We start from the raw sequence: 112,857 nt of genomic DNA, 5'->3' as shown, positions 1-112,857 counted from the left end.
ATAGCATTCTCAAGAGCCTTCTCAACCCGGGAATAGCGTCCAAATACCTGTGTTTCGAAGGGAAATTCTCGGAACTGCGGTTTCTGGAGGATCGTTTCTCCATATCGGGTTTTCAGAGATCGCTTCTTGTAGCCGTTTCGGTGAGCCTTCCGCGCATCGGTTCGTTCATACTGCTCGGCTCCCGCCTGGTGGAGGGCTTCGAGCAGCATCACCTGGTTGAGGAACCAGGTGATGAGGGTCTTCATGCCATTCTCATTATCGGAAAGATAATCTTCGATTAACGCTAAGGGATCCATGGCCCTGTTTCTCCTTTCTGCAAATCTAGGTTGGATTCAGGGCCAAATTATTTTTACAGAAGATTCGTTACACTGTCGGCACCGCAGCATGGGAGACAAAAACATCCTTTTTTTCATCAGGGTAAATTTATTTGTTTTAAGATTTCATCTTGAAGAAGGATTTATGCAAAGAAAGAACTGGACGATGCTGATTTTCCTCTTCTGTTTCCTTCTCTTGAGCATCGTCCTCTCCACCGCCATCGGGGCGAGCGGTCTTTCCCTCCTGGACCTCGACCCGGACACGGTCCAGATGCTCATCTTCGACGTCCGCCTTCCGCGGGTGCTCGCCGCCCTGCTGGTGGGGGCCGGCCTTGCCGTCGCCGGCGCGGCGATGCAGGGGCTCTTCAAGAACGCCATGGCCGACCCCTACATCATCGGCACCTCCTCGGGCGGGGCGCTCGGCGCCTCCCTCTCGATCGTCTTCTTCATGGGTTTCGGCCTCCCGGTCTTCGCCTTCGTCGGCGCCACCGCCTCCACCGTGCTTGTCTACCTCATCTCACGGCGCAAGGGGCGGGTGACGGTCGAGACCCTCCTTCTCTCGGGCATCGCCGTCTCGATGTTTCTCTCGGCCGTCCTCTCCTTCATCATGTACATGTCCGGAAAAAGCCTCCACCAGATCATGTTCTGGCTGATGGGCGGGTTCTGGAACATCTCGTGGAGCGACGTCTGGATCGGCCTCCTCCTCCTGCCCGCCTGTCTGGTCCTCTTTCTCTGTGCGCGCGACCTCAACGTGATCTCCATCGGCGAGGAGGACGCCGTCCACCTGGGTGTTGACGTGGAGAAACTGAAGTTTGCCCTTCTCCTGCTCTCCTCCTTCATCACCGGCATCGCCGTCTCGGTGGCCGGTTCGATCGGCTTTATCGGGCTGATCGTCCCCCACCTGATGCGCATCCTCGTCGGACCCGATCACCGCATCCTCATCCCCTCGGCGATGATGGCGGGCGCCGCCCTCCTGGTGTGGGCCGACACCCTGGTCCGCATCCTCCCGACCGAGATCCCGGTGGGCATCGTCACGTCGTTCTTCGGCGCACCGTTTTTCATCTACCTTCTCAGGAGCAGGACGCGCACATGACAGGCATAATGGTCAGAACAGAGGATCTGGACGTCTCCTATGGCGACACCCGCGTGCTCCAGGCGGTCTCGCTTGCGGTGGCCGGGGGCTCGTTCATCGGCATTCTCGGCCCGAACGGATGCGGAAAGACCACCCTGCTGCGTGCGCTCTCCCGGATCATCGACCCTGCGGCCGGGACGGTGATGGTCGACGGCAGAGATATTGGCACGTATTCGATCAGGGGCCTTGCCACCATCATGGGCGCCGTCCCGCAGGAGACCGCCGTCACCTTCGACTTCACCGTCGAGGAGATCGTGCAGATGGGCCGCCACCCCTACCTCGGCCGCCTCTCCTCGATGGGCGAGGAGGACTACGCCATCTGCCGGCACGCGATGGAGATCACCAACACCGCATACCTTGCCGGCCGCCTGATCACCGAGATCAGCGGCGGCGAGCGACAGCGGGTGCTGATCGCCCGCGCCCTTGCCCAGAGGCCGCGGGTGCTCCTCCTCGACGAACCGACCTCGCACCTGGACATCAGCCACCAGATCGAGATCCTCTCGATCATCAGGGGGCTCGTCCCGGAAGTAACGGTGATCGGCGTCTTCCACGACATCAACCTCGCCGCCTACTTCTGCGACACGATCATCCTGATGGAGCGGGCGCGTATCGCCGCCGTCGGGACGCCTGCGGCGGTGATCACCGACAAAAACATCAGGGAGATCTTCGGTGTGGAGATGATCGTCCGCACCCACCCCATCACCGGGCGCCCCTATGCGGTGCCGCGCTATGAGCCGGGCCCGGTTGCCGGCCACCCCCTCAGGGTGCACGTGGTCTGCGGCGGTGGCACCGGGGCGGAGACCCTCTACGCCCTGCGCTCTGCCGGTCACGAGGTGACGGCCGGTGTGCTCTCGGCGAACGATTCCGACTGCACCGCCGCGGAGGGCCTCGGGATCAGGGTGATCCGGGAACCCCCCTTCGCCCCGATCTCCTCCCGCTCCCTGGAGGAGTATGCGGCCGTCCTTCAAGCGTCTGATGCGGTCGTCGTGACCGGGATGCCGGTCGGCCCCGGCAATATCGACAACCTGCGGACGCTCGGGGACCATGCCGGCCTCCTGGTATTCCTGCTCTCTCCCGGTGGAACCGATCCGGCTGACCACGACTACACCGGCGGCGAGGCGACGGCCATTCTTGATGCGCTGCTGAAAAACGGTGCGGTGCGGGTCGGAAGCGTTTCTGAACTTCTGGACCGTCTGGCTGCGCGCAGGGCCGATCGTCCATGAGAGAGATTGGCGTCTCCACCTATTGCCTGATGCACCGCCCACTCTGCGATGCGCTGGAAACACTCTCGCAGGAGACCGGGCTTATCGAGGTCCTCTCCGACTCCCTGCACTCAATCTTTCTGTATGCAGAGGTCTGTGCCTCCTTTGATCTCCGCTACACCGTCCATGCCCCGACCACTGACCTCAACATCGCTCTCGAACACGAGCGGATGCGGAGGGCGTCGATCCAGGTGATCGAAGACCTTGTTGGCGTGTGCGACCTTATCGGGGCCTCGGTGCTCGTGGTCCACCCTGGCGTCTGCATGGACTCCCACCTGATGGCGGCGTCGGATCTGGCGCTCCGCCGGTCTCTGGAAGACCTTTCCCGCCTCCAGGAGGCGTGCGCCGTCACCATCGCCGTCGAAAATATGGGCTCGTGGCCCTGCTGCCATTTCAGGGACACCTCGCTCCTGCCGGTGCTCAAGGACCTCGGCCTCGGCTTTGTCCTGGACGTCGGCCATGCCCATCTCAACGGAAATCTCGAGGCATTTCTCCGTGCAGGAACGCCCGTCCACCTCCATCTCCACGACAACCGCGGCGTGCAGGACGAGCACGCTGCCTGCGGCACCGGCACCATCGATTTTTCAGCGGTTCTGGATTCTTTATCGCCCCGCACCACGGCGGTGATCGAGGTGCAGGATCTCGGTGCGGTCCGTCCGAGTCTGGCATACCTGAACGGCGTGTGAGCGAAGGGGACCCGGTGTGCCCCCGCGTGGTAAGCCCCTGCCAGGGTGCCGATAGCGTAGATCGGGTGCACCGGTGCCTGGGGGCCTGCTGCTCCAACAGAACTGCGATTGGTGCGGGGATGGGAGATGTGAGAGAAACCTCTGGTGGGCAGGACGCTCCCTCTGAAGATCTATTCTGAACGGAAATGGCTCTTCGCTACTGTGTGTGGGTAGCCATGGCATCTTCATTTGACTGCTCTCAGGCGACCCGGGATAATGGGCTGACCTCACAAGGCAGGTCGCGATTGAGAAAGCGAGGAGTGTTTCCAGATGAAAAGTAGTTGATCCCTGTGCCGGTGCCTGGGGGCTGGCTTGCCCCGATGATCTGCGATAGGGGGGGATGGGTATAATCCCTCAGGATCGTGTGTGTGCCTTCCCGGTCCAATCGTGCGTGGGGGTCCGGGGGTGCAACCCCCGGTGGACAGCCTAGGGAAAGCGGTTGATCGATAGGCAGGTGTGAAAGCGTTACCCACATGAAACAGCGAAGAGCCACGGAAACTCAGGTGCGCCGGGTAGTCCACCAGGAAGAACGGCACAACTGAATCACGCCCGGTTATGATGGGGCGAAATCCGGTCTGGATCTGCACCGTTGCCGGGAAACGTTGTTTCCCGACTCTCCGGCGCAGAAAAAAAGGTGTTGGATTTTAGACGAGTGACAGGAGGGGGTGCTTGGTGACACCTTCTCCAAGGTCTCCACCGAGTTCGCGGCGCGCCTCGGCGAGGACGATGTCGGAGAACGCGGCCGCCGTGGCGATGCCCTCGCAGTTCTCGATCGGACCGAACATGATCAGGTCGGCGCCCAGGGTCATGGCCATGATGTTGCAGCCGATATCAGGGGCCGCCCATGCTGTCTGCCTGATACCCTCCATGCCGCCGAAGTGGTGGTGAGCCATCTGTTCGAGGAGGACATCCTTGCCCTCGTACTGGGAGGCGAGGACGTTCTTCCTCCAGCGCTTCAGCCAGGTCCAGGAGACGGTCATGTTGTGGTATGCGCCGCCGGTCGGCAGGCCGTGGATCGCCTTGCAGGCGAGGATCTCACGGAACGAGCCGCCTGAGCCGAGGCCGAGCGGGGTCGCCGCAGTGTCCAGGATCGGACGGGTGATGCCGCACTCTTCGGCAATGCCGATCATGGACTTTGCCTGGCCTGCGACACCGCCCTCGGTGAGCACCTTTTCACGGCCCGCGACCGAGGGGTCGCCGGGGTTGAAGGCGAGGACGATCGCCGAGTTGACGTCGGACTTTTTCAGGGCCTCGATGCTCTCCGGCGTGATGGAGCCGTTGATCGAGTTGTAGATCGCACGGTCGGCGATGCCGACCTCGGTGACGTACTCGCAGGCGTGGGCGAGTGCCGGTGCCGCCGAGGAGTCCATCAGGAAGGGCGTCTTGTCGTCGATCGAACAGAACCAGTCGAAGTAGCTCTCAAAGGCCTCGCCGTACTCCGAAATGATCTGGATGAAGTACGGGTTGCCTGTCTGGTCGTAGAGTTCCTGACAGCGGTTCCAGAGCGCTTCTGCCTTTGCCTTGTCGATCTTGCCCGTGTGGTCGTCGAGCACGGTCTCGTGCTTGTTGTAGAAGATGGATGCGCCGAGAACCCGGGGGTACTCTCCAGGCTGGCCACCGAGTTTAATGCCGTTGAAGTCGAATACGGCCTGTTCTTTCTCAAACTTGAACATACTGATCTTGCCTCCTTACATCAATTTCGGGAGCAGGAATATGAGCATCATAAAGACGAACAGTCCTGCTACCAATCCGTAGAGTATGCCGATGTCCCTGCCGATCTTCCGACCGATGCGCTGGGTCACCTCGGCGTTCACGAACTCAATCCTTGTCTCAACCTCGTCGAGCCTCTTCTCGATCTCAAGGAACTGCGGGTTTGCGCCGGCAACTGCCGTTCCGGCAGCGCCGCCCTCGGCTTCCTTGACCTCGACGACCATGGGGCCTTCTCCGAACGCTCCGGGGTCTTTCCCGGTGAGTTCGGCGATCTTCGCCTTGATTGCACCGAGGTCCTCGGTCTCCATGATGTCGACGAGTTCGGTCTGGGCCTGGAAGCGCTTGATCGCTGCATCATCGAGGTTCTCGATGAAGGGGATCGCACCCTTTGAGCCGACGACCTTGCCGCCCTCGACGCCGTTGGCGTGGAGCGCCTGGAACGTCTGTCCGGAAAGGTGCCCCTTGACCTCGGTACCGCAGGTCAGGACGAACCTGATGTTCGGGTTCGAGATGATGTTTGCGATGACCTTCTCGAGGCCGAGGTTCTCTGTCTTGCACGAGCCGCAGAGTGCGGCGCCTGCATCGCAGATCGCCTGCTCATCGAGGTGGGACCCCATGGTGACGACGGCGACACACGAGTTGGCGTCGCCTGAGTGGAAGTCGCCCTTTGCAATGGGCCATCCACTTGCCGGTGATGTCTTGTCTGCCATGCTTCTCACCTCAGATCAGGAATACCGGCACCACGACAAGGACCATGACGATGAGCATGCCTGCCGCAAAGCCTGGAATACCTGAGTCCATAATGCCTGAATCGAGTTTGTTCGTCCTGGCAATGATCTGGGACTTAAACTTGATGTCTGACATGATCGTGTCGATCGCAGCCATCCTGATTGCGCCAGATGTCTTCTTCTCTTCTTCTGCCATGTTCTTTTCACCCCAGCAAGAGGAAACCGAGTATGGCAAATGACACGATCAGGCCGATCATCAGGCCCTCGATCTTTCCACTGTAGACGCCCGCGGCCAGTCTGTCGCGGTATCCGATGTCAGTCACCATCTTCTCAATGATCTTGAACCGGGCGTGGATAAGCGCCAGGTCGCCGTTCATCTCGACGATTTCGCCGCCTACTTCTTCGGCGCCGCCCTCAGCCTCCTTGACCTCGACGATCATGGGCGCTTCTCCGAACGCTCCGGGGTCTTTCCCGGTGAGTTCGGCGATCTTCGCCTTGATTGCACCGAGGTCCTCGGTCTCCATGATGTCGACGAGTTCGGTCTGGGCCTGGAAGCGCTTGATCGCTGCATCATCGAGGTTCTCGATGAAGGGGATCGCACCCTTTGAGCCGACGACCTTGCCGCCCTCGACGCCGTTGGCGTGGAGCGCCTGGAACGTCTGTCCGGAAAGGTGCCCCTTGACCTCGGTACCGCAGGTCAGGACGAACCTGATGTTCGGGTTCGAGATGATGTTTGCGATGACCTTCTCGAGGCCGAGGTTCTCTGTCTTGCACGAGCCGCAGAGTGCGGCGCCTGCATCGCAGATCGCCTGCTCATCGAGGTGGGACCCCATGGTGACGACGGCGACACATGATTTGGCGTCGCCTGAGTGGAAGTCGCCCTTTGCAATGGGCCATCCACTTGCCGGTGATGTCTTGTCTGCCATTTTTTCCACCTCAGATCAGTGCGAAGACGATGATCCCCGCAATGAGCAGTCCTACAGCCATACCATACCAGAGGGCGGTGACGCCACCGGCGATGACCAGTGACTTCTCTCTGCCAGGGAATGAGGCAGCGAAGGCACCTTCACCGGAGAGCATGCCGACGAGGTCGTCGGTGTACTTCTCAAGTTCGGTGACCTTGTCGATCACCGGCTGGTACGAAACACCTGCCGTGGTGACGACGCCGACCATCGGGTCTACTACAAGCCCGAATTCGGGCAGTACGAGTACGTATCCCATCAGTCCTCACCCTTGGGTTCGAGAATCGGCTTAGCGTCGAGCCATGCGTACGCATCGCGCTTGCTGTATTCGATGTACTTGACAAAGGTGTAGTACCAGCCTGCAATGGCGACAACAAGCGAGATGATCGCTGCGAATGCGCTGACGAAGGCGAATGAGATGACAGCGACAACGATCATCGAGAGGAAGCCGCACTCTGCAGCGAGCGTGAGCGTCCGGTCCTGCTTCTCGCCGGGGCCGAGGCAGGCGTTGAACGGGTGCTGGAGAGCAATACCGCCAAGCATGAAAGAGACCGCGATCAGGCAGCCGCCGAGCAGCGAAGCCCCGAAGGACGTGGTCGAAAGGATGCCCAGGATCGAGACGGTCTTCACGGAGAGGGCGTCGAAACCGAAGCCGCCTGCCATGACGGCCGTAAGGCCGAGGATGACGATCGCACCGATGATGGCCATCTCGGTGAGCGAGCGGACCATGACCGGGATGTTCATGCGCATGACACCGTTTGCCAGGAAACCGCAGACACCGCCGACGATGGCGCCGAAGACGACGGCCATGATCGGAGTGAGGTACATGGCGTCAAAGCGGGTTGCAAGCAGCATGGCAATCACACCGGAACCGAAGGCGATCATGCCTGCGGACGGCACGCCGGTACCGATACCGTAGCTGCAGAGGTGCTTGATGGTGCTCGTGCCCCATACCAGAGCGAAAACAGCAGCAAGTCCGCCGAAGAACGAGAAGACCTCGGTTCCGGTGGCGCTGTTGAGATAGGTCAGGTACAGGCAGATGACCGAGCCAACAAGGCCGACTGCCATCAGCTTGTCGTGGGGTATGCCGCCGGTTGAAGCGGTAATTTGTACTGTCATTTTACACCACCACAATCAGAACTGCAAACAGGCCGCAGACTGCCGAAGCGACGGCACACCCGATGATTGCACGCGGGAAGCGCTTGAACTTCGGGTCGTGGGGCCCTTCAATCGTGCCCGTAATGTTGTACGCGGCAAGCACGGCGTTCACCAGGAACATGCCGACAGCGAAGATGCCTGCGAGTGAGACTGCGATCGGCAGGACCTCTTCTGCGCTTGCGTTGAACATTGCGGGAAGCATGGCCGAGTAGACCTGCAGGAGCTCATAGTAGATGAGCGTACCGCCGGCGCCGCCGAGCAGACCGCCGATCACACCGCCGACATAAGAGATGAACGGCAGGCCGTGACCTTCAGTGCCCTGTGACTTGTACTCCGCCTGGGAGTCGCCGGTGATCGGGTCCTTCGCGACCTTTCCTGATGCGGCCGGAATACCCATGCCAAAGATGTAGACGATGTTGACCATCAGACAGGTGATCGCCATCATGAGGCCGCCGCCGATAGCGCCTGCGGCGATGACGACAGCAATCCCGAATGCGGGGTTTGCTGCAGCCCATGCGCCGCCGAAGAGGCCGGCAAGGCCTGCACCGGCCGCGAGCATGGCCACACCGGTAGCGATACCGGGGGACTGGCCCATAGCGGCAGGTGCGCCGCCGACCGGGACGAAGTGGACACCGAAGCCGACGAGAGCGCCGCCGATGATCACGCCGATGACTGCCACAAGGGCAGGCGCCGCCATGACTGCGGTGATCGCGAGGGCTGCGATGATGATGACAATGCCGATGATGGACGCGGTCGGGTTGATGCCTTCGCCGCCGCCTTTTGCTGCACCAAGTGCGCTCATGCCGATGCCTCCTCAGCATTCGTGTACGGACCGTAGTTCTTGCGGGCCCAGGTCTCGATGTAGCGGTCGATGATCATGAAGATCAGGATGATGATGACACCGACGATAATGGCGCCCCAACCGCCGACGGCCTCCTCGAAGAGGACGGTCCTCCAGAGCTCGAGGAATACGATCAGCCCGAAGCAGACACCCGATGCCGGGCCGCCGAGCTTTGCGGTGAACCAGCCGTTGTCAAGGGAGCTGCGCTGACCGGCCTCGGCATACCGGACGATGTTGCCGGATGCGGAGATCGGAACGCCTGCGCCGAACATCTGGGACTGGTACTGCCGTTCCTTTCCATAGAAGGGGTTGCCGGTTGCAGAGCCTGCGGCACCGAGAGCGATGCCCCAGACGATACCGAGAAGAGGCAGCGGGAACGGGTGACCGAGAGCCGCGTTCATGAGGTAACACATCGACACGGTCGTGAATACCGCAACAAAGGCATGCGCCATCGTGACGGAGGTCACCGACTTGAGTAGGTCGATGTATACCGGTTGTTCAAACTTTGCCAGACTCGACGTCCTGCCAAGGTAGGCAGTCGCCGCATACACGCCCTGCACGAAGATTGCAAGTGAGGACGCAATAACAATAGCAAGCACCGGGTTCATGCCGGTTGCCATAAATGCCCAGGCCACGCCTGCGCCGATAGTGACCCACAGACCATATGCGGGCGGTTCACCGGATACAGCCTTGTTGTAAATCCGGTGAATATAGCCCATCTGCGGAGCCAACTGGACCTGAGAGTTCGGGTCACCCTGTGATCCGATGTTGGACTCAGTGTCCTCGGCAGCGCCGGCAACGGTAGCAAGAGCACCTGCCAATGCTGTTACTCCTACGCCTAATAATATGCTTTCCATTCATCTCCCTCCCAGCGCACAATTGATGCACGAGAGTTTTCACATTCGCGTTACCACACAGATGGAGTACAAACTCTTTGTGGTTCATTTAACAGTCGTTTATGATTTAATTAAATGTTTCGGAAAGTATTGGGAATACTCCCATTATTTGGTTTAAAACATCCAAATGGGGAAAATACTGCGACTTTCCGAATGCATAATTGCAGTAGGTAAAAAAAAATTGTGTAATGGGTTTTACTTTGCCGGGATGATCAGGGAGCGCTCGCCGGCCGGCATGTACTCTCTGATCGCACCCTTTGCGAACTCGCGCCTGGGTTCGGCGAAGTCGAACTTCAGCGCCGGGTCCGCGAAGGTGATCTTGATCAGCGGGTTCATCGACCATGCGTCGGCGCGCGTGTAGTGCGCACTGCCGACGATAGCGGCGTACTCGCCCTGGTGACCGACGTTCATCGCGTAGTTCGGGTAGTTCGGACCGCGGAACTCGCCGATCGCACCCTCGTCCGGGCGGACGGAGAGCGAGTTGGTCGAACCGCACTGGTCCTGCAGGTCGTAGCCGAAGAAGCCGAGGCGGCTCCAGCCTTCCTTGTGCATGAGCATCGAGAGGTACCAGCCGTTGAGACCGGCGTTCGAGTTGCCGGTGGCGATGGCGGTGGACAGGCCGGAAGCGGCGGCGATGACACCGGCACGCTGGGACCCGCCGAAGTGGTCCTCCATCATGGTCGGGAACTGCTCGTACTGCTCCATCGCGTTGAGGGTGACCTCGCCGGCGATGTCGTTGACGATCTCCTGGGTCGGCTTGACCTTGTCCGCTGCGGACGGGTGCTTCCAGTCGACTTTGTACTTGTCCTTGATGTAGTCCATGCCGTAGTAGGTGAACTCGTCGAGGATGTTGTCGGTGTACGCGGCGGTCGCATACTGGGTGAAGCCGACACCGCCGGACATGTACGATCCGAGCCAGATCTGGTCGAAGAGCATCGTGCCTGCACCGACGACCTCAAGGGACGCCCTTGCGGGGTCGTTGGGGTACTTGCGGTCGGCCTGGATCATGTCGGCGAAGTGGCCGAACTTGATGCCACCGGGCTCGTTCGGACCGCGTGCACGGCGGGCCGGCAGGATGTCGGCCATCTGAATGACGCCGGCGTGCTTTGCAGCGTAGGAGAGGTCGGCGACGGCCGCTTCACCGGCGCACATGCGGTACGCGGCGATGTAGGACATGCCGAGCTGCATCGCAGACCACCGGGAGGTGGTACCGCCGTCGCAGGTGCGGGAGACAATCGTCGGGATGTGAACGGCCTGGAACATCGACTTGCCGACAGCCGCCTTGAGGGCCTCCGCGGACTTCGCCGGGAAGAGCTTCTCGATGTTGAGGAGGAACTGGGGCTCGATGTCGTCGGCGAGTTCGTCGTCGCCGGTGAAGACCTTCACATAGCAGTCATCGGTGAGCGCCGGGTGGGTCTCGACCATGTGCTCCTGAACCACGGCTGCGCCGGGCATGGCGTGGTTGAGGATGTGCAGGTACTCGTTGATCGTCTCGGGGGTGACTTCCTTGCCCAGACGCTTCTGCAGGGTGGCGTGAGCGAGGTCCATGCCGACGATGATCGTCCGGCGGATGTCGTCCCAGAACTGCTGCATCGCAGCGTTGTTGACGAAGTGCAGGTCGTCGCCCTCCACGAAGACGCCGGTGCCGGAGACCTCGTAGGTCATCAGCTGGCGCTGGCCCATCGGGATGCCGCCAAGGTGGCAGCGCTCGGGGTCATACATGGAGATGCCACGCTGCATCTCGACGGCGCGGGACTCCTTGAGGAATTCCTGTTTTCTCGGGGACTGCTTGAGGCCGCCGAACTTGTAGAACTCTGCCTTCTCGGACTGGACGTCCTGTCCCTGGAACTTCTCCTTGAGCGCTTTCAGGAAGAGCTTCTGGGTTCTCTCAATCTTTGCCATGTGAATCAGTCCTCCTTCGGCATGAAGCCGTATTTCGTTCTCAGCGAGTGGATCCGCTGGATGTACTCGACGTACTCGGCGTCATCGCGGTACGCCGTTCCGGCGAGCGAGTGGAAGATGGTCGTGTGCGCCTTGAGCCAGTTGGTGTCCATCGGCTTGCCGACGTTGACCGCACGGTCGAGGGGCTCGCCGATCTGGTTCTTGACGTACTTGACCACGCCGTCAGCGCCGAGCACACAGCGCTGGAGCATGTCGAACATCATGCCGTCCTCTGCGAGACGGAGGGAGTGACCGTGCACGGTCGCACCACGGCAGGATACGAGAGCCGGGTCGAAGACCTCGGTGTTGATCAGTTCCTTGGAGTATCCTTCAAGGTCGCGCTCGCGGCACTCGACGATCTGACGGCCAGAGAGGGTGCCGGGGTCGATGCCGCGGAAGCGGTAGCACTCCATGTAGGTGCGCTGGTACGGCTGGGACGGGGCGTTGAACATCGAGTCAGCGAACTGGATGTAGCGGACGCGGTCGCCGGCCTTTGCACCCTCGGTCGGGGTGACGATCTTTCTGATCGGGCAGTTTGGCTCCTGCTGCTCGGCAAGGGGCGGGTGGGCGGTCGGGTAGGCCGCACCCGGGGCGCGGTGGCCAAGGATCAGGACGACGTCTTCATCGGTCACGTCGCGGATCTTCTCAAGCTTGTAGCCCGGGTTCATCTGCTTGCGCCTGTTTTCGGCGACAACAGAGGTTCCCGGTCCGAACTGTGGTTTATATGCCATAGATAATTTCACCTCAATACTTTTCTTCTTTCATTAGTCTGGTAACGGCTGCAATGACTTCGGCCATCTTCTCCCGTGTAGGTGTCTGACCTCTGGTGACCCCGGAGACGATTGCCTCCACGCGCCCTCTGGTCCTCACCTTATCAGGGGAAGGCATGACGAAGGCTGTTTTCACGCCTTCCTTTGCGAGATCCTCGTAGTCGATCGGTGCCTGGGAGACGACGACGGCCTTCACGTCGACGTGCTCCAGCATGAACCTGACCTTCTGCACCACATGCGACCTGACGTTGCCGTGGTGGAGGATTGCGACCTTATGCTCTTCGATCTGCTCAATCTCTTTCTCGGTAAGCCCGAAGTAGGCGCCAAGGACTGATCCGGCAATCTTTGGAGAGTCGGGTGGAACGCCGCTCCCCGCATTGAGCACGAGCGTGCTCACGGAGAACTCCACCCCCTCCCGTCTGAGAGCGGATGTGATGTCGCAGACCGGCTTTGTTACGTGCCGGCGTCCCGGCGACATGCCGACGACGATCACATCAGGGTGACGGCATTCGGAAATGGTGCCTCGCTGGGCGAGTCCTCCGCCCTTGCCCATTCCCATGCTCTCCCTGCAGTCCACTACCTGGGTTACCCTTCCGATTGGCATGGTTATTTTGTTCCCTGGATGATCAGGGGCCCTTTGCGGCTCTTCGGATCGGTGGTGCCGAGCATGACCTCGTCGGCATCGGGCCCGTACTTTGCATAATCTGATACGGTCGCCTGGGTCTTCATAAACTTCCCCTCAGATAATCCGTACGGGAAGTTCGTAAAGACCTCATCGCATGCTTTCCTGATGGGTTCGATAAAGGACCGGTCTTCAAGTTCGATCAGGATCGTCCCGACCTGCACCTGAAGCTCGACGTCCTGGTCCCCGGCACGGATCACCCTCCGCATCTGGTGCGGGTTGGGCAGACCGCGGGCCGGACCGTATGGGACGGTGGTGGGGAGGCGAGGTCCGTTCAGGATCAGTTTCCTGATCCCTCCGACCTCGAGTATCCGGCTGAGGAGTGCCTCAACTGTCTCCGGGTTGAGGAAACGCGCAGGCACTATCCTACACTGGGGATATACGGCTTCTGTCATCAGACTGCTACCTTATACTGCCTTTGCAATGTGCTGCAGGGGCTTTGCGAACTCTTCGATCTTGCCGTAGGTCTCGCCGTAGATCTTGGAAGTGCTCTCGGCAGAGAACATCTGGGTGCCGGCATCGAGGGCACAGGCGGCGACCACGCAGGGAATCGCGAAACCGGCGGAGTGCCTGGTCACGACGTGGTTGCCGTTGAAGATACCCGGACCGCCGCCACCGTAGATCGAGTGGCTGAAGAACGAGAACCCGACAGCAGTACCCATGACACGGCCGTAGTCACAGCCGGGCAGCCCGGTCTCGTGCTCGAGCAGGTCGTTGAAGTACAGCAGGGTCGAGGAGACGGCCTGGGCGAACCGGCCCGCACCACAGTTCACCATGGTGGCGGCGAGGGTGCCCGCGGCAGCGTAGGCGTTCCAGAGCATCGGGTCCTTGGTGTCGTAGAACTGGAAGTATCCGCCCTTCTTGCCGGGCATGATGACCTTGTCCTCGATCGCACGCTCGACCAGGGACTGGACGACAGTACCGACGGTGCCGGTTGCGCCGTTCGCCTTGACAAGGTCGTAGACCATGTTGTTGGCGTTCAGGCCCTGGTAGGCATAGCCGAGGAGCTGTGCACGCTCGAAGGGTCCGATGGAGTTGCCCATCTCCCACTGGCCGGCCTGCTCGAAGGTCGAAGCGAGCGCAGCGCCCTGCATGGCGTTCCTGCCCGTGATCATCACGGTGTGGTTCGCCGGGATGTTCCTCAGGGCAAAGCCGAGGCCTTCGTTGTTCTGCGGGATCGACAGAATGGACTGGACGTTCGCACCGGCCATGTCCATGGTCTGCGGGTAGGTACCCCATACCGCCGACTTGATGATGCCGGCGTCAAAGGGCCCGACATTGTACTGGTCGATGAGGGCGTAGGTGGTGGCCGCGGCGACCGAGGTGATCGCAGCGTCGTAGGTGGCTGCCGCCTCGATACGCGCCTTCGGGACCTCGACAAGGAGCAGCTTGCCGCCGAAGTTCTTGATGACAGTGTCGTCGCCCTCGGCGACCGAGACCATCTCCTTGATCCTGGCGATGATCGCGTCGCTGTCCTTGACGACGCTGAGGTCGAGGGTGCGCCCGGGGATGATGTTTGCCTTGCCGCCGACCGCACCGGTCTTCACACCGTTCTCAATGCCTGCGAGGTTGACCGCGACGGTCCTCTTGGTGAGGTCCATCATCTTCTTGATCGCAGGGTTCACAACCGGGCTGACCTTTTCGAGAGCGACACCGCTCTTGAGGAGCTTGCCCTCATCGTCGTAGAGGTCGATCGTGTCTGAATATTTTGCCATATAATTCCTCCAGATTTGGGTTTGTTACAATACAATACGGTTACTGTGCGCTGAACACTAAATGAATCGCTGACAATCGCTGATGGGTACTACTGCACGTCCCTCAGGGGACAATTGCATATTCCTCATCTCGCCATATAAGGGTTGTGATTCACGGGGCCTTGTGACATTTTATATGTATTCTGATATATGGTGAAATTGAAAGAATCTTCAGATAGAGTTTTTATAGGCCTGGCGCTCCCGCTCCAACGTGTGAGTTCTACCTGTGCGGGTGTTACGTAATAATATGCTTATGTGTAGAGTATATTACCTCTGCCTGCGCTTCGTTTTTTTGAAAAAAAGAGATTGAATTAGTATTTTTGATAAATTTTGCCGTAGATGACCTCGCCTTTCCGCTTGCCGTGGCGCTCCCCCATGTCGCCCTCATAGAGAGCGAAGGTGGCCCTGGTGCCGTCGACCTCGAGGTCGACGTCTTTGCGGTAGACAAAGCCCGGCATCATGACGTCGATGGTGCCGAAGACATAGATGTCTCCCTTGACCATCTGGCCGCCGATCTTGGACTTGCCGTTGCCCTTGATGATGATGGTGCCGCCCTCGGCGTGCGTGGCGACATGAACATCGGCGTCGCCTTCGACGATGATGGTCCCGCCGTTCATGAAGTAGCCGATATCAGAACCGGCGTTGCCCTTCACGCGGATGGTGCCGCCCTGCATCCCCCTCCAGTCGCCGCGGTATGCGGCGCCGAGGTAGTTGCCGGCGTTGCCGCCGATCTCGAAGATCCCGCCCTTCATGCCGGTGCCTGCGAAGGCGTCGACGTCGCCCTTGACGACGAGTTTGCCGCCTTCCATCCAGGCCCCGGCGTACATGTCGGCCGAGCCCTCGATCAGGACCTCGCCGGCGGTCATCTTCATTCCGATGTACTTCACGCGGGAGGCGTCGCCCTTGATGACGATCTTTGTCTCAGCAGCGGTCGCGCCGCCTTTGCCCGCAACATCGAAGTAGGTTCCGAGTTTGGCGGTCTCCCTGCCCTCAAAGACCGGGAGATCGGCGATCTCGGCAGCGCTCTTGCCTGCGAAGGCGTCAGGGGTGATCTTTTCAGCCTCAAGACGGAGATCGGGCTGTTTTTTAATGGTCAGTGTAACTGTCTCCATCATCATCACCTCACTGGGTCGCGTCCACCTCGATGCGGAACGGGTTTCTGAGGTAGCCTTCTTCATGCACCTCGTAGTTTGCCTCGCTGACTGTGTAGTACTTGAGGAACTTCTCGGTGATATCGCGCCTGACCTGCGGGTTGTCGTTGACCTTTACGTCCACCCACAGTGTCCGCTTCCTGCCGTTGCTGAGGATGTCGCCGTCTCTGACGACCATCTCGCCGGCCTTGAAGAGGTATGCGGCGTTCCCGAAGGCCTTCTCGATCAGCTCGGGGTCGTCGGCGGTCTCGGGGTTGTAGTCATAGACTGCAACATCTCCTTCCATGCCGACCTTGAGGCTGCCGTACATGTGACCGAGGCCGAGTGCCTTTGCCGTGCCGGCCCGGGTCATCTGGGCGATCTCGTAGAGATCCAGTTCGCGGTCGAGTCCGGCGATGAACGTGGCGTCCCTGACCTTGTCGCCGTACTTCATGGCGTCAATCTGGGCCTCACGCGCCTTCTGGCTCATCAGCCACTTCATGACCCGCGGGTACCTGGTGAAGGGCCCGGCGTTCGGGTGGTCGGTGGTGATGAAGACCCGCATCAGGTCCTTCGCCATCAGGGCGAGTTCAAGACCGATGGCCCACTGGATGCCGCAGACCTTGATGTCGGGCGAGTAGATGTACGGGACGATCCCTGCAGCAGTCTCGAGCTCCACATCGCGGTTTGCCCACTTCAGGTGGTTCAGCTCGGTGAGGTGGTGCTCGAACGGCCCGTCTGCGGTCATCGTCGTCGTCTCGTCCAGGGTGACCTGCCCGATATCGATGGTCAGGTTGTCGTGGGCGTTGACGTAGTCCATCATGACGTCGGCCTTCGACTCGAAGTTGCCCCAGTTGTCGCCTCCATAGGAGTGGAACTGGACGTGGGTGTGGTGCATCACCTGGCTGCGCCCGAACGAGTCCTTCGGCTTCTCGCCCTCAAAGAGCTTGAAGGTGTCGAGCGTGGTCTCGTAGTTGCCCGGGTTGCCCAGGTTGTTGGTGTGGATGTGGATCGAGTGCGGGAGCTTGAGGTACTCGTTCGCCTCCATCAGGCCCTTCATGATCTGGGCCGGGGTGATGTCGAAGTACGGGACCGGGTCGTGGATCGAGTTGCAGTTCAGGCCCCAGCCCCATGCTTCGGTCCCTCCGGGGTTGACGATCTTGACCGCATAGCCCCTGGTGGTCTGCAGCAGCCACGAGATGTACGCCGCCGTGTTCTCCAGTTCGTTGTTCTTCAGGTACTCGAGGACGAACCAGTTGTTCCCGAAGACCGGATATGCACCCTCGTCGATGATCGGGGTGTCGCGCATCTCTTCATGGACGTGGCGGGCGTACAGGGGCGGCATTGCCGCTTCCATGACGGTGCCGTAGCCCATGCGGGCGTACTCGTAGCCAGTCTTGAAGGTGGTCGGGATCGAGAAACCGCCCGCCATCCTCATTGCGCCCTTTCCGGCCTTGTAGGTGAAGAGCTTGTCTTCAGGACGGAAGTTCCGGCCGGCGTTGACCTTCGGGCCGGCGACGTGGGCGTGGATGTCCACACCGGCCGCCATGACCGTCTTGCCCGCGGCGTCGATGACCTGCGGGTTTGAAAGGGCGGTCGACTCGACGATCTTGCCGTCCTTGACGGCAATGTCGGTCCTGTCGCCTTTGATCCCGAGCACGGGGTCGAAGACGAATCCGTTCTTGATCAGGTATTCTGCCATCTTATGCTACCCCTTTGATCTCTTTGATGCGCTTGAGCACCATTTTCAGGAACTCTTCGTCGGTGAGCATGCCTTCGGGAGCATCGACGACCTTGCGGGCGTGGATCGGGACGGCGTCCATCCGATAGGTGCAGCCTCCCACCTCGACGCCCACGAATGCGACCGGCATGTGCAGTTTGCAGACTGCCGTGGTCGGGGTGTAGTGCGGGTCGACGCAGACTGACGGGAGGTTCGCGATCTTCTTCACCGACGAGATCGGGAAGTGCGCCCCCGGGTCAGAACCAAGGACAAAGACGGCGTCCACTTCGTCGCGGCGGAGAAGATCGTTCGAAGACGAGTCGCCCGGGTTGTAACGGGCAAAGCCGCGCGAGAGGTCGACCGAGAACGGGTAGCCGAACTGCCAGCCCAGCACCTCGCCGGAGCCAGTGACGTTGTAGTGGCCCCGCATCGGCATGATGGCCGCTTTCGTGTGCTCGTTGAGGTCCTTGGTGAGCATGATGGCGATGTCGATGTTGTGGTTCTTCGAGAGCGACTGCGTGACGCCCATACCGAAGAAGATCACGACAAACCGACCGCTCTTGAGCGTCTCGGCAGCATCGATGATCGTCTCTCTCGGGATGCCAGCGACCTTCTCCGGGAGCGGTGCGCCGCGGAGGGCGACACGCAGAGCGCTGAGGAGTTCGTAGTCGCGGCCCTGCTCGAGCTGCATGTGGATGTCGGCCATCTTTGCGGTGTCGGTGGTCCGCGGGTCGACGACGATCATCTTCCGTGCCTTGTGGCCCTTCCCGGTGAAGAAGCCGCGGGGGAAGATCGAGTACCTGCTCATGTGGCGCGGGTGCGCGTGGGCAGGGTTGCATCCCCAGAAGATGATCCGGTCGGCACGGTTCTTCACCTCACCAAGAGTGCAGCTCGGCACACCGACGTCCTGCACGGCGATCAGCGTGGTGCCGTGGCAGACGGTTGCGGTGTTGTCGACGACTGCGCCGCAGAGTTCGGCAATCTCGCCGCCGATGCTCTGCGCCTCGCAGTTTGTGGAACTCCAGCCGTACATCAGCGGTTTTTTGGCTTTGGCGAGCATCTGAGCGGTGTACTCGACAGCCTCGTTGATAGAGACCTCGCTCCAGTTGCCCTCTTCGTCCTGTTTCATGGGGACCTTCAGGCGGTCTTTTGCCTGTGAGTGCAGGAACTTCTCCGTTCCGATGACGCAGGCATTGTAGACCTCAAGGATCTGCTTGTCGTCGTCGGTGACCTTGACTTCAAGGTCGTCGCAGAGCGTTCCGCAGAACGGACACACCACATCAGTTACGATTTTTGCCATTAGATCTCACCCCTGCATGCTTTCCTGACAAGGTCGAGCCCTTCGAGAACGGTCTCGCCGTTTGCGACATCGACCTTCACCGGCACGCCCTTGAAGGTGGGCATCCCGGTGGAGTAGGTGTTCGGGCTGATGACCTGGTTTGCCCACGGGCCCATGGGGATGAAGGCGAGGCCCGGGTGGGGGCCCTGGGTTGCCTGCACGGCCTTGACAACGACGCTGCCGTATTCGCTGGTTACACGGACGTTGGTGTTTCGCCATGCACCCAGGCGCTTGAAGTCGGCATCATCCATCTCGATGATGCCGCAGGCCCTGGTGTAGGCGGGCTTTTCCTTCCCGCCTTCCATGGACACACCCTGCTGGATTGTCCGGCCTGATATCAGATTCAATTCAATTTCTGGCACCGTTTCAACCTCCGTGGTTTACTGTTGCAGCTGGTTTAAGGGGCTCGGGCCGAGGTCCTTGACGGTCTTGACGACGTCTTCGATAACCTTTGCCCACTTTGCGCCCTCGGATGCCGATACAAAGGTCATCCTGAGGCGGTTGTCTTCGATACCGAGGTCCTTGAGGACGCTCTTCATGAGGAACATCCGCTTGGCGCACTTGTAGTTGCCCGCAATGTAGTGGCAGTCGCCGAAGTGGCAGCCGGAGACGAGGACGCCGTCGGCGCCGTCGGCGAAGGCCTTCATGATGAAGAGCGGGTCGACACGCCCGGTGCACATCACACGGATCGCACGGACGTCAGGCGGGTACTGGATACGGGCCGAGCCCGCAAGGTCGGCGCCGGCGTAGGAACACCAGTTGCAGATGATCGCCAGAATCTTAGGTTGCCATTCTCCTTCTGCCATTTACTGTTCACCTCCAAGGAGGAATGCATCAATCTGCGCAACAATCTGCGGAGTGGTGAAGTGCTGCATGTAGATCGCACCGCCCGGACAGAATCCGCCGCAGGTGCCGCAGCCCTTGCACTTTGCCTCGGTGACGTGCATGACCGTTCTGCCGTCCTTCTCGATGAGGTCGAGAGCGGAGTACGGACAGAGGTTCACGCACATGCCACAGCCAGCGCACTTCTCTTCAATGCACTGGGCGAAGTAGGGCTCGAGCTCCACCTTGCCCATGTGGATCGGGATGGACGCTGCAGACGCAGCACCTTCGGCCTGGGCTACGGTGTCGGGGATATCCTTCGGACCCTGACAGACACCGGCGAGGAATACGCCGGCGGTCGTGGTGCCGCAGGGGTTCAGCTTCGGGTGGGCTTCGAGCATCCAGCCGTCCTGTGAGCAGGAGACGCCGAACATCTTTCTTACTGTGTCGACGCCCTGAGTCGGCTCGACTGCGGCGGCGAGGACGACCATGTCGACGACCATGTCGACAGGCTGACCGAGGAGGGTGTCCTCTGCATAGACGTGAAGGTTCTTGGTCTTCGCGTCTTCGAGGATGTTTGCCACACGGCCGCGGATGAACTTCGTGCCTTCATCCTGGATGCGGTAGTAGAACTCCTCGTACATCTTGCCAAAGGACCTGATGTCCATGTAGAAGATGTAGGCCTGACATCCGGGGATCTTCTCGGTGATCTGGTGGGCGTGCTTGAGCGAGTACATGCAGCAGAAGCGGCTGCAGTAGGGCTTGCCGACGCCGGTGTTGTCACGGGAACCCGCACAGAGGACGAATGCGACCTTCTTCGGGGTTGCACCGTCGCTCGGCCGGATCAGGTGGCCGCCGGTCGGACCGGACGCACAGATGAGCCGCTCGAATTCGAGCGAGGTGATGACGTTGTCGAACTGTTTGTAGCCCCACTCGCGCTTCTTCTCGATCGGGAAGGCGTCGTAGCCGGTGGCCAGGATGACGGTGCCGACCTTGACGGTCTCGAAGGAGTCTTCCATGTTCAGGTCGATCGCCTTCTTCTCGCCGCATGCCTCGACGCACAGGCCGCACTTGACGCAGGAGTCGAAGTCGATCGTGTAGATCAGGGGGACGACCTGCGGGTGGTAGATGTAGATCGCCTTTCTGGGCTTCATGCCGAACTCGAACGGGTTCGGCTTGATGACCGGGCAGACCGCATCACAGTCGCCGCAGCCGTTGCAGCCGCCGCCGACGATGCCCTTTGCCGTGGCCTCGGTCGGGGTCATGACGCCGCGTGCCTTCTTCCTGAGGGTGATGTCGAAATTGCCGATATAACCTTCGACAGCCTCGACCTCGGTGTAGGTGTGGAGCTCGATGTTCGGGTGACGTCCGACGTCCACCATCTTCGGGGTGAGGATGCACTGCGAACAGTCGAGGGTCGGGAAGGTCTTGTCGAGCTGGGACATGCGTCCGCCGATCGTCGGGGTCTTCTCGATGAGGTAGGTCTTGATCCCGGCGCTCGCAAGGTCGAGCGCTGCCTGGATGCCGCCGACACCTGCGCCGACGACCATGGCGGCGTGCTCGACCGGCACGCTCTTGGGGTAGAGGTCCTCAAGGAGCGCAGCCTTTGCGACGGCGATCCTGACGGCGTCCTTTGCCTTTGCGGTGGCGCCCTCGTAGTCGTGCATGTGCACCCACGAGTTCTGCTCACGGATGTTCGCCATCTCGAACCTGAACGGGTTCAGGCCGCCCTCTTTCGTGGCCGTCCTGAAGGTCGGCTCGTGGAGACGGGGGGAACAGGCGGCGACGACGATACCGGTGAGGTCGTGCTCCTTGATCGCATCATCGATCTTTTTCTGGCCCGGTGTCGAGCACATGTACTGGTACTCGTCGGCCACGATCACACCGGGGAGGGTCCTGGCGTAGTCCTGTACCGCCTTAACGTCGAGAGACCCTGCAATGTTGGTACCACAGTGGCACACAAACACACCAATTCTGGGTTGTTTCTTTTCTTCTGCCATTGATATTCCTCCCTTACAGGATCTTGTCCAGGAACGGTTTGCAGTCGATGCCGTGGAGGTCGAGTGCAAGCTCCTGGGGGCTCATGCCCTGGGCAAGGCCCAGCAGTTCGTTGTAGTGCAGAACCGGAATGTTCCATTCGATCCCGAACTTTTCCTTGATCTCGATCTGGCCGCGGTCGTACTGGAGCTGGCAGAACGGACAGACTTCGGTGATGGCGTCCGCGCCTGCTTCAGTGACATTGATCAGCTTCTCGTTGGTGATGTCCAGCGAGTGGGCGAGATCGAAACCGCGGACACCGCCGCCTGCACCGCAGCACTGCATTTTGTTGCGGTACTGGACGGACTCTGCGCCGAGGGCGTCGACGAGTTCTTCGATCCACATCGGGTTCTCGGCGTCGGTGAACCGGCGCTCTTTGATGGGCTTGAGAAGGTGGCAGCCGTAGTGGACGGCGATCTTCGTGCCGGTGAGCGGACGGACGACCGACTCGCGGATCTTCTCGACGCCGCAGATCTTCGGGTCGTAGTAGAGTTCGGCGAGGTGGTAGACATCGATAGAGCCCTTGAACTCCATGTCGATCTCGGCGAGCACTTCGTTGACGCCGTCGCGGAGGTCGTCATGCTCTTTCAGCCGCTCATTGACCTCGTAGATCGACTTGTAGCAGCCGTTGCAGATCAGGGTGATGTCTTTGCCCATCTCCTCGGCGAGGCAGATGTTCCTGGCGGCCATTGCGTACCAGACGTTGAGGTCGATGGAGCCGAATGCGCCCGGCGCCGGGCAGCAGCTTGCGCCCTTCAGCGGGAGGAGCTCGATGCCCAGCGCCCTGCTCGTCTTGATGGCGGCGGCCTCACAGCCGGGGTACCGGTTCGGTGCGATGCAGCCGAGGAAAAATGCATACTCGTGCATACCGTTGTGCATTAGTGCTCACCCTCTGAGAGGATTCTGTCTGCGTTCTCTTTCATCTTGTAGTGGTCCATGATCTTCTGGATGCCCGGAATGAACTCGGGGTACTTGTGGGTCGTCTCAGGTTCGGCCTCGAGACCGAGTTTCTGGCGCGCCGCACGGTTTACGTCGTTGTTCGGCACACCGTGGCCGGTGGTGTAGATGAGCTGGACCGTCTTGAGGAAGTTCCTCGGGATGATGTCCCACTTGAAGGCCAGGTTGCGCATCGCCATGATGATGTCGGTCGGGGCGATGTCGCGCGGGCAGCGGTCGGTGCAGCTGTAGCAGGTGGTGCAGAGCCAGAGGTCCGGGTCGGTCAGCGCTTCTCTCTCCAGTCCCATCACTGCACGGCGGACGAACTTCCTGATCCGGTAGCTCGAGCGGGGGGCCGAGGGGCAGGAACCGGTGCAGGTACCGCACTGGTAGCACATGTGTGCTATTGTGCGTCCAATCCGCTCGACTTCCTTGGTGAATTCGGGGTTGTCCGCAGCGTGATAATACCTGTCCTGGAATTTCTTTTCCATTGCAGGGTCATTATATCCTTTTGCCATGTTCACTACCTCACGCGTTATCGAGGGCCTTGAGTTCCACTTCGCCAGGGGCTACGCCTTCCTTGACCTTCGAGGTTCTCGGAGTCAGGAGTTTGTCCTTGATCCGCTTGAACAGGTCGGTCTCCTTGCCTTTGATCCTGATGCCGGTCCGCCTCAGGACGATGATGTCTTCACCAGGGCAGGCATTGACGCACGCGCCGCAGAGGATACAGAGATCCTTGTTGACGGCGATGTTTTCCTCCTTCTGGCCCTTCATCTGGGCTGCGGGCTCGGGGGACGGGAGGTAGATCGCGTTGGCCGGACAGATCTCCACGCAGGTGGAGCAGCCGCCCGGGCACTTCTCCGGGTGGAACTCGATCTCACCCTCGAAGATCTTCTCGACGGTGATCGCTTCGGTCGGGCAGTTGATCGCACACCAGCGGCAGGTGCAGCAGTCATCCTCGATGATCTCGACCTTGCCGGGGAGCTTCTTTGCTGAGACCTCGCGGTTGACCTTGATCGCCTCTTCGGGACAGGCTTCTACGCAGACCTTACAGGCATCGCAGAGGCTCTCCTCCCAGAGGACTTCGCCGTCGACCTTTCCGTTCTCAGCGGTGAACGCCTTGCGCTTGACCGTGATCGCCGGGCAGAGGTCGCCGCAGATACCGCAGATTGTGCACTTCTCGGTGTCGACCTCGAAGGTCGTCTTTGCCGTCAGTGCGCTCTGCCGGTCGCGGCCGTCCTCGCTGCCGCCTTCGAACGCGGGCACATCCCGGTCGATTGCGTCACGGGGGCAGACGTCCTCGCAGATGGTACACCTGACGCACTTCTCATCGTCGATCTTGGTGACCATGTCGTATTCGGGGAAACCTTCCTTTTCAACAATCGGAAGGCGCTCTTCACCGTCGATCTTAAGGGTCAGCGCGTTGAAGGGGCACATCACAACGCAGACACCACAGTACGAACACTTGACCTCGTCAATGTTCACCGGGGTTGCGTAGTCGATTGCACTCTTTCTCTTGGTCGCACCGACCATGCTGATCGCAATTGCATCCTCAGGGCAGGACTCCGCGCAGATACCGCAGCCTGTGCACCGCTGGGTATCCAGAACCAGGTGGTTGACCTGCTGGAGAAGTCTCTGCTCATTGATGATGTTTACACCATCTCTCTTCTTGGAGAATTTTGGAAATATCGCCATGAATTACCCTCACTCCTTTAACCTTGTGTCTGGGCACCTGGCCCGGACTGCATTGGTCCAACGACCAGTCGTATCACGTTGTATGGACACGCCTCGACACACACGCCACATCCGGCGCAGAGCTCGTGTTTGACGTCAAGGACGATTGCCTTGCCGTTCATCACCTTGTAGATCTTGTCTGTTGTGACAGGATCCACCGTGCTGAGCTCAAGTGCGCCTACCGGGCACGCGACCACACAATTGTTACAACCGGTACACCGCTCCATGTTTACATGCACTGCAAATGCCATGGTTTCACGCACCAGCTATCTCGATTAAAAATCGATTAAGAAAGAGTTGTCAAATAATATAGATAAACTTTCTGAATGAACCCGGCCGGAAAAAACCCATTTCCGGCGGTTGATCAATGATACTATGTTAATTGGGTGGTGGTATTAAATGCCCGTCAGGTCTGCCCCCCGGGAGCTCCTGCGTTGTGGGTTTGGGGTGAAACCGGGCTTTTTCCACCGGGCTGTCAGATCGCCGGGGCTGCCCGGGTGAGAATTAGAAATCTTCTTCTGCTCCCCTGATGCACACTCTATCAGTGTACATGGTGTACGGCAGCGTCCGGCACCTTTGCACATGAGGTGCACAAAATGGAATATAATGGTGTGACCATCGACGATGAGTATGCTGAAGCGTTCCCGACGTGGGTTTCCAGGATTATCATCACCGCTGTGACTGAAGACTGGGCGTACAGGGCTGCGAACGAGGCGACCGGGTTTGCGACCTCGGCGATCGGATGCCCCTGCGAGGCCGGCATCGAGGGATTCCTCTCGGGCGACGAGACCCCTGACGGCCGCCCGGGTGTTGCCATTCTGATCTGCGCGGGAAAGAAGAAGCTGAAAGAGCAGGTCGTCGAGCGTCTTGCTGAGTGCGTCCTCACCGCCCCGACCACGGCGGTCTTCGACGGTCTGCCCGAGGCCGAGGAGCGGATCGCGGTGAAGCTCCACTTCTTCGGCGACGGCTACGAGTACCAGAAAGAGGTCGGCGGCCGGAAGTGCTGGGCGATCCCGATCATGAACGGCGAGTATGTCGGCGAAGAGGACTTCGGCATCGTCAAGGGCGTTGCCGGCGGGAACTTCTTTGTGATGGGCGAGAACCAGATGGCGGCGCTCATGGGCGCCCAGGCGGCAGTCGATGCGATCGCCGGTGTCGGCGGCGTCATCACCTCGTTCCCGGGCGGCATCGTCGGTTCAGGATCGAAGGTCGGGAGCAAGAAGTACAAGTTCATGCCTGCCTCCACCAATGAGAAGTACTGCCCGACGCTGCGTGAGAAGGTCGAGGACACGAAGGTGCCCGAGGGCGTCAAGGCGATCTACGAGATCGTCATCGACGGCCTCGACGAGGACTGCGTGAAGGAGGCGATGGCCGAGGGCGTCAGGGCGGCATGCATGGTGCCCGGCGTCGTCTTCATCAGCGCCGGCAACTTCGGCGGCAATCTCGGCCCCTTCAAGTTCAACCTGAGGGACCTCTTCTAATTCTTTTTTCCATTATCTGGCTCTTCGCTTTTGTGTGGGGTATCCTCGACACCTTCGTTCTCTTCCGCTCAGGTCGATCGGGATCATGGGACTGTTTCACACGATGGGCTGCGAAGATCCGGAAAACGTTTCAGGCGTTCGAGTCTTCGCGCGAGTGGTTCGGCACGCCGGTGCCGGGGCGGTCGGAAAAACGGTATGCCCGGGACCGACCCGAGGGATCAGTACTTCGCTCTGACGTCCGACATCGAGCGATCCGGTCTCGCGCGACGACTTTGAACGGCGTTGGCAGCACCCGGACGTCGCGGCTTCGCCTCTTTTCGCGTGAGGCTCTCTCGCCCACCGTGCACAACGCTCACGCGAAGACGCGAAGATACGCGAAGGGAAGCCGATGATTTGATCTCCTGACGGCCGCCTCAACCATTTTAGCGAAGTACTGGGGATGCGATCAGCTGATTTTGTGACGATCCTTTTATACCGGATGACGCCGACCATTTCGTCAACGAAATTTTCGGTGTATGTCGATGATCACGCTCACGCCAGAGGATGTAAAGGCCCGGTTCGGGCCGCTGTTCGCGCAGAAGTTTATTGTCATGGTGGACGAGGGGGCCGGGATGGCCGAGATCCTGGAGACCTGCCGGCACCGCGGCACCATCGAGTGGGACATGATGAATCGGCGGCGTGCCGGGGGGGTGCTCGCCTCCGCCGGGGTGCAGGGGTCATCCATGACGATGCGTGCACGTCTCGGCCGCGAGGACGCCCATTTCGGTGCGGCGGGCAAGGAGATCGGCGGCCAGGCCCTTGAGGGTGTAGAGGTGCAGGGCGACGAGGTCGTAACCACCTGGGCCGGTATTGCGGGCGCCGGGGTCGGTGTCGCCGCCTGTCTCCCGCAGGCCCCGGGCGTGATCCGCGCCGAGTACCCGACCGAGGACGACCTCCGCATCGGCGGCGCTCGCGTCTGCCGTGTGCGGATCGTCTCGCCGGTCTATGAGAAGGTGACGATCGGGATCGACGACACCGATACGAAGGAGGATGGGGCGACCTGGGTGCTTGCCCTGAAGTGCGCCGAGGCGTGCAGGGTGGCCGGTGCCGAGTACCTTAATATGAGGCTTGTGCAGCTCAACCCGGCAGTGCCGAAGAAGACGACGAACTGCGTCGGATCGGTGCTGAACTTTGCTGTACGCCCGGGATCGGTCGATGAACTCCTGGCGTTCGTGAAGGACTACATCGAGACGAACGCAGTCTCGGGCGACACCGGGATTGCGTATTACCGGGGCATCGACGTCCCGCAGTCTGAATACGCCCGGAAGATCAAGACCGAGATCCTGGAGAGGGAGGAGGTCGAGGCCGAGGCCGAGCGGATCGGTGTCACCTTCATTGATTCGGCGCGGAGCAAGGGGCGGATCGGGGCCTTTGGTGCAGTTCTCTGGGGAAATTGCGGAGTGGAAGCGGCGGGGCTGTATGGAGAGCGACCTGAAGGCGGGATCTGAGGGGCTGCCTGACCCCTATGTGGTCTCTTATCCCCTGATCGTCGGGATCGCCGATCCCGGCGGCGACAGAATCGAGGTGGTGGAGTTCTACGAGTGCATCGGCGGGGCTCAGTGGGTGCGCCGCCACTATGCGCAGAGCCCGATCGTGCTCTCCGCCCGCAGCGTCGGGGGGACAACCCGCTATGTGCTCAGGGCCGGTGCGGCCCCACTCAACCTCGAAGGCTCCCGGTTCCCCGCGGGCATCGCTGGCGCCTCCGTGGACGGGGACGAGATCGCCGTCGCCTACCTGGGGATGGGCGGCGGCGGCGTGGGTGCGGCGGCGTGCCGGGCCCGCGCCGGCGGGGTGATCGGCGCCGACTGCGACGATTCAGGCGGGGGAAAAGTGGCGGGATCGACGATCCGCCTCCCCCGCAGGGAGCGGGTGATCATCGGGGTCGACGATACCGACACCCCTGAGGCCGGGGCCACCTGGACGCTCGTCCACAACATCGCAAAGGCCGTGGCCGACGATGCCTCGGTCTATCTCTCGCATACGATCGTCCAGCTCTTCCCGGTGCCGTTCAGGACGAAGAACTGCGTCGCCTGCGCGGTGGAGTTCGCTTCCACCGATCCCGACGGGCTTGTCGGGAGGTTTGCCGGTCTGCTCCGGCGGCACACCCTCTCTGAGGAGACCGGGATGGCCGTCCATATCGGCTTCGACCCGTCGCCCCTGCGGGCGTATGGTGAGGCGGTGAAACGCGGGCAGGTCTCCCGCGCCGACCTCGACGCCGTTTCAGGGCATGTGAGGGTCGTGATGGACGGCCGCGGCCTGATCGGGGCGGTGGCGGCGATTCCCTTCTATACCGAATTCGAGGAGGCGCTCGCCCTATGGACTGGCTGAACCTGAAGGCCGCACTGCTCGCAGAGGGGCGGGCGCGGATCGTGGGCGTCCCTGTGGGAGCGTATCTGGCGTCGTCCACCGCCGGGCCCGGTGCCGGCGGAAAAGGATCGATCTTTTTCTCGGTCGCGGGGCGGCGGGTCCGCCTCGCCGTCGATCCCGATGCCCCCCTTACGCTCATCCATGAGGGGAAGGGGAATGCCGTGATCCCGTTCAGGGGCGAGATGGTCAGGGGGGTGCTCGAGGCGCCGGGCCTCCACTGCCCGAGGCAGGCATACATCACCCTGTCTGAGCGGTGCATCTTCTCGTGCCGCTACTGTGCGGTGCCGGGAAGCGGCGGCCGGACGAAGACGACGGCCGAGGTCGTCGCCCTGGTGCGCTCGGTCCAGAACCGGATAGATGCCGTCTCGATCACCGCCGGGGTTGCGGAGAGTGTCGAGGAGGAGGAGCAGCGGGCGCTGGAGGTCGTCAGGGCGCTCGTTCCCTTCGGCCTTCCCATCGGGGTCTCGATATGCCCGACCAGGGATACCCCCCGCCTGCTCTGGGAAGCCGGCGTTGCCGAGGTGAAGTTCAATATCGAGGCGGCGACCCCTGGGATCTTCGCCGAGATGTGCCCCGGGCAGGACTGGAACCTGCTCTGGGAGGTGCTTGCGGCGTCGGTGCGGCTCTTCGGAAAGAACCACGTCCAGAGCAACATCATCGTCGGCCTCGGCGAGAGCGACGACGAGATGGAGGAGGCGGTAAGAAGGCTCTGCCGTCTGGGCGTGATCCCGGTCCTGCGCCCCCTCACACCCGCTGCAGGGCTGTCGCACTATCGCCGCCCTGACGCCTCCCGGCTGCTCAGACTGCACGCCGTCGCCGCGCGGGAGATGGCGGCGGCCGGGCTCGATGCTGCACAGGCCAGGACGATGTGCGCCGCCTGTGCAGGCTGCGACCTGATCCCCGGGAGGGACTGAGGGTGAACGGGGGGGAAGCGCTTGCGGCGGCCCTGCGCCTGGTTGCGGATCAGATCTACACGGTGCCAGGCTATCCGGTGACCGATGTCGCCAGAGCGGCCGACGCCGAGGTCTGCGTCAACGAGAAGGTCGCCCTCGAATACGCCCTCGGCGATTCGCTCGCCGGGCGGCGGGCGGCGGTGATCGTGAAAAACGTCGGCATGAACCTCCTCGCCGATCCCCTGGTGCAGGCGACGGCGCAGGGGCTCATCGCCGGTGTCGTGGTGGTGGCCGGGGACGATCCCCTCTGCCGCGCCTCGCAGACGGCGGAGGACTCCAGCCACTTCGGCCCTCTCGCCATGGTGCCGGTGATCGAGCCCGAGACCGACGTCTTTGCGTCGGTGGGGGCAGCTTTCGCCCTCTCCGAGCGCCTCTCGCGGGTGGCGGTCCTCAGGATGACGCCCGATACCCTCGCGGCCCGGGTGGGCGATGAACCCCTTGTGCCGCCCAGGACACCGGGCGCTCTTGCGCCCGGGTCCCTCACGATGCGAGGACGGTGGGAGCGGGCGCGTGCGGCGGCGGCCGCCGCGGTTCCTCCCCATCTGCCGGGCGTGCGGGTGACGCTCCCCGCAGTCGAGGCGCCGGCCGGCGAGCCCGAACGCTTCGCCGACCGCGGGTTTTCCCGTGGGCTCTGTCCCCACTGTCCGTATCACGCCCTGTTTGCCCTGCTCGCGGAGCGGGATATGCATCCAGCCTGCGACGCCGGGTGTTCGCTCCTCGCCATGAACCCGCCGTACGGGATCGGCGTTGCCTCCTACGGTCTCGGATCTGCCGTTGGGGTCGGGGCAAAGAGCACGGGCGTGGCCCTGATCGGGGACTATGCCCTTATCCACTCGGGGATCAACGCCCTCATCGACGTGTATGAGAAGGGGACGCCGCTCCTCTGTATCGTCCTTGCGAACAGCCGGATGGGCATGGTCGGGGGCCATGAGGCTCCTGACGTCCTGCGCTATATCGGGTGGACCGGCCCCATCGTCTGCGACGCCGCCGACACTGCGGTGCTCAGGCGACTGTTCCTGCCTGCGAACAGACCGGTAACCATTATCGTACGGGGCATATGCCCCGGCGGAGAGAGCCATGAGCATGTGGAATGTTGAGATCTGCGATGTCACGCTGCGTGACGGTGAACAGACGCCCGGCGTTTCGTTCACCTGCGAAGAGAAGATGGAAATCGCCGGGCTGCTTGACGGCATCGGCCTCGAGGTGATCGAGGGCGGGTTCCCTGCGGTCTCGTCGAGCGAACAGGAGGCCGTCAGGGCGATATGCCGCATGGGGCTCGAAGCCCGGATCTGCGCCCTGTCCCGTGCGAAGAAGGAGGATATCGACGCCGCCCTCGACTGCGGGGTGGATATGGTCTCGGTCTTCCTGCCGACCTCTGACCTCCATATCAGGCACAAGTACGGCAGGCCGCGCGATGAGGTGCTGATGGAAGCGATGGCAATGGTCGAGTACGCCCACGACCACGGCGTCGAGGTCAGGTTCGGGGCAGAGGACGCCTCCCGGACCGATCCGTTCTTCCTCCTCAGGGCATACCGGGAGGCGGTCTCGCACGGCGCCGACCTGGTCACCTTCACCGACACCGTCGGCTGCCTGATGCCGGTCGAGATCAGGGCCGCCGTGGAGGAGATCATCCCGTCGGTTTCGGTCCCGCTCTGCATCCACTGCCATGACGATATGGGGTGCGCCACGGCGAACACGATCACGGCGGCGGCGTCCGGGGCCTTCCAGCTCCACACCACCGTGAACGGGATCGGGGAGCGGGCAGGAAACGCCGCCCTCGAAGAGGTCCTGGTCCTGCTCGCCATGAAGGGGGGCATCAGCCGCTACGACCTCTCGCTCCTGCATAAACTCTCGGAGACGGTGGCGAAGGCCGCCGGTATGCCGGTCGCCAGAAACAAGGCGATCGTCGGGGCGCACGCCTTCTCGCACGAGAGCGGCATCCATATCGCGGCGATCCTGAAGGACCCGGAGACCTACGAATACGTGAAGCCCGCCCTTGTCGGCTGCGAGCGCACGTTCATCCTGGGCAAGCACACGGGCAGGCATGCCGTCAGGCACGTGGCCGCCTCCCTCGGCTACGACCTTGCCGAGGACGAGATCACCTGGGTGCTCGCCGAGGTGAAGAGGCGGAGCGAGGCGAAGTGCGCGGTGACCTCTGAACTGCTCCATGAGATCCTCTGTGCGGCGAGAGAGGGGGGCAGACAGTGAGCACCCTTTCAGAGCGGATCCTGGGCGCCGGAGCGGGTGCCTATGTGGACCGGGCCGTCGACCGGGCCTATGTCCATGACGGCACCGGGCTGCTCGCCCGCGCCGCCTGGACGGAGATCGGGTCTGGCGTCTTCACCGACCCGGACCGGCGCTACCTGATCTTCGACCATATCGTCCCGGCGAACACCTCGATGACCGCCGATCTCCAGCAGGAGATGCGGGAGTTCGCGGCCATGACCGGGATGCATTTCTTCGAGGTCGGTGCCGGCGTCTGCCATCAGGTGATGGCCGAAGGCCGCGCCCTGCCCGGCGAGGTGATCGTCGGGGCCGATTCGCACTCGTGCACCCTCGGCGCCCTCGGGGCGTTTGCCACCGGGGTCGGGGCGACCGACATGGCCGGCATCTGGGCGACCGGCGGCACCTGGTTCAGGGTGCCGGAAACGACCGGGATCTTCCTGGAAGGCGCCCTTTCCGGTGCGGCATCGGCAAAGGATGTCGCCCTCGCTTATGTCGGTGCCCTCGGGATGGACGGGGCGACCTACCGCGCCCTCGAGTTCGTCGGTGAGGGGGCAGTGTCCCTCTCCATGGCCGACCGCCTGACCCTCTGCAATATGGCGGTGGAGACCGGGGCGAAGGCCGGGATCTTCTATGCCGACCGGGTGACCCGCGATTACCTCGCAGGCTTCGGGATTGCGGCGGAGCAGCAGGCCCCGCACGCCGGCGGCTATCCGGACGAGATCGCGATCGACCTTGAGGACGTTGTCCCCCTGCTGGCCCTGCCGCCGCGGGTGGACACGGTCTGTCCGGTGGCCGAGAAAGAGGGCCTGCCGGTGGACCAGGTCTTCCTGGGCACCTGCACCGGCGGGCGCTACGAGGACCTTGCGGCCTTCGCCGCACTCGTGCGCGGAAAACAGGTGGCGGTGCGGACGGTTGTCGTCCCGGCCTCCCGTGCTGTCCTGATGCAGGCGGTCTCGACCGGCGTCCTTGCCGATCTTGTCGCCGCCGGGTGCGCCGTGGCGACGCCAGGGTGCGGACCGTGCCTTGGGGCTCATATGGGCGTGCTTGGAGAGGGCGAGGTCTGCCTCTCCACGGCGAACCGGAACTTCAAGAACCGGATGGGCGTCGGCGGGGAGATCTATCTCGCCTCGCCCATGACGGCGGCGGCAACGGCGCTTGCGGGTGCCATCACCTCACCGGAGGAGTTTTTATGAGGGGCATCGGGCGCGCCGTCTGTCTCGGCCGGGACATCGATACCGACCTGATCATCGCCGGGCGCTACCTGCGGACGAAGGACCGCTCGGTCTGGGCGGCGCACGCCCTCGAAGACCTCGATCCCGCCCTTGCAGGGAGACTCTCGGGGGCGGTGATCGTGGCGGGCGGCAATTTCGGCTGCGGCTCGTCGCGCGAGCAGGCGGCCATTGCCCTCAGGGACGCCGGGGTCGTCGCCGTGGCGGCGCCTTCGTTTGCCAGAATCTTTTTTCGCAACGCCGTCAACATAGGACTGCCTGTGCTCGAGTGCGAGATCCCCTGCAGGGACGGCGATCAGGTCACGTTCGACCTTGAAGAGGGCTGGATAGAGGCTGGCGGTATCCGCCGGGCCGTCAGCCCTCTTTCGCCGCGTATGCGTGCGATCCTTGCTGCAGGGGGCCTTGTACCGTTCCTGTGCGGAGGACCTCGATGATCTTTCCTGAAGAGTGCAAATATATCGGGCTTGCGAACGGCCGACCCCTGGGTAACCGCGTGTATTTTCTTTCCCGCTGGCTGATCAGGCAGACCGTGGACGGCTACGAGGTGCTCGCCGTCCGCCTCGCCGATGGTAAAGACCTGATGCGGGAGATCGTCGGCGAGGAAGTGCTGGCCACCCCGGACGAGACGATCCTCTATCCAGACCCGGTGAACTTCAACGACCGCGCTCTCCTGGTCAGGCTTGCGAAGGAGGGGGGCCACCGGTGCACGATCTTTCAGAGCCCTGACGAGTCCAGGATCTTCGTGATCGATCCTGAGCCCGCGGACCTCCTCACCGTGCACGTCTACGACATCATCCCGCCGCGGCCTCATCTCGCTGCCATCCTGGAGGAGCTTGAAGCGGTCGGGCTCTTCGGCGACCTCGGCATCGCCTTCGAGTACCATATCAGGGATATCAGGGATACGGCCGCCGAGGTCTATCCCTGCCGGGCCGGGGGGTTCGACCTGACCCTGGACACCGACCGCCTCGCGGGCACCGAGCGGGTGGCCGGATGCCTCACGGCGCGGCAGTTCTGCGCTGAAAACTATGGATCCGGCGTGGTGATCGACGAGATCTGCCCCCTGACGCAGGTGGCCGAGGAACCTTTCATCGCCCGGTGCTGCCGGGCCGACCGCGAGGGCGTCGGCGTCTGGAACGGGAAACTCGGCGGCGTCGTTCACTGGGGCGCCTCCCCCCACACGATCGATCGGATCCTGCGGGAGGCGCTCGCCTCATGGAGGGAGCATGAAGGTCGCAATCGTTCCGGGTGACGGGATCGGCCGTGAGGTCGTCCCGGTGGCCGAGGGCGTTCTCCGCTACATCCGCCCGGAGTGGGACTATTACCCTGTCGAGGTCGGTTACGGCCGCTGGGAGCGTTGCGGCGCCGCTATCGGTGCTGAGGAGATTCGGGCTCTTTCGGAAGCCGATGCGATCCTCTTCGGCGCCGTGACGACCCCGCCAGACCCGGATTACCTGAGCGTCCTTCTCCAGATCAGGCACGACCTCGACCTCTATGCGAATGTGCGGCCGGTGCGGGGGCCGGGCGTCGATCTCATCATTGTGCGGGAGAACACCGAAGGTCTCTATTCAGGGATCGAGTGGAGCCTGCCCGGGAGCGCCTGCACCCTGCGGGTGGTCACCGAGCGGGGGAGCCGGCGGATCGCACGCTTTGCCGCCGGGCTCGTGAAGGGTGGACACCTCACGATCGGGACGAAGGCGAACGTGATCAAGTCTGACGTCCTCTTCCGCCGGTGTGTGATCGAGGAGGCAGAGGCGGCGGGCGTGGCCTGGGAAGAGAAATACATCGACGCCCTCTGCCTGGACGTGCTGATGCACCCGGCCCGCTATGGGGTGATCGTGACCACGAACATCTTCGGCGACATCCTCTCAGACGCCGCCGGCTATCTCGTCGGCGGGCTCGGCATGCTCCCGTCGGCGAACATCGGGGATAAACACGCCTTTTTCGAACCGGTGCACGGATCGGCGCCGGACATTGCGGGGAGAGGAATTGCAAACCCGGTGGCGGCGATCCGATCTGCGGCACTGCTTCTTGCCCATTTCGGGTACGCGGACGAGGCGGTAGCCGTGGATGCGGCGGTGAACGCCGCCCTTGCCGCCGGGGTGCGGACGCCCGACCTCGGGGGGGCGGCCTCGACCGTGCAGGTGGGCGAGGCGGTGATCGGGCGGATCAGGGAATGGATGAGCTGACGCTCGCCTCCCTTTTTAACCCTGCTCCTTCCGGCAGCCTGATGAGGGCCGCCGCCCCACCCATCTCCCATGATCCGTGCCGGGTGCCATGTCTCGATCGCAGGATCCCTTGCCGACGCCGTGGAGAGGGCGGAGGAGCGGGGGTGCGACTGCTTCCAGATATTCTCGCGCAACCCCAGGGGCTGGCGGTTCAAAGATCTCACCGACGCCGAGATCGTCGGTTTCAGGGAGCGCCTCAACGCCTCGGGCCTCGGGCCGGTGGTGGACCACATGCCCTACCTCCCGAACCTCGCCTCGCCGAAGGAGGAGGTCTACGAAAAGTCGGTCGAGACCCTGACGGCCGAACTGAACCGGTGCGAGGCCCTCGGCATTCCGTACCTCGTCATGCACCTCGGCAGCCATCTCGGCACCGGGATCGAGGCGGGGAGAAAGCGCCTCGTCGATGGGATCCTTCAGGCGCTCGCCGCCGTTCCCGACGGGGTGCGCCTCCTCCTGGAGAACACCGCCGGCACGAAGAACGGCATGGGTGGTACATTCGAGGAGATCGCCCTGATCCTGGACGCCCTGCCCGAGGAGCGCACCGCCGTCTGCTTCGACACCTGCCATGCCTTCGCCGCGGGCTACGACCTGAGGGACGGGACGACGGTCGGCGAGACGCTCGACCACTTCGACGGGGCGCTCGGTCTGGAGCGCCTCTGCGTCGTCCACTGCAACGACTGCAAGGGTGGGCTCGGTTCGCATCTCGACCGGCACGAGCACATCGGCCTCGGTGCGATCGGCGAGGATGGGTTTGTGGCGTTTCTCGCCGTCCCGGCGATCCGGCGCCTCCCCTTGATCTGCGAGACGCCGGTGGACGCTTCCCGGGACGATGCCGGAAATATCCGCCGCCTGCGCGAACTGGCCGGGGCGTGAGGGGCGGTTCGATCGTCTATCCCGGTTGGTTCAGTCGATTATTTGTCCTTCTCTCTCCAATGAACATCTCTCTGGTACACCAATGGACAGAAACGCCTTTCATCCGTACCTGATCGCCCTCGTCCTCCTCGGGGCGGCGCTGGCGCTGGTCGCAGCATTTTCCGGAGACCCGCAGGGCGATGTCGCCCTTTTCTTCTCGACAGGGGCACAGGTCGCCCCGATCTTCGTGATCGCCCTCCTCGCCTTCCTTGCTCTCGACCGCCCCCGTCTCAGGCCGGTCGTCGCCGCCCTGACGGTTCTCTTTGTCCTCTCGCTTGCGCTGATCTCGTGGTTCTTCTCGCTTGCGCCGTGGCTCTCCCTGATGGATGTCGAGGAGCCCCCGCTCGATCTCGTTGTGGCGCTCGCCTCATCCCTGCTCCTCTGCCTCGGTGCGGCCGGGGTGAGCCTGCTCGGGTTCTCGGGCCGGGTCCGCATCCGCCTCGCACGCTACCTGCCGATCGATCCGGAAAACTTTGTCCACACCGTGGCCCTCGTGATCGTCGCCGCTCTTGCGCTCCTCCCCCTCGTTCCCCTTATGGTCCTCGGCTATCCCCCCCTCCTCGACCTGATAGGAAACCCGGCGTTCGCCCTCGGACCGCTCACCCCCGCGGAGGCGGCAAAGTCCGATGCTTACGGCCTGTTCTGGACCGTCATCGGCGCATTCATCGCCGTCGGCCTCTTTGTGAAGAGGTCGTTTACCGGGGCGCTCCAGCGCCTCGGCGTCGTCAGGCCGCCCCTCAGATCGATCGCTTTCGCCTTCGCCGCGGGGCTGGTGCTCGTCCTCCTCTTCTCCCTCGTTGACCATGTCATCGGCGCGATCTGGGGATATTTCGGTTGGTACGTCACCGATGAAGGGTATATGAGGGCGCTCTTCGGGTCGTACCTGACGCCGCTCGCCGCTGTCGTAGCGGCGATCGTCGCCGGTGTCGGCGAGGAGCTTGCGATCCGTGGTGTTTTGCAGCCTCGCTTCGGCATCCTGCCGTCGGTCCTTGTCTTCGCCTCCCTGCACGCCTACCAGTACGCCTGGGACGGCGTGCTCTCCGTTTTTCTTGCAGGGCTTGTCTTCGCCCTCCTGCGGGAGAGGACAAACACCTCGGTCTGCGCGATCACCCATGCCACGTATGATCTGGTGCTCTTCGCCCTCCTGATGGCCGGCATCGGGTGGGTGTAGGTCGGTGGCGCTCCGGGGGCGGAGGTTCCTGGAGCTCTGTTTTGCGTGGGACAGGGTGGGGAAGCCGGTGGCCGATAAAAATAGCGCTTTTTTGCCTCTCAGATCGATCTCTGGCACCGGCGCCGCGGAGGGTCCGGGTCAGGGACGATAGGATCCCTGGATGGTCTGAGGCATGAAATATCCCTGCTCCTGCCCGACATCCTGCTGCTCTTTGCGTGCGACCTCGATCAGTTCGGTCAGCCTCTTTTCTGTCGTTCTAATAGTCCCGATGGCATCGCGCAATTTTTTTCTGACGGCATCGCTGTCCCGCGCCTCCGCTTCCATCTCCTGCAAGATCGCCTCAATATCGGCCGCGACGCCGCTGAGCGGTTCTGTGAGCCTGGATGTATGCTCGGCGAAATAGGCCCTGAGATCCTCGTTGGCCGCCCTCAGTGCCAGCTCGGCTTTTCTCCGCTCCTCGAGTTCATGCAGCGTCTGGTTTCTCATCGCCCTGTATGATTTCACCTGCTGTGTCAGGGCACTCACGTCCTCACAGACGAACATCGCGTTAAATCTGCCTTTTTCTCCAGTTTCCAGGGGAATCAGGGTGGTGCGCTGGACCCGTATTGTGCCGTCCGGGAAATGCGAGGGGATCAGGCAGGTGTGGATCTGGGATGAGAACACCGTCGGGGCACCACCCTGGAGCACCTGTTCGATCCGGTCGATGAAGCCGGCTTTTTTCAGGCCCGGGAAGTGCTCGGTAATCTTCTGCCCCACAATCCCGGCGGCCGGTGTCCCGGTCCACTCTTCCAGGCAGGCATTCCAGTACCTGACCGTTAGACTGTCGTCGACGATGCAGATCCCGACCGGCAGCAGGTCCATCCCTTCCCATGTGCGGGCAGACCGGTTCTCACTCGTACTCTCACGCCCCTCTGACGGCCGCAATTTTTTCGAGGAGGCTATCGAGCGATCCGATCTCAAGGATCATTGCGATAATCCCTTCGACATTGATGTCTTCGACGTAAAAGCGCGTGTTGGCGAGCAGCACCCGCTCATCGGGATCGAATCTGGCGGTCCTGACGATGTTTGCCATCGTGTCCTCGACATACACCGGGGGCAGGTAGGTGATCTGCTGGCCGAGAACATTTCCGATCGATCCCATCACGCCATTGATAAAGATATTTCCGACCTCCATGAGGGTCTCGATCCTGATCGCATCGAGTTCGGGCAGATCCTCACTCTCGCCGGTGATCGCCATGACCAGGGCTGCCGCGCTCTCGGGGAGGAATATCAGTGCCGTTGTGCCGGTAAAAAATCCCCTGAAGTCGATCTTGACGGTTGCGGCACCCGTTCTCCCGGAAAGCCCTCCGGCCGAATCGAGTTCGTCGATTCTGATCACCTGGAGGGTCGGGACGTGGAGGGTGATGTGGGAGCAGGTGATCTCGTTCAGCATCGCCGCCGCTCTGCCGACGCCGATGTTCACCAGTTCCTTGACGGCGTCGAGATCTTCGGCGCTGAGGCCCTTCACGCCTCTTTCACCCCCAGCACCTCCCTGACCGTCGCAGAGAGTTCATCTTTTTTCACCGGTTTGTTGATGAATCTGGCCGCTCCCAGCTCGATGCATCTCTTTTTTGTTGAATCCTGAATGTCGGCGGTCAGGACGATGACCGGGACCCGGATCCCTCGCTCGCGCATCTCTGCCAGCACCTCGATTCCATCCATCTGGGGCATCAGCAGATCCAGGACCATCAGATCGGGCAGATCCCCGGCGAGGTATTTAAGGCCCTCCTGGCCGTTCTGAGCGGAGATGATCTCATAATCCTCTGCGGTGAGGATCGAGGAGATGATCTTTCTCTGAAAGGATGAATCGTCTATTATCAGCACGCGTGTCATCGTTCTCATCTCTTTTGCAGTATTGTATTGGGTTCGCAGGCATATATCGGCAAGAATAAAGAAAAGAGTTTGTATTGCCGGTGTGATCCGACCGGCGGGCAGGGCGAACTTTTATGAGGGGCTGAATGTAATGCGACGTGCGCTATTAATAATTTCTGTATCCCGCCCTGGAAATCACCTGAAAATTGAGATGCCGGAGAGCCCGGGCTGGTGGGAGACGTATATATTCAGACCCACCAAGAGCATCTATCGATGCCGCGCTCGTACCGCTCCCGGGGAAGATACCTCGCATACGCCGTGCAGGGTCTCATCCTCCTGAATGTGGGCTACAGCCTCTGGATCTGGGACATCTTTCTGGCACTGGTGGGCATGTTCGGCTTTTTTCTCACCACCGTTCCCTATATCGTCAGCAGGCGGGCCGAGATCTGCATGCCCTGGGAGGTGAACCTGCTCATCGCCCTCTCCCTGTACCTCCATGTGGCCGGGCATATCTCTGACTATTATGTGGTTTTTGCCCCCTACTACGACAAGATCGCCCACTTCGTCTCTTCGATCACGATCTCTGTCCTCGGCTTCGTGCTGGTGCTGCTCGTCGACCGCTACTCGGGTCTGCGGCTGACAAGGCCGATGATCGTCTTCTTCATCGTGATCTCTACGATGGGCCTCGGCGCCCTCTGGGAGATCTACGAGTACCTCTTCGACACCCTCTTCGCCACGGCCCTCCAGCACGGCCTCGACGACACGATGACCGACCTGATCTTCGACCTCTTCGGGGCGGTCATCATCGCCGCCGTCGGGAATTTCTACCTGCGGCGGCTGACAAAAGAGGAGATTACCGCTCTGTTCCTGAAACCCGGCACAAAAAAAGAGTTATGACAGAGCTGCGGGCGGTCCTATCGCCACGATCTCGGGAGGAGCGTTCAGCCGCAGGTCGGTCCTGAGGTTCGAGGTGGCAAGGCCGCGGGTGATATAGAGCGGCGCCCCCTCTTTCTGGACGAGACCGGAGAGTTCGAGGACGCCGTTGTCGTTCAACTCCTTCATGCCCGGCAGCATAATCTGCCCGCCGTGGGTGTGGCCGGCCAGGATGAGATCGGCGTCCCAGTCGACCGCCCGGCACTCGGGCTCGTGGATCAGGTAGATCGTGAAGGCGTCGGTCTCAGGCACCTGGGGGGGCGACGCCATCCCGGCCCATCCGTCGTCAACGCCGACGAGGAGGAGGGGCGTGCCGCCGATATCGAGGGTGAGATATTCGTTCCTGAGCACTCTGACCCCGTTCTCTTCGAGGACATCCGTGAGGGTGCCAGCGAGGGCGGCGTCGACCACCCCGTCCTTCAGGGCGCTCATATCGTAGCCTGCCGCCGTGCGGTCTGTCCCTGAGACAGCGATGATCTTCTGGAGCCCGCTGACGGCGTCGATCCCGGCCTTATAGTCGTGGTTGCCGAGCACGGCATAGACCGGGGCCTCGATCTCCTGCCAGACCGCCTGGAGAGAGAGGTCAGGGTCTTCGCCATAGACAAAATCCCCCCCGATAAGGACGATGGACGGGTGGAGGGCGTTAATCTCGCCGATCACCTCTCTGATATACTCGACATTGTCCTCCCTGAGGTGGGGATCGGCGATGAAGACGATCCCCTCGGGGGCGCCATCCATGACAAGATGCTTGACCGATGGGTGCTGCCCTTCCCATGCCATGTAGCCGAGAGTCGGGGGCGTGGCGAGAACGAGCACGATCGCAACAAGATAAAACGGAGAATATTTCAGTCGCGGCGGTTTCTGACCCATGGGTACCCGGGATGAGGGTCAGCGCTCTCGATATATAGGCAGTGGTGTGGCGGCAGTTCCCCCTGCGGCTCTGCGAGCGATCTGCTGCTCTTTTTCACCCTGATATCTGGCATATCGTATCTTTCCTCTCATACCGTCCGTCTGCTGCTCCCCTATGAGCAGGGACCCCCTCCGGGGATGGCGTTCGCCGCCGGAGCCTGAAGGGGCAGGGAGGGGCGCGGTCACCGTGTGATCAGGTGTCTGTACCGGATCTCTGATCCGGGCGATTGATATGATAACACGGTAAAAGATACTCGTTGAGAGGGATCTCGTCAGATACCATGGGGTTGAAGGGCCGCGAGCACCGCTCAGGGAACCATGAGCAGGAATCCGATACTATCCAGAGATTTTTCCGGCGCCCGTTTTTCCTGAGCCTCACCATCGGGATCCCGTTCTGCCTCTTCAAACTGCTCTTCGGCGTGAGTGCCGTCCGCATCGGATCATGTTCGCACCCTCTTCTCACGCTTTTTGGGTGGTGTGTCGTTGCGTGGGCGGGCATAGACCTCCTGATGAACGCCGGGCGGGCGGTTCTCGACCTTTCTGGAAAATCTTCTCCCTTCGATTACTGCACCATCGCACAGATCGGGCGGATCTTCCACATGCCGATGGTTTTTCTCGCCGTCGACACCCTCCTTTCGTTCTCGATCATCTGTGCCATGCTCTGGTCCGGGTGGATTGCGACGCTCAGTCTCTCTGAATCCTATCTCTGGTATGCCGCCACCACCCTGAACCTGATCAGCCTCTCCCTGGTGTCCCTGTACACCGAGATCAGGCGTGTGTGATCCCCCCGCGCAGCCACTCCCCATCTTTAATATCCGTGGCCCGCCCACCTTACCTCCACGTGAAGGCAACATTCGACGGCAAAAGCCTCCGTCTCGGGCAGGAGGGCATCTCCCTCTACGAGAGCGGGGGCTATGGCCGCCCCGAGAAAGGGGGGATCCGCCTCGCCCCCGAGGAGGGGCTCTACCTCCTCTGGCGGAACAGGATCGAGGTGGCCGACCATACCTTCTCAGGGCTCCTTGCTGATCTTTCAGGGGACACCGGATTTTTCAGGCGCTACCTCGTCTACCGCGACCTGCGGGAGCGGGGCTACGCCCTCCAGACCGGGCCGCATGATTTCCGGGTCTTCCGCCGGGGCGACCGGCCTGGAAAGGGTCAGTCCCAGTACCTCGTCAGGGTGCGGGCCGAGCGTGACCTGGTGGACTTCGATCAGATCGTCGCCGAGGTGGCGACGGCCGGGAACATGCGCAAACAGTACCTTATCGCGGCGGTGGACGACGAGGGCGAGCTCACCTACTATGAGGTGAAGGTCAACCACCTGGCCGAGGCCGGTCCTGAGGCGGGCGAGGGGAAGGCCGTTGGTGAAGCCTACGGTGCGGTCGTGCTGGTGCGCCCGGCCGAGGCCCCCTGGCTTGCTGCTGAGGGTTACGGCAAACTCCTCGACGCCGGGGAGATCCTGCTCTCCCCGGTCGAGACGCTGTACCTGATGGACGCGGGCCGCCTCACCCTCGTCCGGGGCGGCGCTCCCCTCTCCCGCGAGGCATACTATGGGATCGCCGCGGAGACCGACGGCGAACTCGGGGAGAAGGCGATCGTCTATGCCGACCTGCGCCGCCGCGGCTGCGGGCCGAAGACCGGCTACAAGTTCGGCCACCATTTCAGGGTCTACACTGCCGGGCTCCAGCACTCCCTTCTCCTCGCCCACGCGATCCCCGAAGGCACCGCCCTTCCGATGGCGGCGATCTCCCGCTCGGTCAGGCTTGCGAACAGCGTCAAAAAGAAGATGTTGTTTGCCTGTGTACATACAGACGACATTCAGTACATCGAATTTGCGCGAATAAAACTGTGAGATACGACTTATGCAGCAGGGGATCAATCCATGGGCAAGCAGCCAGACGGTCGATGTCGGCAAACTCTTCTCTGAATTCGGCATTGAACCGATGGAAAACGTAGTTGACCGCCTCCCCGCCGTTCCTTCTTTTATGGGCCGGGGTATCGTCGTCGGTCACCGGGACTACGGCCGGATCGCCGACGCCATCAGGAACAGAATGCCCTTCAACGTGATGACCGGGTTCATGCCCTCGGGCCATCCGCACCTCGGCCACCTGATGGTGATGAAAGAAGTGGTCTGGCACGTGCAGCAGGGCGGGCAGGGCTATGTCGCCATCGCCGACCGTGAGGCGCATGCAGTCCGGGGAATATCCTGGGAGAAATGCCGGGAGTTCGGGCGGGAATACCTCGCCTGCCTCTACGCCCTCGGCTACGAGGGGAAGACCTACTCCCAGAGCGAGAACAACCCGTTAAAAGACCTCGCCTTCGAGGCGGCGACGAAGATCAACTTCTCCGACCTCCAGGCGATCTACGGTTTCTCGCAGGAGACGGCGCTCGCCCATGCGATGAGCGTTGCCACCCAGGTGGCTGACATCCTCTTCCCGCAGGCAGACTGCGGCCCGGCCCCCACCGTCGTTCCGGTCGGGATCGATCAGGACCCCCATATCAGGCTCACCAGGGACGTCGCCTACAAACTGCGGATGTTCCTTGTCGAGGTGCGGGACGGCTGCATCAGTGTCCGCTCGAAAAACGCCCCTGAGGAGGCGATTGATGCGGTCCACCGGGCGTTCCCGGGATCAACGCGCTACGAGGGGCATGTCGACATACCCGGTGCCTCATTCGCTCCGGTCGAGGAGGCGGTGCGCCTGATCGAGATCGATCACGGCGGTTTCGGGTTTGTCGCTCCCTCGTCCACCTACCACACCTTCATGCCCGGTCTGCAGGGCGGAAAGATGTCCTCCTCGGTCCCTGAGAGTTTCATCTCGTTCTGGGAGACCGAGAAGGACCTCAAAAAGAAGGTGATGGGCGCCCTGACCGGCGGGCGGATGACTCTTGACGAGCAGAAGCGTCTCGGCGGCGAACCTGAGAAGTGTCCGGTCTATCTCTTAAACCTCTTCCATATGGCGAAGGACGACGCCGAACTTGCCGAAATCTCTCGGCGGTGCCGGGCCGGCGAGCTTCTCTGCGGGACCTGCAAGAAGGAGACGCTTGCACGCACGCAGGAGTTCCTCAGGGACTTCACCGAACGGATAGACGAAGCAAAAGATCTGGTGGAAGGATAATGGCTGATCTCACCCTGAACGAAAAACGGCTTCTCGTCGCCCTCGCCCCCCGCGGCCGGGCCGGTGCCGTCGCCCTTGCAGAGGCCCTCGAAACATCGGAGGAGGCGGTCGTGCAGTATGCCCACCTCTGCGCCGACCGCGGCCTTGCAGCAATCGAGCGGACGGTCACGAAGACCTATACCCTCACCCCCGAAGGGGAGGAATACCTGAGATCCGGGCTGCCCGAACGGCAGATGCTGGAGCAGATCGGCGAGGGGATCCCGATGAAGGACCTCCAGGCCCTTCCCCTCTCCAGGATCGGCATTGGATGGCTGCGGAAAAAAGGCTGGATCACAATCACAAACGGCGTCGCCCAGACGATTGGCGAGGTGCCGCCCGGCGACGACGAGATCGCCCTTGCCGCACCGCGGGAGGGAATGCCCGGGATCCCTGATCTCCTCAAGCGCAACCTCATCGTCGAGGCCGAAGAGGCCTCCTACACGATTGCGATCACGCCGGCCGGAGCAGCGCTCGTCGTCTCCGGCCTCGACCTCAGGGAGGAGACCGGGACGCTGACGCGTGACCTGATCCTCTCGGGCTCGTGGCGGACGGCGAACCTCCGGCGCTACAGCCTCCAGACGCCCCCGAAACGGATCTATCCGGGCAAATCCCATCCGTACCAGCGGATCATCGACGAGGTCAAACGCATTCTCCTGGACATGGGCTTTGTGGAGATGCGGGGCGACATCGCCCTCTCGGCCTTCTGGGACTTCGACGCCCTCTTCCAGCCGCAGGACCACCCGGCCCGCGAGATGCAGGACACCTTCTACCTCGACCGCACCGAGCCCGTGCCCGCGGGCTGGGAGGGGGTGCGCGACATGCACGAGCACGGCGGCGCCACCTCCTCAACCGGGTGGGGCGGCGTCTGGGAGGCTGCAAAGGCCGAGCAGTGCGTGCTGCGCACTCACACGACTCCGCTCTCGGTCAAATATCTCATCGAGAACCCGAAGCCCCCGGTGAAGGCCTTCGCCCTCGGCCGGGTCTACCGGCGCGAGGCGATCGACCCGACCCACCTGCCCGAGTTCGAGCAGCTCGAAGGGATCGTCATGGACGAGGACGTCACCTTCCGCCACCTCCTCGGCTACCTGCGCGAGTTCTACCAGAGGATGGGCTTTTCAAACGTCAGGTTCAGGCCGGGCTACTTCCCGTACACCGAGCCCTCGGTCGAACCCGAAGTATGGGTGGACGGGCTCGGCTGGGTGGAGCTCGGCGGCGCCGGCGTCTTCAGGGAAGAGGTCACCGCCCCGTGGGGGATCGAGGCCCCGGTGCTCGCATGGGGGCTCGGGATCTCCCGCGTCGGCATGCTCAAACTCGGGTTAAAGGACCTCAGGCAGCTTTACCGGAGCGACATCGACTGGATCAGGGAGAGCCCGGTGATCGGGGAGGGGGAGTGAGATATGGCAATAATTCGGCTCAACTACGAATATCTCGAACGGCTGACCGGCACCGACCGGCAGAGCATCATCGATCGGCTGCCGATGATCGGCTCTGACATCGAGCGCACCCTCGAGGACCATGTGGACATGGAGTTCTTCCCGAGCCGCGTCGACCTCTACTCCACCGAGGGCGTGGCCCGCGCCATGCGCGGTTTCCTCGGTATCGAGGAGGGTCTTCCCGCATATCCGGTCACCCCTTCGGGGATCGCCTTCTCGGTCGACCCGGCCCTCGCTGAAATCCGGCCATACCTCGGTTCGGCTGTGATCCGGAACGTCCGCCTCGACGAGGCCGGGATCGAGAGCCTGATGGGGCTTCAAGAAGCGCTCCACTGGGCGCTCGGCCGGGGCCGGCGGAAGGTGGCGATCGGCGTCCACGACATGGCCGCCGTCAGGCCGCCGTTCCGTTATCTCGCCTCGCCGCGGGACCGCCGTTTTGTCCCGCTCGACTTTACCGAGGACCTCTCGATGGAGGAGATCCTCTCGGACCACCCGAAGGGCCGGGACTACGCCCGTCTTGTCGAGAACTTCGACCGTTTCCCCCTCATCGTCGACGCCGACGACCGCGTTCTTTCTTTCCCGCCGATCATCAACGGCGAACTGACGCGGGTGACGACGGAGACGAGAACCATCCTGCTCGACTGCACCGGCACCGACGCGCGCGCCGTGCGGATGGCGGCGAACATCATCTGCACCGCCCTTGCTGAAGCCGGGGCGACGATCGAGAGCGTCGATATTGATGGCACGCCATGCCCCGATCTCTCCCCTGTCGAGCGGATCGTGAGCGTCGCCGACTGCGCCCGCCTGCTCGGCCTTGACCTCGACGCGGAGGAGATGGCCGCTCTCCTGCGGAAGATGCGCTTCGGCGCCGAACCCCTCCCTGAAGGCCGCGTCAGGGTGCTCGTGCCACCGTACCGCGCCGATATCATGCACGACTGGGACCTTTTCGAGGACGTCGCCGTCGCATACGGCTACGACCGCTTCGACGCCGCCCTCCCCAGAACCTTCACCACCGGCAGGGAGCACCCGATCTCGGCCCTCGAGCGGACGGTCCGCACCATCTTCACGGGCCTGGGCTACCTCGAGGTGCTGCCCTTTACCCTCACCTCGGAGAAACTGCTGTACGAACGGATGGGCCGTGCGCCTTCGCCCGACGTCCTCCCGGTGGCAAAACCGATCACCGAGGACCAGAGCGTGGTGCGCACCCACATTCTCCCCCTGCTCATGGAGACCCTCCAGATCAACCGCCACCGCGAACTCCCGCAGCAGGTCTTTGCGACCGGCGACGTGATCCGGGGATATGCAACGATGCAGACCGTTGCCGCCGTCTCCATTCATGCGGCGGCCGATTTCTCCGAGGCCTATGCGACGATGGACGCTCTCTGCCGGGAGTGCGGCCTCTCGCCTGAGTTCGCAGAATCCGCCGATCCGGCGTTCATCGATGGTCGTCGCGGCGACGTCGTCGTGAACGGAAAAATAGTCGGGGTCTTCGGTGAGATCCACCCCGAGGTGCTCACCGCCTTCTCCCTCGAGCACCCGGTAGCAGCGCTCGAACTCGACCTTACAGCCGTACCGGGATATCCCGTGCGGCCAGGTACTCCTTGACCTGCCTGACGGTGAACTCACCGTAATGGAAGACGCTTGCCGCAAGGCAGGCGTCTGCTTTTCCGAGAACGAAACCGTCGTAAAAGTGTTCGAGCGTCCCGACGCCGCCGCTTGCGATCACCGGGATACCGACGCCCTCTGAGATGGCGCGGGTGATCGGGATGTCGAACCCTTCTTTTGTGCCGTCGGTCTCCATGCTGGTCAGGAGAATCTCGCCGGCCCCGCGCGCCTCGACCTCCTGTGCCCACCTGACCGCATCGATCCCGGTCGGGTGCGATCCGCCCATCGTCACCACCTCGTACCAGACCTCGCGGCCGTCTGGGAGGACCACCGGTGTTTTTCCCTCCTGCATCACGGGGTTCGCCCTGACATCGATCGCCACGACGATGCACTGCGTCCCGAACCGCGCCGCCGCACGGTCGATGAGGGATGGGTCGGTGACGGCGCTCGTATTGATCGAGACCTTGTCGGCCCCGGCCCGCAGAGTCTGCTGGATATCGTCGACGCTCCTGATCCCGCCGCCGACGGTGAGCGGGAGGAAGAGCTGGTCGGCCGCCCTCCCGATCACCGAGAGGATCGTCCCGCGGTTCTCCTTCGATGCGGTGATGTCCAGGAAGACCACCTCATCGGCCCCCTGCTCGTTGTAGCGTGCTGCGAGCTCCACCGGGTCCCCTGCGTCCCTGAGTCCCTCGAAGTGCGTTCCCTTTACGACCCTGCCGTCTTTGATGTCGAGGCACGGGATGATCCGTCTGGTGAGTGCCATGCGAAGTTTCTCTGGCGGCGGGGATTATCAGCGTTTGGGAAGGGCGTTTGCGCACCCTTGAAGTGTTCGGCGTCCAATGATATGGGAGGAGGCTGTGGCAACCATATGACGACAGGCCAGCAGAAGATGGACTGGGCCAGGCAGTATATGCCGGTCCTCAGGAGCATCAGAGAGGAATTCGAGAGAGAAAAGCCGCTTGCGGGCGTGACCATCGGGATGGCCCTCCATGTGGAGGCGAAGACCGCCGTCCTGGTCGAAACTCTGGCGGCCGGCGGTGCCGAGGTGTACATCACCGGCTGCAACCCCCTCTCCACGCAGGACGATGTGGCAGAAGCCCTGAACGGGGTTAAGGGCGTCCACTGCTATGCAAAGCGTGCATGCTCGAACGAGGAGTACTACGCGGCGATCAACCGGGTGCTCGACGCCCGCCCCTCGATTACGATCGACGACGGCATGGACCTGATCTTCGAGATCCACACCCGCAGGCAGGACGTGCTCGACGGCGTCGTCGGCGGCTGCGAGGAGACGACGACCGGTATCCACCGTCTCCGCTCGATGGCGGCTGAAGGGGCCCTGAAGTTCCCGGTGATCGCCGTGAACGACACCCCGATGAAGCGTCATTTCGACAATGTCCACGGCACCGGCGAGAGCTCGCTCTCGTCGATCATGGTGACCACGAACTGCCTGCTTGCGGGCAAGCACCTCGTCGTCGCCGGCTACGGTTTCTGCGGCCGCGGCGTGGCGCGGAAGGCCCGCGGCCTCGGTGCGCAGGTGATCGTCACCGAGGTGGACCCAAGGCGTGCGCTTGAGGCGCATATGGAGGGTTTTGTCGTGATGCCGATGGACGAGGCGGTGAAGGTCGGCGAGATCTTCATCACCACCACCGGAAACACTTCGATCCTGACCGAACGGCACTTCGCCCTGATGCAGGACGGCGCCATCCTCTCCAATGCCGGGCACTTCAACGTCGAGATCGATGTGAAGTGGCTGGAGGAGCACGCCGACGCCATCGAGCGCCGGGATGGGATCGACACCTACGATATTTTCGGGAAGCAGATCCACGTCCTGGCCGAGGGGCGCCTGGTGAACCTGGCGACGCCGAAGGGGATGGGCCACCCGATTGAGGTGATGGACCTCTCGTTTGCCCTTCAGGCGCTCTCGGCCCGGTACATGGTCGAGCACGGACAGGACCTCGTCCCCGGCGTCTACGACGTCCCGAACGCCATCGACGAGGAAGTGGCGGAAAGAAAACTCGCCGCCCTCGGGATCGCGATCGACTCGCTCAGCGAGGAGCAGACGCACTATATGAGCGCCTGGAACATTGGCACATAATTATTTTGTGAGGTTTTCCTCCCCTTTTTTTCTGGCGCCTCATAATCGCCTGCCCTGCCTTCAGGGGAGTGTCGATGAGGGTAAAACCGATGTGAGGTTGGTTTTCCCCAGAAATCCGATCATAGCATACACATTTCCATTGTTCCACCCTGAAATGGAAATGGTATTATATCGTGAAGATTATGATTGGTCGGGGGACTGGGAATGGATCAGACTGAGTTGTCCATGGAAGAGAAGAAGCAGATGGTTCTTTCGATGTGCATCTGCAAGACATGCCCGAGCTGGAAGGAGTGCGGCGAGGCCGGAGGTTTCTGTTTTCCCCTGATTGGAAAAAGCAGGTGCATCGATGAGGAGAAGGGGTGTATCTGCGGCGGGTGTCCGGTGTACACAGAAATGGGGCTTTCTCACATCTATTACTGTCTTCTGGGTTCGGAAAAAGAACAGTCAGGCGTTTGAGATCAGGACGGTTTCAAAATGGTGAGATATCGGTGTAATGTCTGTCAGGTCTTTGAGTACGATCCCGCCAGGGGTGACTCGGTGACCGGCATCCCCCCGGGTACGAAACCTGCAGATTTTCCTGACGATTGGCAATGCCCCATCTGCCGCTCCAACCACTCGCACCTGCAGCCTCTGGAGGACCGGCAGGTGAAGGTGTCGGAGCAGACGATCATCTGTCCTGTCTGCGGCGCCGAGCACAGGATCACCGTCTCCCATATGGGGCGCGGGTATGTGGAGGGCTACCTCGGGGAGTGGAAACGTGAGAATGACGACCTTGAGGTCCAGATGGCCAGGATCCACCGTATCGCGGCGACAGACGAATCGATCGTCGAACCGATGCGCACCCGCCGACCGGTCATATCATGGGACGATATCCTGATCATGGGTGCGCAGCTGGCCCGTCTCCCTCTCAACGACGGCGAACCGGTGAGCACCAGGACGGTGATCGGGCCGAAGGCCGATAAACCTCTTGTGATCGAGACCCCGATCTACATCACGCATATGTCCTTTGGGGCCCTCTCCAGAGAGGTTAAGGTGGCCCTGGCCAGGGGGAGCGCCGCGGTGGGCACCGCCATGTGCTCGGGCGAGGGGGGGATCCTGGAGGAATCCCTTGAGGCTTCGTACCGCTATATCTTTGAATATGTCCCGAACCGTTACAGCGCAACCCCGGAAAACCTGCGGCGTGTGGATGCCGTCGAGCTCAAGATCGGGCAGTCTTCAAAGCCCGGGATGGGTGCCCATCTCCCTGCGGAGAAGGTCACCCGGGAGATCGCAGCGATCCGGGGTTTCCCGCCCGGGGTTGATATCGTCAGCCCTGCCCGTTTTGAGGGGATAAGAGATGCCGGCAGCCTGAAAAAGATCGTTTCTGATCTCAGGGAGGCGACCGGAGGCAGGCCAATCGGGATCAAACTGGCGGCCGGGCAGATCGAGGCCGATATGGCGGTCGCCGTTGCGGCAGGACCCGACTTTATCACCATCGACGGGCGGCCCGGGGCGACAGGGGCCAGCCCTCTCTTTATCAAGGACGCCACCTCTGTACCGACTCCGTTTGCCCTCTACAGGGCCAGGAAGTTTCTGGATAGGCACGAAGTCGAGGGTGTCTCACTGGTGATCACCGGAGGGTTGCGGGTCTCGTCCGACTTTGCAAAGGCCCTCGCCATGGGTGCCGACGCCGTGGCGATCGGAACTGCAGCCCTGATGGCCTGTGCCTGCCAGCAGTACCGCCTCTGCAACACCGGGAAGTGCCCGGTTGGGGTGACCACGCAGGATCCCCTGCTCAGGGAACGGCTGCGGATCGATATATCGGCACGGCAGCTGGAGAACTTCCTCCGGGTTTCGACGGCCGAACTCACGGATTTCGCGCGCCTGACCGGCCACGACGATGTCCATGCCCTCTCAACCCGGGACCTCTGCACCACGAACTCGGAGATCTCGAACTATACTGACATCGGACATGTGTGAAGTGTCAGGGAACCGGCCGTATGAGGGGGAGCAGGGGGATTGGTGTGGCTCTCTCCCGCTTCCTGGAAGATGTTCGGGCTCTTCGCTACTGTGTGTGGGTAGCCCTGATATCTTCATTTGACTCCTCTCAGGTGACACGGGATAATGGGCTGACCTCACAAAGCAGGTCGCGATTGAGAAAGCGAGGAGTGTTTCCCAGATGAAAAGGAGTTGATCCCTGTGCTGGTGCCTGGAGGCTGGCTTGCCCCGCTGATCTGCGATAGGGGGGATGGGCGTAATCCCTCAGGATCCCGTGTGTGCCTTCCCGGTCCAATCGTGCGCGGGGGTCCGGGGGTGCAACCCCCGGCGTGCAGTGTGGGGAAGGCGGTTGATCGATAGGCACGTGTGAAAGCGTTACCCACATGAAACAGCGAAGAGCCGATGTTCACCTGGAGGACCGGGATTTTGTCGGCATAATGGACGTGCTTCTCTGTGTCGCAACCGGTGGTGTGAGCAGGGATCTGCGACCCGATAAGGTGCGGGGGCCGTTCGCCAGAGCGGAAAAAAATGCCGATCCTGAAACTCAAGGGGGCCCGGACCCTGTCGGCGTGCCGCTGTGCATCAGAACCGTTACCAGAGGTGTTGATCTCTTTCTCAGGATCTCTCCTCTTCCCGCACGCAGAAGAGGTACTCCTGCGCCCACCCGGCATATGCCCCGAAGTGCTCCCGCGCAAACCCGGCGATCAGGTCGTACTCGCGGCAGGCCATGGTTTTGTCTTCCGGGAGGTCAGGCAGGTAGTGGCGGCGCATCATCCGCCTGATGTGCACGTCCACCGGAAAGGCCTCGTATTTCTCGAAGGCGAAGAGGAGAATGCAGTCGGCGGCCTTCGGACCGACGCCGGGGAACCTGAGGAGTTCAGCCTTCGCCTCCCCGTAGGGAAGGGCGGCGACCCTCTGTGCCCATGCCGGATCCTCTGCGCAGAGCGCCGCCGTGGCGCAGGCGTACGGCGCCCGGTAGCCGAGCACGCACCCCCGCAGTTCGTCCTCGCTGCAGGGGGCGAGGGCTGCAGCGTCGGGAAAGGCGCTAACACCTCCCTGGAGGCGCCTGCCGTAACGTCCGGCAATCAGGGAGATGCGCTTTTTTATCGTCGGGATATTGGTGTTTGTGGCGCAGATATACGAGACCAGAGTCTCGAAGGGCTCCTGCCGCAGGATGCGCAGCCCGAGGCAGCGCCCGATCGCCGCGTGGATGCGGGCGTCGCGGTCGACCGAAGAGAGGATCGCCTCGAGGTCGAGGTCGAGGGCGAAGTAGCGGCGGATGAACGGTTCGTCCGCGCCTGAAAAGATGAGCCTCTCTCCCTCCTGCCTGATCGCGATTGCATGATCGCCGGCGACGCCGTACCAGGTCCCGTCCATCTTCTCCCACCTGAACGCCTGCCCGCACCCGAGGGTGGCGTCAAGGTTGAACGGATTGCCCGGGCCGAGCCTGAGTGCTTTTTCCATTAAAAAAGAGGATTGTTTTATTTCCTGCTGCAGCCAGAGTAGACGTTGGCCTGGACGTCCTGCCCCAGTTTGCCGATCGCGTCCGAACGGCAGCGGGCGCAGTGGCGCATCTGCTTGATATAGGGGGCGCACCGATCCTGCATCGCCTTTTTCTCCGCAGCAGTCGGCGGGACGACCTCGGCGAACTTGTACTGCGGGATCAGCAGGATGAGGTTGAAGGAGAACGCGCCCATTTCACCTACTTTCTTTGCGATATCGACGATATGGTCATCGTTGACCCCGGGAATATAGACGCAGTTCACTTTCACGAACATCTTTCTCTCGACGGCCATCCTGATCCCCTCGAGCTGATTTTTCAGGAGGATCTCGGCAGCTTCCCGGCCGGTGTAATGCTTGCCATGGTAGTTCACGAACGAGTAGATCTTCTCGCCGACGGCCGGATCGACGGCATTGAGCGTGACGGTCACGTTGCCGACGCCGTATTTCTGGAGTTCGTCGATCTTCTCAGGGAGCAGGAGGCCGTTCGTTGAGATGCACATGATCAGGTGGGGGAACTCCTCGTGGACCAGCCTCAGGGTCTCGAAAGTTTCCGGGTTTGCGAGGGGTTCGCCGGGCCCGGCGATCCCTATCACCTTCACGTAGGGGTAGTCCTGGATCACCTTTCTGACCAGTTCTATCGTTTCCTGCGGGGAGAGGACCTTTGAGGTGACGCCCGGTCGGCTCTCGTTCACACAGTCGAAGTCCCGCACGCAGTAGTTGCACTGGATGTTGCAGTGCGGGGCCACCGGCAGGTGGCAGCGCCCGAAGGTGTGGCAGGCTGTCTCCGAATAGCAGGGGTGCTCCTGGATCTTGCGCAGCTGTTCAGGGTCGTAGGGCACATCCCGATCCCCGACCGTTGCCGTCCTGTACTCATTTTCGGCCATGGCAAACAACACACTATACTCTCCCCCGCTCTTATATTACAGTTCGGTTGGTGCACCGAGGGTTGAGGAACGGTTATATGGCGGGCATGTGCATTCCCGTGCATGTACTCATGCACCACGGCATCTCTGGCGATTCTGATCGTCCTGACTGTCCTTATTGCGGGCTGCGCATCCTCACCTGACGGCGGGGAGATCGCGACTCCTGAGGCCACCATCCCGCCGTCGCCCACCCCGGAGCCCGTGGAAAGTCCGGTGATCGTCTCCGATCCCCGCCTCTCCCCTATGGCGATCACTCTGACGGCATCCGAAATGAGCGACGGCACCGGTGTCTATCTCACGCTTGCTATTGACCCGAAGGGTGCAGCGATCGCCCGGAACGGTGTTCCTGTGATCGCCACCATCTTCGCCTATAACACGGTCGAGGAGGCCCCGGGCTTCGTGCCGGGATCGGCCGACGAGGTGCGGTCTTCAGGTCTGCCGTACCGGAGCCTCTCAGATACGGTCTACGATGCCCCGGTCAGTTTCAGGGCCTCGCTCCCGGCTGAATCCGAGTTCAAAAATCTGGATATCGGAAAAGAGTATGTATATGGAGTTTTCTTGAACATAAGAGATTGAGAGATTTTCAGGTGTCGCACCCGGGCATCTTTGTCTCCTGGAAGATCACTCTGCCCTTTGCCGTGAGAGCGACTGAGCTGAAGAGATAGGGTTCTGAAGAGGCGCGTATGTGGAGATCCACCGCTCCCATTCGTTCCAGTTCCCTGACCGCCGTGTTCACCTCGTTTGGAGGAAGGCCGGTCATGGCACTGAGCTCTTTACCTGTGTACTGGCGCATTGTACCGCCTACAAGGGCGTACATGATTTTTTCAGCGTTTTTTCCCATTTTTTCCATGGTTTTCTCCGGGGGTGATCAGATGCACTTGATATTGCCCTGAAATTATTAAACCTTCCTTCACACCCCGGGGGGCCGGGAAGGCATGGTTAATTGTATTAATTTAACTTTTATCGCAAATCTGGAAAAATATTTAATATCTGGCATGATGACACTATCGGCTATGAAGAAAGGCATTTTGATGGTGCTTGCGGTCATTATGGTCGCTGCAGCGATCGCTGCAGGATGCACCGGTACGTCGGACCGGGAGGCAAACCTGAATCCATCCGAGACGCGGACGCTGCTCCTCGCCACGACGACGAGTCTGTACGATACCGGTCTTCTCGATGCCCTGAAGGCGCCTTTCGAGAAGGAGTATAACGCGAAGGTCGATATCATCTCCGCCGGCACGGGCACGGCGCTTGGATACGGTGAGAACGGCGACGTCGACGTGATGATGGTCCACGACCGGGCGCGTGAAGACGCTTTCATCGAGAACGGCCACGGCATCGACCGCCGCGTCATCGCCTACAACTACTTCGTGATCGTCGGTCCTGAGGCTGATCCTGCCGGGGTAAAGAATATGAACCCTGAAGAGGCTTTCACCACGATCCGCGAGAAGGGGCTTGCCGACCCGGCGCAGGTGAAGTTCGTCTCGCGCGGCGACAACTCGGGCACCCACGCAAAGGAGAAGGCGATCTGGAACGGAGCAGGGTTCAACTACACGACCGATATCACGAAATCGGGCGATTGGTACATCGAGGCCGGCACCGGGATGGGTGCGACCCTGGTGATGGCAGACGAGAAAGCCGCTTACACCCTCTCCGACATCGGCACCTACCTCGCCTACAAGGACAAGATCGCCCTTGTGCCGGTGGTTTCAGAGGGCGAGATCCTCCTCAACGTCTACTCGGTGATGCGGATCAACCCCGAGAAGCACCCGGGCGTGAACTCGAGCCTTGCAAAGGACTGGATCAACTATCTGATCACGCCATCGACCCAGAAGACGATCGAGGAGTTCGGGGTTGAAACCTACGGCGAACCCCTCTTCTTTCCGGCTGCAGGCAACTGGGATACGATGGGCGTGAACCGGTCTGAGGTGGAAGGCCCGGTAGTCTGAAGGCCGCTGGTTTTTTCCATTATCCAATCCTTTTCTTTTATCGATCCTTTGGGGGTGGTGAGAGATGGGCTATATCATCGATGGTCTGATGGAGGCGTTCCACCTGATAGTCTCGCTGGACCCGGACGTCATGGAGATCACGGTTCTGTCTCTTATTGTATCTCTGACGGCGACGGTTGTCGCCACCACCCTCGCCCTCCCTTTCGGGACGGCGATAAAGTTTACCGAGTTCCCCGGGAAAAAGGTGCTCATCAACCTGATCCAGACGCTCTACTCCCTCCCGACGGTTCTTGTCGGGCTGCTCGTCTTCCTGCTCATCACCCGTCACGGCCCGCTCGGGTTTGCCGGCCTCCTCTTCACGCCGCAGGCGATGATCCTGGCCCAGACGATCCTGATTCTCCCTATCATGGTCGGGCTGACGATATCGGCTCTTTCAGGGGTGGACGAGACGATCAGGGATACGATCATCTCCCTTGGCGCCACCCGCCTCCAGTTCCTTACCTCGATCGTTAGGGAGGCGCGGTTTGCGATCTTTGCGGCGGTCGTTGTCGGGTTCGGGCGGGCGATCTCGGAGGTCGGCGCTGCCATCCTCATCGGCGGGAACATCGCCCACCGCACGCGCGTGCTGACGACGGCGATCTCCCTGAACACCTCGCAATGGGAGATCGGCACCTCCATTGCGCTCGGGATCGTCCTCCTCGCGATCGCCCTCGTCGTGAACACCGGCGTGACCCTCTTCCAGCAGCGGTGAACCATGATCGAAATCGAACATGTATCCAAGAGTTTCGGGGAGAAAACCGTCCTGAAAGATGTGAATGCCGCGATCCAGGACGGCGAGATCTTCGCGATCATCGGCCCCTCGGGCTCGGGCAAGTCCACCCTCCTGCGGATGATCAACCTGCTCGAAGTCCCGGACGGCGGGCGCATCGTCGTCGACGGCACCGATATCCATGCCGAACGGCGGCGTACCCTCGAGATCAGGCGGATGATGGCAATGGTCTTCCAGAAACCTGCCGCCTTCAACGAGAGCGTCTACGACAACATCGCTGTCGGTCTGCGGATGCGCCATGTGCCAGAGCGCGAGATCCAGACGAAGATCGTCGATGCGCTCGAGGTGATCGGGCTCTCCGGCTACGAAAAGCGGCGGGCGAAGACGCTTTCAGGCGGGGAGATGCAGCGGGTCGCCCTTGCGCGGGCGCTGGTGACCGATCCGGCCGTACTTCTGATGGACGAACCGACGGCGAATCTCGACCCCGTTGCCACGGCGACGATCGAGGACCTGGTGCTGCGGATCAACCGGGAGTTCGGGCAGACCGTGGTGATCTCCACGCACGATATGCTCCAGGGTCAGCGCCTCGCCCACCGGATCGGCGTCCTGATGGACGGTGTCTTCTCGCAGGTCGGCACCCCGCGCGAGGTCTTCGCCCTGCCGAAGAACAAGCACGTCGCCCGCTTCGTCGGGATCGAGAACATCGTCTCCGGCAGGATCGCCAGGATGTCGGAGGGCGTCGCCGAGATCGAAACCGACTTCGGTACGACCATCAGCGCCGTCACGCCCCTTTCCCCCGGGACCCGCGTCTCTGTCTGCATCAAGCCCGAGGAGATCACCCTCCACCTTGCAGAATACCCTCACACCTCAGCGCGCAACGCCCTTGGGGGGAAGGTCGCCAGAATGACGGCCTTCGGCCCGCTGATGCGCCTTGTCGTCGATTGTGGCATCCCCATCTCCGTGCTGATCACCTGGAAGTCAGCCGAGGAGATGGGGCTCTCGGAGGGGAGCCGGGTGCGGATCTCCTTCAAGGCGAGTGCCGCCCATGTCGTCGAGGATACCGGGGCGTGAAGGCCGTGACCGGGTTCTCCTCTCTCTCCTCTCTCACCGCCCCTGCTCTTTCTCGGCCATCTGAGTGCATTGTTCGAGATATTCCAGATATGCCGCCCTGAAGGCCGCAGGAGCGATCGCCCCGGCGCCGTGCCCTCGCAGCACCATGATCCGGTCGGCTCGGGCGATCAGGGAGTCCAGCGACGAGGTGGCAACGATGCAGGCGGTCTCGCCGATGGCATCCCGCCGCTTGGCCAGAATCTCCGCCAGGGGTGTTACGTCCTCCTCCTGCAGGGTGCTCCTGACCAGCAGGTTTGCCGCCGCCCGGTCCTCATCGATGAGCAGGAGCGGCGCCCCCTCCCGCGCGGCCGCCCCCACCTGCACGGCCATTGTCATCGAGCCACTCCCCTGACCGAATGCTGCTTTCGGTGTCCCGCTCATGCCCGGCGGCAGGCTTCCAAAAAAGAGGCTCACATCGGCGCTGCTGAGGTGCTGCCCGCCCGCCTCGGCCGTGCGTGCGCCCCTGACCGTGACGACCAGTTCGCGACCGTCTCCTGCGGCGTGGTCGTCCTCGCCGGCGCGGATGGCGTTGAGGAGGGTGGTCTTCCCCTGCGCGTTCGAGCCCGCGATGGCGAGCACCTCGCGCCGCCGTATCCCGAGGCCCGTGATCCTCCTGCCGCTTGCCGGGAGCTCGATCTCGATCGGTCCGATCCCTTCAGGGCAGAGGAAGGGGATATGCACCCCCTCCTTTGGGCCGGCCACGCGGTGGTGCTGGCGGAAGCGGGTGTACGATCGTGCCGGGAGCGTGCCGTCGCCGATAAAGCAGACGAGTCCCATCGAGGGCAGGTGCGCTCTGAGGAGTTTCTGGTCGAGGGAGAGTGTTGCGGCGGCGGCGAGGTCGCCTACGGGAAGGCGGCGCATCACCTCCCCGATCCCCTCAGCAAGGGCCGCCACCGTCTCGGAGATCTCTCTGATCGCTCTCCCCTCGGGCGGCCCCGGATAGGGGACGGCCCCGCGGGCGGTGCAGTGCAGTCCGTCGGGCAAAAACATGTTCTCCTCGTCCGGCTTCCAGAGCTCTGATCCGATCGCGGCGTCGGAGTGGACCAGGGTGACCGGCTCGATCCCGCCTGCATAGCGCGCTGGCCGCTCCGTGTCGAGGGCGCCGAGAGGGCGCAGGCGCGTATCGGTGCAGGCGGCCCCCTTCACCGCCTCGATGATCGCCCAGACCGCGCCGTCCGCGCCTCGCGCATCGATCCCGTCCGGCAGGGGGCGCCGGACGAGGAGCGGCATGGCGAACTGGAGGGATGCGCCGTCAGGGGAGTGGACACAGTAGGCGTTTGTGCCCTCGCGGAGGCGCCGTCGATCGATGGCCTCTCCCGCCTCTGCAATGATCTGCCCTATTGCCCCCATCCAGCCCTCTCTGCCCATCAGTGATCTCTTCCGGGCCTGCAGGACTAATTTCTATCGATACCGCCAATGCGACACGAACCATGAATACCGGGTAATCCCAAACCTCTCTGCAATGAAGATCACCAGCCTTGCGAGCGGGAGCAAGGGAAACTGCATCTATGTCGAAGGGGATGAGGGAGCGCTCCTCGTCGACGCCGGGCTCACGGCAAAGGAGATTAAAAAACGCCTCTCTGACGCCGGGGGCGACGAAGGCCGCATCAGGGGGATCATGGTCACCCACGAGCACATCGACCACATCAGGGGCGTCGACGTCCTGGCCCGCCGTCTCGGCGTCCCGGTCGTCGGGACCGCAGGGACACTGGGGGCGTTTTCCTCGGCCCGTACGTCCTCAAAGCCGGTGGACCTGATCCGCGCCTTTCCTGGCGAGGCGCTGGACCTCGGCGGCTTCTCGGTCACCCCCTTCCTGACGGCCCACGACGCCGCCGAGCCCTGCGGCTACCGGCTCGCGGAAGGAGACGTCAGCCTCGGGTGCTGCCTGGATACCGGCATCGTCACCCCGGGGATCGAGCGGGTGCTCGCCCGTTGCGACGCCGTCGTCCTTGAGAGCAACCACTGTCCGCAGATGCTGGAGGAGGGGCCCTATCCGGAATTTCTCAAAAAACGGATCCGCTCGAAGCACGGCCACCTCTCCAACGCCGCCGCCGCCACCTGCCTGAGGGACATCGGCGGGAACCTCACGGCCGTCGTGCTCGCCCACCTCTCCGAGGTGAACAACACCCGGGATAAGGCGCTTCACTCTGCAGAAGACGGCCTCTGCCTCTTCCTCGACGGCATCGATCTCGTCGTCGGCACCCAGGATCGGGTCTCGGCAACGGTGAGGATCTGAGCATGGACTTTGCAGAGTTCTCCAGGATCTGCGAGGAGATCGAGGGGATCAGCGGGAGGCTTGAGATGATCGATGTCATCGCTGGAGTCCTGTCCTCACTCTCAAACGACGAGCTCCCGGTCTTCGTCAGGTTCGTGATGGGGCGGGTCTTCCCTGACTGGAGCCCGTTGAAACTCGGGATCGGGCCGAACCTCCTGTACGAGGCGGTCGGGTATGTCGCCGGCAGGAAGAAGGCGGCGGTGGTCGCCGCCGTCAACGAGACCGGGGACGTCGGTCTCGCCGTCGAGCGTCTGCTGGCGACGAAATCTCAGACCTCATTCTTCACAGAACCCCTGACGCTCACCGGCGTCTATGCCGACTGCACGCGGATCGCTACGACCGACGGAACCCGTTCGCAGCGGGAGAAACTCAGGATCATCGAGGGGCTGCTCGGAAACGCGGGGGCGCTCGAGGGGCGCTACCTCTCCCGCCTCCTCCTTGAAGAGCTGCGCATCGGCGTCGGGGAAGGGAATGTCAGGGACGCCGTCGCCCGCGCCTTTGCCGTGGACGTATCCCTGGTCGCCCACGCCCACCAGGCCTTAAACGACCTCGGCGAGGTCGCCCTCCTTGCCCGGCAGGGTGAAGAGGCGCTGCGCGCGGTGCGGATCGAGCCCTTCCGCCCGGTAAAGATGATGCTCGCCCAGCAGGGGACGATCGGCGAGATGGTGGCCGATCACGGGGCCGTGGCCGTCGAGTACAAGTACGACGGCACCCGCTTCCAGTTCCACAAGGTCGGGAAGGAGTGCAGGATGTACTCCAGAAAACTTGAGGACGTCACCGCGGCGGTCCCCGACGTTATCGAGGCCCTGGACCGGGCGATCCCGCACGACGTGATCGTCGACGGCGAGGTGATCGCCGTGAAAGACGGGCGCCCGCGCCCGTTCCAGTTTGTTCTCCAGCGTTTCCGGCGGAAACACGAGGTCGAGGAGGCGATCGGAAGGGTCGACCTCGTTCCGCATCTCTTCGACATCCTGTACCTCGACGGCGAGACCATCATCGACCGGCCCTTCTTCGAGCGCCGGAAGATCTTAGAAGAGACGGCATCGGCATACCTTGCCCCGCAGTGGGTGAGCGACGACGTCTCACGCCTGGAGGAGATCTATGCCGACGCCCTGGACGCCGGGCATGAAGGCGTGATGCTCAAGACCCTCGACGCCGCCTATACGCCTGGCGTGCGGGGAAAAAACTGGATCAAGATCAAACCGGCCGTCGACACCCTTGACCTGGCCGTTATCGGGGCAGAGTGGGGCGAGGGCCGCCGCGCCCGCCTCTTCGGTTCGTTCCTGCTCGCATGCCAGCAGGAGGGCGAACTCCTCCCGGTCGGCAAGGTGGCGACCGGCCTTTCAGACGAGAGCCTGGCTGCAATCTACGACCTCCTCAAAGACCTTGTCATCGCCGAGAAGGGCAAGGAGGTGGTCCTCGAACCAGCGGTCGTCTTTGAGGTCGGGTATGCAGAGGTCCAGAAGAGCCCCACCTATGCGAGCGGCTATGCCCTCAGGTTCCCGCGGTTTGTCAGGGTCAGGGAGGATAAGGGTGTGGACGAGGTGGAGACGGTGGACGGGATGCTGGAGAGGTACGAGCGCCAGCTCAAATTCGTATGACCCGGTAGGTCTGTCTGCTGATGTCCCCGTCCACGTATGCGTAATATTCTGAGCCGAAGCCCTCCACATTGGTGAAGGTGACCTCGCCGTTGAAATTGGTGTATTTTGTGTGGAACCGCACGCCGTCCCTGTGCTTGAGGACCACCTTTACATCGGCCGATGGCTCCATGCTCCGCCTGTCCTCGACCCTGAAGGAGAGGACCGGGTTTAATGGTTCGTCCGGTCTGTCGGCGGCGTTCTTCTTGAGAGATCCGCTTCCGGTCGGCATTGCGACCTCAGACTGCCTGACATAACCGCCGAAGTGCACCAGGAGAACCGATCCGAGAAGGAAAAATGCAGTCCCTGCCGCTCCGAAAAGGAGGAGCCCGGTGGTCATCGTGAGGCGCAGCGCCGGAAGGTACAGCGGGATCGTATCGGTGATGAGGTACAGGAAAAAGCCCTCTGTCCATGCAAAGAGGGTCAGACCCATAAATTGGGTGAGGAGCACCATGACGATGAAGATCAGGCACAGGCTTCCCAGTGCTACCAATCCAATGCCGGCGACCATGCCGGCGATCCGTACGATCGGCGACCTTCCGATGAATTTTTTCTCCCTTTTGACGACATGGTACAGGACGACGGCGAAGATGTTGAAGTAGAGGATCCCGCCGATAAAGAGGAGGAAGAGGTCGATGGTGGAGACGCTCTGCGCTGTCGGCATTGCCGTGGTATTTGCTGCGGACACCGCGGGCATGATCAGGCTAAAAATGAGGAGTGCGATCCCCGGAATGCGCATCATTTTTCTTCACCCTTAAAACTGATATTTTTTGTCTTTTCACTCATGGGCCGTTAAAAATCAAAGAGCGTTTTCTGCGAGATCATCTCTGGAATCAGTCTGCTCTTCTGCCGCCATCCGCGTTGCCCGATGGCGGCGTCGGTCAGGGCCATCGCGGCGTCCAGACTCTCGCACCGCGCCGGCCCGTTCTGCATTGCCGTCCTGGTGGCCTCCCTGATCACCCATGAACCGAGCGGGGCCCAGTAATCGCTGCCTGCATACCGCACGACCACGGCGCGCCCCGACCTCCCGGTCCTGGCCAGGTATTCGGCGACGGCCAGACGCGCCGCATAATACGCCCCTGCGATCGGGGAATAGCCCTGCTTTTTGAGCCCCTCTCCATCGGCGACGATGCTCTCCTCCTCTCCTGCCCAGAGGGAGCGGCGCCCCCATATCTCGATCATCTCGAATCGCCAGTCCCCCGGCACCAGGATCACCGCCATCGTGTTCCCGTAGAGCGTGGCGGTGAAGAACTCCACCTCGCCGAGGGGGGAGAAGCGACGGATCTGTTGTTTCAGCCCATTGCCGACGGTGTCGTCCACTGCCGTGATCGCCCACCTGGTCGGGACGATCCGCCGCTTTTTTCCGAGGAGCCCGGCGCTCATCAACTGCGAGATCTGGTAGACGTCGACCCCCTCGGTGCCGAGGGCCGTGCAGGCGGCCGTCGCGGGAAGGTCGGTGTCAGAGGTGATCCGGTCGACGCTCCGGCTGACGCGGGCGTTGTCGATCAGGTCGAGTTTCTTGATGCTGCCTGAGAGCCCGACCGGGGTGATGGTGCCGTCGAACCTGAGGTCGAAACTGACCGGACGCTCGAAGGCCGCTTCGACGTCGAGGGGTGTGGACGAGAGGGCGATCTCCTGGATCTCTCCCCTGACCGCATCGACACCGGCCGAGCCCCTGATCGTCTGCGCCCTGATCCCGACGATATCCTCGATCGAGAGTCCCTGTGCCACCCAGACCCGTGGTGCGTCCGGGTCGGCGGTCATCAGGGGGCCGGCCGAAACAGCGGGGTAACCATAACTGCCCACGAAGACGGAGGGCGCCCTGCCCATGTAGCTCGCGCCCCTGGCTGCGGTGCGCACCTGGGCGTGGAACCTGTTCATGATCGGGCACTTCGGAAGCCCGCAGAGGAGTCTTCCCTTGCATTCGGCACACCGCATCATGACTCTTCACCTGAGATCGAGGGCCGGGCGGACCCCGTCCCCCATCGCCTCCAGCACGCCTTCCACCCAGGCAGACCACGCCGTCTCATGGTCGGGGATCAGCCCTGCGATCATAAGGCCGATCTCGTCGTCGCGCCCGGCGACCGCCTCCAGGACGAGCGATCCTGCGGGAAACGCCCCGCCAACCACGCCGTCAGGATCCCCGTCGGTGACCCCCAGGACCGGGATGCCGAGGTGGCCGGCGATATGCCCGGCGACGGAGGTGGTATCGTCGCCGATCGCCAGAACGCCGCAGGTGGCCGGTGTCACCAGGTCATAGAAGCGGTGGGCGCAGTGGTCGAGGAGGACGACCCTGCCGCTCTTTCCCGGGGCGGTCACCTGCGCCGGGGCCTTCTGCCTGATATGGCCGCTCTTGCACCATGCGGCGGCGAGATCGATCCGGCCGGTCCGGTGGAGTTTTTCAAGGCCGTGGGGCTTGACGTCCAGCCCTGATACCGCCTCGATCCCTCCCCCGGCATCACGGAGGAGGACCTCTGTCGCCGTCGCCCTGCCGATCACGATCCCGTTCACGCAGACCGGTTCGCCGGGCAGGCACCCGCGTATCGTCCTGAAGGCCCCGCGGGGCCGGGCCGCCGCAGTGGCCTCGACGATCCCGTAGCCGAGCGTCCGGGCCAGGTCTCCGGCGAGCGCCTGATCGCCGCCGTTCCAGCAGAAGACCGTTTCAGAGGAGCATTCGAGATGGACCGGGCCACCTTTCAGTCTCCCGGCCACGATCTCGCCGAAGACCCTTCCCGACTCGGGCGTCTTACCCCGGTTGAGGAGGAAGGCGGGTCCGCTGAGATGGGCAAAGACCATGCTCGGGGGGACGCCGCAATATTCGCAGGCGACTCCCGACTCTTCGGCTGCGGTCCGTCCCATCACCCCTGAGACAAGAACCCGGCACGGTCCGAGGGCGTCCAGCAGGCGGCCTACGTCTCCCCTGTCGAAGGGTTCGGGGCCGTGGACGACCATGACGGGCCTGTCACCTGATATCATTCTGATCCTTTCCGCTCTGAAGAGAGAAAAAGCGTGGCGATGGGGATGTGTCCCCGTGGAAATACCTCCCTTCGCCGGTGGAGAGCGTCCCCCTGACCCTTCGCCATCCATTTTCCCCCTGGGTATCCGCCAGGATCAGGTCGGTGTAGGCGTTCGAGGACCACCCGAGCAGCCACCACTCGTTCGACCCGGAGAACCTGATGGAGAGGGTGAGGTTTGCCCCGGCCGGTGCGTCGCGGGAGAGGTAGAGGGGACAGTCATAGGTGTAGTTCCTCCCGTCCGCCGACGGCGCGAGATTCCCCTTCGGGGCAAGCACCGGTTCGGTATCGAGGGGGTGCTTCGTGTCGATCGGCCCTGCGTCCAGGTCGGCCGTATAATAGGTGATGCCCGCCTCCACCGCCGCCCCGAACGAATAGGGGAGGAGGACCGGTGTGGTGTCTGAATATGCAGACGAATACGTGACCGTCACCGCCCCGGCGGGCTCCTCCCCGGCGGTGACGGCGATCGGCCTGGGCGCATACCGTGGAAGGATCTCTGCGGCGGCGACGACCAGCATCGGCGTCCCGTCCACCCCGGTTATCGAGAGGTTCCAGTCGTCGGGGACGCCATAGCCTCCGCTCTCGCTCAGGATCTCGCCGATGGCCGAGGTGTCGTTATGCACCGGCAGGGGAATGATCAGGGTGACGTTTCTGAGGGCGGCATCGGTGGTGAGGGAGACATCGTAACGATAAGTGCCGGCGATCTCGGTCTTTCCCTCCTGCAGCGTCGCCGCCTGATAGAAGAGCGCCGCACCGGCGAGGAGCAGTACGAGAATGATAGCCGCAAGCCCTCCGAGGGCATATGCGATGATCTTCGTCCACCTCTTCATCGGCCTGCTCCTGGTCTATGCACCATACCGGGAACGCCGCTGGCGTCCCCCTCACCTCTTTCTTCCGGTCAGCTCCCCCCGGACGCCGCCTGCCCTCTGCACCAGGCACTGCCATGTCGTCCCGATCAGGTCCTCGCGCCCGGCCGCTTTCAGCCCCTCGATGACGAGGCTGCGGTTTTTTGGATCGCGATACTGGAGGAGCGCCCGCTGTATCTGCTTTTCCCTCCCCTTGGGGACATGGACCGGTTCCATGGTGGCAGGGTCGATGCCGGTGGCGTACATGCAGGTGGAGCGCGTCATCGGCGTCGGGGTGAAGTCCTGCACCTGCTCGGTGTACAGGCGGTTGTCCCTGATGTATTCGGCGAGTTCGACGGCGTCGGCAAGGGTGCATCCCGGGTGACCGGAGATGAAGTACGGGAGGATGTACTGCTCTTTTCCGGCGTTCCGGCTTGCTTCTGCATACCGCTCCCTGAACCTGTCGAATATCTCCCTGCCGGGCTTGTTCATCAGTCTGGTCACCCCGGCGGCGACGTGTTCTGGGGCGACCTTGAGGTGGCCTGAGACGTGGTGGGCGCAGACCTCCTCGAGGTAACCGGCGTCGTCGGCCAGTGCCAGGTCGAAACGGATCCCGGAGGCGATGAACACTCGCTTTACCCCGGGGATCTCCCTGAGCTCCCTGAGCAGCCTGACCTGCCGGGCATGCGAGGTCTGCAGGTTCGGACATTCCGGGCTGCAGCGGCGGTCAGGGCAGGCGCCTTTCGTCTCCCACTGCGGGCAGAAGAGGCCGTACATGTCCGCGGTAGGGCCGCCGACGTCCTGGATGGTCCCGCCAAATCCGCGCATCCGTGCGAGGCGCCGGGCTTCGGCGACGATCGAGGCCTGGCTCCGGCTCTGGATGATCCGCCCCTGGTGGTGGGTGAGGGCGCAGAACGAACAGGAGCCGAAACAGCCGCGGTGGGTGGTGATCGAGAAGCGCACCGGTTCGAGGGCCGGAACAGGCTCGCGGTACGAGGGGTGGGCGGCGCGGGCGTACGGGAGTTCGTAGACCCGGTCGAGTTCGGCAGGGGAGAGCGGGAGGGCCGGGGGATACTGGACGATCACCGTCTTGGGGTGGGTCTGGACGACAGTCTTCCCCCGCACCGGGTCCTGCTCTGCTGCATGGAGGGCGAAGGCCCGCGCATACGCCTCCGGACTCTCCCTGACCCCGGGAAAGCCGGGGATGACGGCGTAGCCGCTCTGATCGATCTCGCGCCATTCGGCAGGAGGGATCCCGACCGCCGTCCCTCTGATCCCCCTGAGGCTCTGCCCGGCCGCGCACCGTGCCGCAATCTCCTCCATCTGCCGCTCGCCCATACCGTAGACCAGGACGTCAGCAGGGGCGTCGGCCAGGATCGATCCCCGCACGCTCTCTGACCAGTAATCATAGTGGGCGAACCGGCGGAGGCTTGCCTCAATACCGCCGATCACGATCGGGGTGCCGGGAAAGAGGGACCTGACCTTATTGGCGTAGACGATCACTGCCCTCTCCGGTCGTTTCAGTTTCCCCCCCGGAGAATAGGCGTCAGAGCTCCGTCGTTTCTTGTTCGGGGTGAAGGCGTTGACCATGGAGTCGACGTTCCCCGACGATATCCCGAAGAAGAGGCGCGGCCGGCCGAGGCGCAGGAAGTCTTCGGGGCGTGTCCAGTCGGGCTGGGCGATGATCCCGACGGTGTAGCCCGCTTCCCAGAGCACTCTCCCAATGACGGCCGTCCCGAAGGAAGGGTGGTCGACATAGGCGTCGCCCGAGATGAGAATCACGTCAAACTCTGAGATGCCGAGGGCTTTCGCCTCTTCAGGCGTCATGGGGAGGAATGCGGGCTGCGGGATCATCTAAGTTATCTCCCCTTCGGGCGGGAAAAAAGTGTGTTATGGTGCAGGGGCATAGGTGAGGACGATGCCCTGACCGTTCAGGGTCAGGGTGCCTGCCCCTTCGTCGAGGTAGAGGACACAATCCCCTTCAGCCGGGACAGCAAGGCGGTAGGCGCGCAGGTGCCCGACCCTGACGGCCGGGTCGTACGTCCAGGCGACCGCCCTGGCAGACACCACCTCGTCGGTGATCGTCGTCATCTCCCCGGTCCCCCCGGCGGTCAGCAGGAGATGCCCGGTGGACGACCCCTGCAAAATCCAGGTTCCCTCCACCGGGTCGGCCGAAGCCGGTTCTGGTGTGGGGGTAAGAATAACGGTCGGTTCTGGCAATGGTTCCGGGTCAGGTGTTGTTTTTACTGCCGGTTCCGGTGTCAAGGCCGTCGTCTCCGCGGCCGGGGAGGGCACCGTCTCCGCACTGCCGCCGACCCCTCCTGCGGCGATCATGAAGACGAGTATGAAGACAAAGGCTGTTATCGTAATGATCCTGAGCGCCGTCTCACCGTTCATGGTCTGATATCATTTGGGTGCAAATATAAATGTGCCGCTTCTCTCTTTATCGATTTATGCTGTATTTTTCTCAAAAAAAGATGATATGATCGGTTCTGTCCGTTTCACCCGATCAGGGTGAGGGCGCAGAAGCACATGGCAAGGCCCGAGATGCCGGCGACGAGAAGGAGGTCGGGCCGGCCGAAGGTGCGGGTTCCTGATGCGGAGAGCCGCGTGCGCAGCCCCCGCAGATCGATGGTCAGGCCGATTACCTCGGCCTTTCCGAGCGCATTTGCGATGAGCGGGACGAGCACCGGGACCAGGCCGCGCACCTTTCCGCCGATGCCCCCGCCTGGAGAGAAGCCCCGCGCCGCCTGGGCCTCCTGGATCTTCTTTCCCTCGATCTGGAGGTGCGGGATGAACCGCAGGGCGATCAGGGCCATCAGGGCATAGTCGGCCGGGAACTTCAGCGTCCTGAGGGCGCCCACGAGTGCGGTCGGCATCGTCGTCGCCACCAGCACCTGGAAGGCGAAGATCATGGCGCAGAAGCGCAGAGCAAGGGCAAGGCCGAACGAGACGGCGCCTGCGGTGACAACGATTGGCCCGTCCAGGATCACGTCCCCGATCTGGAGGGTGAGGACGGTGATCAGGATGAGGAAACCCCCGAGGAAGGCGAGAAGGGGGACCTGCCGGAGCAGATCCCGCCCGAAGCCGCCCGCGATGCCGAGGGCAAGGATGGCTGCGGTCATGCCGGCCAGGAAGGCCGGGTCTGCAGAGAGGACGGCAAGAATGACGACCGCCGTTACACCTGCGATCTTGGTGATCGGGTTCATCCGGTGGAGGATGCTGTTGCCGTTTCTGTACTGGAAGATCTCCTGCATGTCGTCTCACCTCCTGCCGGTCCGTCCGTCATGATTGCTCCCCCTTCCATTGTGATGATCCGGTCGGCGTAGCGCCGGGCGAGGGCATGGTCGTGGGTGACCATGATCACGGTCACGCCCGTATCCTGCAGGCGCCGCAGGTGGTCCATGACGATCCCGGCCTCGTCCGGCGAGAGCCCGGTGGTCGGTTCGTCGAGGACGATCACCTCCGGCCCCATGGCGAGCACGCAGGCGACGGCGAGGCGCTGCCGCTCCCCCCGCGAGAGGTGGCGGGGATAGGTGTCTTTTCGGTCGAGGAGACCGACGGCCATGAGGGCCGACCTGACCGAGCCTTCCGGGTCAGGTACGCCGGCGTTGCGCGCCCCGAAGGCGACCTCTCGCTCTGCCGTCTCCTCGAAGAGCATGGTGTCCGGGTTCTGGAAGACGAGCCCTACCTTCCGGGCGAGGGCGTGGACCGGGTGGCGCCGGGTGTCCATGCCGCAGACTTCGACCGAACCGCCGTCAGGTTTCAACAGTCCGTTGAGGTGGCGGATCAGGGTGGTCTTGCCCGAACCGTTCTCGCCGGTGACGGCGACGAACTCGCCCGCCCTGATGAGGAGGTCGATCCCCCTGAGGGCGAAGCCCGCGCCGTAGCGGTGGGTGAGGCCGGCGATCCTGACGACGGGCTCGCCGGTGGGCGGGACGATGGCCGCCCTCGTCTCTTCAGGCGCCTGGGGCGCCGGTCCGGCGATGCGTCCGGCCTCGAGCCTGATCACACGGTCGGCGATCTCGCAGAATGCGCCGGGCGTGTTCTCTACCAGGAGGATTGCCCGTCCCTCGCCTTTCATGTCTGCAAGGATCGCCGCGATGCGCCCGGCACTGGCAGGGTCGAGTTCGGCTGCAGGTTCGTCGAGGATCAGGGCCGGGCGGCCCCCTGCAACCGCCGCGGCGAGAACGGTCCGTTGCTTTTCGCCGCCTGAGAGGGTGTGGGGCGCCTGTTCGCTGTGTCGGCTGAGGCGGAAGCAGTCCAGGATCTCTCCGATGTCCGTCCCCTCTGCGCAGGCCGACCTGATCTCCTCCCCCACGGTGGAGAAGATGAGCTGGGCGTCGGCGTCGTCGAAGACCATGCCGATCGCCCCTGCGATCTCCTCCATGCCCTGGTAGTCTCCTGCATTCCTGCCGGCAATCCTGATCGAGCCCTCGATCCGGCCGCCGTACTCATGGGTAAGGATGCCAGCCACCGCCCGGCAGAGGGTGGTCTTGCCGGCGCCGGTCGGTCCGGTGACAAGCACCAGTTCGCCCGGCCTGACGGTGAGGTCGATCCCCCTGAGGGCGGGGGCCGGCGCTCCCGGATAGGTGAAGGTGAGGCCTCTGACCTCGATCATTCCTGCCCCCGGGTGAGCGCCCGCGAGGCCGGGATATAGAGAGCCTGGGCGATGACGGCGTTCACGACGGCGGTGCCGATGACGATCGGGATGGTGACGGCGGCGAATGCTCCGATGGAGGCATACTTCGTCAGGATCACCGGTGCGACGCCGAGGATGGCGATGATCACGAACATCGATCCCGAAGCGGCGGTGGCGATGAAGGTGGCGAGACCGGGTGCAATGGCGATACGTCCCCTGAGCGCGAGGAAGGCGCCGAGGCAGACGAGTGCGCCGACCGGTTCGCTGATCAGGTTTGCGGGCGGGAAGACCGAATGGCTGATCAGGGCGCAGATGATCCCGGCGACGATGCCGATGCCGAGGGCCTCGCCCAGGGCCGGGACAATGAGGATGATCGCAAGGCAGTAGAAGGCGATCACCAGGTTCGAGACGATCGGACCCGGGATCACCAGGGAGAGGTAGCGCACGATGGCGCCTGATGCGAGCAGGATTCCTGCAATGGCAATGTGCTGTGACTTCATGATATCTTCTTGTATGGGGGGTATTCATCGGGCGGTGCGGACAGAGATGGGCGGCGGTCACCAGCGCCAGTGCGCGGGGGTGGATGTGGTGATGCCCTGCCAGCGGCGCCGAGGGTCGGATTTATTTTGCTGCATACTCTGCATTATTGTATATTGTTATACACAGATGTATATTAAATGTGCGGAGTCCTCGCGTGCACCGCATCTGTCGAAAAAAGAGCGAACGCTCTATGGGAAGTGCCGGGTACGGCCGGATGAAATCAGCGTTCGGATGTCGCGCACGCGGCCCCGGCGACCGGGGGCGCGCAAAAAAAAGATCAGATGGATCCGGTTCGGGGACCGGGAAGGGCAGGTGCCTTTTTCCTCGTGGATGTTCCGGACTCACCGCTTTCTGCGTCTTTTATCCATGAAGTCGTCGAAATCGATTTCATCATCGAAATCGTTGTAAGATGACTGCTTTCGTCCGCTGCCCGATTCCCAGTCTTTCATCTGGTTTTTGATATTTTTTGTCCCAGATCTGGACATATTTTGAGGTTATGTGTACCGATTTATAAATTTGATCGTTGGGTGGTATGGATAGGATATCTGGATCCGGGGATGGTGTGGATGGGGATTATGGCGGTTATCTGGTCTGGGTGGGGGTGGCGATGGTTTCGAGGGGTGAGGTCGGCATCGATCGAGGATTCATGGCCGCGATGAATTATAATGGCACTTGTTTTGGGTGTAATATTTCCGATTGGTTCCGTTTTGGAACAGAAAAAGAAGTATGGGCCCGCTGAGATTCGAACTCAGGACCTCCGCCATGTCAAGGCGACGTCATAGCCAGCTAGACCACGAGCCCTTGCTGTCTGATACTCAGACTCTCTATATGTTGAACGTTGTTTGATATAAATGTTGTTGGTGGCGGTGTTTTCTGAATAAAAAGGGTACGTGGGTGCAATCCCCACGCGCACACGATCGGATCAGAGTTTTGCAAACTTTGCGGAGAAGATCCCGACCTTCGTCCTGATCTCTTCCATGACCGCCTGGGGAACCTCGGCGTCCACGTTCAGGACCATGATTGCCTCCTCGCCGCGCTTGACCCGGCCGACCTGCATGCCGGCGATGTTGATCTCGGCCTCGCCCAGGATCGTGGACGCCCTCCCGATCACGCCGGGCTTGTCGAGGTGGCGGGAGATGATCACGCGCCCCTCCGGAACCATGTCCATCGTGTAGCCGCCGATCGAGGTGATCCTGATCCGGTCCTTCGAGAAGACGGTGCCGGATACGGTCTCTTCCATCGTGTCAGTCTTCACCCTGAGGGTGATCAGGTTCTTAAAGCCCTGCGCCGCCTCGGTGACGGTTTCTGCAACCCTGATCCCCCGCTCCCTGGTGACATACTCCGCGTTCACGAAGTTCACCGGCTCGCGCAGGATCGGGTCGAGCAGCCCTTTCAGGATGCTACGGGTGATGTAGCGGGTGAAGCGGTTCTTCGAGAGATCTCCGCCATAGATGACCTCGACTGCCTCCATCCTGCCCTCGATGAGCTGGACGAGCAGCCTGCCCATCTTCTCGCCGAGGACGGCGTAGGGCTCCATCAGTTCCTGCTGGTCGGGCGGGACCATCGGGACGTTCACCGCGTACTTCGCAGGCTCCCCGGCGAAGACGGCAAGGCACTGCTTTGCGACCGAGACGGCGACGTTCTTCTGCGCCTCCACCGTGCTCGCCCCCAGGTGCGGGGTCACGATCACGTTGTCGAGCGTCAGCAGCGGCGAATCGAAGGGTGGTTCGTTCTCAAAGACGTCGAGGGCAGCGCCCGCGATCTTCCCGGAGACCAGGCCGTCGTACATCGCTTTCTCGTCGATGATCCCGCCGCGAGCGCAGTTGATCAGCCTGACGCCGTCCTTCATCGTGGCGATCCGCGCCGCGTTGATCAGGTGCTTTGTCTCAGGCGTCAGCGGGGTGTGCACCGTGATGAAATCGGCGACCTTCACCAGCTCGTCCGCATCCATCAGCTCGACCCCCATCTGGGCGGCGTTCTCCTTGGTGATGAAGGGATCGTAGCCCACCACCTTCATGTCCATGGCGATCACCCGCTTCGCAATCTCCCGGCCGATCCGCCCGAGGCCCATGATCCCGAGGGTCTTCTCGTTCAGTTCGACCCCCATGAACTTCGAGCGCTTCCACTCCTTCTTCTTCAGGGACGCCGTCGCCTGCGGGATGTTCCTGGCCATCGAGAGCATCATGGCGATCGTGTGCTCGGTCGCCGCCATCGTGTTTCCCGAGGGGGCGTTCGCCACCGGGATGCCGCGGCGGGTTGCGGCCTCGGTATCGATATTGTCGACGCCGGCCCCTGCGCGCCCGATAAACTTCAGGTTCGTTCCTGCTTCGATCACCGCCGCCGTGACCTCGGTTCCGCTCCTGACCAGGATTGCGTCATAATCCTTGATGACATCGATCAACTGCTCTTCGGTGAGATCTGTGCGGACGTCGACGTCGCACGTCTCCCTGAGGATCTCTATGCCTTCTTCAGCCAGCGGATCGCTGACAAGGACTTTGAATTTCAATCTAAACCCCATAGTGTATGGAACCCTGCAGGTATTCATGTTTTTTTATGTTCGGTCTGCTCTGTTCGAAAGGGCAGCGAATGGTTGGATCAATTATAAAATACTTTTGGTATTGTCTGCCCTGAACAGGTCCGTTCGCCCATACTTTTACCACCTGCATCCTCCCGGCGGCGGGGGAGAAACCATAAAAGGGAAATCTATAATATTCGTCAGGCGTATCATATAGGTGGTGCGATAATGACCGAAATGCCCAACATTTTGTGGCTCGAAGCGATTTCAAAGGATGATATCCCTCTGGTCGGGGGAAAAGGTGCCTCCCTCGGTGAAATGGCGTCTGTCGGGCTGCCTGTGCCGAAAGCATTTGTGGTGACCGCCCAGGCCTTCAGAAAGTTTCTTGTCCAGACCGGACTTGAAGACTCCCTCTTTGACCTGCTCACCGATGTCGACGTCGAAAACAGCGAGGAACTCGAAGACGTTTCCAGGAATGTCAAAAACCTGGTCCTCGACGCGAAGATGCCCGACGATATCAGGGAGGAGATCATCCAGGCATACGGGAAGATGGGGCCGGACAACATGGTCGTCGCCGTCCGTTCCAGTGCCACGGCAGAAGACCTTCCTGATGCCAGTTTCGCCGGACAGCAGGAGACGTATCTGAACATCAGAGGCGATGCGGCGGTCGTTGAGGCGGTGCAGATGTGCTGGGCCTCTCTATACGGCGCCCGCGCCATCTATTACCGGGCAAAACAGGGCTTTGACGACCGGACCGTCAATATCGCGGTCGTCGTCCAGCAGTTGATCCGTTCTGAAAAGTCCGGCGTCATGTTCTCGTCGCACCCCGTGACCGGCGAACCCCTCACGATCATCGAGGGTTCCTGGGGGCTTGGTGAGGCGGTGGTCTCTGGCAGCGTCTCCCCGGACAAATATGTCTACGACCGCCGCTTGAAGAAAGTCTTCGACCGGATGATCTCGAAGAAGGAATATATGATCGTCCCGGTCGGCGACCACGGCACCGAACTTGTGGAGATCCCGAAAGACCGGCAGGACGAACCGATCCTCTCGGACGCCGAGGTCGAGGGGCTCGCCGCCTTCGCCGAGATCTCTGAGGAGCACTACAATGTTCCGCAGGATATCGAGTGGGCGATCGTCGGCAGCACGATCTACATCCTCCAGTCCAGGCCGATCACCACCATCGGCATGAGCACAAAGGCGAAAGGTGCGGGAAGCCAGAGTACAGGTGCAGTCCTTCTCGAAGGCAACGGCGCATCGCCGGGCGTCGCAAGCGGCCCGGTGATCATCGTTCACGACATCAAAGACCTGGGGAAGGTGAAGGAGGGCGACATCCTGGTGACAAAGATGACCAACCCCGACATGGTCCCGGCCATGCGGAAGGTTGCGGGCATCGTTACCGACGAGGGCGGCATGACCTGCCACGCGGCGATCGTCTCCCGCGAGCTCGGCACCCCTGCGGTCGTCGGCACGAATAAGGCGACCAAGACCTTGAAAGACGGGGATATCATCACCCTCGACGGCGAGAAAGGCATCGTCTACGAGGGTGCCGCATCGGTGGCCGCGGCCCCTGCCGCTGTCATGGCGGCCGCCGCACCGGGCGCAGCCATTGCGGCAGCGCCGATCATCACGGCGACGAGCATCAAGGTGAACGTCTCCCTTGCAGAGGCTGCGGCCAGGGCCGCCGCCACCGGTGCGGACGGCGTCGGTCTCCTGCGGATCGAACACATGATCCTGGGCATGAACAAGACGCCGGGCTGGTACATCTCCCAGAACAAAGAAGAGGAGTTTATCACCGAGCTCTACAACGGCATCAAGGTCGTCCTCGACGCTTTCCCGGGCAAACCGGTCTGGGTCAGGACGCTCGACGCACCGACCGACGAGTTCCGCAACATGCTCGGCGGCGAGTCGGAACCAATCGAGCACAACCCGATGCTCGGCTGGCGCGGCATCCGCCGCGACCTCCAGAGCCCGGACCAGTTCAGGATGCAGATCGAGGTCTTCAAGCGTCTCTGGGACAGGGGCTATGACAACCTCGGGCTGATGTTCCCGCTGGTCGGTCACCCCGACGAGTTCCTGAAGGCAAAGGCGCTCATCGCCGGGTGGGGTGTGGACGTGGACGCCGTCGAACTCGGCATCATGGTCGAGATCCCCTCTTCGGCGATCCTGATCGAAGACTTCTGCAAGGCTGGCATCTCGTTTGCCTCCTTCGGGACAAACGACCTGATCCAGTACACCCTTGCCATCGACCGGAACAACGAACTCGTCTCCTCGATGTACAGGCCCAAACACCCGGCCGTGCTCAAACTGATCAGGGACGCCATCGCCGTCTGCCGCCAGTATGGGGTCGAGTGCTCCATCTGCGGCCAGGCGGGTTCAGACCCGAAGATGGTGGAATGGCTCATTGAAAACGGTATCACGAGTGTTTCGGCAAACATCGACGCCATCCAGAAGATCAGGGAGACGGCGGCGCGGACCGAAAAGAGGATGATCCTCGACGCTGTGAGACTTAAAAATGCGTGAATCCGGTATCTCTGAAGAGGAACTTTTTTCCTTCCTCTCCCTTAAAAAAGGGGAGGACTCCCGCTACCATCATGTGCTCAGCTCGATGTGCACACTCCCTCACCCCGTTGCGGTGCGGGCGCACCAGATGTTCATCGAGGCGAATCTCGGCGATCCCGGCCTCTTCAGGGGTGCCGCTTCGGTTGAGAGCCTGCTGGTGGAGCGGGTCGGTTCCCTCCTTCACCACCCGGGGGCCGGCGGCTACGCCACCTCGGGCGGGACCGAATCGAATCTGCAGGCCCTCAGGATCTTCAGGAAGATGAAGGGCTCGCGCCGCCCCAACGTCGTCGTCCCTGAGTCGGCGCACTTCTCCTTCGAGAAGGCCTGCGACATCCTCTGTATCGAGATGCGGACCGTGCCCTGCGATCAGACCTTCAGGATGGACCCCGACGCCCTGCAGGAGCGTCTCGACGCCGATACCTGCTGCATCGTCGGGATCGCCGGGACGACCGAGTACGGCGTTGTCGACCCCATCGCTACGATCGCCGGGATCGCCCATGATCACGGGATCCCGCTCCACGTGGACGCCGCCTTCGGCGGTTTTGTCATACCGTTCCTGAAACGGCCGATCCCCTTCGACTTCTCCCTGCCCGGTGTTGCGAGCGTCGCCGTGGATCCGCACAAGATGGGGATGAGCACCATACCCTGCGGGTGCCTGCTGGTGCGCGAGCCCTCGTGGTTCAACCTCCTCAACGTGGACACGCCCTACCTGACCGTGAAGCAGGAGTGCACCCTTGCGGGCACGCGCTCGGGCGGTGCGGTCGTCGGCGCCTTTGCGGTGCTCGAGTTTCTCGGCAGGGAAGGCATGCGCGCCGTTGTCGAAGGGTGCATGAAGAACACCGCGCGGCTCATCGATGGGATGGAGACCTTCGGCTACCGGCGTGCGGTCACGCCCGACCTGAACGTGGCGACCTTCGAAGGGGGTGCGGTCCTCCCTGGATGGCACGTCTCCTGGACCAGACGGGGGCATATGCGCATGGTCATGATGCCCCATGTCCACCGCAGCGTCATCGAAGAATATCTCAGAGAGACAGGTGAACTACATGCTTAACAGACTGATCGCATCGCTGGAGTCCTGCCCGATGGTCAGGCGGGGAGAATACAACTATTTCATCCACCCGATCACCGACGGCGTCCCTCTCCTTGAGCCCTCCCTCCTGCGCGAGGTGGCGTGCGCCATGGTCTGCGTAATGGACCTCCAGGGCGTCGACAAGATCGTGACCGCCGAGGCGATGGGCATCCATATCGGCACCGCCCTCTCGATGATCACCGACATCCCGCTCAATATCATGCGGAAACGGCAGTACTCCCTCCCGGGAGAGGTCGCCGTGGACCAGTCGACCGGCTACTCGAACGGGCGCCTCTACCTGAACGGGATCGAGAAGGGCGACCGGGTCGTGGTGATCGATGACGTGATCTCCACCGGCGGCACGCTGAAGGCCGTCATTGCCGCCCTTGAGCGGGCAGGCGCCGAGGTCGTCGATATCTGTGTCGTGATCAGGCGCGGCGACCCTGATGTCGGGCGCCCGGTCAGGACGCTGGTCGGCATCGAGGTCGATGAAAAAGGGGTCCATGTCGTCGATACCTTCAGGTGAACTTGCTGAGCGGATCAGGCAGACCGGCGCCCGGAGGATCGTCCTCCAGATCCCGGACGGGCTGAAACGGCAGGCTGTCCCCCTTGTACGGGCGCTCAGAGCCGAAGGCATCGAGGTGGCGGCGGTCGCCGGAGACCCCTGTTACGGCTCCTGCGACCTCTCCCTCGACGCCGTCGCCCTCACCGGTGCCGACCTCCTCGTCCATATCGGCCACGCCCCGGTCGACGAGCGGGAGGGTGTGCTCTTCGAGCACCTTCCCTTCGACTTCGACCCGGCGGTGGTGGCGGCTGCCGTCCCGTTGCTGACCGGACCGACCGTCGGCCTGGTCACCACGGTCCAGCACGCCCACCTCCTCGAGGGGGTCGCCGCCGTTCTGGGGGAGTACGGGATCGCCACCGAAGTGGCAGACGAGGGCGGGCGCACCCCTCTCGCCGGCCAGGTGCTCGGGTGCAGCTATGCAAATGCCCGGGCCCTCACCGCCCCCGAGATCCTCTACGTCGGCACCGGCGTCTTCCACCCGATCGGTGTCCAGATGGCGACTCAAAGGCGGGTCATCGCCCTCGATCCCTATACCGGCGACGTGCAGGAGGTCTCTGCCGACCGTCTTCTTCGCCGACGTTTCGCCCTGATCGAGCGCGCACGCGGGGCCGAATCGTTCGGGATCCTCCTCTCCACCAAGAGCGGGCAGGCACGCCCCGCCCTTGCAGAGCGCCTTTTAGCCCTCTCGGAACGGGCAGTGGTGATCACGATGCGGGAGGTGACCGCCGCCGAGATGACCAACTTCGGCTGCGGGGCCTACGTGAACACTGCCTGCCCGCGCCTTGCCTACGACGATCAGGTCCGCTTCCCGGTGCCCCTCCTCACCCCGCAGGAGTTCGAGATCCTCTGCGGGGTGCGGGCGTGGGAGGACTACGCCATCGACGAGATCTAAAAGAGGAAGGTATTTCGATCCCGAAGGCGAGGTCCTGTCATGAACAGGAGACTCAGGTGCGCCCTCATCTTTCTCGTTGCCGTCGCCGGGTTCTCCGCTCTTTTTTTTCTTCTCGACTGTCGCAGGGTCGTCGGGATATATCGGTGTGATACCCGGCGCCTCTGCGCCTGGAGGCCAATATGTTCTCGTCCACCTCACCGCAGAGGATTTCGGCGCGCATCCTGCACTCTTTGACCTTGTGGTGGAGGAAAAGAAGGTGCGCCGCCCCACCTCTCTCTTCTTTCTCCCGCCTCCAGGAGACGACTGGAGTGCAATCGTCCTCAATGGGGAAGAGGACCAGGCCCTGTGGTGGACGTACATGTTTGTGCGGCAGGCGAACGGCACCGCCGTTCCGGCGGTCATCGAATATAACGGGATATACTGCCGGCTGGCGTGCTCTCAGGGCTGATCTCTCCGGCACGTTCATCCCTCTCTCCTCCCAAGTATTCTGCAGACATGCGCCTGCGGCACCTTGAGATGACCCTCCAGAAACTTTCCGGTTTTCCCTCTCCCAAACCGGCCCTGGAGCAGTATGCAACGCCGGCCGAGGTCGCCGCCCGCCTGCTCTTTCATGCGGCGGGTGAAGGGGCGATCGAGGGGAAACGGGTGCTCGACCTCGGGTGCGGCACCGGCATCCTCGCCTGCGGTGCGAGGCTTCTGGACGCTGCCATGGTCGCCGGGATCGATTGCGACCGCGGGGCCCTCAGGGTGGCGCAGGAGAACGCGCGCTCCCTCGATATCGAGGTGGCCCTGATCCGCGGCGAGGTCGGCCCGGCTTTTCCCCTGCGGACCGACTCGTTCGACACGGTCGTCATGAACCCGCCTTTCGGCGCGCAGCAGCGTCATGCCGACCGGCCGTTCATCGATTGCGCCATCACTGCCGCCCCGGTGATCTACGGCATCTTCAATGCCGGTTCGCGCCCCTTTGTCGAGCGTTACATCGAGGGCCGGGCCGGGATCACCGCCGCCGTCGGCGGCGCCTTCACCATCCCCAGAACATTTGCCTTCCACCGCCGCGAGCGGATGGACATTCCGGTGGAGATCCTGAAGATCGAGCGGGAGAGCCCATGCTGAAAGAGCTCAGGTCAGTCCTCGGCCTTTCGCTTGGCCACTTCGTCATCGACATCTATTCGCCGGTCATCCCTGCTGTCCTGCCCGTTCTCATCGCAACGCACGGCTACTCGTACTTCCTTGCCGGTCTCCTTGTCGCTGCCTTTAACATCACCTCCTCCCTCCTCCAGCCCACGGTCGGATGGCTCTCAGACCGGAGGGACGTCACCGTCCCCTTCGCCGTCCCCTTCGTGCTCACCTCGGTCTGCATCGGGGTCTTCGGGTTCATCGGCGACTACCCGGTCCTCCTCGTCTGCTCGGCCTGCGCTGCCTTCGGGGCCGCAATCTTCCACCCCGGCGCTCTCTCTGCCGTGAACAGGCTGACAGAGGCAGAGAACCGCGGCAGACTCACGTCGATCTTCGTCATCGGCGGCAACTTCGGTTTTGCCGTCGGCCCGGTCTTCGCCGCGGTTGCTGTCGGGGCGTTCGGCCTGCCCGGTCTGATCTTCCTGGTCATCCCCGGCCTCCTGACCGCCGCCTTCTCCAGGCTGATTTTTCCGGCCCCTGACGGTATGGAGAGAACGGCTGTTGTTTCGGCTGCAGTGCGCGATCCCATCCAGTTCCGCCCGATCGCCATGGTGATCGGGGTCGGGGCCCTGCGGTCGTGGGCGATCTTCGCCTCCATCGCCTTCCTTCCTGCCTACTTCCACGACCACCTCGGGGTCGACATCCTCATGGCAAACACCCTTGTCTCCCTCACCCTCCTCGCCGGCGTGATCGGGCAGTACGTCGGTGGCGCCCTCTCTGACATCTTCGGCCGCAAGGAAGTGACCGTCCTCGGCCTTGCCGCCTCGATACCCCCATTTGCGCTCTTCCTCCTCACCTCGGGGCCGGTCTCCTATGCCGCCCTTCTCGTCTTCGGCTTCTTCCTCTGGTCCACCTTCTCGGTCACGGTGGCGATGGCGCATGAAGTGATGCCGGGCAACGTCGGTTTCGCCTCCGGGCTCATGCTCGGCCTTGCCGTCGGGGCCGGTGGCATCGGGGTCGCGGTAAGCGGCGTTCTCGCTGATGCCTTCTCCCTTGAAGCAGCCCTTTCCACTCTCGCCCTCCCACTGATTGCGGCGGTGGCGCTGGCAGTGGCGGTGCCCTATCCCTGGAAACGGTTCGGGCACCTGAGCACCGGAGAAACCCGGTGAAAAAATATGAGCGCTTCGCTCTTGCGTGTCGGGTAGCGGTGGCAATGTTCCCCGTCTGGATCTTCCTCACGGCCCGTTCGTGTAGGGAGGTTCGGGGGTGATAACCCCCGGCGGGCAGTGCGGGGAAGGCAGTTGATTGGCAAGCCCACACGCGGGGGCAAACCCCGGAGGGGCAGGGGGCCCATCCGGGGGATGGGAGCCGGTGGGGAAAAAAGTTGGTGAAAGGGCGAAGAACGGAAAAATGTGAGCGCTTCAGGCGCTACTCTTCAGACGTTTTTTCTCTGAAATAGAGGTGGCAGTGACACTGCCCGTCCTTCTCCACCTCGTCGCGGTGGTAGATGCAGGGGCAGATGATCTTTCTGTCCTCGTCGGGGTCGCCGCTCCTGATCCGGCAGGGGCAGTACTGCTCGCCGAAACGGACAGTGTTCCGTGCAAGCCCCCTGATGACGGTCTTGAGTTGTTTATCATTGGGGTTGAGGGTCCATCCGTTCTGCCTGGCGTACTCCTCCGCCCACTTCAGGATCTCCTCTTCGAGCTCTTCCTGCGTGATCTCTGCCATGTGCATCACTTGTCCCCTTCTGACTTGACCTTTCCCCTTTACGCCCGGGGACCCACTTCTTCGATGCTCCTGATCATGCCAAGGAAGATCCGTTTTCCGTCGGCCGAACCGAGCACCTCCTCAGAGGCGCGCTCGGGGTGGGGCATCAGGCAGAGCACGTTCTTCCCCGGGCCGCCGAGCACCCCGGTGATGTTCTCCGCGGCGCCGTTCGGGTTGGCCGCCGGGGTGACATTCCCGTCGGCGTCACAGAAGCGGAAGGCGACCCGCCCCTCTGCATTCAGGCGGGCGAGTTCCTCGGGAGATGCGACATACCTGCCCTCCTTATGCGCGATCGGGATCCTGATCACCTCGCCCTCCCGGTACAGGCGGGTGAACGGGGACGCCGTTGTCTCGACCCGCAGGCAGACCGGCCGGCAGATGAACTTCGGGGTGGCGTTCGTCGTGAAGGTGCCGGGCACAAGCCCGCTCTCGGCTCCGATCTGGGCGCCGTTGCAGATGCCCAGCACAAGCCCGCCGGCCGCGGCGTGTCGCCTTATGCCATCCATCACCGGCGTCCGGGCGGCGATTGCTCCCGCCCTGAGGTAGTCGCCATAGGAAAAGCCGCCGGGTATCACGATGGCGTCGTAATCCTTTGTGATCCCGTCCTTATACCAGACGAGGTCGCAGTCGACGCCGCAGACATCGGAGACGGCATGCACCACATCGCGGTCGCAGTTGCTCCCTCCGAACTGGACCACCGCAAACCTCATGCGCCGACCTCGACCTCGTAGCGGTGGATCACCGGGTTTGCAAGCAGCCGTTCGCACATCTGCTCTGCCACGGCCTGCGCCGCCTCTTTGTTCTCCGCATCGAGGGTGATGTAAAATACCCTCGCGGTGCTCAGGGATCCGGTCGAGAAACCGAGGTTTGCAAGGGCGTGCTGAATTGCCCGCGCTTCAGGGTCGAGCATGCCTTCTTTCAGTGCAATGGTGATCTTTGCCGTGTACTTCATCTTTTCACGCTCCGGTCAGCCGTTCTGCAACGGCGGCATAGGTGGCCATTACGTCTCCTTTGTCAAAGCGGTAGACGTCCTTGTCCATAGAGGTGCGGGTCTTCTTATCCCACAGGCGCATCGAGTCCATGGAGATCTCATCGCCGAGCAGGATCTCGTCGCCGTGCCGCCCGAACTCCAGCTTGAAGTCGACGAGGTCGAGGCCGATCTCGTCGATACGCTCTCTGAGGAGGTCGTTGATCCTCAGGGCGGTCTGCTTCACGCCTGCGATCTCGTCGGCGGTCATCAGCCCGAGGGCGACGATGATCTCCTCGTTGATCATCGGGTCATGGCGGGTATCGTCTTTGTAATCGAGGACGATCACCGGGGGATCCAGGGGTGCGCCCTCCTCGAAGGGGTAGTTCCGGACAAGGGAACCCGCGGCGATGTTTCTGACGATCACTTCGACCGGGATCATCTTCAGGGGTCGGACGATCATCGTCCGCTCGTCCTCCATCCGCACGAAGTGGGAAGGAACCCCGTTTGCCCTGAGATATTCGAAGAGATATGCCGAAACGCGGGCGTTATAGATCCCTTTCTCGGCGAGTTCGTCCTTCTTTGCGCCGTCGAAGGCGGTGATGTCGTCCCTGAACTTCACGATCAGTTCGTCGGGGTTGTCCGAGCGGAAGACGGACTTTGCCTTTCCGCGGTAAATGGGTTCCTGTTCAGTCACAAAGACCTCTCCTCAATCTGGTTCTGGAGGCGGCGGATCAGCGCCGCCAGCCCTTTCGGGTACCATCCTTTCCTGATGAACCCCGGGTAAATGCAGAGGCGCTCGCGCAAACATGCGTCCCCGAGCAGCCCTTTCAACTCCTCGATCTGCGGCCAGGGATGCTCGGGGTTCACATAGTCGATGGTGAGCGGGGAGACCCCGCCGAGATCGTCGACGCCACACCTGATCAGGGCGGCGGCGTCGGCCAGGTTCGGCGGGATCTGGACGGCGACATCTGATGGGAGGATCTCCCGCGCAAGGGTGATCGTCTCTGCAAATTCAGCCGTCGGCACGGTTGCAGCCCCCCCCATCTCGGTGCCTTCTTTCGGGCAGAAGTTCTGGATGATGACCTCCTGGATATGGCCGTAGCGGCGGTGCAGCCCTGCGATCACCTGGAGGGACTCCTCCCGGTCTGCGGGGGTCTCGCCGATCCCGATCAGGAGCCCGGTCGTGAAGGGGATCCGGAGTTTGCCGGCGTCCTCCATCATGGCGATCCGTACGGCCGGGTCCTTTCCCGGAGAGTTCCGGTGTGCCGGGACATCTGCGGTGGTCTCGAGCATCAGCCCCATGCTGGCGTTCACCTCCCTGAGGCGATCGAGTTCCCCGTAGGTGAGCACCCCGGCGTTGGTGTGCGGGAGGATCCCTGCCGATATGGCGTACTCGCAGAGATCATAGCAGTAGTCGAGAATGTCGCCGTAGCCGAGCGCTGCAAGGTGATCTGAAAAACCGGAAACCTCGCCGGGACGCTCCCCGAAGGTAAAGAGCGCCTCGGTGCATCCGGCCTTCACACCTGCCTCAATGGTCAGGCGCGCCGCGGCCGGCGTCATCACGCACCCCTCTCTCACCGGTGTCTTAAAGCAGCAGTAGCTGCAGGCGTTTGTGCAGACGGTGGTGAGCGGGAGGAAGACGTTCCGTGAAAAGGTGATCACCCTGCGGTGCATGCAGGTACCATTCCCCCTCAACCTTCATGTAACCTTCGCGGCTGAACGGCGCGGGGATTTTCTGGCGACCGGGGGACAGGTCAGGTCACCGGTACAGGCGATAGCAGAACCCATGGCTTTTTTGGGTATCCCGCCAACCTCTGGTGGAATGGCCATTGACGCAGTCATCCCCTTCAAACCGAAAAATCCCAAGACCCGCCTCTCCTGCGTGATGGAGCAGGAGGAGCGCGAGGCCTTCGCACGGGCCATGCTTTCTGACGTCATCGCCGCCGCGCAGGCCGGGGGGTGCTCTCCCCTGCTCCTCTGCACCGCACCTTATGACCGCCCGGACGCGCGGATCCTGCTCGACCCGGACGGCCTGAACGAATCCTTGAACCGCCTCCTTGCGACGTCGAAGAGCCCGGTCCTCATCATCATGGCCGACCTCCCGCTCGCAGACGGCGCCGCCGTCTCCAGATTGGTATCGACCGCCGCCGATATGGCGGTGGTGCCCGGACGGGGCGGCGGGACGAACGCAATCTTTCTGCGGGAGCCCTCGCGGTTTCGGGTCAACTACTATGGTGCAAGTTTCTTGAAGCACATGCAGATCGCAATGGACGCCGGTCTCTCCGTGGACGTTGTGGACTCGTTCAGGCTCCATACCGACGTGGACGAAAAAGAGGATCTGGTCGAGGTGCTCATCCACGGACGGGGCGAGGCCCGCCGCTGCCTCGAATCACTCGGTTTTACCCTCTCGATCGAAGGCGGAAGGGTCGGCGTGAAGCGCGGCGCCCATAAATAGACACGCTGAAGCCTCGATGGTCGGGATGCCCGCCTCCTCTCCCATCTCGATACCGGTGCCGCGCACCAGCACGGCCGGGACGCACTCGTCGGCCTCGCCCATCAGCAGTTCCGCGGCCGACGCCAGGCAGTCTCCGACGGCGCGCTTGGTCACCTCAAGCTTCCTGCCGAAGAGATCAGAGCGCCCGGCCTCGTCGACGACTGCCCTGAGGCCGGCGCACCCGATGGCGACCCCGCTGCAGCCGAGGCGCATTGCGTGGGTCCGTGAATCGATGATGAGCACGCCGGCGTTCACGCCCCGCCGCTCCCTGATCGCCGTCCTGAGGCGCGCAGCACTCCCGTTCGGGTCTGCGGGCAGGGGAACGACCATTCCCTCGGGAGCGTTGGAGTGGTCCACACCGGCGTTCGGGAGCAGGGTCCCGTTTTTCAGGGTGAGAAGATAGCCCGGAATACCGCCGACGACGCGGTCTGACTCCCTGAGCACCACTTCGGCGATCCTGGGCTCGATCGCATGGCGGTCGGCGAGGCGGAGTGCCTCTTCCGAGGGGACGACGTCGTCCAGACGGACGGCGCGGCCCTCGGCGGTCGCCAGTGCCGACTCAGCGACAAGGACGATATCGCCGTCGGCCACCCCGGCGCACGGCGCCGCATCGGCGGCCGCAAGCACCGCCGCCGCAATGTCGTCTCCCTCACTGATCAGGCCGGTATGCAGGGCGTAGACACAGAACCACTCGCTCATGATCCATCCTCCAGCTTTCTGACTACAAAAAGAGCGTCGTGCGTCTCGGCCACATCATGGGCCCGCACCATGTCGGCTGACGGGAGGAGGCGTGCCGTCAGGGCAAGCGTCCCTGCAAGCCGCTCTTCAGACGATCTTCCCAGGAGGTCGCCGATGAACGATTTTCTCGATATGGCGAGGAGCACCGGAAAACCCGGTTCCCGAAACCGCCTGAAATTTCTGCAGAGGTCCCAGTCGTCCTCGAAGGTCCGCTCGGGCGTCCACCTGCCGACGCCCGGGTCAAGGATCAGGTCTTCGATCCCGGCGGCGTCGGCCCGTCCGGCCACTTCACACAGTGCGGCGAGTGTGGCGGCCGTGCCGCGAGGATCTCCGGGGATGCGCTGCGCTGCCATTGCGATCACCGGGAGGCCGGCATCGGCGGCGATGGCGGCGTATTCAGGGTTTGAAAGCCCGCCGATATCGTTGATCGCATGGATATCGTGGCGGAGGCATGCCTCCAGCACTGCAGGGTGCATCGTGTCCACCGAGACGGTGACGCCGCTCCCGTCCATGCAGACAAGGGCCGCCGTGATCCGCTCGATCTCCTCCTGCACGCTGATGGGCCGCGACCCCGGCGCCGTCGAGCGGGCCCCGACGTCCACGAGGTCGGCCCCCGCGCCTGTCATCGAGAGCGCCCGCTCCAGCACGTCGCTCCTCGGGACATACGAACCTGGAAAAAAGGATTCAGGGCTGCAGTTGATCACGCCCATCAGGCGGACCGGGGCTCCGCCCCCGATCGCCATCCCGTTTACAGTACACGGGTGCATGAGTTCGCCCGGGCCGCTCTGAAGGTGTTTTCCATCAGGGCTGCGATCGTCATCGGCCCGACACCGCCGGGGACCGGGGTGATTGCGGAGGCCTTCTCTTTCACCGCTTCGAAATCGACGTCGCCACAGAGTTTTCCGTTTTCATCGTGGTTGATCCCGACGTCGACGACCACCGCGCCTTCCTTCACCATCTCTGCCCTCACGAAGTTTGCCCTTCCGATAGCGGAGACCAGGATATCGGCCTGCCGCATGATCGCGGGGAGATTCTGCGTCTTTGAGTGGCAGATCGTCACCGTTGCGTTGGCGTTTATGAGCAGGGCGGCCATCGGCCTTCCCACGTCCACGCTGCGCCCGACGACGACGGCATTTTTTCCCTCAGTCTCGATCCCGTATTCGGCCAGGATCGTCATGATCCCCTGCGGCGTGCAGGGAACAAATGCCGGGTGGCCTGAGAAGAGTTTCCCGAGGTTCGTCGGGTGGAAGCCGTCGACGTCCTTTGCCGGGAGAACGGCCTCGATCACCCGTTCGGTGTCCACCCGGTCGGGGAGCGGCAGCTGCACCAGGATGCCGGCAATGTCGCAGTCATTGTTCAGGCGGTTCACCGCCGCCAGCACCTCCTGCGTCGTCGCCTCGGCCGGGAGTTCGATCCCGACCGATCCGATCCCGACACGTTCGCAGGCCCGGTGTTTCATCCTGACATACATCTGCGAGGCCGGGTCCTGCCCCACCAGCACCGTGGCGAGGTGGGGGTAGAGGCCTGCGTCCTCGATCTGCTCCTTCAGGATTTCGAGCCTCTTTTCAGAGAGCGCCTTGCCGTCGAGTATCATTCTGTTACCGCGTAGATTGGGAATTTGCTCGCGAGTGCCTCGACCTCCTTCCTGACCGCTGCAATCTTCTCCTTGTTCTCGATGTCGTTGAGGACGGTGGCGATGAAGGTGCCGATCTGCTTCATCTCCTCTTCTTTCATGCCGCGAGAGGTGATGGCCGGGGTGCCGATCCGAAGCCCGCTGGTCACGAACGGCGAGAGGGTCTCGCGCGGGATCGTGTTCTTGTTCACGGTGATCCCGGCGTCGTGAAGGGTGTTCTCTGCCTGAAGGCCGGTGAGCCCCTTGTCAGAGAGGTCGAGGAGCATCAGGTGGTTGTCGGTGCCGCCCGAGACCAGGCGCAGCCCTTCTGCATCGAGGGTTGCGGCGAGGGTCTGTGCGTTTTTGATGATCTGTTTGCAGTATTCCTTATAGGACGGCTTGAGCGCCTCCCCGAAACAGACCGCCTTTGCGGCGATGATGTGCATGAGCGGGCCGCCCTGCAGACCAGGGAAGATTGCCTTGTCGATCACCTGGGCGTACTCCTGTTTGCACATGATGGCGCCGCCGCGCGGTCCGCGGAGAGTCTTGTGCGTCGTCGTGGTGGTGAAGGGGAGAACGTCGATCGGTGAATTGTGCAGGCCCGCGGCGACGAGGCCGGCGATATGGGCGATGTCGGCGACACAGTACGCACCTACTTCTTCAGCGATCTCGCCGAAGGCCTTGAAGTCGATCTCGCGGGGGTATGCGGAGGCGCCGCAGACGATCATCTGCGGCTTCTCTTTCCGGGCCATTGCGGCGATGTCGGCATAGTCGAGCCGCTCGGTCTCATGGTCGACACCGTACTGGACGACCTTGTACATCTTGCCCGAGAAACTCACCGGCGAACCGTGGGAGAGGTGACCGCCCTCGGAGAGTTTCATCGACATGATCTTGTCGCCGTAGTTGATGGTGGAGAAGTAGACCGCCATGTTGGCGCCTGAACCCGAGTGGGCCTGGACGTTGGCATGTTCGGCGCCGAAGAGCTGGCAGAGACGGTCGCGTGCAAGGTTCTCGGCGATATCATAATATTCGCACCCGCCGTAGTAGCGCTTGCCAGGATACCCTTCTGCATACTTGTTGGTGAGGATCGAACCGGTGGTCTCGAGGACGGCCTTTGAAACGATGTTCTCCGATGCGATCAGTTCAAGGCCGTTGGTCTGCCGGAGGCGCTCCATTTCAATAATATCTGCGACTTCTGGATCTGTGTTGGCAAGACTGGACATGTACAGAAACATCTCTTTGATCGGTATTATGTCTTCGTTCGGTGCCGGGAGATAAATGGCGTCGTCTCGCGGGGATACCGATCTGCCGGAGGGATCAGGGCGGTATTGCGGTCGGAATGATTCGCCGGTGTTCGGGCTTAATCCAGTCATGATGAGATGTAATGGCTTTTTTTCCAGCGCCGGTCAGGTTTTTGGTCCTTCCTGCCAGCAAGGCGCGAATGAACCGGCCTCTGTATCGAACCGTTCGTCCGGTCTCTCCTGAACGTGCCGGCGCAGGTGTGGCATGCTCTCCTATCGCCTCTTTTTAAGGCTCATGCCCTGCCCCGGGGCTGTTTGGGGGAGAGGCTGGAGGGGCAGAGCGTGGCGAGGGAGGTTGTAATCAGTGTCCATGCCGTGCGCTTCCGGGAAACCCCGGTGAAAAGAGCACAATCCTTATAGGGCAATAGAAACATCTTTATTTTGAGGGAGAATATGCTCAAAAAGGATGCCAAAGTGAAATTTCTTGAGCATCAACTTGAAGAGAGGGAGAGGGAGATAGTGTCAATGCGGGACTCTGAAAAGACCTTTGTGACGCCGGAGGACGAGCGCATCTATCGGATGGAGCAGCGCATGAAAGATATGGATGCGCTGGTGAAAGGGCTCACCGAGGAGGTGCTCGATCTCAAGACGATCACCATGAAACTCTATCGGGCATTTGAGGCGCGTGCCGAGGCAGAGAAGGCGGCGAGAGCAAAGGTTGTCGTGGTTGAGCCGCCGGCGACGCCGGCCCCAGAACCGGTACAGCGCACGGCGCCTCAGAGACAGAAGGTTGCCCCTGCCCCCGTTCCTGCCCCTGTCGAGGAGGACGATGCCGATATGGACCTGATCATGCAGTCCGACGGCACGCTCAAGCGTGAGCGGCGGGAGAAGTCGTCATATATCATCGCACCCACAAAGTACCAGGCCCCGGCCGGTCTGATGAGCGAGGGACGGAAGGGTAGCCGGCGGAGTTCGGAGAAGAAGTCCGGCGGTATCATCTATGCAGAGGACGATGACGATACCATCACTAAATAAGGGGCTGCCGGGTGTATATCACCGGAATTGAGATTGATAATTTCAAGTCTTTTTCAAAAAAGACTTCAATTCCATTTTTAGATGGTTTTACCGTCATATCGGGTCCGAATGGGTCAGGAAAAAGCAATATCATAGACAGCCTGCTTTTTGCCCTTGCCCTCTCGAGCTCGCGCGGTCTGCGCGCCGAGAAGCTCACCGACCTGATCAATCTCAATTCAGGCAGGAACACCGCCGAGGTGGCGATCACCTTCTCGGACGGCACCGAGATCAGGCGGCGGATCAAGCGAACAGCATCGAGTTACTATTCGTATAACTATCTCAACGGCCGCCTCGTCAAGCAGAACGATATCGTTGAGCTCCTTGCAAAATATGGGATCAAACCCGAGGGCTATAATGTGGTGATGCAGGGCGACATCACCAGGATCATGGAGATGAGCGACTTCGAGCGGCGGAAGATCATCGACGAGATCGCAGGAGTCGCTGAGTTCGAGGGCAAGAAGGTCAGGGCTCTTGAAGAGCTGGAGGTGGTCAGGGAGCGGATCGAGCGCGAGGAGGTGGTGCTCTTCGAACTGAATGCCCGTCAGGAAGAACTGAAGCACGAGCGGGAGCAGGCGCTCGCCTACCGGCACTGGAAAGAGCAGCTCGATCACTTTCAGAACTGCCGGGCCGCGGCGCACCTGCGCGAGATGGAGCGGGAGCACGGGCGCCTCCTGGGGACGATCGGGGAGGAGCGGATCGCCCTCGATCGCACCCTCTCTGATCTCGGGATCGAGGAGAACGATCTGGCGTACCTGCGGGACGACCTTGTGGACGCCGATGCCGAGATCAACGAGAAGAGCGGCTCAGAGTATCTGCGGCTGATATCGGCGCTTGAAGAGGCGAAAGGAAAGATAAAGGTCGCCGAAGGCACGATCGCGCGGCTGAAAAAGGATAAGGAAGGTAATCTGGAGGGGATCAACCGGGCGTATCTCGACGAGAAAAGGGCTGCGGAGCGGGTGGTGCAGTGCACAGGCCAGGTCCGCACCCTCTCGATCGACCGGGCAAACCTCTCGATGGAACTCGCCGCTGCCAGAGCGGTGATTGAAAATCTCGATAAAGAGATTTCTCGGGGAGGAAAAGCGGCGGAAGACCTCAAGGATCGTCTGTTTGCCCTGATGCAGGAGGCCGAGGAGAAGAAGGCCCGGCGTTCGGCGCTGCTCCGCGAGCAGGATCTCCTTATCGAAAAGAGCCGGATGCGGACCTCGGAGATGGAGAGGCTCGAGTCCCGCCTGGCCGCGATCAGGAAGGGGGATGACGACCTCCTGAAAGAGATCGCAGGGGCGAAGAAAGGGTCTGCTGATCTTGCGGTCGAGAAGACCGCCCTCGACCGAAAACTTTCCGAGGCTGAAAGTGCCCTCTTCGCGCGGCGCTCCTCGCTTGAACGGATAAAAAAGGAGATCCAGAACGACGAACGGGACCTGATGCGCCTCGAAGCCCAGCAACAGTCCCGCGGCGGTGCCGGGGGGGCCGCCCTTGAGGCAGTGCTCGCTATGGAGGGCGTTCGGGGCACGATCGCGCAGCTGGGCAGGGCGCCGCCTGAGTACGCCACGGCACTGGACGTGGCCGCCGGGGGCAAACTCCGCTACGTGGTGGCCGACGACGACGCCGTCGCCGCCGACGCGATCCGCTATCTCAAGGAGGAGCGGCTTGGCCGCCTTACCTTCCTCCCCATGAACAAGTTGCGGCCGCGGGAGTTCCCGACCGTCCGGGAGCGTGGGGTGATCGGGTATGCAAAGGATCTTCTCGCGTTTGGACCTGAGTACGATCTTGCGTTCCAGCAGGTGTTCGGGACGACGCTGGTCGTCGACACCATGGAAAACGCCCGCAGGCTCATCGGTCAGCACCGGATGGTCACGCTTGAGGGCGATCTCCTCGAAAAGTCCGGCGCGATGACCGGCGGCTATCTGAAAAAGAAGGGGGAAGGGGGTTTCGGGGCGGCGGTCGAGGACGGGATCGCCCGACTTTCCAGCGCGCTTGCCGGGAAGCGGGAGGAAGCCGCCGGCTTCGAACGCTCGATCGCGCGTCTTTCCGGGGAGGTTGATGAGGCCAGACGGCGGCGGGCCGAGATCGAGCAGGGGATCGCCCGGTACGGGCTCATCATTGAGGACTACGGGGGGCGCATCACTGCGCAGAAGGGTGAGGAAGAGGCCCTTTCCTCCTCGCTTGCCGCGCTGAAGGCAGAGGTGCAGCAGAGTGCTGGCGATCTTGCCGCCATCGAAACCGGGCTTGACGGAGTGGCTGACGCCCTCTCCCTCCTGAACGCCGATATCGGGGATCTCAAGAAGAAACTCGAGGACACCGATATCCCGCGTCTCACCGAGGAACTCGAACGGAAACGACGGGAGCATGAGGGGGTTGAGCGGCGCCTGCGAAACAAGGAGGCTGATATCGCCGACGCGCAGCGGGAGCGGCAGTACTTCGAAAAGCGTGTTGAAGAACTCTCTGAAGTGCGCGAGCGGTTTGTCAGGAAGAATGTCGAGATCGATGCCGAGATCGCTCTCTCTGCCGAAGAAATTGAGGGTGCCCGTGCCGAGATCGCCGCACTGGAAGAGCGGCAGAAGTCGTTCTCGGCAGAGCTCGATGAACTCCGAAAGAAGCGGGAGGAGATTGCCGGGGCGATCGGTGCGGCCGAAAAACGGGTGGCCGGACTGAACGCGCAGGCCGATCGCCTCCGCCTCCAGATCTCCTCCCTCCTGGAGAAGGCCGATGCGCTTCTGGCTGAGATCGAGGGCCTGCGCGGGCATGCCGGTGAGGAGACCGATCTCTCTCTGGCCGAGATCGAGGAAGGGATCGCCGCGGCCGATCGCGAACTCCGGGCGATCGGGGCGGTGAACATGCTTGCGATCGAGGAGTATGGGCGGGTCTGCGACCGGATCAGCGACCGGACCGCCAAAAAGGAGGTGCTTTCGGTCGAGCGGACCTCGATCCTGGAGAGGATCGAGCGTTTTGACCAGATGAAGTTTGAATCCTTTACCACGGCCTTCAGGGAGATCGATGCCCATTTCAGGGAAACATTCGCGCGGTTGACGGCAGGGAGCGGGCACCTTGTGCTGGAAAACCCCGAAGATCCGTTCTCAGGCGGACTCACCTTTGCCGTGCAGCCGCGCGATAAAAAGGTGCAACTGCTCTCGGCGCTTTCCGGCGGGGAGAAGTCCCTGACGACTCTTGCATTCCTCTTCTCGATCCAGAAATATCTGCCTGCCCCGTTTTACGCCTTTGACGAGGTGGATATGTTCCTGGATGGTTCGAATGTGGAGCAGGTCGCGGCCATGATCAGAGAACTTTCTCACACTGCGCAGTTCATCTCGGTTTCTTTGCGCAAACCGATGATCGACCGGGCCGATCGGATCATGGGCGTGACCATCAGGCCGGACAAGAGCACCCTTGTGACCGGTGTCGAAAATCATGCATGAAGAGCCAGTCGAGATCCTGGTCCAGCTCGCCGAGCGCGGCGAGATCGATCCCTGGAACATCGATATCGTCGAGGTGACCGATCGGTTCTTTGCCGAGCTGGAACGGTGCCGGGAACTGGACCTGCGGATCTCAGGAAGGACCCTTTTTTTTGCTGCAACCCTGTTGAGGATGAAGTCCGCGTATCTTGCTGCCGAGATCCCTGACGACCTCCCTGAGGAGGAGGCCGTTCCTGACGAAGAGGATGCGAGCTTTGGGTCTTTTGATCTTGCCGAGCCGATCGAGCAGCTTGAGCGCGAGATCCAGCGGCGAATCGGGCGGAAAAAGGTTCGCCGCCGGCCGGTTACCCTGTACGAGTTGATCACCGAGTTGAAGTCTGCAGAGAAGGAGGAGCGCAGACGCCAGCGCCAGCGTTCGGAGAGCGTGGACGAGCGGATGATCCGCGCCTCCGATGTGGTCTCGGTGGCCCATGATGAGGATTATCAGGCTGCTGCTTCGGCGGTGCTTGGTTGTTGCGACGCCATCGCCTCCGGTGGCGAGGTGAAACTGCGTGACATCTGCTCCTCTCTCAAGAAGGCGACGATGGAGGTCTATATCCCCCTGCTCTTTCTTATGCTTGAGGGAAAGGTTGATCTCCGGCAGGAGGAGTATTTTGGCGACCTTTATGTGAGGAGGATTGATGGTGGACAGAACGGCGATGCTTGAAGCGGCCCTTTTCGTTGCCGACGCGCCGGTGAACTACGGGGACCTGGCGAAGATCTTCGGCATAAAACCGGGAGAGGTTCCGGCACTCGCAGAGGATCTTTCGGCCAGGCTTTCGGCGCGCTCGTCCCCGCTTGAAGTGATCGATTCAGGCGAGAGCGTGTTCATGGTCTTGAAGGAAGAGTATGCCGTTCTGGTCTATCCGGTCATGCGTCCCGAGATATCGCGTGCAGTCCTGCGCACCCTCTCGGTGATCGCATACCGCCAGCCGATTCTCCAGAGCGACCTGATCGAGATCAGGGGGGGCGGGGCATATGCTCATGTGGAGGAGCTGGTCAAGCGCGATCTGGTGGCGCGCTACCGGAGCGGACGAAGTTATCTCCTCCAGACGACGCCTGAATTCTCCCGCTATTTCAAGACCTCGGACCTTGTAGGGGGACAGGGGCGCCTGGATCTCGATTAAATCTGTCGAGGGCGGGGAATGAAGATCCTCCCCGGCTGGTACGGCGATGAAAATGGCGTTTCTTTGTTCTCTCTGAGGTGGTGTTATGTGGGGGTCTTTTTTTCTCCCCGGGGATGACCGAAGAAGGGTATATATGTGTCAATGCCAGATTCTATTGGCACGCAACGGCGGCAGGACCGGTCCTGAACCGATCGGTCTTGAGATGTTTTATCGGGATCTGTCTCTTCCTTTAACGTCCCCTCCGTGGGTCGACTGCGAAGGTATATATCGTGAAAAGAACAACATTGTTGCCTTGCACTATGCGGGCCCGACGACACCGGCGAGACCGGAATCGGGCCTGAGATTTCAGAGGGAACACGCGGGTGATGCCTTTCTTTAACGTCCCCTTCGGGGGTCGACTGCCAAGGTATATATCCTGCACCGTCCAAGATGGTTACCTCACACTGTCAGCAACGACCCTGACGGATTATCTCGCTCCCCTTCCGGGGTGCGAAGGTATATATCCTGCCGAGTCCTATGTTGCTGGCACACGAGTGACTGACTGCCGAACACTCCGGCGAGACCGGAATCGGTAGGGGGCGATGTGTAATGGGGCGAAATCCCGGCAGCCGACCGGGACTGCAAGGGTTTATATCCTCGGAGCACAAATATCGTTCCCTCACGGGATGGCTGCACCGGGCCTCATACGCCTGATGCAGGGCGCTGCGAAGGGTTAATAACCTCGTGCGTTCAATACTGTAATCCCACGAAATCACTCGGAAGCGACGAATGCGTTCGCTTCCACACAAGGGACGCAGAGTTTGTTCTGCGTTTTGATGGAGAATCAAAATCACCGAAAAGGTCGGTGTTGATTCTGACGTTGGCATTGGCAATGCGGAAATCTGTTTAGTAACCGCTAATTCCTTTAGTTAAAACACAATCGATAGTGTGCCTACTTCAAAATTCTGGTTGATCCTGCCAGAGGTCACTGCTATCGGGGTTCGATTAAGCCATGCGAGTCGAGAGGGGTCAAGCCCTCGGCATACTGCTCAGTAACACGTGGACAACCTGCCCTAAGGTGAGGGATAACTCCGGGAAACTGGAGATAATACCTCATAGTTTACCATCGCTGGAATGCCTGGTAAGCCAAAGGTCCGCCGCCTTAGGATGGGTCTGCGGCCGATTAGGTAGTTGTTGGGGTAACGGCCCAACAAGCCTGTAATCGGTACGGGTTGTGGGAGCAAGAGCCCGGAGATGGATTCTGAGACACGAATCCAGGCCCTACGGGGCGCAGCAGGCGCGAAAACTTTACAATGCAGGCAACTGTGATAAGGGAACCCCGAGTGCCCGTATGGACGGGCTGTTCAGGTGCTTAAAAACCACCTGGAGAAAGGGCCGGGCAAGACCGGTGCCAGCCGCCGCGGTAATACCGGCGGCTCGAGTGGTGGCCACTATTACTGGGCTTAAAGCGTCCGTAGCTTGGTCGTTAAGCCTCTGGGGAAATCTTCCGGCTCAACCGGAAGGCGTCTCAGGGGAACTGGCGACCTAGGGATCGGGAGAGGTGAGAGGTACTCTGGGGGTAGGAGTGAAATCCTGTAATCCTCAGGGGACCACCTGTGGCGAAGGCGTCTCACCAGAACGACTCCGACAGTGAGGGACGAAAGCTGGGGGAGCAAACCGGATTAGATACCCGGGTAGTCCCAGCCGTAAACGATGCGCGTTAGGTGTATCGGTGACCACGAGTTACCGAGGTGCCGAAGGGAAACCGTGAAACGCGCCGCCTGGGAAGTACGGTCGCAAGGCTGAAACTTAAAGGAATTGGCGGGGGAGCACCACAACGGGTGGAGCCTGCGGTTTAATTGGACTCAACGCCGGACAGCTCACCGGGTAGGACAGCGATATGATAGTCGGGCTGAAGACTCTACTTGATCAGCTGAGAGGAGGTGCATGGCCGTCGTCAGTTCGTACTGTGAAGCATCCTGTTAAGTCAGGCAACGAGCGAGACCCACGCCAACAGTTGCCAGCACGGTCTCCGGACTGGTGGGGACACTGTTGGGACCGCCTCTGCTAAAGAGGAGGAAGGAATGGGCAACGGTAGGTCAGCATGCCCCGAATTACCCGGGCTACACGCGGGCTACAATGGACAGGACAATGGGTATCGACACCGAAAGGTGAAGGCAATCTCCTAAACCTGCCCTTAGTTCGGATTGCGGGCTGCAACTCGCCCGCATGAAGCTGGAATCCGTAGTAATCGCGTTTCAAAATAGCGCGGTGAATCTGTCCCTGCTCCTTGCACACACCGCCCGTCAAACCACCCGAGTGAGGTTTGGATGAGGCTGCGGTTGTTGCCGTAGTCGAATCTAGGTTTCGCAAGGGGGGTTAAGTCGTAACAAGGTAGCCGTAGGGGAATCTGCGGCTGGATCACCTCCTAATGAACTCGAGGGGATTGATGCGGTTACTGAACAGACCGTAAAGTTGCCAATGCCAGCCAAGGGAAATCGGGCTCATAGATCAGTGGGAGATCGCCGCCTTTGCGAGGCGGAGGCCGGGGGTTCAAATCCCCCTGAGTCCATTTCAATGCACCTGGAGATGCGAATCTGCAGGGAAGGGCTGAAGGTCAGATACCCTGACCTGAGGAGGCCGTGTAAAGGTATGCACAACGGGCGTCAAATGGGTTCAGCGGAAAGCTGGACAGAAGCCTGTCAGTGAATGGCTCGGTTCGAGTGCTGATGAAGGGCGTGCCAAGCTGCGATAAGCTCCGGGGAGAGGCATGGAATCTACGATCCGGAGATACCCTAATAGGACATCCTAACACTTCGGTGTTGATCCGTAAGGATCGGGAACCCCCCGAATTGAAACATCTTAGTAGGGGGAGGAAAAGAAATCAATCGAGATGTCGTAAGTAAAGGCGATCGAAAGCGACAGAGTTCAAACTGAATCCCTTCGGGGAGATGTGGTGTGGTAGGCCTGCCGTGTGGTTGTTGCGACGAAGTGGAAGTCCTCTGGAACGAGGTACCATAGGGGGTGATAGTCCCGTACACGTATGTCAATGCGACCTGGCAGAGTCCTGAGTACCGTGGGTTGGAATTCTCGCGGGAATCCGGGGGTCATCAACCTCCAAAACTAAATACACCTCGAAACCGATAGCGTATTAGTAGCGTGAGCGAAAGCTGAAAAGTAACCCTGAAAAGGTGGTTAAAAGCGCCTGAAATTGACAGGTTATAGTGTGTTACGGCGCCAAAGGATCTTCCATGCGAAGGAACCCGTCGCGAGGCGGTAGTACGGGTGTGGTTGCCAGTGTCGTAACTTACGTTTTGAAGAACGGGCCAGAGAGTTTATCTCATTGGCGAAGGTTAACCGTAGAGGGGAGCCGGAGCGAAAGCAACAAGTCCGTAGCCTTCGGGCATGGGACGGCGTATTAAAAGTGCGCGAAGTCAGTGGGATAAGACCCGAAGCCGGGTGATCTATGCGTGGGCAGGTTGAAGCGTGACGAAAGTTGCGTGGAGGACCGCCTGAGGTTTTGATATGCAAATCATTCTCGTGACCTGCGTATAGGAGTGAAAGATTCATCGAACCCGGCATCCGCTGGTTCCTTCCGAAACATGCCGTAGCATGACCTGGCCTGAGATCGTCGGTGAGGTAGAGCACTGATTGGGGGTAGCGGGGGAGAAATTCCTCGTCCTCCTGTCAAACTCCAAATTCCCCGACATCTAAGACGGCTGGAAGTCCGCATTACGGGGTAAGCTTGTAATGCGTAAGGGAGACAACCCAGACCGTGGTTAATGTCCCTCAATGTAGGCTCAGTGTCAACACTGAAAGGCGTCCTAGGCCAAAAACAACTGGAAGGTGAGCTCAGAAGCAGCTATCCTTCAAAAAGTGCGTAACAGCTTACCAGTCTAGGTTTAGGGCACTGAAAATGGACGGGGCTAAAGCCTACTACAGAGACCACGGAGCACCGTAAGGTGATCTAGTAGGAAGGCGTCCCGCATGGGTAGAAGCAGGGTCGTAAGTTCCTGTGGACCGTGCGGGAATGAGAATTCTGGCAGTAGTAGAAGCATAGATGGGTGAGAATCCCATCCGCCGAAGGGGCTAGGTTTCCTCAGCAATGTTCGTCAGCTGAGGGTTAGTCGGTCCTAAGATACACCGTAATGCGAGTGTGTCAACAGGGAAACAGGTTAATATTCCTGTACCATTCAATCTTTGCTTAGCAATAAGCGCTGACGCTTCGGGATATACCGGGCGGGGTCGTCGCCCCGTCTAAGCATGTAAGTCCGGGGAGTACCGTCATGGTGAGAACCGGGTGAAAGTGTGATAGGGAAACTTGGTAAATTCCTGGAGCCCATGAAAAGGCGATTGAATGTCCGTACCGAGAACTGACACAGGTGCCCCTAGCTGAATAGGCTAAGGCGTGTCGGATCAATCGTGTTAAGGGAACTCGGCAAAATGGCCCCGTAACTTTGGAAGAAGGGGTGCCTGCTTGGTGATCAAGCAGGTCGCAGTGACCAGGGGACTCTAACTGTCTAATAACAACATAGCTGACTGCAACTCCGTAAGGACTAGTATAGTCGGTGATTCCTGCCCAGTGCGAGTATCTGAACACCGGTTCCAACCGGACGAAGGACTCGTAAACGGCGGGGGTAACTATGACCCTCTTAAGGTAGCGTAGTACCTTGTCGCTTAATTGGCGACTTGCATGAATGGATTAATGAGAGTCCTACTGTCCCTAACACGAATCCGTTGAACCTTTTATCCTGGTGCAGAGGCCAGGGACCCCAAATGGGAAGTGAAGACCCCGTGGAGCTTTACTGCAGCCTGTCGCTGTAGTACGATATTCCTTGCGCAGTGTAGATGGGAGGCGTTATATCCGTTCCTTCTGGGGAACGGGGAGCCGTCGATGAGACACCATCCTTGGTTTGTTGTACTACTCACTCTTACGAGGACACCGATAGGTAGGCAGTTTGGGTGGGGCGCCACACCCTCGAAAAAATATCAAGGGTGCCCTAAGGTCAACTCATGTGAGTCAGAAACTCACAGAAGAGTGTCAAGAGCAAAAGTTGGCCTGACGCGATTATGAATAGCAAATAATCGCGAGAGGAAACTCGGGTCTAACGAACCAATACGCCCTTTTGGTGAGGGCTATTGACGACAGAAAAGCTACCCCGGGGATAACAGAGTCGTCGCCGGCAAGAGCACATATCGACCCGGCGGCTTGCTACCTCGATGTCGGTTCTTTCCATCCTGGCTGTGCAGCAGCAGCCAAGGGTGAGGTTGTTCGCCTATTAAAGGGGATCGTGAGCTGGGTTTAGACCGTCGTGAGACAGGTCGGTTACTATCTATTTGGGGTGTCAGGAGTCTGAGGGTAAGAAAGAAATAGTACGAGAGGAACTTTCTTTCGTCGCCACTGGTCGATCGGTTGTCCGACAGGGCAATGCCGAGCAGCTACGCGATAAGGGGTAAAAGCTGAAAGCATCTAAGCTTGAAACCCGGCCCAAAAAGAGACTCCGTTACAGGACATGGGTAAAAGACCCGCTTAATAGGCTTGGGATGTACGCACGAAGGCAACGACGTGTTCAGTCCGCAAGTACTAACGTCCAAATCCAGTTTTCCGTTGAACCCAGACGAAACCCGCTGTGCATACCTTTAAAATCTATAATCGATAACATTATAGAGCATACACGGTCGCCAAGGTGGCGGAGTGGCTACGCGGTTGACTGCAGATCAACTACATCCCGGTTCGATTCCGGGCCTTGGCTTTGGGTGATAGCGGCCATAGCAGTGGGGAAACACCTGGACTCATTCCGAACCCAGCAGTTAAGCCCACTCACGTAACGCTCGGTACTGAGTTGCGGGAGCACTCGGGAACAGTGATACGCTGCTATCCCCTCTCTTATTATGAAAATGCATTGAACATTCGTTTCTTCTCTCCTGATTTGTCTGTCCTCCATAAAAGGCGGATGCGCCTGACCGAAAGTATATCCTGAATCACGTTCTATTATTCTGTTCGGGATTGTTATCTGACGATCCGATAGTGGAGCAGTTTTATGGATGATATTCCGAAGATAGCAAAATGCATGAGCACCCAGCACCCGGATAACGTCCACCTTCCGTTCTTTGCAGAAAGTTCTGAACTCGGTGGGGAGGACGAGGTGCAGGAGGCCTATTACAGTTACTCCCATCTGGGATGCAGGGAACAGATGTGGGACTGCGAGGGAAAAGAAGTCGACAACTTCGTCGTCAAGAAACTTCTCTCCAGATATGAGCCGTTTTTCAGAGAGCACCAGCTCGGCTCTGACGTGTTTCTTACCCTGCGAGTGCCCAACCCTGATATCGAGCGGGCCGAGGCAAAGATCCTCCTCGAGGCCCTTGAGAGCATCCCGCGCTCGTTCGACATCGCGCACCTCTTCTACGGCAATGCGGTCCCGCCGATCTTTCAGGTCATCCTCCCGATGACCTCGTCGCATATCGGGATCGACAATATCTATCAGTATTACTGCGACTTCGTGGTCGGGCAGCAGTACAAGCGGCTCGGGGGGAGGGACCTGACCATCGCCGACTGGATCGGCAGTTTTGCGCCGCAGAAGATCGATGTCATCCCCCTCTTTGAGGACCAGGCGAGCATGCTCAATGCGGCCGGGATCGTCGGCCGGTATATGCAGGACAAGGACCTCTCCTACCAGCGCGTATTTCTTGCCCGCTCTGACCCGGCGATGAACTACGGGATGATCCCGGCAATCCTCCTCAACAAGATCGCCCTCTTCCGCCTTCACCTCCTTGCCGAGGAGACGGGTGTTCCGATCTATCCGATCATCGGTGTGGGTTCGGCCCCGTTCAGGGGCAACCTGAGGCCCGACACCGTGGAGAGGTGCGCGGCCGAGTACCCCAGCGTGCATACCTTCACGATCCAGTCCGCCTTCAAGTACGACTACCCCCTCGACGATGTCAGGCAGGCCGTTGCCGGTCTTGAGGGAAGGACGGTCGAGAAGCCGTCTGAGATTGACGAAAAAGAGGCCTTAAAGGTCGTGCAGACCTGCACGGCGGCCTATATGCGCGAGGTCACCGGACTCTCGGACGTGATCAACAGGGTCGCTGCATTCATTCCGAGCCGGAGAAAACGTAAACTCCATATCGGGCTCTTCGGGTATTCACGGAGCATGGGCGGCGTCACCCTTCCCCGCGCGATCACCTTCACATCCGCGCTCTATTCGATCGGTCTGCCTCCCGAACTCCTCGGCCTCGACGCCCTGGCATCAGACGATATCGCATTTCTCAGGAGGGCCTATGTCAACTTCGATGCCGATATCGCCGACGCCGTCCGCTATTTCAATCCTGACTCCTCCTTTGTCTCTCCCGCGCTGAAAAAAGCAGTCTCCGATCTCACCGATGCGCAGCCTGATCCCGACCACCTGGAGATCACTGCCGGCATCTGCCGGGCCCTTGAGGAGAACAGAACTGTAGATATCAGACAGGGCGTTCTGAGGGCTGCGAATATCAGGCACTTCCTCGGATAATCCTATTTTTTGACGCGTCGTTCTTCTTCTGACCCTGCTCAGGTGAATCTGCTCCTTCTCTATTGATTGAGGAGAGATGTGTGCAGCCCCATTTCGATCCCGCCTCTACCTTCCCGTTCCAATCGGCACCATGGGGTGAACCCCTATTGTCTGAATGGTTGCTCTGTTCGATCCCGGGCCGGGCTGCCCCCTCTTTTTTCCCCTGAGGTCGGGCTGACTGGAAAAAAAGGTAGTTATCGCCGCCGCAGCAGCAGGACTGCTGCAGCGATGGCCGCTGCCCCGAGGGCTGCAAAAGGCGTGGCCGCGGCTTCTGTCGGTGTCGCCGCTGTTGGTGCTGTCTCGTTCAGCGTGGCGTTCACCGTCACCGTTGCCCCGGCCGAGACCGAAACGTTGCCTGTCCATGGCTCAAAACCCTGGCGTTGCAGGAGAACGGCATAGTTCCCCGGCGTCAGATCCTGAAGGGTGAGCGGGGTGATCCCCATATACCTGTTATCCAGGTAGATCGCCGCCCCTGAAGGTGAGGAGGCGATGGAAAGGGCCCCGGTCTCGATCTCTGTTGTCGTCGGCACGGTTGTGGACACCGTCGTGGTCTGGACTGGCGACTCGACGGTGAAGGTCCGCACCAGATTATCGTCCCCGCCGAAGGCGAGATGTGTCCCGTCTGCAGAGATCGCCGCACCCCTGACTGACGTCCCGATCACCTGGCTCCAGATAACCAGTCCGTTCCGGTCGAAGAGATAGGCGTTCTGGTCGAGCGAACCGGCAGCAATCCGTTCGCCGCCCTCGCTCACCGAGACCGCACTCACCGATCCCCGCGTCGGAGTGCTCCAGAGGAGGGTGCCGTCCCGGTTATAGAGATAGACCTTTGTGTCGGCCGATCCTGCGGCGACATACTTTCCGTCAGGCGAGAGGGCGACGGTGAGGACGTTGGCGAATAAGACACGCGACCAGAGGAGTTTTCCCGTCTGATCGAAGAGATAGACCCGGTCGTCGTTGGACCCGGCGGCGATCAGGCCGGCGTCGGGTGTGATGGCAACGGCGAGGACATCGTCCCCGGTCATATAGGACCAGACCGACGCGCCCGTGCTGTCAAAGAGATGGACCCGGTCGTCTGAACCCCCTACGGCAACATAGGCGCCGCCGTCCGCCACCCCCGCGCCGTATATCCGGGTGGGCAGGACCGTGCTCCAGCGCAGATCTCCGTTGATGTCATAGAGATAGACCCTGTTGTCGCTCCCTCCTGCACCCACGGCGCTCCCGTCCGGTGCAATGGAAACGGCGCCTAATGCTGCCGCTGCTCCTTTCTGCCACTGGACCGCGCCTCCGGCGCCTATCAGAGTCGTCTTTGCATCGTCGCCGCCCACAACGACCAGCGCCCCGTCCCCGGAGATCGAGACCGACCGCACGGTTGCCTGGCTCTTATAGGTCCAGTCAGGAAAGACCGTGACCGCCATTGCCGTGCAGCACAGGATGCCAAGCGCGGCAGCGATCAGGAAGGCCCTGACGATAGTTTGCTGTGCCATGGAAGGGAGTATCTGGATGCTCCTATTTATCTTGCGGGGGTTGAAAGGGGTGGAGCAGGACGTCCCCCCGGCAGGTGCAGGGTCGCTCACATGCGGCGCACCAGAAACGCCCCGACAACAATCCCGAAGACGGCGACAACCAGGCTGCAGGGCATCTGTGCCGGTGCGGTCTCAGGCGTGGTCGCCGCGGTTGTTGTTTCTGCAGTTGTCACGGGTGTCGTGATCTCGCTCACCGTCTCTTCGGTGATGGTGAACTGTCCCCCTGCCTCTGTCCCGCTCTCCGTGTGGGTGACTGTCACCAGATAGGTGTCAGGCGGGAGGGGGGTTTTGACGGTGAATGTCCATATGTTATACGGGCTCCCCTCCTCCACGGTCACGGTGCCTGACGCCCCGGAAAACCCTCCGGGATCGCTCTTATCTGTCGGGGTGAAGGAGACGGAGAGGATCTCCACCTGCAGAATATTCTCTACCGCCAGGTTCGTCGTTCCCCTGACGATCACCGTGCCGTTCTCCCCGCCGGCAACCGCCGAGATCTCCACCCATCCGGCCGCCGCCACCGATATGGGCAGGCAGGCGAGGATGAGAATCATGAGTGCCATCGTGCGCATGGGGAGGGTGATGGCGCTTCATGGGTATTAATAATCTGGCCCTCCCTGCCAGCGAGCCCGATGGAGATCGCTGTGGATGAGATCGCAGAAAAAAGAACGGAGTATTTCCTTCACCGGTGGGTGAAGTAGCAGAGCACGCCTGCCTCATCGGCGCGATCGACCCTGACAAATCCGAACCGCTCGAACTGGACGGTCCTGCCCTGATACCCTGCAACCTGGGGCTCGCACACCCCGAACACCTCGCCTTCGGGCGTCAGCACCCGGCAGGGGATGCCGTAGCCTTCGGGGAGCCACTGTATGATCGGGGCCTTTGCCGCTCTCGCCGCCGCGAGATCGTCGCCGGCGTATTCGGCCTGACCGGCGCCCGTCATCCTGATGTTGAAGAGATCCTTCATCCGGACGAGGGCCGCGCCCTCGGTCTCGGCCCGCGGCAGCACGGCTGCGCCCTCAAAGGTGATCTCTCTGACACCCCGTGCGGCATCGCCGGGATAGAGCGGGATCTCGGCGACCTGCTCCGGGGCCCCCTCGATCCTGACCGAGACCGGCTCAGGGACGAAGAAGAAGCGGTCAGAGACATGATCGATGACCGCCTTGTTCTTGGCATAGAGGTTCTCCCAGGAGAAGGAGATATCGGTCTCTCCGATCCCGATCTCGACAACGGCCTCCCGCACCGCCTCAGGCCTGATCCCGCGGCGTCCGATCGCCCGCAGGGTACCGAGATGAACGTCGTCCCAGCCGGTATAGGTCCCGGCGTTGATCCCTTCGCGCATCGACGATGTGGAGAGCACCACTCCCTCGATGCCCATGCGCCCGTAATGGCGGTACACCGGTGGCTTCCAGCCGAAATAATCGTAGATATACCGCTGGCGCCGGGTGTTGGCGATATGGTCCTTCCCCCTGATCACATGGGTGATCCCGAGAAGGTGATCGTCAGCGACGACCGAGAAGTTCATCAATGGATAGACCCTCGCCTCGATCCGCGGGTGGTGGGGCGTGTCCACGATCCTGAAGATGGAGAAATCCCGCATCGCCGGGTCCGGGTGGGCCAGATCGGTCTTCACCCTCACCGTCACCTGCCCCTCGGCGAAATCGCCGCCGAGCATCCGGTCCCAGAGGGCGAGGTTATCCTCGATCGAATGGGAGCGGCATGGACAGGCCTTCTGTTTGATCTTCAGGTCGCGGAAATATTCGGCGTCGCAGGTGCAGACATACGCACCGCCGATCTCGATGAGTTTCCTGCCCAGATCGTAGTAGACCTCCATCCGGTCGCTCTGATAGACAATATCGGTGATGCCGAGTCCCATCCACTTGAGATCCTCCTGCACCATCTGGTAGGCATCGGGATCGACCCGCCTGGGGTCGGTGTCCTCAATCCGCAGCACGTAGCGGCCGCCATAGCGTTTCACATAGGCGTCGTTCAGGAAGGCAGCCCTTGCGTGGCCCAGGTGAAGAGGCCCTGACGGGTTGGGGGCAAAGCGCATCACCACGCCGTCCTCGGCCTCCTCAAGGGGTGGGAGCTCCTTTGACCGGTCCTTCTTCCCGCTGTTCGTTTCGCCGGCGAGTTCAGGAGCGAGTTCCTCCAGCCGCGCCTTCCATGCCTCGGGCGGCATCCCTGCCACCTCGTCGAGCACCTCTGTGAGCACCCCCGGGATCTCTTTTGCATGCGGGCGGAGCTCAGGGTGGGCGCCGAGCACCTTGCCCATGACTGCCTTTGGATTCGGCACATTGCCGTGTTTCACGGCATTCTGGAGTGCGTAGACATACAGGACCTTTCTGACCCCTGCATCCATCCTAAAAACTCCGTGTCACGAAAAACTCTACGAGTTCGTCGAGATACCTGCGCTGTTTCGAGTCGGGCAGCACTTTCAGGGACTGCCGGGCGTTCGCCACCTTCTCCGCGGCAATCTTGCGCACCTCTGCGATCACGCCGGCCTCCTCCAGTTCGGCGATGGCGGCGTCGACTTCGGCGGGCGAGAGCGGGCGGCGGTACTTCGTAAGGTCAAGCCCCTGCTCGCGGGCGATGATGGCGACGAGCGTCTGCTTCCCCTCGCGGAGATCCGAGCCCCGGTCCTTCCCGCTCTTCTCCGGAGGCGCCAGGAGATCGATGAGGTCGTCCTGGATCTGGAAGGCGATCCCGGCATTCATGCCGTACTGGTAGAGGGCGCTCACCTGCATGGCGTTTCCGCCGGCAAGAATAGCGCCGATACCTGCCGAGGCAGCGTAGAGTGCCCCGGTCTTCTTTGCCGCCATCTCGATATAGTCCGCGGCCTCCACAGCATCCCCGGCGTTCTCGAAGGTCATGTCCAGGTGCTGCCCCTCGCAGATCTCCGCGCAGGTCCGTGCAAGCATCGCAACCGCCTTCACCCGCGCTTTGTCCTCGGCAAGCGCATGGGTGAGGTACTCAAAGGCCTTTGCGTAGAGGACGTCGCCTGCCAGGATCGCCGTCGGCATGTCCCATTTTGTATGGACCGTCGGCACGCCCCGGCGGGTGGCGTCCCCGTCCATGATATCGTCATGGACAAGGGTGAAGGTGTGCGTCATCTCAAGGGCGAGGGCGGCGCTCATCAGGTCGTCAGAACTCCCCGGCCTCACCGTCTCGGCCGCGAGGAGCAGCACCGCAGGACGCAGGCGTTTTCCGCCTGCAAGGAGCAGGTGAGCTCCGGCCTTGTAAAGTTCGCCAAACACGTCTCCAAAATACCGGTCAAGGGCCATATCGACCGTGCCGGCGGTCGCCTCAAGATAGGTCTCCAGATCGTTCATGTCAATCCTCCATTATTTGAGCAGGAGCCGCTGCCCGTTCCTCATCAGGTGGATATCGTTGTTCAGGGTATATCCGCACCCCTCGGCGAACTTCAGGTAGCCGCCGGTCATGTCGATGTCCCCATGGGACGGGATGATGTGCTGGGGGTTTAAGAGATGGATCAATTCGTAGTGATCCTCCCGGTAGGCATGGCCGCTCACGTGGAGTTCGTCGTGGATCCGTGCGCCCTTCATCCGCAGGAGCGTCTCGACGAGGTGGCGCTGGCCATAGTTCATCGGGTTCGGGATCACCTTTGCCGAGAAGAGGATCTTGTCACCCTTCTCGACCTTGTACGGTGTGTCGCCCTGTGCAATCCTGGTCAGGATCGCCCCGGGCTCGCCCTGGTGGCCGGTGACGATCGGGACGAACTTGTCCTTGCCGGTCTTTAAGATGTGACGAAGCGTCCGGTCTACCGTCCGCCTGTTCCCGAAGACCGAGAGCGTCGGCGGGAAAGAGACGAGTTTTAACTGCTCGGCGGTCGTGGAGTAGCGCTCCATCGAGCGGCCGAGGAGGACGGGCTTTCTTCCCATCTCATGAGCACACTCGGCGATCGTCTTGATCCGCGAGATATGGGACGAGAAGGTCGAAACGATCATGGCGCCTTTGTCGTCCTCATAACTGGTCATCGTGTCGCGCACCAGGTCGCGGGCGATCCGCTCGCTCGGGCATTTCCCCTTCTTTTCGATGTTCGTCGACTCGACAACGAGGGCGATCACACCCTCCTTGCCGATCTGGCGGAGGCGGGCGAGGTCGGGCGGGTCGCCGAGCACCGGCGTCCGGTCGAGTTTGAAATCGTTTGCATAGACGATCGCCCCGTCCTTTGTGTGGAGGACAGCCATCACCGTATCGATGATCGAGTGCTGCATCTTGACAAATTCCAGGGTGATGTTCTGGGAGATGCGGAAGCGCTGGCCGGGCCGCAGGACCTGCACCTTGTTGTTCACCCCGAACTTCTGCTCGCCCTGGATCTGCTGTTTGATCAGCTCGACGGTGTAGGGTGTCCCGATGATCGGGGCGTTGTACCGGTGCGCGAGCTTCGGGATCGCCCCGATATGGTCGAGGTGGCCGTGCGTGCAGACGATCGCCTTCACGCTCCCCTCCACGGTGTTCATCATCGTGTCGTCGGGGATTGCCTTTATCTCGATCAGGTCGAGGGAGTGCATGTTCTCGAGTTCGGCATCCTCGTGGATCATGATCTGGTCGAGCCTGATGCCCATATCGAAGATGACGATCTCCTTTCCGCAGCGGACGGCGGTCATGTTTCGACCGACTTCGTTGTAGCCGCCCACTGTAACAATCTCAATATCCATTTTTTATCTCCTATTTATTTAAATTTCAAGCATCTGGCGAGTTTTGCCCGTAATATAGGTCCGTGCCTTTGCAAGATCCGTAATGCTGCCGGATCCTGTCAGGAACATCGCCGCGCGCACCTCTCGCAGGACGGTGCCGACCGCGGCTTCGAGAGCATCGTCGCTCTGCATCGCAGGGCGCAGGAAGGGAAGCGCCATCCCCCCAAGGCTGGCACCGAGTGCAATCGCCTTTGCCACATCGATTCCGCTCCGCACGCCGCCGGTGGCGATCACCGGGCCGGTGCCGCCCACCTCGCCGAGGCTGACCACCGTCGGGATGCCCCAGTCGAGGAAGCGCTCTCCGAGTGACCGCAGGCCTTCGTCTTCGGTCCGCTCCACCTCGACTGCCACCCATGAGGTGCCGCCTGCGCCGCCGAGATCGATCGCCGCGGCGCCCGCACCCCAGATGAGACGTCCCGTCTCCCTGGATATGCCTGCCCCGGTTTCTTTGACGATCACCGGCGTTTTAAAATCTTCGCAGAGTTCGGCGATGGCCGCAAGGCAGCCGCGTGCATCGTGATCGCCTTCAGGCTGGATCGCCTCCTGCAGGAAATTGAGGTGGATGCAGAGGGCATCGGCATCGATCATCTCGACCGCCTGTTCAGCCCATCCGGCACCATGATCGCGCAACTGCACCGCGCCGAGATTGGCGCAGAGAAAGGCGTTGGGCGCTTCGTCCCGGACGACCGAGAAACTCCCGGCCAGTTCGGGGTGTTCGAGCGCTGCGCGCTGGGATCCTACCCCCAGGCCGAGACCGAACGTTCTGGCAACCCGTGCGAGTCTCCGGTTCACTTCGGTCGTTGCCGGGTGACCGCCGGTCATGGCGGCGATAAAAAGAGGCGCCCCGAGAGAGGCGCCGAGGAATTCTGTTTCCAGTCTGATGTCTTTGAGATCCTGCTCCGGCAGGGCCTCATGCACCAGCCTGACGTCCTCGAAGCCTGCGCTGCCCGCCTCAACCTCATGCTCGCAGCAGATCCGGAGGTGGTCCAGCTTCCGCGAGGACGTCTGCGTATTCTTTCTGATAGAGATTCCTCCGTTGTTGTTTGCTGGTGTGCCTGGCCGTCATACTGTTATCTTCTGACGATCGTTCCGCTGTGGTCTTTCCCATCAAGGAAATCAGCGGTGCGGGAGATGTGAAATATATGCGACTCGATCCCCTCGTCCGCAAGTGCAAGGAGTTCGTTGATCTTTCCTCTCATCCCGCCGGTGACGTCGGTGTTCTCCGAACACCCGATAGACAGATGTCTGACTGTATCCCTTGTGATCGCCGGTACCACCGCGCCGCCGTCGAGGACGCCCGCGACATCGGTTGCAAGCCCGACCCGCCCTGCCCTCAGGGCAACGGCAAGGTACCGGATGATCTGATCGCCTGAAATGATGCAGGCACCGCGGCTCATGTCCGTCACCACGTCCCCGTGAAGGACCGGGGTGATGCCGAGCCGTACCAGTTGAGTAATAGATATGCACTCACAGCATATGAGCTGTCCGTTGTCTGCATGGCACCCGGCGAGGGGGTGGATCCCTACGGCATCGACGCCGTTCGCTCTCAGAGCCGCAACAACGGCCCGGTTCAGGACTGCGACCGCCTCATGGGTGACGGCGACGCCTGCCCGGTTCTCCGGGCCGACCCCTTCCTGGATACGGTAGTGTTTTGCCTCGGGGTGGCCGCAGGAACCCGCCCCATGGACGATGATGAGGCGCTGCTCGGGCCGCTGTGCGATCACGCCGGCGATCTCTGCGAGGCGCGCATGGTCGATCGCCCCGCTCCCTCCCTTGTCGGTGACGACGCTTCCCCCGAGTTTCAGCAGTGTAATCTCTCTATTCATTTTTCTCTCTGCGTATTCCTTCGGTGTCGATGGTGGTGATGATCGAGCGTGCCCCGGTGGCGTCCATTGCGCCTGCCACCCTGCTCTTTGCGTGTTTGGGGCAGAGTGCAACCATGCACCCGCCGCCGCCGGCGCCGGTTATCTTTGCTCCGAACGCCCCGGTAGCCCTGGCGGTGAGCACGAGCTTTGAAAGGGCCGGGTGTCCAACGCCGATGGCGTCGAGCAGGGCGTGGTTCACGTCCATGCACTGGCCAAGCTGCTGGGGTTTGTTCATGCTTTTTATCGCCTTCATCGTCACCGCGCCGATGGCGTCCAGGATCGGGTTGATGATCTCGGGGTTGCGCTGCCGCTCCTGCGCCACATGCTCAACCATTTTTGAGGTGGAGTGGGAGACCAGGCTGTTGCCGATGATCAGATGAAAGTTCTGGGGGGGAAGGCGCCGTTTCGAATCGCCGGTGATCAGCACGATCCCCCCGAAGGTCGTTACATAGGTGTCGGTGGGGCTTGCCCGTCCCTTCTGGACCTTCTTCTCGATCGCGTAGGCGCGTTCGGCGACCTCTTCTCTGGTGAACCCGAGATTGAACTCCTCGGATATCGCTGCAAGGGTGGCTGCCGTCACTGCTGCCGACGAACCAAGGCCAGACGAACTCGGGAGCTGGGACCTGATATAAACGCTTCCCTGCACGCCGGTCGAACGGAAACACTCTTCGATATAGGGCGAGCGCGCATGCGGGGGGTTCCGGCTTTTTCTGACCGTCACGGCGACCCTGGGTTTGATCGCCATGGCAACGCCTGGTTTCCCATAAACAACGGCGTGTTCACCGAAAAGAAAAACTTTGCCGGGAGCGCTCCAGGTGGCCACGCTACACCACCATGATGGCGGCGTAGCCGACTACCTCGGGATCCCCGGTCACATCGCCGCTCGTAGCATAGGTGAGCAGGCGTCCTCTGGTCGCCCCTAATGTTTTGCATACGGTGATCATTGCAGCAATCGGGCCGTATCCACATGCTGAAATATCGTACTCCTCGATGCTCCGGTAGAGTCCATCGACATCGAGGTGTTCGATCGCCTTGATTGCCATGGCGTCACGTTTGCGTGCCTGACTTTCAGGAATATAGTGGGAAAAATCACTGGATGCAACGATCCTGACCTCGCGCCCGGTCGCCCTTATGGCGCGGATGATCTTCCCTGCAACCAGTTCTGCACTTGCCGGGCTCTGGTCGCCCATCATAATCGGCGCTATCTGTGCGCGCGGGAAAAAATGTTTGATAAAGGGGGTCTGGACCTCCAGGGAGTGCTCATCCTCCATGGATACCTCGTCCACCCTGATATCAAGCGCTCTCACGAAATCGACGTCTACATCGACGATCCCGAGGGGCGTCTCCCAGGGTATTGCAGAGGTGCAGGTCAGAAATCCCCGGTGGCTCGGTCCGATCACCACGAATGTCCCGTCAAAATCCGGCCTGATCGCGGAGAATGCCCGGGCTCCGACCGTCCCTGAGTACGGGTAACCTGCATGGGGGGAGACAATACCGAGTGCATCTGGAGCAGGTCTCTCGACGGGGGTGACCGTTTCGAGGAACTGCTCGAGATGGCCCGGTTCGCCGGGATAGAACATGCCTGCGAAGGTGCATGGCCTGGTCTCCATCCTTTCCTGCCTCCTGGTTGTCCGGTTACAGTTCGGTCTCGAAGTCCTCGGGAGTGAGCGAGGTAGAAACACCGCGCAGACGGAACATCTCCCTGGTCAGCAGGTAGTAGATGAGCGAAAGAGCCTTTCTACCCTTGTTGTTTGTCGGAATGACAAGATCGAGATAACTTGTCATGTTGTTGGTGTCACAAAGACCGATGACCGGGATACCGTTCTGAACCGCTTCACGGACGGCCTGAGCGTCTCCCATCGGGTCGGTGACGATGACGACTTCGGGTTCGATATAGTGCTCGAAGTTCGGGTTGGTCATAAGGCCCGGGATGTATCTCCCGATCGCCGAGGTGCCGCCGATGGCGTCGGCAAACTTCTTTGCCGGGTACTGGGCGTACTGCCGGGAGGCCACGACCAGGATCTTCGGGGCATCGTATCCGGAGAGGAACTTTGCCACCATCTTGATCCGCTCGTCGGTTGCCTTGATGTCAAGGATATACAGTCCGTCCCCGCGCACGCGGTAGATGAACTTTTTCATGTCCTGGCTCTTCTGCTGGGTACCAATGTGGACGCCTGCTGCGAGGTATTCTTCCACAGGAACGAGCGGCTCGTTCAACACAATTTCCATCTCACTCTCTTGTGCCATTGTTAGATCATCTCCTCAATGCGTATGAGTTCATTCAGTTTTGCGATTCTTTCGCCGCCCACGACTCCGGTCTTCAGGAGTCTGCACTCGAATGCAGTGGCAAGGTGGGCGATGGTCTCGTCGGTCGTCTCACCCGAGCGGTGGCTCATCACCGTGTCCATGCCCTGGGACTTTGCAAGGTGCACCGATTCGAAGGTGTCGGTCAGTGTCCCGATCTGGTTGGGTTTGATGAGCACGCAGTTCGATGCTCCGGTCTCGATGCCCTGCGTGATCCGCTCGACGTTTGTCACATAGAGGTCGTCACCGCAGATCATGCAACGGTCTCCGACCTGCGCGGTGATCTCGGCGAAGCCTTCGAAGTCCTCCTCCTGGAGGGGGTCTTCGACATAGACGAGGCCGTAACGGTCGACCAGTTCGGCAATATATGCGATCTGATCCTCGGTCGATCTCTTGATGCCGGTGTACGTGTAGGCACTCCCGTCCCACATCTCTGTGGCGGCCACGTCGATCCCCATGCTGATGGAGATCTTCAACTCGTCGGAGACGGCGTCGACCGCCCGGGAGAGCAGGTCGAATGCTTCGGTGTCAGCGATCCTGGGGGCCCATGCCCCTTCGTCGCCCTTTCCGCAGCCTCTGCCCTCTGCGATCAGGAGTTCCTTCACTTTTTTGTGTACGGCCGCGTTTGCAAAGACCGCTTCCTCAGCACAGGAGGCGCCGGTCGGAATGACCAGGAACTCCTGGATGTCTGTGGCGTTTGCTGCATGCGCCCCGCCCCCGATGACATTTCCAAGGGGCAGGGGTGTCCGCTGCGTGAATGCACCGCCAAGATATCTGAAGAGTTCTGTTCCTGTTGCGTTCGCGGCTGCCTTTGCACAGGCGAGGGAGAGCGCCACCGCCACGTTCGCTCCGATGGCGGAGAAATCGGCGGTGCCGTCTGCATCGCGGAGGGCATAGTCGAAACCCACCTGATCGGCGGCGTCAAGCCCGACGAGCTCGGGGACAAGGTTCTCGCGTGCAGCGGCGATTGCCTCCCGCGGCGGTCGAACCTTTGCCTCCCAGGTTCCGGTGGAGGCACCGCTCGGCGCTGCAGCCCGGCCGAAACCGCAACAGGTGTACACCTCGGCCTCAACGGTCGGGTTGCCTCTGCTGTCCAGGATCGTTCTCAGTACGATTCTCTCAATCTCAGTCATCTGATCACGCCCTCTTTTTTACGGTGATGGGGATCTGATCCAGTCCGAATTCCTCAAGCGCAATGTTAAGAGGATCAACATTGCCTGTAGGAATGAGAACCGGTGCACCCATGGAAATCTGAAGTGCGCGTGCTCCGACAATCCGTGCCTTTTCATAGCGAGTATATGGGTCCATCATACATCATCAAAACACATAATAGTAGATAATGGGGTCGCTGAGATTCGAACTCAGGTCAGAGCAT

At 61.5% G+C, this 112,857-nt stretch carries 107 protein-coding genes, 4 tRNA genes and 3 rRNA genes (2 of these 114 running past the window's edge); 48 read left to right on the top strand and 66 right to left on the bottom strand.

Going from position 1 to position 112,857, the window contains the following annotated elements:
- Nucleotides 1-296, bottom strand: the 5' end (the start) of a protein-coding gene (locus HWN36_RS04595) for an IS256 family transposase (RefSeq protein WP_176787296.1). 832 nt of this gene lie to the left of the window's left edge; the window shows 296 of its 1,128 coding nt (coding positions 1-296); its start codon is at nt 294-296; its stop codon lies off the left edge, out of view.
- 163 nt (nt 297-459) lie between these two features.
- Between HWN36_RS04595 and HWN36_RS04590 the strand changes: the two genes are divergently transcribed.
- From HWN36_RS04590 to HWN36_RS04580, 3 genes are read left to right on the top strand one after another with little or no spacing between them, the layout of a single operon-like run.
- Nucleotides 460-1,407 carry a FecCD family ABC transporter permease gene (locus tag HWN36_RS04590; protein WP_176788283.1) on the top strand — a complete coding sequence of 316 codons (948 nt, stop codon included), beginning with the start codon at nt 460-462 and terminating at the stop codon, nt 1,405-1,407.
- Nucleotides 1,404-2,669 (top strand): ABC transporter ATP-binding protein, encoded by a 1,266-nt coding sequence (locus tag HWN36_RS04585; RefSeq protein ID WP_176788282.1) that lies wholly within the window; start codon nt 1,404-1,406, stop codon nt 2,667-2,669. Before HWN36_RS04590 ends, HWN36_RS04585 begins: the two co-directional genes overlap by 4 nt.
- Entirely contained in the window at nt 2,666-3,394 is a 729-nt protein-coding gene (locus HWN36_RS04580) for a sugar phosphate isomerase/epimerase family protein (RefSeq protein ID WP_176788281.1), read from the top strand. Before HWN36_RS04585 ends, HWN36_RS04580 begins: the two co-directional genes overlap by 4 nt.
- Nucleotides 3,395-4,077: 683 nt before the next feature.
- On the opposite strand, the gene mtrH is transcribed toward HWN36_RS04580, so the two are convergent.
- From mtrH to HWN36_RS04465, 23 genes are all read right to left on the bottom strand, one after another.
- Nucleotides 4,078-5,106: a tetrahydromethanopterin S-methyltransferase subunit H gene (mtrH, locus tag HWN36_RS04575; RefSeq protein ID WP_176788280.1), complete on the bottom strand. Its 1,029-nt coding sequence runs from the start codon at nt 5,104-5,106 to the stop codon at nt 4,078-4,080.
- A gap of 15 nt (nt 5,107-5,121) precedes the next feature.
- On the bottom strand, nt 5,122-5,853 hold the full coding sequence (mtrA, locus tag HWN36_RS04570) for a tetrahydromethanopterin S-methyltransferase subunit A (protein WP_176788279.1): 732 nt from the start codon (nt 5,851-5,853) through the stop codon (nt 5,122-5,124).
- 10 nt (nt 5,854-5,863) lie between these two features.
- A complete protein-coding gene (locus HWN36_RS04565) occupies nt 5,864-6,067 on the bottom strand; it encodes a tetrahydromethanopterin S-methyltransferase subunit F (RefSeq protein ID WP_176788278.1) in 204 nt (67 codons plus the stop codon).
- A gap of 7 nt (nt 6,068-6,074) precedes the next feature.
- A complete protein-coding gene (gene mtrA, locus HWN36_RS04560) occupies nt 6,075-6,797 on the bottom strand; it encodes a tetrahydromethanopterin S-methyltransferase subunit A (protein WP_176788277.1) in 723 nt (240 codons plus the stop codon).
- Between the two features lie 10 nt (nt 6,798-6,807).
- On the bottom strand, nt 6,808-7,092 hold the full coding sequence (gene mtrB, locus HWN36_RS04555) for a tetrahydromethanopterin S-methyltransferase subunit MtrB (RefSeq protein WP_176788276.1): 285 nt from the start codon (nt 7,090-7,092) through the stop codon (nt 6,808-6,810).
- On the bottom strand, nt 7,092-7,952 hold the full coding sequence (gene mtrC, locus HWN36_RS04550) for a tetrahydromethanopterin S-methyltransferase subunit MtrC (RefSeq protein ID WP_176788275.1): 861 nt from the start codon (nt 7,950-7,952) through the stop codon (nt 7,092-7,094). The genes mtrB and mtrC overlap by 1 nt, the downstream gene beginning before the upstream one ends.
- A 1-nt stretch (nt 7,953) precedes the next feature.
- Entirely contained in the window at nt 7,954-8,793 is an 840-nt protein-coding gene (mtrD, locus tag HWN36_RS04545; RefSeq protein ID WP_176788274.1) for a tetrahydromethanopterin S-methyltransferase subunit D, read from the bottom strand.
- Nucleotides 8,790-9,689: a tetrahydromethanopterin S-methyltransferase subunit E gene (gene mtrE, locus HWN36_RS04540; RefSeq protein ID WP_176788273.1), complete on the bottom strand. Its 900-nt coding sequence runs from the start codon at nt 9,687-9,689 to the stop codon at nt 8,790-8,792. Before mtrE ends, mtrD begins: the two co-directional genes overlap by 4 nt.
- Nucleotides 9,690-9,923: 234 nt before the next feature.
- The gene (gene mcrA, locus HWN36_RS04535) at nt 9,924-11,630 is read right to left on the bottom strand and encodes a coenzyme-B sulfoethylthiotransferase subunit alpha (RefSeq protein WP_176788272.1); all 1,707 of its coding nucleotides are present in this window, start codon (nt 11,628-11,630) and stop codon (nt 9,924-9,926) included.
- 5 nt (nt 11,631-11,635) lie between these two features.
- Nucleotides 11,636-12,400, bottom strand: coding sequence for a coenzyme-B sulfoethylthiotransferase subunit gamma (gene mcrG, locus HWN36_RS04530; protein WP_176788271.1), 765 nt, complete (start codon nt 12,398-12,400; stop codon nt 11,636-11,638).
- 13 nt (nt 12,401-12,413) lie between these two features.
- Nucleotides 12,414-13,043, bottom strand: coding sequence for a methyl-coenzyme M reductase I operon protein C (gene mcrC, locus HWN36_RS04525; protein ID WP_004037744.1), 630 nt, complete (start codon nt 13,041-13,043; stop codon nt 12,414-12,416).
- A 2-nt stretch (nt 13,044-13,045) separates the two neighbouring features.
- Entirely contained in the window at nt 13,046-13,516 is a 471-nt protein-coding gene (gene mcrD / locus HWN36_RS04520; RefSeq protein WP_176788270.1) for a methyl-coenzyme M reductase operon protein D, read from the bottom strand.
- Nucleotides 13,517-13,528: 12 nt separating this feature from the next.
- Nucleotides 13,529-14,836 carry a coenzyme-B sulfoethylthiotransferase subunit beta gene (gene mcrB / locus HWN36_RS04515; RefSeq protein ID WP_176788269.1) on the bottom strand — a complete coding sequence of 436 codons (1,308 nt, stop codon included), beginning with the start codon at nt 14,834-14,836 and terminating at the stop codon, nt 13,529-13,531.
- A gap of 350 nt (nt 14,837-15,186) precedes the next feature.
- Nucleotides 15,187-15,987, bottom strand: coding sequence for a formylmethanofuran dehydrogenase subunit C (locus HWN36_RS04510; RefSeq protein ID WP_176788268.1), 801 nt, complete (start codon nt 15,985-15,987; stop codon nt 15,187-15,189).
- A 10-nt stretch (nt 15,988-15,997) separates the two neighbouring features.
- Complete coding sequence (locus HWN36_RS04505; protein WP_176788267.1) at nt 15,998-17,707, bottom strand: formylmethanofuran dehydrogenase subunit A; 1,710 nt, start codon at nt 17,705-17,707, stop codon at nt 15,998-16,000.
- A gap of 1 nt (nt 17,708) precedes the next feature.
- Nucleotides 17,709-19,025, bottom strand: coding sequence for a formylmethanofuran dehydrogenase subunit B (locus HWN36_RS04500; protein ID WP_176788266.1), 1,317 nt, complete (start codon nt 19,023-19,025; stop codon nt 17,709-17,711).
- Nucleotides 19,025-19,426: a molybdopterin dinucleotide binding domain-containing protein gene (locus tag HWN36_RS04495; RefSeq protein WP_176788265.1), complete on the bottom strand. Its 402-nt coding sequence runs from the start codon at nt 19,424-19,426 to the stop codon at nt 19,025-19,027. Before HWN36_RS04495 ends, HWN36_RS04500 begins: the two co-directional genes overlap by 1 nt.
- A gap of 18 nt (nt 19,427-19,444) precedes the next feature.
- Nucleotides 19,445-19,870 carry a hydrogenase iron-sulfur subunit gene (locus HWN36_RS04490; protein WP_176788264.1) on the bottom strand — a complete coding sequence of 142 codons (426 nt, stop codon included), beginning with the start codon at nt 19,868-19,870 and terminating at the stop codon, nt 19,445-19,447.
- Entirely contained in the window at nt 19,871-21,886 is a 2,016-nt protein-coding gene (locus HWN36_RS04485) for a CoB--CoM heterodisulfide reductase iron-sulfur subunit A family protein (RefSeq protein WP_176788263.1), read from the bottom strand.
- A 13-nt stretch (nt 21,887-21,899) separates the two neighbouring features.
- Entirely contained in the window at nt 21,900-22,802 is a 903-nt protein-coding gene (hdrB, locus tag HWN36_RS04480) for a CoB--CoM heterodisulfide reductase subunit B (RefSeq protein WP_246269846.1), read from the bottom strand.
- On the bottom strand, nt 22,802-23,377 hold the full coding sequence (hdrC, locus tag HWN36_RS04475; RefSeq protein WP_176788262.1) for a CoB--CoM heterodisulfide reductase subunit C: 576 nt from the start codon (nt 23,375-23,377) through the stop codon (nt 22,802-22,804). The genes hdrB and hdrC overlap by 1 nt, the downstream gene beginning before the upstream one ends.
- A gap of 10 nt (nt 23,378-23,387) precedes the next feature.
- Complete coding sequence (locus HWN36_RS04470) at nt 23,388-24,554, bottom strand: 4Fe-4S binding protein (RefSeq protein ID WP_176788261.1); 1,167 nt, start codon at nt 24,552-24,554, stop codon at nt 23,388-23,390.
- A gap of 17 nt (nt 24,555-24,571) precedes the next feature.
- Nucleotides 24,572-24,844 (bottom strand): 4Fe-4S binding protein, encoded by a 273-nt coding sequence (locus HWN36_RS04465; RefSeq protein ID WP_176788260.1) that lies wholly within the window; start codon nt 24,842-24,844, stop codon nt 24,572-24,574.
- 345 nt (nt 24,845-25,189) lie between these two features.
- Here HWN36_RS04465 and fhcD point away from each other — a divergent pair, with 345 nt between their 5' ends.
- The 12 genes from fhcD (at nt 25,190) to HWN36_RS04405 (ending at nt 37,196) form a co-directional block, all read left to right on the top strand.
- Nucleotides 25,190-26,074, top strand: a complete 885-nt coding sequence (gene fhcD, locus HWN36_RS04460; protein WP_176788259.1) for a formylmethanofuran--tetrahydromethanopterin N-formyltransferase — start codon at nt 25,190-25,192, stop codon at nt 26,072-26,074.
- A gap of 521 nt (nt 26,075-26,595) precedes the next feature.
- Nucleotides 26,596-27,561 carry a DUF1743 domain-containing protein gene (locus tag HWN36_RS04455; RefSeq protein WP_176788258.1) on the top strand — a complete coding sequence of 322 codons (966 nt, stop codon included), beginning with the start codon at nt 26,596-26,598 and terminating at the stop codon, nt 27,559-27,561.
- Nucleotides 27,533-28,441 carry a methanogenesis marker protein 11 gene (gene mmp11, locus HWN36_RS04450; RefSeq protein ID WP_176788257.1) on the top strand — a complete coding sequence of 303 codons (909 nt, stop codon included), beginning with the start codon at nt 27,533-27,535 and terminating at the stop codon, nt 28,439-28,441. Before HWN36_RS04455 ends, mmp11 begins: the two co-directional genes overlap by 29 nt.
- A complete protein-coding gene (locus tag HWN36_RS04445; RefSeq protein ID WP_176788256.1) occupies nt 28,429-29,394 on the top strand; it encodes a radical SAM protein in 966 nt (321 codons plus the stop codon). Before mmp11 ends, HWN36_RS04445 begins: the two co-directional genes overlap by 13 nt.
- Before the next feature lie 2 nt (nt 29,395-29,396).
- Nucleotides 29,397-30,530 carry a thiamine pyrophosphate-dependent enzyme gene (locus HWN36_RS04440; RefSeq protein WP_176788255.1) on the top strand — a complete coding sequence of 378 codons (1,134 nt, stop codon included), beginning with the start codon at nt 29,397-29,399 and terminating at the stop codon, nt 30,528-30,530.
- On the top strand, nt 30,511-31,641 hold the full coding sequence (locus tag HWN36_RS04435) for a homocitrate synthase family protein (protein WP_176788254.1): 1,131 nt from the start codon (nt 30,511-30,513) through the stop codon (nt 31,639-31,641). Before HWN36_RS04440 ends, HWN36_RS04435 begins: the two co-directional genes overlap by 20 nt.
- The gene (locus HWN36_RS04430; protein ID WP_176788253.1) at nt 31,638-32,852 is read left to right on the top strand and encodes a 3-isopropylmalate dehydratase/homoaconitate hydratase family large subunit; all 1,215 of its coding nucleotides are present in this window, start codon (nt 31,638-31,640) and stop codon (nt 32,850-32,852) included. The genes HWN36_RS04435 and HWN36_RS04430 overlap by 4 nt, the downstream gene beginning before the upstream one ends.
- The gene (locus HWN36_RS04425) at nt 32,849-33,322 is read left to right on the top strand and encodes a LeuD/DmdB family oxidoreductase small subunit (RefSeq protein ID WP_176788252.1); all 474 of its coding nucleotides are present in this window, start codon (nt 32,849-32,851) and stop codon (nt 33,320-33,322) included. Before HWN36_RS04430 ends, HWN36_RS04425 begins: the two co-directional genes overlap by 4 nt.
- Complete coding sequence (locus HWN36_RS04420; protein ID WP_176788251.1) at nt 33,319-34,137, top strand: DUF7714 family protein; 819 nt, start codon at nt 33,319-33,321, stop codon at nt 34,135-34,137. Before HWN36_RS04425 ends, HWN36_RS04420 begins: the two co-directional genes overlap by 4 nt.
- Nucleotides 34,112-35,074, top strand: a complete 963-nt coding sequence (locus HWN36_RS04415; protein WP_176788250.1) for an isocitrate/isopropylmalate dehydrogenase family protein — start codon at nt 34,112-34,114, stop codon at nt 35,072-35,074. The genes HWN36_RS04420 and HWN36_RS04415 overlap by 26 nt, the downstream gene beginning before the upstream one ends.
- A 69-nt stretch (nt 35,075-35,143) precedes the next feature.
- Complete coding sequence (locus tag HWN36_RS04410; RefSeq protein ID WP_176788249.1) at nt 35,144-35,986, top strand: deoxyribonuclease IV; 843 nt, start codon at nt 35,144-35,146, stop codon at nt 35,984-35,986.
- Nucleotides 35,987-36,068: 82 nt separating this feature from the next.
- The gene (locus HWN36_RS04405; RefSeq protein WP_176788248.1) at nt 36,069-37,196 is read left to right on the top strand and encodes a CPBP family intramembrane glutamic endopeptidase; all 1,128 of its coding nucleotides are present in this window, start codon (nt 36,069-36,071) and stop codon (nt 37,194-37,196) included.
- A 138-nt stretch (nt 37,197-37,334) separates the two neighbouring features.
- Here HWN36_RS04405 and HWN36_RS04400 read toward each other — a convergent pair whose 3' ends face one another.
- Genes HWN36_RS04400 through HWN36_RS04390 form a run of 3 tightly spaced genes read right to left on the bottom strand, consistent with a single transcriptional unit; the run spans nt 37,335 to nt 39,068 of the window.
- Complete coding sequence (locus HWN36_RS04400; RefSeq protein WP_176788247.1) at nt 37,335-38,057, bottom strand: PAS domain-containing protein; 723 nt, start codon at nt 38,055-38,057, stop codon at nt 37,335-37,337.
- Nucleotides 38,058-38,097: 40 nt separating this feature from the next.
- The gene (locus HWN36_RS04395) at nt 38,098-38,703 is read right to left on the bottom strand and encodes a chemotaxis protein CheC (protein WP_176788246.1); all 606 of its coding nucleotides are present in this window, start codon (nt 38,701-38,703) and stop codon (nt 38,098-38,100) included.
- Complete coding sequence (locus HWN36_RS04390) at nt 38,700-39,068, bottom strand: response regulator (protein WP_176788245.1); 369 nt, start codon at nt 39,066-39,068, stop codon at nt 38,700-38,702. Before HWN36_RS04390 ends, HWN36_RS04395 begins: the two co-directional genes overlap by 4 nt.
- Nucleotides 39,069-39,320: 252 nt before the next feature.
- Between HWN36_RS04390 and HWN36_RS04385 the strand changes: the two genes are divergently transcribed.
- Nucleotides 39,321-39,944: a hypothetical protein gene (locus HWN36_RS04385; protein WP_176788244.1), complete on the top strand. Its 624-nt coding sequence runs from the start codon at nt 39,321-39,323 to the stop codon at nt 39,942-39,944.
- On the opposite strand, the gene HWN36_RS04380 is transcribed toward HWN36_RS04385, so the two are convergent.
- Entirely contained in the window at nt 39,939-40,850 is a 912-nt protein-coding gene (locus tag HWN36_RS04380; RefSeq protein ID WP_176788243.1) for a metallophosphoesterase, read from the bottom strand. The two genes, HWN36_RS04385 and HWN36_RS04380, sit on opposite strands and share 6 nt — an antisense overlap.
- A 320-nt stretch (nt 40,851-41,170) precedes the next feature.
- Here HWN36_RS04380 and HWN36_RS04375 point away from each other — a divergent pair, with 320 nt between their 5' ends.
- From HWN36_RS04375 to pheT, 5 genes are read left to right on the top strand one after another with little or no spacing between them, the layout of a single operon-like run.
- Nucleotides 41,171-41,671 carry a hypothetical protein gene (locus tag HWN36_RS04375; protein WP_176788242.1) on the top strand — a complete coding sequence of 167 codons (501 nt, stop codon included), beginning with the start codon at nt 41,171-41,173 and terminating at the stop codon, nt 41,669-41,671.
- A gap of 59 nt (nt 41,672-41,730) precedes the next feature.
- Nucleotides 41,731-42,738, top strand: coding sequence for a tRNA-intron lyase (endA, locus tag HWN36_RS04370; RefSeq protein ID WP_176788241.1), 1,008 nt, complete (start codon nt 41,731-41,733; stop codon nt 42,736-42,738).
- A 10-nt stretch (nt 42,739-42,748) separates the two neighbouring features.
- Nucleotides 42,749-44,002, top strand: a complete 1,254-nt coding sequence (locus HWN36_RS04365) for a tryptophan--tRNA ligase (protein ID WP_176788240.1) — start codon at nt 42,749-42,751, stop codon at nt 44,000-44,002.
- Nucleotides 44,002-45,435: a phenylalanine--tRNA ligase subunit alpha gene (gene pheS, locus HWN36_RS04360; protein ID WP_176788239.1), complete on the top strand. Its 1,434-nt coding sequence runs from the start codon at nt 44,002-44,004 to the stop codon at nt 45,433-45,435. The genes HWN36_RS04365 and pheS overlap by 1 nt, the downstream gene beginning before the upstream one ends.
- Nucleotides 45,436-45,438: 3 nt before the next feature.
- Nucleotides 45,439-47,079, top strand: coding sequence for a phenylalanine--tRNA ligase subunit beta (gene pheT, locus HWN36_RS04355; protein WP_176788238.1), 1,641 nt, complete (start codon nt 45,439-45,441; stop codon nt 47,077-47,079).
- On the opposite strand, the gene hisF is transcribed toward pheT, so the two are convergent.
- Nucleotides 47,036-47,842, bottom strand: coding sequence for an imidazole glycerol phosphate synthase subunit HisF (hisF, locus tag HWN36_RS04350; protein WP_176788237.1), 807 nt, complete (start codon nt 47,840-47,842; stop codon nt 47,036-47,038). The two genes, pheT and hisF, sit on opposite strands and share 44 nt — an antisense overlap.
- A 105-nt stretch (nt 47,843-47,947) precedes the next feature.
- Here hisF and HWN36_RS04345 point away from each other — a divergent pair, with 105 nt between their 5' ends.
- The 3 genes from HWN36_RS04345 (at nt 47,948) to HWN36_RS04335 (ending at nt 51,133) form a co-directional block, all read left to right on the top strand.
- Nucleotides 47,948-49,174: an adenosylhomocysteinase gene (locus tag HWN36_RS04345; RefSeq protein ID WP_176788236.1), complete on the top strand. Its 1,227-nt coding sequence runs from the start codon at nt 47,948-47,950 to the stop codon at nt 49,172-49,174.
- 204 nt (nt 49,175-49,378) lie between these two features.
- A complete protein-coding gene (locus HWN36_RS04340) occupies nt 49,379-49,630 on the top strand; it encodes a DUF2769 domain-containing protein (RefSeq protein WP_176788235.1) in 252 nt (83 codons plus the stop codon).
- 18 nt (nt 49,631-49,648) lie between these two features.
- The gene (locus HWN36_RS04335) at nt 49,649-51,133 is read left to right on the top strand and encodes a glutamate synthase-related protein (RefSeq protein ID WP_176788234.1); all 1,485 of its coding nucleotides are present in this window, start codon (nt 49,649-49,651) and stop codon (nt 51,131-51,133) included.
- Nucleotides 51,134-51,766: 633 nt separating this feature from the next.
- Here HWN36_RS04335 and HWN36_RS04330 read toward each other — a convergent pair.
- Together HWN36_RS04330 and nifB are read right to left on the bottom strand one after the other, a co-directional pair.
- Nucleotides 51,767-52,615 (bottom strand): DNA-3-methyladenine glycosylase family protein, encoded by an 849-nt coding sequence (locus tag HWN36_RS04330; RefSeq protein WP_176788233.1) that lies wholly within the window; start codon nt 52,613-52,615, stop codon nt 51,767-51,769.
- A 17-nt stretch (nt 52,616-52,632) separates the two neighbouring features.
- On the bottom strand, nt 52,633-53,538 hold the full coding sequence (gene nifB, locus HWN36_RS04325) for a nitrogenase cofactor biosynthesis protein NifB (protein ID WP_176789573.1): 906 nt from the start codon (nt 53,536-53,538) through the stop codon (nt 52,633-52,635).
- A 102-nt stretch (nt 53,539-53,640) separates the two neighbouring features.
- Here nifB and HWN36_RS04320 point away from each other — a divergent pair, with 102 nt between their 5' ends.
- Nucleotides 53,641-54,153, top strand: coding sequence for a hypothetical protein (locus HWN36_RS04320; RefSeq protein WP_176788232.1), 513 nt, complete (start codon nt 53,641-53,643; stop codon nt 54,151-54,153).
- A 7-nt stretch (nt 54,154-54,160) separates the two neighbouring features.
- On the opposite strand, the gene HWN36_RS04315 is transcribed toward HWN36_RS04320, so the two are convergent.
- Nucleotides 54,161-54,427 carry a winged helix-turn-helix domain-containing protein gene (locus HWN36_RS04315; protein ID WP_176788231.1) on the bottom strand — a complete coding sequence of 89 codons (267 nt, stop codon included), beginning with the start codon at nt 54,425-54,427 and terminating at the stop codon, nt 54,161-54,163.
- Between the two features lie 163 nt (nt 54,428-54,590).
- On the opposite strand from HWN36_RS04315, the gene HWN36_RS04310 reads away from it, so the two are divergent.
- The 3 genes from HWN36_RS04310 to HWN36_RS04300 all read left to right on the top strand — a co-directional run bounded on the left by HWN36_RS04310 (nt 54,591) and on the right by HWN36_RS04300 (nt 57,366).
- On the top strand, nt 54,591-55,526 hold the full coding sequence (locus tag HWN36_RS04310; protein WP_176788230.1) for a substrate-binding domain-containing protein: 936 nt from the start codon (nt 54,591-54,593) through the stop codon (nt 55,524-55,526).
- A gap of 64 nt (nt 55,527-55,590) precedes the next feature.
- The gene (locus HWN36_RS04305; RefSeq protein ID WP_176788229.1) at nt 55,591-56,277 is read left to right on the top strand and encodes an ABC transporter permease; all 687 of its coding nucleotides are present in this window, start codon (nt 55,591-55,593) and stop codon (nt 56,275-56,277) included.
- A gap of 3 nt (nt 56,278-56,280) precedes the next feature.
- Nucleotides 56,281-57,366, top strand: a complete 1,086-nt coding sequence (locus HWN36_RS04300) for an ABC transporter ATP-binding protein (protein ID WP_176788228.1) — start codon at nt 56,281-56,283, stop codon at nt 57,364-57,366.
- Between the two features lie 33 nt (nt 57,367-57,399).
- Here HWN36_RS04300 and HWN36_RS04295 read toward each other — a convergent pair whose 3' ends face one another.
- Nucleotides 57,400-58,773 (bottom strand): P-loop domain-containing protein, encoded by a 1,374-nt coding sequence (locus tag HWN36_RS04295; protein WP_176788227.1) that lies wholly within the window; start codon nt 58,771-58,773, stop codon nt 57,400-57,402.
- 94 nt (nt 58,774-58,867) lie between these two features.
- Here HWN36_RS04295 and HWN36_RS04290 point away from each other — a divergent pair, with 94 nt between their 5' ends.
- Together HWN36_RS04290 and HWN36_RS04285 are read left to right on the top strand one after the other, a co-directional pair.
- Nucleotides 58,868-59,641, top strand: a complete 774-nt coding sequence (locus HWN36_RS04290; RefSeq protein ID WP_176788226.1) for an MBL fold metallo-hydrolase — start codon at nt 58,868-58,870, stop codon at nt 59,639-59,641.
- Nucleotides 59,642-59,643: 2 nt separating this feature from the next.
- Nucleotides 59,644-61,281: an ATP-dependent DNA ligase gene (locus HWN36_RS04285; protein ID WP_176788225.1), complete on the top strand. Its 1,638-nt coding sequence runs from the start codon at nt 59,644-59,646 to the stop codon at nt 61,279-61,281.
- Here the strand turns inward: HWN36_RS04285 and HWN36_RS04280 are convergent.
- The 11 genes from HWN36_RS04280 to serA all read right to left on the bottom strand — a co-directional run bounded on the left by HWN36_RS04280 (nt 61,268) and on the right by serA (nt 72,876).
- Nucleotides 61,268-62,059, bottom strand: a complete 792-nt coding sequence (locus HWN36_RS04280) for a hypothetical protein (RefSeq protein ID WP_176788224.1) — start codon at nt 62,057-62,059, stop codon at nt 61,268-61,270. The two genes, HWN36_RS04285 and HWN36_RS04280, sit on opposite strands and share 14 nt — an antisense overlap.
- A 50-nt stretch (nt 62,060-62,109) precedes the next feature.
- Nucleotides 62,110-63,258 carry a hypothetical protein gene (locus HWN36_RS04275; RefSeq protein WP_176788223.1) on the bottom strand — a complete coding sequence of 383 codons (1,149 nt, stop codon included), beginning with the start codon at nt 63,256-63,258 and terminating at the stop codon, nt 62,110-62,112.
- 6 nt (nt 63,259-63,264) lie between these two features.
- Nucleotides 63,265-64,293: a DUF2117 domain-containing protein gene (locus HWN36_RS04270; RefSeq protein ID WP_176788222.1), complete on the bottom strand. Its 1,029-nt coding sequence runs from the start codon at nt 64,291-64,293 to the stop codon at nt 63,265-63,267.
- On the bottom strand, nt 64,280-65,161 hold the full coding sequence (locus HWN36_RS04265; RefSeq protein ID WP_176788221.1) for a hypothetical protein: 882 nt from the start codon (nt 65,159-65,161) through the stop codon (nt 64,280-64,282). The genes HWN36_RS04270 and HWN36_RS04265 overlap by 14 nt, the downstream gene beginning before the upstream one ends.
- A 51-nt stretch (nt 65,162-65,212) precedes the next feature.
- Nucleotides 65,213-67,030 (bottom strand): YgiQ family radical SAM protein, encoded by a 1,818-nt coding sequence (locus HWN36_RS04260; protein WP_176788220.1) that lies wholly within the window; start codon nt 67,028-67,030, stop codon nt 65,213-65,215.
- A gap of 36 nt (nt 67,031-67,066) precedes the next feature.
- Entirely contained in the window at nt 67,067-67,573 is a 507-nt protein-coding gene (locus HWN36_RS04255; RefSeq protein WP_176788219.1) for a hypothetical protein, read from the bottom strand.
- Nucleotides 67,574-67,677: 104 nt separating this feature from the next.
- On the bottom strand, nt 67,678-68,433 hold the full coding sequence (locus tag HWN36_RS04250; RefSeq protein WP_176788218.1) for an energy-coupling factor transporter transmembrane component T family protein: 756 nt from the start codon (nt 68,431-68,433) through the stop codon (nt 67,678-67,680).
- Nucleotides 68,382-69,797: an ABC transporter ATP-binding protein gene (locus tag HWN36_RS04245; protein ID WP_246269845.1), complete on the bottom strand. Its 1,416-nt coding sequence runs from the start codon at nt 69,795-69,797 to the stop codon at nt 68,382-68,384. Before HWN36_RS04245 ends, HWN36_RS04250 begins: the two co-directional genes overlap by 52 nt.
- Nucleotides 69,794-70,318: a hypothetical protein gene (locus HWN36_RS11955; RefSeq protein ID WP_004037845.1), complete on the bottom strand. Its 525-nt coding sequence runs from the start codon at nt 70,316-70,318 to the stop codon at nt 69,794-69,796. Before HWN36_RS11955 ends, HWN36_RS04245 begins: the two co-directional genes overlap by 4 nt.
- A gap of 767 nt (nt 70,319-71,085) precedes the next feature.
- Nucleotides 71,086-71,159: transfer RNA gene (locus HWN36_RS04240), tRNA-Val, on the bottom strand.
- A 121-nt stretch (nt 71,160-71,280) separates the two neighbouring features.
- Nucleotides 71,281-72,876 carry a phosphoglycerate dehydrogenase gene (gene serA, locus HWN36_RS04235; RefSeq protein WP_176788217.1) on the bottom strand — a complete coding sequence of 532 codons (1,596 nt, stop codon included), beginning with the start codon at nt 72,874-72,876 and terminating at the stop codon, nt 71,281-71,283.
- 225 nt (nt 72,877-73,101) lie between these two features.
- On the opposite strand from serA, the gene ppsA reads away from it, so the two are divergent.
- The 7 genes from ppsA (at nt 73,102) to HWN36_RS04200 (ending at nt 80,243) form a co-directional block, all read left to right on the top strand.
- Nucleotides 73,102-75,393 (top strand): phosphoenolpyruvate synthase, encoded by a 2,292-nt coding sequence (gene ppsA, locus HWN36_RS04230; RefSeq protein ID WP_176788216.1) that lies wholly within the window; start codon nt 73,102-73,104, stop codon nt 75,391-75,393.
- Complete coding sequence (mfnA, locus tag HWN36_RS04225; protein WP_176788215.1) at nt 75,386-76,483, top strand: tyrosine decarboxylase MfnA; 1,098 nt, start codon at nt 75,386-75,388, stop codon at nt 76,481-76,483. Before ppsA ends, mfnA begins: the two co-directional genes overlap by 8 nt.
- The gene (gene hpt / locus HWN36_RS04220; RefSeq protein ID WP_176788214.1) at nt 76,476-77,027 is read left to right on the top strand and encodes a hypoxanthine/guanine phosphoribosyltransferase; all 552 of its coding nucleotides are present in this window, start codon (nt 76,476-76,478) and stop codon (nt 77,025-77,027) included. Before mfnA ends, hpt begins: the two co-directional genes overlap by 8 nt.
- Nucleotides 77,005-77,958: a diphthamide biosynthesis enzyme Dph2 gene (gene dph2, locus HWN36_RS04215; protein WP_176788213.1), complete on the top strand. Its 954-nt coding sequence runs from the start codon at nt 77,005-77,007 to the stop codon at nt 77,956-77,958. The genes hpt and dph2 overlap by 23 nt, the downstream gene beginning before the upstream one ends.
- 145 nt (nt 77,959-78,103) lie before the next feature.
- A complete protein-coding gene (locus tag HWN36_RS04210) occupies nt 78,104-78,406 on the top strand; it encodes a hypothetical protein (protein WP_176788212.1) in 303 nt (100 codons plus the stop codon).
- Nucleotides 78,407-78,453: 47 nt separating this feature from the next.
- Nucleotides 78,454-79,071: an METTL5 family protein gene (locus tag HWN36_RS04205; protein ID WP_176788211.1), complete on the top strand. Its 618-nt coding sequence runs from the start codon at nt 78,454-78,456 to the stop codon at nt 79,069-79,071.
- Nucleotides 79,065-80,243 (top strand): MFS transporter, encoded by a 1,179-nt coding sequence (locus HWN36_RS04200; protein WP_176788210.1) that lies wholly within the window; start codon nt 79,065-79,067, stop codon nt 80,241-80,243. The genes HWN36_RS04205 and HWN36_RS04200 overlap by 7 nt, the downstream gene beginning before the upstream one ends.
- Before the next feature lie 259 nt (nt 80,244-80,502).
- Here the strand turns inward: HWN36_RS04200 and HWN36_RS04195 are convergent, their stop codons facing one another.
- The 5 genes from HWN36_RS04195 to cofG are packed head-to-tail and all read right to left on the bottom strand — an operon-like array spanning nt 80,503 to nt 83,485.
- On the bottom strand, nt 80,503-80,808 hold the full coding sequence (locus HWN36_RS04195) for a ferredoxin-thioredoxin reductase catalytic domain-containing protein (protein WP_176788209.1): 306 nt from the start codon (nt 80,806-80,808) through the stop codon (nt 80,503-80,505).
- Between the two features lie 32 nt (nt 80,809-80,840).
- Entirely contained in the window at nt 80,841-81,551 is a 711-nt protein-coding gene (gene purQ / locus HWN36_RS04190) for a phosphoribosylformylglycinamidine synthase I (RefSeq protein ID WP_176788208.1), read from the bottom strand.
- Nucleotides 81,548-81,793, bottom strand: coding sequence for a phosphoribosylformylglycinamidine synthase subunit PurS (purS, locus tag HWN36_RS04185; RefSeq protein ID WP_004037860.1), 246 nt, complete (start codon nt 81,791-81,793; stop codon nt 81,548-81,550). The genes purQ and purS overlap by 4 nt, the downstream gene beginning before the upstream one ends.
- Nucleotides 81,794-81,797: 4 nt before the next feature.
- Nucleotides 81,798-82,505, bottom strand: coding sequence for a phosphoribosylaminoimidazolesuccinocarboxamide synthase (gene purC / locus HWN36_RS04180; RefSeq protein WP_176788207.1), 708 nt, complete (start codon nt 82,503-82,505; stop codon nt 81,798-81,800).
- Complete coding sequence (gene cofG / locus HWN36_RS04175) at nt 82,502-83,485, bottom strand: 7,8-didemethyl-8-hydroxy-5-deazariboflavin synthase subunit CofG (protein WP_176788206.1); 984 nt, start codon at nt 83,483-83,485, stop codon at nt 82,502-82,504. Before cofG ends, purC begins: the two co-directional genes overlap by 4 nt.
- 148 nt (nt 83,486-83,633) lie before the next feature.
- Here cofG and cofC point away from each other — a divergent pair, with 148 nt between their 5' ends.
- On the top strand, nt 83,634-84,266 hold the full coding sequence (gene cofC / locus HWN36_RS04170; protein ID WP_176788205.1) for a 2-phospho-L-lactate guanylyltransferase: 633 nt from the start codon (nt 83,634-83,636) through the stop codon (nt 84,264-84,266).
- Here cofC and cofE read toward each other — a convergent pair.
- Genes cofE through glyA form a run of 4 tightly spaced genes read right to left on the bottom strand, consistent with a single transcriptional unit; the run spans nt 84,201 to nt 87,878 of the window.
- Nucleotides 84,201-85,004, bottom strand: a complete 804-nt coding sequence (cofE, locus tag HWN36_RS04165; RefSeq protein WP_176788204.1) for a coenzyme F420-0:L-glutamate ligase — start codon at nt 85,002-85,004, stop codon at nt 84,201-84,203. The two genes, cofC and cofE, sit on opposite strands and share 66 nt — an antisense overlap.
- Nucleotides 85,001-85,810 (bottom strand): dihydropteroate synthase, encoded by an 810-nt coding sequence (gene folP / locus HWN36_RS04160; RefSeq protein WP_176788203.1) that lies wholly within the window; start codon nt 85,808-85,810, stop codon nt 85,001-85,003. The genes cofE and folP overlap by 4 nt, the downstream gene beginning before the upstream one ends.
- A complete protein-coding gene (gene folD, locus HWN36_RS04155; protein ID WP_176788202.1) occupies nt 85,792-86,637 on the bottom strand; it encodes a bifunctional methylenetetrahydrofolate dehydrogenase/methenyltetrahydrofolate cyclohydrolase FolD in 846 nt (281 codons plus the stop codon). Before folD ends, folP begins: the two co-directional genes overlap by 19 nt.
- Nucleotides 86,634-87,878 (bottom strand): serine hydroxymethyltransferase, encoded by a 1,245-nt coding sequence (gene glyA, locus HWN36_RS04150; protein ID WP_176788201.1) that lies wholly within the window; start codon nt 87,876-87,878, stop codon nt 86,634-86,636. The genes folD and glyA overlap by 4 nt, the downstream gene beginning before the upstream one ends.
- A 543-nt stretch (nt 87,879-88,421) precedes the next feature.
- Between glyA and HWN36_RS04145 the strand changes: the two genes are divergently transcribed.
- From HWN36_RS04145 to ppcA, 10 genes are all read left to right on the top strand, one after another.
- Nucleotides 88,422-88,931 carry a hypothetical protein gene (locus HWN36_RS04145; protein WP_176788200.1) on the top strand — a complete coding sequence of 170 codons (510 nt, stop codon included), beginning with the start codon at nt 88,422-88,424 and terminating at the stop codon, nt 88,929-88,931.
- Between the two features lie 11 nt (nt 88,932-88,942).
- Entirely contained in the window at nt 88,943-92,383 is a 3,441-nt protein-coding gene (gene smc, locus HWN36_RS04140; RefSeq protein WP_176788199.1) for a chromosome segregation protein SMC, read from the top strand.
- Complete coding sequence (locus tag HWN36_RS04135; RefSeq protein WP_176788198.1) at nt 92,376-93,086, top strand: segregation/condensation protein A; 711 nt, start codon at nt 92,376-92,378, stop codon at nt 93,084-93,086. Before smc ends, HWN36_RS04135 begins: the two co-directional genes overlap by 8 nt.
- Complete coding sequence (gene scpB, locus HWN36_RS04130) at nt 93,061-93,546, top strand: SMC-Scp complex subunit ScpB (RefSeq protein ID WP_176788197.1); 486 nt, start codon at nt 93,061-93,063, stop codon at nt 93,544-93,546. Before HWN36_RS04135 ends, scpB begins: the two co-directional genes overlap by 26 nt.
- Before the next feature lie 941 nt (nt 93,547-94,487).
- Nucleotides 94,488-95,955, top strand: a 16S ribosomal RNA gene (locus HWN36_RS04125).
- A 70-nt stretch (nt 95,956-96,025) separates the two neighbouring features.
- Nucleotides 96,026-96,097, top strand: a tRNA-Ala gene (locus HWN36_RS04120).
- A 109-nt stretch (nt 96,098-96,206) separates the two neighbouring features.
- Nucleotides 96,207-99,132, top strand: a 23S ribosomal RNA gene (locus HWN36_RS04115).
- A 74-nt stretch (nt 99,133-99,206) separates the two neighbouring features.
- Nucleotides 99,207-99,278 (top strand) — tRNA-Cys (locus HWN36_RS04110).
- A 6-nt stretch (nt 99,279-99,284) separates the two neighbouring features.
- Nucleotides 99,285-99,406 (top strand): 5S ribosomal RNA (gene rrf / locus HWN36_RS04105).
- The 16S, 23S and 5S rRNA genes sit together here with 2 tRNA genes alongside, the layout of an rRNA operon.
- A gap of 160 nt (nt 99,407-99,566) precedes the next feature.
- The gene (gene ppcA, locus HWN36_RS04100; RefSeq protein WP_176788196.1) at nt 99,567-101,033 is read left to right on the top strand and encodes a phosphoenolpyruvate carboxylase; all 1,467 of its coding nucleotides are present in this window, start codon (nt 99,567-99,569) and stop codon (nt 101,031-101,033) included.
- A gap of 233 nt (nt 101,034-101,266) precedes the next feature.
- Here ppcA and HWN36_RS04095 read toward each other — a convergent pair whose 3' ends face one another.
- The 13 genes from HWN36_RS04095 to HWN36_RS04035 all read right to left on the bottom strand — a co-directional run.
- Nucleotides 101,267-102,556, bottom strand: a complete 1,290-nt coding sequence (locus HWN36_RS04095; protein WP_176788195.1) for an outer membrane protein assembly factor BamB family protein — start codon at nt 102,554-102,556, stop codon at nt 101,267-101,269.
- 86 nt (nt 102,557-102,642) lie between these two features.
- A complete protein-coding gene (locus HWN36_RS04090; protein WP_176788194.1) occupies nt 102,643-103,164 on the bottom strand; it encodes a hypothetical protein in 522 nt (173 codons plus the stop codon).
- Between the two features lie 110 nt (nt 103,165-103,274).
- On the bottom strand, nt 103,275-104,954 hold the full coding sequence (locus tag HWN36_RS04085) for a glutamate--tRNA ligase (protein ID WP_176788193.1): 1,680 nt from the start codon (nt 104,952-104,954) through the stop codon (nt 103,275-103,277).
- A 1-nt stretch (nt 104,955) separates the two neighbouring features.
- Nucleotides 104,956-105,924: a polyprenyl synthetase family protein gene (locus HWN36_RS04080; RefSeq protein WP_176788192.1), complete on the bottom strand. Its 969-nt coding sequence runs from the start codon at nt 105,922-105,924 to the stop codon at nt 104,956-104,958.
- Between the two features lie 12 nt (nt 105,925-105,936).
- Nucleotides 105,937-107,274 carry an RNase J family beta-CASP ribonuclease gene (locus tag HWN36_RS04075; protein ID WP_176788191.1) on the bottom strand — a complete coding sequence of 446 codons (1,338 nt, stop codon included), beginning with the start codon at nt 107,272-107,274 and terminating at the stop codon, nt 105,937-105,939.
- Between the two features lie 18 nt (nt 107,275-107,292).
- Nucleotides 107,293-108,336, bottom strand: coding sequence for a type 2 isopentenyl-diphosphate Delta-isomerase (fni, locus tag HWN36_RS04070; RefSeq protein ID WP_176789572.1), 1,044 nt, complete (start codon nt 108,334-108,336; stop codon nt 107,293-107,295).
- Nucleotides 108,337-108,383: 47 nt separating this feature from the next.
- Nucleotides 108,384-109,139: an isopentenyl phosphate kinase gene (locus HWN36_RS04065; protein ID WP_176788190.1), complete on the bottom strand. Its 756-nt coding sequence runs from the start codon at nt 109,137-109,139 to the stop codon at nt 108,384-108,386.
- Nucleotides 109,132-110,001, bottom strand: coding sequence for a mevalonate kinase (gene mvk / locus HWN36_RS04060; protein ID WP_176788189.1), 870 nt, complete (start codon nt 109,999-110,001; stop codon nt 109,132-109,134). Before mvk ends, HWN36_RS04065 begins: the two co-directional genes overlap by 8 nt.
- 1 nt (nt 110,002) lies before the next feature.
- Nucleotides 110,003-110,788, bottom strand: coding sequence for an AmmeMemoRadiSam system protein B (amrB, locus tag HWN36_RS04055; RefSeq protein WP_176788188.1), 786 nt, complete (start codon nt 110,786-110,788; stop codon nt 110,003-110,005).
- A gap of 25 nt (nt 110,789-110,813) precedes the next feature.
- Nucleotides 110,814-111,425, bottom strand: a complete 612-nt coding sequence (gene rpsB / locus HWN36_RS04050; RefSeq protein ID WP_176788187.1) for a 30S ribosomal protein S2 — start codon at nt 111,423-111,425, stop codon at nt 110,814-110,816.
- Nucleotides 111,426-111,427: 2 nt separating this feature from the next.
- Nucleotides 111,428-112,615, bottom strand: a complete 1,188-nt coding sequence (eno, locus tag HWN36_RS04045) for a phosphopyruvate hydratase (RefSeq protein WP_176788186.1) — start codon at nt 112,613-112,615, stop codon at nt 111,428-111,430.
- 4 nt (nt 112,616-112,619) lie between these two features.
- Nucleotides 112,620-112,793 (bottom strand): DNA-directed RNA polymerase subunit K, encoded by a 174-nt coding sequence (locus tag HWN36_RS04040; protein WP_176788185.1) that lies wholly within the window; start codon nt 112,791-112,793, stop codon nt 112,620-112,622.
- 29 nt (nt 112,794-112,822) lie between these two features.
- Nucleotides 112,823-112,857 (bottom strand) — tRNA-Pro (locus HWN36_RS04035); it runs 38 nt beyond the window's last position.

Origin of the sequence: Methanofollis tationis, assembly GCF_013377755.1 — an archaeon.
In the GTDB taxonomy this organism is placed as follows: Archaea; Halobacteriota; Methanomicrobia; order Methanomicrobiales; family Methanofollaceae; genus Methanofollis; species Methanofollis tationis.
The sequence above is the reverse complement of the archived record's forward strand: the minus strand, read 5'-3'. Positions and strand labels throughout refer to the sequence as shown.

Excerpts from the sequence above, each read along its gene's own strand:
- HWN36_RS04590 (WP_176788283.1), top strand. The coding sequence starts at position 460 with ATGCAAAGAAAGAACTGGACGATGCTGATTTTCCTCTTCTGTTTCCTT.
- HWN36_RS04585 (WP_176788282.1), top strand. The coding sequence starts at position 1,404 with ATGACAGGCATAATGGTCAGAACAGAGGATCTGGACGTCTCCTATGGC.
- HWN36_RS04580 (WP_176788281.1), top strand. The coding sequence starts at position 2,666 with ATGAGAGAGATTGGCGTCTCCACCTATTGCCTGATGCACCGCCCACTC.
- mtrH (WP_176788280.1), bottom strand. The coding sequence starts at position 5,106 with ATGTTCAAGTTTGAGAAAGAACAGGCCGTATTCGACTTCAACGGCATT.
- mtrA (WP_176788279.1), bottom strand. The coding sequence starts at position 5,853 with ATGGCAGACAAGACATCACCGGCAAGTGGATGGCCCATTGCAAAGGGC.
- HWN36_RS04565 (WP_176788278.1), bottom strand. The coding sequence starts at position 6,067 with ATGGCAGAAGAAGAGAAGAAGACATCTGGCGCAATCAGGATGGCTGCG.
- mtrA (WP_176788277.1), bottom strand. The coding sequence starts at position 6,797 with ATGGCAGACAAGACATCACCGGCAAGTGGATGGCCCATTGCAAAGGGC.
- mtrB (WP_176788276.1), bottom strand. The coding sequence starts at position 7,092 with ATGGGATACGTACTCGTACTGCCCGAATTCGGGCTTGTAGTAGACCCG.
- mtrC (WP_176788275.1), bottom strand. The coding sequence starts at position 7,952 with ATGACAGTACAAATTACCGCTTCAACCGGCGGCATACCCCACGACAAG.
- mtrD (WP_176788274.1), bottom strand. The coding sequence starts at position 8,793 with ATGAGCGCACTTGGTGCAGCAAAAGGCGGCGGCGAAGGCATCAACCCG.
- mtrE (WP_176788273.1), bottom strand. The coding sequence starts at position 9,689 with ATGGAAAGCATATTATTAGGCGTAGGAGTAACAGCATTGGCAGGTGCT.
- mcrA (WP_176788272.1), bottom strand. The coding sequence starts at position 11,630 with ATGGCAAAGATTGAGAGAACCCAGAAGCTCTTCCTGAAAGCGCTCAAG.
- mcrG (WP_176788271.1), bottom strand. The coding sequence starts at position 12,400 with ATGGCATATAAACCACAGTTCGGACCGGGAACCTCTGTTGTCGCCGAA.
- mcrC (WP_004037744.1), bottom strand. The coding sequence starts at position 13,043 with ATGCCAATCGGAAGGGTAACCCAGGTAGTGGACTGCAGGGAGAGCATG.
- mcrD (WP_176788270.1), bottom strand. The coding sequence starts at position 13,516 with ATGACAGAAGCCGTATATCCCCAGTGTAGGATAGTGCCTGCGCGTTTC.
- mcrB (WP_176788269.1), bottom strand. The coding sequence starts at position 14,836 with ATGGCAAAATATTCAGACACGATCGACCTCTACGACGATGAGGGCAAG.
- HWN36_RS04510 (WP_176788268.1), bottom strand. The coding sequence starts at position 15,987 with ATGGAGACAGTTACACTGACCATTAAAAAACAGCCCGATCTCCGTCTT.
- HWN36_RS04505 (WP_176788267.1), bottom strand. The coding sequence starts at position 17,707 with ATGGCAGAATACCTGATCAAGAACGGATTCGTCTTCGACCCCGTGCTC.
- HWN36_RS04500 (WP_176788266.1), bottom strand. The coding sequence starts at position 19,025 with ATGGCAAAAATCGTAACTGATGTGGTGTGTCCGTTCTGCGGAACGCTC.
- HWN36_RS04490 (WP_176788264.1), bottom strand. The coding sequence starts at position 19,870 with ATGGCAGAAGGAGAATGGCAACCTAAGATTCTGGCGATCATCTGCAAC.
- HWN36_RS04485 (WP_176788263.1), bottom strand. The coding sequence starts at position 21,886 with ATGGCAGAAGAAAAGAAACAACCCAGAATTGGTGTGTTTGTGTGCCAC.
- hdrB (WP_246269846.1), bottom strand. The coding sequence starts at position 22,802 with ATGCACAACGGTATGCACGAGTATGCATTTTTCCTCGGCTGCATCGCA.
- hdrC (WP_176788262.1), bottom strand. The coding sequence starts at position 23,377 with ATGGCAAAAGGATATAATGACCCTGCAATGGAAAAGAAATTCCAGGAC.
- HWN36_RS04470 (WP_176788261.1), bottom strand. The coding sequence starts at position 24,554 with ATGGCGATATTTCCAAAATTCTCCAAGAAGAGAGATGGTGTAAACATC.
- HWN36_RS04465 (WP_176788260.1), bottom strand. The coding sequence starts at position 24,844 with ATGGCATTTGCAGTGCATGTAAACATGGAGCGGTGTACCGGTTGTAAC.
- fhcD (WP_176788259.1), top strand. The coding sequence starts at position 25,190 with ATGGAATATAATGGTGTGACCATCGACGATGAGTATGCTGAAGCGTTC.
- HWN36_RS04455 (WP_176788258.1), top strand. The coding sequence starts at position 26,596 with ATGATCACGCTCACGCCAGAGGATGTAAAGGCCCGGTTCGGGCCGCTG.
- mmp11 (WP_176788257.1), top strand. The coding sequence starts at position 27,533 with ATGGAGAGCGACCTGAAGGCGGGATCTGAGGGGCTGCCTGACCCCTAT.
- HWN36_RS04445 (WP_176788256.1), top strand. The coding sequence starts at position 28,429 with ATGGACTGGCTGAACCTGAAGGCCGCACTGCTCGCAGAGGGGCGGGCG.
- HWN36_RS04435 (WP_176788254.1), top strand. The coding sequence starts at position 30,511 with ATGAGCATGTGGAATGTTGAGATCTGCGATGTCACGCTGCGTGACGGT.
- HWN36_RS04425 (WP_176788252.1), top strand. The coding sequence starts at position 32,849 with ATGAGGGGCATCGGGCGCGCCGTCTGTCTCGGCCGGGACATCGATACC.
- HWN36_RS04420 (WP_176788251.1), top strand. The coding sequence starts at position 33,319 with ATGATCTTTCCTGAAGAGTGCAAATATATCGGGCTTGCGAACGGCCGA.
- HWN36_RS04415 (WP_176788250.1), top strand. The coding sequence starts at position 34,112 with ATGAAGGTCGCAATCGTTCCGGGTGACGGGATCGGCCGTGAGGTCGTC.
- HWN36_RS04410 (WP_176788249.1), top strand. The coding sequence starts at position 35,144 with ATGATCCGTGCCGGGTGCCATGTCTCGATCGCAGGATCCCTTGCCGAC.
- HWN36_RS04405 (WP_176788248.1), top strand. The coding sequence starts at position 36,069 with ATGGACAGAAACGCCTTTCATCCGTACCTGATCGCCCTCGTCCTCCTC.
- HWN36_RS04400 (WP_176788247.1), bottom strand. The coding sequence starts at position 38,057 with ATGGACCTGCTGCCGGTCGGGATCTGCATCGTCGACGACAGTCTAACG.
- HWN36_RS04390 (WP_176788245.1), bottom strand. The coding sequence starts at position 39,068 with ATGACACGCGTGCTGATAATAGACGATTCATCCTTTCAGAGAAAGATC.
- HWN36_RS04385 (WP_176788244.1), top strand. The coding sequence starts at position 39,321 with ATGCCGCGCTCGTACCGCTCCCGGGGAAGATACCTCGCATACGCCGTG.
- HWN36_RS04380 (WP_176788243.1), bottom strand. The coding sequence starts at position 40,850 with ATGGGTCAGAAACCGCCGCGACTGAAATATTCTCCGTTTTATCTTGTT.
- HWN36_RS04375 (WP_176788242.1), top strand. The coding sequence starts at position 41,171 with ATGGGGTTGAAGGGCCGCGAGCACCGCTCAGGGAACCATGAGCAGGAA.
- HWN36_RS04365 (WP_176788240.1), top strand. The coding sequence starts at position 42,749 with ATGCAGCAGGGGATCAATCCATGGGCAAGCAGCCAGACGGTCGATGTC.
- pheS (WP_176788239.1), top strand. The coding sequence starts at position 44,002 with ATGGCTGATCTCACCCTGAACGAAAAACGGCTTCTCGTCGCCCTCGCC.
- pheT (WP_176788238.1), top strand. The coding sequence starts at position 45,439 with ATGGCAATAATTCGGCTCAACTACGAATATCTCGAACGGCTGACCGGC.
- hisF (WP_176788237.1), bottom strand. The coding sequence starts at position 47,842 with ATGGCACTCACCAGACGGATCATCCCGTGCCTCGACATCAAAGACGGC.
- HWN36_RS04345 (WP_176788236.1), top strand. The coding sequence starts at position 47,948 with ATGACGACAGGCCAGCAGAAGATGGACTGGGCCAGGCAGTATATGCCG.
- HWN36_RS04340 (WP_176788235.1), top strand. The coding sequence starts at position 49,379 with ATGGATCAGACTGAGTTGTCCATGGAAGAGAAGAAGCAGATGGTTCTT.
- HWN36_RS04335 (WP_176788234.1), top strand. The coding sequence starts at position 49,649 with ATGGTGAGATATCGGTGTAATGTCTGTCAGGTCTTTGAGTACGATCCC.
- HWN36_RS04330 (WP_176788233.1), bottom strand. The coding sequence starts at position 52,615 with ATGGAAAAAGCACTCAGGCTCGGCCCGGGCAATCCGTTCAACCTTGAC.
- nifB (WP_176789573.1), bottom strand. The coding sequence starts at position 53,538 with ATGGCCGAAAATGAGTACAGGACGGCAACGGTCGGGGATCGGGATGTG.
- HWN36_RS04320 (WP_176788232.1), top strand. The coding sequence starts at position 53,641 with ATGTACTCATGCACCACGGCATCTCTGGCGATTCTGATCGTCCTGACT.
- HWN36_RS04315 (WP_176788231.1), bottom strand. The coding sequence starts at position 54,427 with ATGGAAAAAATGGGAAAAAACGCTGAAAAAATCATGTACGCCCTTGTA.
- HWN36_RS04310 (WP_176788230.1), top strand. The coding sequence starts at position 54,591 with ATGAAGAAAGGCATTTTGATGGTGCTTGCGGTCATTATGGTCGCTGCA.
- HWN36_RS04305 (WP_176788229.1), top strand. The coding sequence starts at position 55,591 with ATGGGCTATATCATCGATGGTCTGATGGAGGCGTTCCACCTGATAGTC.
- HWN36_RS04300 (WP_176788228.1), top strand. The coding sequence starts at position 56,281 with ATGATCGAAATCGAACATGTATCCAAGAGTTTCGGGGAGAAAACCGTC.
- HWN36_RS04295 (WP_176788227.1), bottom strand. The coding sequence starts at position 58,773 with ATGGGCAGAGAGGGCTGGATGGGGGCAATAGGGCAGATCATTGCAGAG.
- HWN36_RS04290 (WP_176788226.1), top strand. The coding sequence starts at position 58,868 with ATGAAGATCACCAGCCTTGCGAGCGGGAGCAAGGGAAACTGCATCTAT.
- HWN36_RS04285 (WP_176788225.1), top strand. The coding sequence starts at position 59,644 with ATGGACTTTGCAGAGTTCTCCAGGATCTGCGAGGAGATCGAGGGGATC.
- HWN36_RS04280 (WP_176788224.1), bottom strand. The coding sequence starts at position 62,059 with ATGATGCGCATTCCGGGGATCGCACTCCTCATTTTTAGCCTGATCATG.
- HWN36_RS04275 (WP_176788223.1), bottom strand. The coding sequence starts at position 63,258 with ATGATGCGGTGTGCCGAATGCAAGGGAAGACTCCTCTGCGGGCTTCCG.
- HWN36_RS04270 (WP_176788222.1), bottom strand. The coding sequence starts at position 64,293 with ATGATATCAGGTGACAGGCCCGTCATGGTCGTCCACGGCCCCGAACCC.
- HWN36_RS04265 (WP_176788221.1), bottom strand. The coding sequence starts at position 65,161 with ATGAAGAGGTGGACGAAGATCATCGCATATGCCCTCGGAGGGCTTGCG.
- HWN36_RS04260 (WP_176788220.1), bottom strand. The coding sequence starts at position 67,030 with ATGATCCCGCAGCCCGCATTCCTCCCCATGACGCCTGAAGAGGCGAAA.
- HWN36_RS04255 (WP_176788219.1), bottom strand. The coding sequence starts at position 67,573 with ATGAACGGTGAGACGGCGCTCAGGATCATTACGATAACAGCCTTTGTC.
- HWN36_RS04250 (WP_176788218.1), bottom strand. The coding sequence starts at position 68,433 with ATGCAGGAGATCTTCCAGTACAGAAACGGCAACAGCATCCTCCACCGG.
- HWN36_RS04245 (WP_246269845.1), bottom strand. The coding sequence starts at position 69,797 with ATGATCGAGGTCAGAGGCCTCACCTTCACCTATCCGGGAGCGCCGGCC.
- HWN36_RS11955 (WP_004037845.1), bottom strand. The coding sequence starts at position 70,318 with ATGAAGTCACAGCACATTGCCATTGCAGGAATCCTGCTCGCATCAGGC.
- serA (WP_176788217.1), bottom strand. The coding sequence starts at position 72,876 with ATGGGGTTTAGATTGAAATTCAAAGTCCTTGTCAGCGATCCGCTGGCT.
- ppsA (WP_176788216.1), top strand. The coding sequence starts at position 73,102 with ATGACCGAAATGCCCAACATTTTGTGGCTCGAAGCGATTTCAAAGGAT.
- mfnA (WP_176788215.1), top strand. The coding sequence starts at position 75,386 with ATGCGTGAATCCGGTATCTCTGAAGAGGAACTTTTTTCCTTCCTCTCC.
- hpt (WP_176788214.1), top strand. The coding sequence starts at position 76,476 with ATGCTTAACAGACTGATCGCATCGCTGGAGTCCTGCCCGATGGTCAGG.
- dph2 (WP_176788213.1), top strand. The coding sequence starts at position 77,005 with ATGTCGTCGATACCTTCAGGTGAACTTGCTGAGCGGATCAGGCAGACC.
- HWN36_RS04205 (WP_176788211.1), top strand. The coding sequence starts at position 78,454 with ATGCGCCTGCGGCACCTTGAGATGACCCTCCAGAAACTTTCCGGTTTT.
- HWN36_RS04200 (WP_176788210.1), top strand. The coding sequence starts at position 79,065 with ATGCTGAAAGAGCTCAGGTCAGTCCTCGGCCTTTCGCTTGGCCACTTC.
- HWN36_RS04195 (WP_176788209.1), bottom strand. The coding sequence starts at position 80,808 with ATGCACATGGCAGAGATCACGCAGGAAGAGCTCGAAGAGGAGATCCTG.
- purQ (WP_176788208.1), bottom strand. The coding sequence starts at position 81,551 with ATGAGGTTTGCGGTGGTCCAGTTCGGAGGGAGCAACTGCGACCGCGAT.
- purS (WP_004037860.1), bottom strand. The coding sequence starts at position 81,793 with ATGAAGTACACGGCAAAGATCACCATTGCACTGAAAGAAGGCATGCTC.
- cofG (WP_176788206.1), bottom strand. The coding sequence starts at position 83,485 with ATGCACCGCAGGGTGATCACCTTTTCACGGAACGTCTTCCTCCCGCTC.
- cofC (WP_176788205.1), top strand. The coding sequence starts at position 83,634 with ATGGCCATTGACGCAGTCATCCCCTTCAAACCGAAAAATCCCAAGACC.
- cofE (WP_176788204.1), bottom strand. The coding sequence starts at position 85,004 with ATGAGCGAGTGGTTCTGTGTCTACGCCCTGCATACCGGCCTGATCAGT.
- folP (WP_176788203.1), bottom strand. The coding sequence starts at position 85,810 with ATGCACCCGTGTACTGTAAACGGGATGGCGATCGGGGGCGGAGCCCCG.
- folD (WP_176788202.1), bottom strand. The coding sequence starts at position 86,637 with ATGATACTCGACGGCAAGGCGCTCTCTGAAAAGAGGCTCGAAATCCTG.
- glyA (WP_176788201.1), bottom strand. The coding sequence starts at position 87,878 with ATGTCCAGTCTTGCCAACACAGATCCAGAAGTCGCAGATATTATTGAA.
- HWN36_RS04145 (WP_176788200.1), top strand. The coding sequence starts at position 88,422 with ATGCGGGACTCTGAAAAGACCTTTGTGACGCCGGAGGACGAGCGCATC.
- HWN36_RS04135 (WP_176788198.1), top strand. The coding sequence starts at position 92,376 with ATGCATGAAGAGCCAGTCGAGATCCTGGTCCAGCTCGCCGAGCGCGGC.
- scpB (WP_176788197.1), top strand. The coding sequence starts at position 93,061 with ATGGTGGACAGAACGGCGATGCTTGAAGCGGCCCTTTTCGTTGCCGAC.
- ppcA (WP_176788196.1), top strand. The coding sequence starts at position 99,567 with ATGGATGATATTCCGAAGATAGCAAAATGCATGAGCACCCAGCACCCG.
- HWN36_RS04095 (WP_176788195.1), bottom strand. The coding sequence starts at position 102,556 with ATGGCACAGCAAACTATCGTCAGGGCCTTCCTGATCGCTGCCGCGCTT.
- HWN36_RS04090 (WP_176788194.1), bottom strand. The coding sequence starts at position 103,164 with ATGCGCACGATGGCACTCATGATTCTCATCCTCGCCTGCCTGCCCATA.
- HWN36_RS04085 (WP_176788193.1), bottom strand. The coding sequence starts at position 104,954 with ATGGATGCAGGGGTCAGAAAGGTCCTGTATGTCTACGCACTCCAGAAT.
- HWN36_RS04080 (WP_176788192.1), bottom strand. The coding sequence starts at position 105,924 with ATGAACGATCTGGAGACCTATCTTGAGGCGACCGCCGGCACGGTCGAT.
- HWN36_RS04075 (WP_176788191.1), bottom strand. The coding sequence starts at position 107,274 with ATGGATATTGAGATTGTTACAGTGGGCGGCTACAACGAAGTCGGTCGA.
- HWN36_RS04065 (WP_176788190.1), bottom strand. The coding sequence starts at position 109,139 with ATGAATAGAGAGATTACACTGCTGAAACTCGGGGGAAGCGTCGTCACC.
- amrB (WP_176788188.1), bottom strand. The coding sequence starts at position 110,788 with ATGGAGACCAGGCCATGCACCTTCGCAGGCATGTTCTATCCCGGCGAA.
- rpsB (WP_176788187.1), bottom strand. The coding sequence starts at position 111,425 with ATGGCACAAGAGAGTGAGATGGAAATTGTGTTGAACGAGCCGCTCGTT.
- eno (WP_176788186.1), bottom strand. The coding sequence starts at position 112,615 with ATGACTGAGATTGAGAGAATCGTACTGAGAACGATCCTGGACAGCAGA.
- HWN36_RS04040 (WP_176788185.1), bottom strand. The coding sequence starts at position 112,793 with ATGATGGACCCATATACTCGCTATGAAAAGGCACGGATTGTCGGAGCA.